Source organism: Pseudomonas sp. Choline-02u-1 (assembly GCF_002836515.1).
Taxonomy (GTDB): domain Bacteria; phylum Pseudomonadota; class Gammaproteobacteria; order Pseudomonadales; family Pseudomonadaceae; genus Aquipseudomonas.
In genome coordinates this window covers 1-92,859 of sequence record NZ_PJBC01000008.1, presented here as the reverse complement: position 1 = coordinate 92,859, position 92,859 = coordinate 1, and the positions used below count along the sequence as shown (strand labels likewise).

Genomic DNA, 92,859 nt, shown 5'->3' with positions numbered 1-92,859 from the left:
CAAACATCACCGCCCTTTCAACTCCTTCCAGGCTTCGATGATCTGAAGCAAGCCGCTGCCGAAAACTGCATAACTCTTTGAATCTCAAGGAGTTTTCCGTTTCGACTGCGCCGGAAGTGGGGCGAATTATAGACCTCTGGAATCTGCCGTCAACCGTTAATTTCGCTTTTCTTGAAGATTCTGCCTTTTACCCATTAAACGCGGGATTCGCCTTGCCACCAGCGGCAGACGAAGCAGCAAAAGCACAGCGCCTATAAAGGCATAAATCGTCCACTCTTCAAGATCAGCCCGCACGATCCACAGCATGTGCAGCAATCCCAGACCGAGAATCACATAAACCAGGCGATGCAACTTCTTCCAGCGAGCCCCCAAATGACGCTGACTATAACGATTTGACGTCACCGCCAATATCAGCAAGCCGAGAAATCCCAGCGCACCGACAATAATGTACGGCCGCTTGCGTAGCTCAACACCCAGTTGCGACCAGTCGAACCCGAGGATAAAAGCCATATAGCTGAACAGATGGAGCGTCACATAAGTAAAACACCAAAGTCCCAATTGCCGGCGAACCGCAACCCACCCCGCCCAGCCACTCAGTTTTTGCAGCGGCGTCATGCTCAGCGTGATCAACAGCAACACCAGCGTGCCAAGCCCCAGACGATCAACCAGCACCTTGCCCGGATCAGGCCCCAGCAGATCCGCGAAGGCCTGATAGAACCACAGCAACGGCCAAATCGCCGCCGCAATGAAAACGCCCACTCGCCAGAACGGATAGCGCATCAGTAGTTCTTCCGCAGATCGAGTCCTGTATATAAAGAAGCGACTTCATCCGAGTAGCCGTTGAACATCTGCGTATCGCGCACATTTGGTTTGAACAGGCTGTTGGGCAGACGCCGCTCGCGTGCCTGGGTCCAACGCGGATGGTCGACCGCAGGGTTCACATTCGCATAGAAACCATATTCGTCGGCAGCAATGCTTTGCCAGGTGGTCTTCGGTTGTTCGCTGACCAGACTGATGCGCACGATGGATTTCACGCTTTTGAAGCCGTACTTCCATGGCACCACCAGACGTAAAGGCGCGCCATTCTGATTCGGCAGTTCGCGCCCATACATGCCCACCGCCAGAATCGCCAAAGGATTCATCGCCTCATCGAGACGCAAGCCTTCGACATACGGCCAGTCGATCAAGGCAAAGCCGGAACGCTGGCCGGGCATGCTCTTGGGATCCTGCAGGGTTTCGAAGCGGATGTATTTGGCTTTGGAGGTCGGCTCGACCTGTTTGAGCAAGGCCGAGATGGGAAAGCCGATCCAGGGAATGACCATCGACCACGCCTCGACGCAGCGCAGACGATAAATACGCTCCTCCAATTGATACGGTTTCATGAAATCTTCCAGCGCGTAACGCCCCGGTTTACCCACCTCCCCGTCTATCACTACGCTCCAGGGTTCGGTTTTGAGGTCGCCAGCGTTCGAAGCCGGATCGCCCTTGCCGGTACCGAACTCGTAAAAGTTGTTGTAGTGCGTGGCGTCTTTATAGGGCGTGATTGCCTCGTCCTTGATGTTGACCGCACCCCATTGAGTAGAAGGAAGCTTTTCGGCGAACCAGGCCGGGGCCTTGCCGGATTCGACATCCGAGTAGCGAGGGGCATCAGCGGCATTCGCCCAACGCGGCAGGCTGCTCATGGCAATACCGGCAGCGGTAGCACCGATCAATTGGCGACGGGAGAGATAAATGGCTTCAGGCGTGACATCCGACTCATGGCAGTCGGATGCTTTGGGGATCTTGATCAACATGACAACTCCGCAGCGTTGGAGGACAGGTGCACCCATAGACTGCGGAGTATGCGGGAAATTACATCACTCGGCGTTTTTGTGACGACGAAGACGCAACAGGTACTGTACCGGACCGGAAGCGGCATAGGCGAGGAACACCAGCAGCAGAATGCGCGGCGGATCACTGAATACAACAGCGAATACCAACACCACCGCCAGAATCGCCACGAACGGCACGCGACCTTTGAGATCCAGCTCCTTGAAGCTGTTGTACTTGATGTTGCTGACCATCAGCATGCCGGCCGCCGCCACCATCAAGGCCACCAGGAACGACATCTTCGAACCCTGAATGCCGTAATCGCTGAATGCCCAGACAATACCGGCCACTACCCCTGCTGCCGCAGGGCTGGCCAGACCGATGAAGTAGCGTTTGTCCGCCGTGCCGACCTGAGTGTTGAAGCGCGCCAGACGCAATGCCGCACCCGCCACATAGATGAAGGCGACCATCCAGCCGACCTTGCCCATATCACCCAGCGCCCAGCCGAACGCCAGCAACGCCGGCGCAACACCGAACGCGACCATGTCCGACAACGAGTCGTACTCGGCGCCGAAGGCACTTTGCGTGTTGGTCATGCGCGCCACGCGACCATCAAGACCGTCGAGCACCATGGCGACGAAAATCGCGATCGCGGCGAAAGCGAAATACTTGCTCGCATTCACCGAATCCCCGGCGCTCAACGCAGCCTGGGCACTCATTGAATTGATGATGGAATAGAAGCCTGCAAACAGGTTTGCAGTGGTGAACAGGTTCGGCAGCAGATAGATACCACGATGCCGGACTTTACGACCTTCAGCGTCGTGCCCTTCTTCGATGTGCTCATCGATGGGCAGCAGGCTTTCGGCGTCGGAAGCCTTGTTCGGCTCTTCGGGACGTTCGCTCATGGACATTACCTTGCAACGGTTTGGATAAAATTCGACAGAAGCTTGAGGACGACAGTTCGGCCACAAACGATGCAGCTTTATACCAGAAGCACCGCCCCAAACGAAAAAACGCGGCCGAGGCCGCGTTTTTCGTACAAGGGACGACGACTTAGTTCTTGGCTTTGTCGACGATCTTGTTGGCACCGATCCACGGCATCATGGAGCGCAGTTGCTCGCCGATGATTTCGATACCGTGAGCGGCGTTGTTACGACGCTTGGCGGTCATCGAAGGGTAGCCGGTTGCGCCTTCGCTGATGAACATTTTGGCGTATTCGCCGTCCTGAATACGTTTCAGGGCGTTGCGCATGGCCTGACGGGATTCGGCGTTGATCACTTCCGGGCCAGTCACGTACTCGCCGTACTCGGCGTTGTTGGAGATCGAGTAGTTCATGTTGGCGATACCGCCTTCGTACATGAGGTCAACGATCAGCTTCAGTTCGTGCAGGCACTCGAAGTAGGCCATTTCCGGCGCGTAGCCAGCTTCAACCAGAGTTTCGAAACCGGCTTTCACCAGTTCAACGGTACCGCCACACAGAACGGCTTGTTCGCCGAACAGGTCGGTTTCAGTCTCGTCCTTGAAGGTGGTTTCGATGATGCCGGTACGACCACCACCGACGCCAGCGGCGTAGGACAGTGCAACGTTTTTGGCGTTGCCCGAGGCGTCCTGGTAGATCGCGATCAGGTCAGGGATACCGCCGCCTTTGACGAATTCGGAGCGCACGGTGTGACCCGGGGCTTTCGGCGCGATCATGATCACGTCGAGGTCGGCACGCGGAACAACCTGGTTGTAGTGAATCGCGAAGCCGTGGGAGAAGGCCAGAGTGGCGCCTTTCTTGATGTTCGGCTCGATTTCGTTCTTGTACAGCGACGACTGGAACTCGTCCGGGGTCAGGATCATGACCAGGTCGGCAGCGGCAACAGCGGAAGCAACGTCGGTCACTTTCAGGCCGTGGGCTTCAGCCTTGGCAACGGTCGCCGAACCTTTACGCAGACCGACGGTAACGTCGACACCGGAGTCTTTCAGGTTGCACGCTTGAGCGTGGCCTTGGGAGCCGTAACCGATGATGGCAACTTTCTTGCCCTGGATGATCGACAGGTCGCAGTCTTTATCGTAGAAAACTTTCATGAATTTCCCCTTATATCCGGCCATTCAGGCCATGCGCTAATTTGGTTTAGATGCTGAGTACTTTGTCGCCGCGAGCAATGCCGGTCACGCCGCTGCGGACGGTCTCCAGAATCGATGCGGTGCCGATGGACTGAATGAAGCTGTCGAGCTTGTCGCTGGTACCGGTCAATTGAACGGTATACACGCTGGCGCTGACGTCGACGATCTGTCCACGGTAGATATCGGTGGTGCGTTTGATCTCGGCGCGCTGGGCGCCAGTGGCCTTGACCTTGACCAGCATCAGTTCACGCTCGATGTGAGCGCTTTCCGACAGGTCCACCAGCTTGACCACTTCGATCAGCTTGTTCAGGTTTTTGGTGATCTGCTCGATCACTTCATCGTGGCCCACGGTGGTCAGCGTCAGACGCGACAGGGTCGGGTCTTCGGTCGGGGCCACGGTCAGGCTTTCGATGTTGTAGTTGCGCTGCGAGAACAGGCCGACTACTCGAGACAGAGCGCCGGGTTCGTTTTCCAGAAGCAGGGAAATAATGTGCCGCATGATTAAGTACGCTCCGTCTTGCTCAGCCACATATCGCGCATGGAGCCGTCTTTGATCTGCATCGGGTAGACGTGCTCGCTGGTGTCGACCGCAACATCGATGATCACCAAGCGATCCTTCATCGCAAACGCTTCGGCCATCTTCGACTTCAAATCTTTCGATTCGGTGATGCGTACGCCGACGTGGCCGTAGGCTTCAGCCAGTTTGATGAAGTCAGGCAGCGATTCCATATAGGAGTGCGAGTGACGGCTGCCGTAGCTCATGTCCTGCCACTGGCGAACCATGCCCAGCACACCGTTGTTGAGGATGACGATCTTCACCGGCAAGCCGTATTGCAGGCAGGTCGACAGCTCCTGGATGTTCATCTGGATACTGCCTTCGCCGGTGACGCAGGCAACGTCGTCGTCCGGGAAGCTCAGTTTGATGCCCATCGCTGCTGGCAGACCGAAGCCCATCGTGCCCAGACCACCGGAGTTGATCCAGCGGTTAGGCTTGTTGAACGTGTAGTACTGCGCAGCGAACATCTGGTGCTGACCGACGTCGGAGGTCACAAAGGCGTCGCCCTTGGTCACTTCGCAGAGGGTTTCGATCACGGTCTGCGGCTTGATCTTGCTGCCGTCACCCTTTTCATAAGGGAACAGGCCGCGATCGCCACGCCATTCATCGACCTGCTTCCACCAGCTGGCTACGGACTCTTTGTTCGGGGTCTCGCCGATTTCCTTGAGGATCGCGACCATTTCGGTCAGGACACTTTCGACCGGGCCAACGATTGGCACGTCGGCCTTGATGGTCTTGGAGATCGACGCCGGGTCGATGTCGATATGGATGATCTTGGCGTTCGGGCAGAACTTTGCCGGGCCGTTGATCACCCGATCGTCGAAGCGTGCGCCCACTGCGAGGATCACGTCGGCATGGTGCATTGCCAGGTTGGCGGTGTAGCTGCCGTGCATGCCGAGCATGCCGATGAACTGACGGTCAGTGCCTGGGAAGGCACCCAGGCCCATCAACGTGTTGGTTACCGGCAGGTTGAGCATTTTCGCCAGTTCGGTCAGTTGCGCGGAGCCATTGCCGAGAATCACGCCGCCGCCGGAGTACAGCACCGGGCGCTTGGCCGCCAACAACATTTCCGCTGCTTTGCGGATCTGCCCGGAGTGACCGCGAACGGCCGGGCTGTAGGAGCGCAGCTTGGCTTTTTTCGGAAAAACGTATTCGAACTTTTCGGCCGGGTTGGTCATGTCTTTCGGGATGTCGACAACGACCGGGCCCGGACGACCGGATTGCGCCAGGTAGAAGGCCTTCTTCATGACTTCCGGGATTTCCGAAGCGTGCTTGATCATGAAGCTGTGCTTCACGATCGGCCGGGAGATGCCGATCATGTCGGTTTCCTGGAACGCGTCGGTGCCGACCATGGTGCTTGGCACCTGACCGGAAATAATCACCATCGGAATCGAGTCCATATAGGCGGTGGCGATACCGGTGATGGCGTTTGTGGCGCCTGGACCGGAAGTCACCAATACCACGCCGGCTTTACCGGTGGCACGGGCGTAGCCGTCAGCCATATGGGTAGCCGCTTGTTCGTGACGAACCAGGATGTGGGTCACTTCCGGTTCTTTGAACAGGGCATCGTAAACATGCAGGAGAGCACCGCCTGGGTACCCGTAGATATATTTGACGCCTTCGTCACGCAAAAAGCGGACGAGCATCTCACCGCCAGATAAAAGCTCCACGTTGTTCACCTCTAAAACGCCAGAATACCGTCCACAAAAAAGGGGCGGGTCTTAATAGGTTTACTTCTCGGCAGAGCATGAGCGACGGTGGTCGCCGACTACGTCAGCACTGACTGAGCAAGTATTGGGATCGTCCCAAGTGTTGCGGGCCTTTCCCACCCAGCGCGAGGTAACGCGTTGCGGGTGTAACAGGTCGGCGCGGATGTGCGCCTCATGATCTACCGAGTGGGTCTGCTTCTGGCAGTCCCTCTACAGCGGACTTTGGATTCTTCTGTTTCGCCCTCTGCAAGTCAAGTCGTCTGTGTGGTTAATTGTGGGTAAGCACATGAGAACGCAAGAAAAAACCTGAAAAGCGCTACTCTGTTAGCGTCAATTGCGCAATTTTGCCAAGGAATCAGCATGCGAACGCTCCTCCTCACTCTGCTGATCGGCCTCAGCCCATGGTGCTCGGCCGCTCAAATCTACAAATGGGTCGATGCTCAGGGTGTCACGCATTTCGATGCGCAGCCGCCGCAGGGCCAACCGTCCACGACCGTGCAGACGCCCTCCTCGCCCACGCCGAGAGCTGCGCCGATGCCGGGTAGCGGCGTACTTGGCGATCAGAAAGCCATTGATGCGAAGGTGAAGAAACAGGTCGCCGAGCAGCAGGCGCAGCTCAAGGCGTTTTGCGAACAAGCACGCACGAACCTGGCGCAACTGCAGAACAATCCGCGTTTGCGTGAGGAGGTCGAAGGGGATTTGCGCAGGCTCGACGATGCGCAGCGTCAGGAGCGCATCGTCGAAGCGAAGAAGCAGATCGCCGAGAATTGCTCGTAATCGCGACGTCGGAACTAGTAGGAGCTGACGAGTGCAACGAGGCTGCGATCTTTTGATCCTGCTCGTCTAAAATCAAAAGATCGCAGCCTTCGGCTGCTCCTACAAAGCCCCTACAACTGTGGTCAGCGGGACGCGCTGATCAGCAGGTCGAACTCTTTGAGCAGTACCTGCAACTGACGATCCTTGCCGCCGAGATTGCGTTGGGCGAAAACCATCTCCGCCATTTCCTGAATGCCGGAGGCGCTCGGCAAGGGCAGATCCTGCTCAAGGATCATCTTCATGCGCGGCAGGAAGATCCATTGCAGCCACTGCTCGAAGTCCAGCGTGTCGACCGAAAACGGCTCGACACTGCTCAGGGCTTCGACCGATGGCTCAACCTCATCCCACCAGCCCTGGGTGCGCAACTCTCGTTCGATCAGCAATAGCTGATCGGCGATTTTCGGAAAGCGCGCATCCATCACAGGGAAACCTTGGCCTTCTGACGGGCAAGCGCGGCGCCGGCAGAATCACCTTGTTTCTCACGGGCCTGAGCGATCAATTCCCACAGGCTGGCTTGCAGATCCGGACGACCGTTGGCCATGGTCAGCGCACGACGGGCAAACTGCTCGGCTTGCGGCGCATCCCCCTGGGCCATGCGCACCTGCGCCAGACGGTAAAGCACCTGCGGCTCACGCGGGGCGACACGTTGCGCTCGCTCCAGGCTGGAAGAGGCACCGTTGAGGTCGCCGCCGGCCTGCTGTTGTTGCGCGGTGGTCAAAAGAGCGAGTACCGGGCCGTCCAGTTGCTCATCCGCCGACAGACCACCACCACTGCTGGCCGAAGGAATGCCGCTTGGTGTCGACGGCATGCTGTAGCCGCCGGAGTTGATCGGTGCCGACTCAACCGCCGATGGGTTGTAAGGCCCCGACGTGATCCCTCCGGATGCTGGGCCCGGGACGATAGGCGAAGAGCTGATCGGTGTCGACACCGCAGCACCGCCGCCCGGCACCATTACCACTACGCCGGTATCGCCTTGCGGAATCGCCTGAGTCTGGCCCTGCGCCGGGCGCTTGACCGTGGTCTGGCGGAAACCGCCATTGGCACCGATACGTTCGCTGTTGGAAACGGCTGTGCCCGAATCCACTACCGGAATCGAACCACGCTGTACGGTGGAGCAGCCGCTGAGCAAAGCCACGGCGGTCACCGCTGGAATCAACCACTTGTTCACTTGAAACCCTCTTTGCTTAATTCATCCAGCCCTTGACCCAGTCCATCACCGACTCCGGCGAGGCAGGTGTTTCGCTTGCGCACGCGGCGCCGGGTGGCGGTTCGCTGCCGCGAATATACGGCATCTGTACCGCGCCAGGGCAGTTGGCATCGGAACCCTGTCCGGTGCGTGAATCGACCCAGGCCTGCACGACGTTGTCGGGCTGCGGCATGTCCAGTGGCAGCGGATCGGCCTTGCGCATGAAACTGGTCCAGACCTGCAGCGCACCGGTCGCCCCGGTGAACGGCGTCTTGCCGTTGTCATCGCGACCGAGCCAGACCACCGCCAGCAGATCCTGACTGAAACCGGCGAACCAGCTGTCACGCGAATCGTTACTGGTACCGGTCTTGCCCGCCAGCGTCAGGGTCTTGGGCAGCACGTTATAAACCGAACTGCCGGTACCTTCACGCATCACCCGCTGCATGGCGTTCTGGATCAGGTAGATGGAGGCCGGATCGAAACGCTGCTCGATCTGGAACGGATACCGCTTGAGCGGCTCGCCCTCGGCGGTCAATACGCTGCGAATCCCGCGCATCGGCGTATTGAAACCGCCGTTCGCCAGCGTCTGGTACATGGTCGCCACTTCGATCGGCGTCATGCCGCCAGCCCCCAGCAGCATCGATGGGAACGCCGGGAACTCACGGGTCACGCCCAGACGACCGAGGGTCTTGAGGACGTTCGGCACACCGACTTCCAGGCCCAGACGCGAGGTCGAGAGGTTGTACGAATGCGCCAGGCCCTGATAGAGGAAAACCGTACCGTGGGAGCGTCGATCGTAGTTTTGCGGCTTCCACACCTGACCGTTAGCGCCTTTGACCGACAGCGGATCGTCGGACAGCCAACTGGTCAACGTGTATTGGCTCGGTTTCTCCAGCGCGGTCAGGTACACCGCCGGCTTGATCAACGAACCGATCGGGCGCACCGCATCGAGTGCACGGTTGAAACCGGCGTAACTGGCCTGACGGCTGCCGATCATCGCCTGGACTTCACCGGTTTCCGGATTGGTCACGACCATCGCCGCTTCGACGTCATCGGAGCCTTTGCGCCCGGACAGGCGTTTAAAGGTGTCGTTGACCGAGGCTTCGGCTTTCATCTGCAGTATCGGGTCGAAACTGGTGAAGATGCGCAGGCCTTCTTCGGTCAAGTCTTCGTCGCGGTAGTCTTCGCGCAACTGACGTTTGACCAGATCGATAAAGCCCGGGAACGAGCTGTCGGCGAGCTTGCCGCGAGTAGTTACACCCAGTGGCATTTTCTTCGCTGCTTCGACCTGTTCGGCGGTTGCCACGCCCTGCTGGGCCAGCACGTCGAGAACCAGATTGCGCCGTTCCAGCGCGCGTTCCGGGTTACGACGCGGGTTGTAGTAGGACGGCCCCTTGACCATGCCGACCAGCAACGCCACTTGATGCAGTTTCAGCTCGGACAATGGCTGGCCGAAGAAGAACTGGCTGGCCAGACCGAAACCGTGCACCGCGCGCTGACCGTCCTGGCCGACGAAGACTTCGTTGAGGTAGGCCTCAAGAATTTCCTTCTTGTCGTAATGCAGTTCGAGCAGCAACGCCATCATCGCTTCGGTGAGCTTGCGGGTCAGGCTGCGTTCGCTGGTCAGGTAGAAGTTCTTCACCAACTGCTGGGTCAGCGTACTGCCGCCCTGGGTCATCTTGCCGCCGGAGGTATTGATCCACACGGCGCGGGCGATCGATTTCGGCGACACGCCCCAGTGGCTGTAGAAATCGCGGTCTTCAACGGCGATCAGAGTTTCGAGCAGGTACGGCGGCACCTGATCGAGTTTGATCAGGATGCGGTCTTCAAGATTTTTCGGATAAATGCCGCCGATCATCAGCGGCTCGAGGCGTACCACCGACAGCTTAGAGCCATTGGTCGCGGACAGCTCGGCGACGTAATCGCCGGAGAAGCGCACGCGCACCGGCTGCGCTTTCTCCAGCCCTTCATAAAACTGGAAGCCACGGGTGTTCAGGTCAACCGTATTGCCACTCACGGCAGCGGCGCCAGGGCCGTTGCTCACGGCTTCGCGGCGATAGCCGAGGGCATCGAGTTCGGTGAGGAAATCGTCCTTGCTGAGCTTCTGCCCGACGAACAGCTCAAGCGGGCGCGCGTACACCTTGGCCGGGATGGTCCAGCGCTTGCCGGAGAATTTCTCCTGCACCACGGCATCGAGGTAAACGGCGAAGCCGGCCAGCACTACAAGGCCGACCAGGCTGAGTTTAATGGCCCAGCTCAACCATGGGCTGAGGCCCTTGGCTGGTGGTTTTTTCTTGGTACGGGGGGATCGGGATCGAGTCATGGCGGCGGATTATACGCACTTTATCGATCCTCAACAGGCACGCGCAGAGGTTTGCGTCAGGCGGGCAAGCAGCCATAATGGCCGCCTCGAATTCCCCCGTCTCTGAAGGATCGCCCGTGAGCCAGTCCCTGATCGCTGCCCTGCAAAACCCGGCCCTCTACCCGCATCCCGTCGAAGGATTTCAGGTCATCGAAACCCACATTTCGTGGGTGATTCTCACCGGTCCCTTTGCCTATAAAGTGAAAAAGCCGGTGAATTTCGGCTTCCTCGACTTCACCAGCCTCGATGCACGCGCACATTTCTGTGCGGAAGAGCTGCGTTTGAACCAGCGTTTGACCGCTGATTTGTATCTGGACGTGTTGCCGGTCACCGGCAGCGTCGAAGCACCGCAATTGGGTGGCGACGGCCCAGCTATCGAATACGTGCTGAAAATGCGCCAGTTCCCGCAGAGCGGCTTGCTCAGCACCCTGCAAGCCAATGGCGAGCTGACCACTCAGCACATTGATGCGCTGGCCGAGCAGATCGCCCATTTCCATCTCAACGCCCCGAAAGTCCCGGCCGAGCACGACGCTGGCACGCCAGATAGCGTGATGGCGCCGGTCGCGCAAAACTTCGAGCAGATCCTGCCGTTCCTCAGCGACAAGAATGACCTGCTGCAACTCGAGGCGCTGAAAGCCTGGGCCGAAAGCAGCTTCGAACGCCTCAAACCATTGTTCGCACAGCGCAAGGCCCAAGGTTTCACCCGCGAATGCCACGGCGACATCCACCTGGGCAACGCCACTGTGATCGACGGCAACGTGGTGATCTTCGACTGCATCGAGTTCAACGAGCCATTCCGATTCACTGACGTTTGGGCCGACACCGGTTTCCTCGCCATGGACCTGGAAGACCGTGGCCTGAAATCGTTGGCGCGTCGCCTGATCAGCCAGTATCTGGAACTGACCGGCGACTATCAGGGCCTGGAAGTGCTGAACTTCTATAAAGCCTATCGCGCGCTGGTACGGGCCAAAGTGGCGCTGTTCAGCATGCCGGCGGAGGCGACTGCGGTGCAACGCGCCACGACCCTGCGCCAGTACCGCAACTACGCCAACCTGGCGGAAAGCTACAGCACCATTCCTTCGCGCTTCATGGCCATTACCCACGGCGTTTCCGCTGTCGGTAAAAGCCATGTGGCCATGCGTCTGGTCGAAGCGCTGGGCGCAATCCGTCTACGTTCCGATGTCGAGCGCAAGCGTCTTTTCGGTGAGCAGACCGTAGCCAACGAGGTGCAGGCCGGCATTTACAGCGCCGATGCCAGTGCCGCGACGTACGCGCACCTGCATGAGATCGCCGAGGTGATTTTGCACGCCGGTTTCCCGGTGGTGATCGACGCGACCTATCTCAAGCGTGAGCAGCGCGACAACGCCGCGAAGATTGCCGAAGCCACCGGCACGCCGTTCCTGATCCTCGACTGCAACGCCCCGCAAGCAGTCATCGAGAGCTGGCTGGCGATGCGTCAGGCCGATCAGAAAGATCCGTCCGACGCCACCCTGGCAGTGATCGAAGCGCAACAGGCCAATCGCGAAGCGTTGACGCCGGAGGAAATCCTGCGTAGCAAACGCGTGCAGACCAATGAATCCGGCACGCTGGACACCGTGGTGGCGCAGATTCGTCAGCGCCTGCCAGGCCTGTAAAAAACTATTTCGGCCGTGAAGCCCTTGCTCGCTTCACGGCCGTCAAATAGTGGCACTATACTGGCGTCATAAAACCAACAGGTGATCTGACATGAGCCAGCCGAAACTGCTCGACACTCCGCTTTACGCCCTGCTGCACAAAGATGACGTCGCAGGCTTCAACAAGGAACGCCCGCAGGATGGCCCGATCGACATGGTCGGCGGCGATTTCCGTGGCCTCGACCTGCGCGAACTGAACGCCGATGGCGTGGATTTCCGCGATGCGTATTTCCGCTCCGCCGATCTGCGCGGCATCGACTTTCGCAAGGCCTCGCTCGAAGGCGCCAGCCTCGCCCACGCGCAAATCTCCGGGGCGTACTTTCCGCCGGAGCTGAGTGCCGACGAGATCTTGATGTCGATGAATTTTGGCACGCGGTTGCGTTATCGCACCCGCTGATATTCGCAAATCTCCCTGAACCCACGCCCTTTCCCTGTGGGAGCGGGCTTGCCCGCGAAGGCGTCGGGACAGTCGACACTTCTGTGTGATTGACCCGCCGCCTTCGTGAGCAAGCACGCTCACACATTTGTTTCTGCATTTCCTCCCGTCTTCCTGCGTTCGCAGGCATTTCATTACCCTTTCTTAGAAGCTTTTGCGTCGAATCCGACCAAACAACCACGCTTTTCCTACTGATGGCTACACTCCTGAGAAGCTCGCCCACGCACCATTCGGCCGTCGCAAGGAGGCTTGATGAATGATGAACTGCAACACCTGAAAAATCTTGGCAAGACGTCGGCGCAATGGCTGCATGCCGTGGGCATCCACAGCGCCTCGGATTTGCGTCGCCTCGGTGCAGTGGATGCCTATCGGGCCGTGCGTACTCGGGGGTTTCGTGCATCGAAAGTGTTGTTATATGCGATCGAAGGCGCGTTGATGGATGTGCACTGGAACGACATCCCCACCGAGCGCAAGGATGCCCTGAACAAGCAGCTCGAAGCCATTTCTGCGCGCCACAAGAACTGAACAGGCGCTGACGCCATGTATCTACTCGGTGAACGACCGGCCCATGCCGATGCATTGATCAATCGCTTGCAGAGTATTCCTGGGCAGTGGCTGCAGGATTTGTCGCCATGCGCCCCCGTCATCGAACTGGAGGCAACGGATAATCTGTTTGCGCAGGTGCCCGGCGACCAGCTGTTTATGCTGATCGAGGGCGTTGTGCATGGCTGTGTCGCGGGCCGCGCGCTGTTCTACTGGCAGGAAGGTGATCTGCTCGGCCTGCAACAGGGCGAAGAATGGAACGACTGCCGCTTGTGCAGCGACGGGGCCTTGCGCCTGCTGCCCTATCGGCGTGGCGAAGTTCTGCAGCATGTGCATGCCGAGCCTGACCGAACGGAGCAGTTTCTGAGCTACTTGCTCGGGCAAATGGCGCTGCTTGCCCACGCCGTGGCGGAGTTGAAACCGCGCGAGTTTCGCAGCACCAACGGCTTCAAACGCGTTGAGGCCGGCGCCATGCTGATCCAACAGGGCGATTCGGCGGACCATGTCTTCGTCCTGATCGATGGACACGCCGAGGCATTCGTCGACGGGCACAAGGTCGGCGACGTGCCCAGGGACGAGATTTTCGGCGCGATGGCGTTGTTCACTGGGGAGCCGCGCAACGCCACGGTAGTGACGTCAGAGCCGAGCACGGTGATGTTGATTCCGGGTGATCAATTTTTGAGCATGGTCCGCAGTAATCCAAAGATCGCGCACAGCCTCATCGAAGGTATGGCTCGACGTATCGGCCAGTTGAATCGACAGATCACCCAATTGACGATGCGTCGCGACTAGTGCCAACCCCTGTTTCACGGGGCTTCGCGGGCGTTCGTAAAACTAAATTACAGATTTGCAAAAACAGCGGTTGACGCGGTAATGAGAATCGCTATGATTATCACAACTGGTCGCGAGATCAGTCGATATTCTGAAAAGCCCTTGGTTCGGACTCTCAGATTATCTCCTCATCAGGCTAATCACGGTTATTTGACCCGGTTTTTACCGGGTCTTTTTTTGCCTGTGGAAAAGTCATTTGGCGAATTGCTTGCGCATCTGTTCGCAATAATCCGGCTTCGGCGTGGCCGGCGTGTACCAGACGTAATCGGCCATCGCCGGCGTTACCGCATCGCCCTGCTCGGCCAGCATCAACACGGTCGGTGCCTCGCCAGCGCCGAGATCCTGCACATGCAGCGGCACACCAACATCTTTGCGCGCATGCCACGCACCGGCCAGCAGGATCGTAGGCATCGGCGCCGCCAGCATGCTTTCGGCCATCCGTCGATCACGCTGCTGCTGGATCGCCAACATTGCCGGCATCTGTGATTCAGGCAGCAAGCCGCAGTGAGACTCACTGATTTGCCCAAGCAAAGTTTTTTTAACCGAAAGCGAATTGCTGCGCGGACCGTTCAGAGCCGGTGGATTGTGGTAGAACGCGCGGGTTTCGCTGTCGTCAAGATTGGCCGCCAGCAGCGGATACGGCTGCGTCAGGGCGAAGCGCACGATCGGCCCGTAGAGATTCCAGTCCCAGCCATCCTGCCAGGCCAATGCAGCAGGCAGATCTGCCGGAACGGATTTCGACTGGCGCAACGCATCGACTTTCGCTTGTTGATCCGGCGTGAGCATTTCCAATAGCAGACTGCCTTGCGCTCGTTGCTCGCCGAGCGCCTGCAAAAGCCACAACTGCGCCGCATGATGATCGGCATTGTCGTGCTGTTCACCCATGATCAAGCGCTCCGGCTCAGCCAGACGCGTCAGTAATTGCTGCGCGCTTAGCACCTCGCCGTTGCGCAGATCACGGATCTCACCGCTCACCGGCGGAGCCGCCATGTGCTGACACCCCGCAAGCAACATCAGCGCCAACCACCACATTCCACGCATGCGACACCTCGATGACGAATTCAGCGGGCGATGATCAGCGGATGCCCACGCTCCGGGTGCGGCTGTACCAAAACCTCCAGGCCGAACACCGCTTTGAGCGTGTCCGGACGCAGCACCTGCCGCGGGGTATCCAGCGCAACCGGACGGCCGTCCTCCAGCAACAGCACCCGATCACAATAGCGTGCTGCCAGATTCAGATCATGCAGGATCACCAGCACTGCCGCGCCGCGATCGGCGAACTCGCGCACCGCTTGCAACGTGGTGTGCTGATGCAGCGGATCGAGCATCGACGTCGGTTCGTCGAGCAACAAGACTTGCCCTGCCTGCCCCGGCCACAGCTGCGCCAGTACCCGCGCCAGGTGCACGCGCTGACGCTCGCCACCGGACAATGCCAGATAACTGCGCCCACTCAGGTGACCGGCATCGGCGGCGGCCAGCGCCGCCGCGACAATCTCGTCGTCACGCACGCGCCCGGTCTGGTAAGGCAAACGGCCCATGCCGACGACCTCTTCGACGGCGAAGGCAAAGTCCAGTGTCGAAACCTGCGGCAACACCGCCAGTCGTTGCGCCCGTTGCGGTCCGCTCCAGTGACTCAACGCCTGACCATCCAGCGAGACGTCGCCGTCACTGGCGAGCAACTCACCACACAATGCACCAAGCAACGTGCTTTTCCCGGCGCCGTTCGGCCCCAGCACGCCAAGCACTTCACCTGGCTCGAGTTGCAGCGTGACCCCGCTGAGCACAGCCTTGCGGCCACGGCGGACATGCACATTGTGCGCAGACAACATCAGGCACGCCCTCGCAGCAGCAGATAAAGAAAGAACGGCGCGCCGATGAACGCGGTGACAATGCCGATCGGCAACTCCGCCGGCGCCAACGCCAGGCGCGCCACCAGATCGGCCAGCAACAACAGGCTCGCACCCGCCAGAACAGAGGCCGGCAACAGAACTTTGTGATCGGGGCCGGCCAGCAGGCGCACCAAGTGCGGGACCACCAGCCCGACAAAACCGATCATGCCAGCCGCAGCCACCGCCGCGCCGACACCCAGCGCGGTGCAGAACACCAGTTCGCGCTTGAGCCGTTCGACATTGATGCCCAGATGACCGGCCTCGGATTCGCCGAGCAACAAGGCATTCAATGCCTTGGCCCGACGCGGCAGCCACAGCGCGACGCCGATGGAGATGATCAGCAGTGGCCACAGCCGCGCGTAACTGGCGCCATTAAGGCTGCCGAGGTTCCAGAAGGTCAGGGTGCGCAGCGTGGCGTCATCGGCCAGATAAGTGAACAGACCGACCGCCGAACTGGCCAGCGCCGTCAGCGCGATACCGGCCAACAACATGGTCGCCACATGCGTCTGACCGTTGCGCCGGCCCAGCCGATAGACCAGCGCCGTCACTCCGAGCCCGCCAAGAAACGCACACACCGACAACAGATACGGCCCGAACCACTCCGGCAGGCCGCCAAAGAACGATCCGCCGACAATCGCAATCGCTGCGCCGAGTGCCGCGCCACTGGACACCCCGACCAGCCCCGGATCGGCCAGCGGATTACGAAACAAGCCCTGCATCGCCACCCCGGACAGCGCCAGCACGCCTCCGACCGCCAACCCGAGCAAGGTTCGCGGCAGGCGGATCTGGCCGAGAATCAGCTCAGCCTGCTCCAATCCTTGCGGCGCCAATGGCACGCCGATCAGACGCAGCGCCGCGCGCAAGGTATCGAACAACGGCAGGCTCACCGGCCCCAGCGCCAGCGACAGCCAGATCGCCAGCAGACACACCAATGTCAGGCCGATAAACAAGCCACGGGGTCTGACCAGTGTGGTCATTGGCCGCCCTTGGCGGGGTAGAAACCGTCAGTCAGGGTCCTCAGTGCTGCCGGCAGCCGCGGCCCGAGTCCGCCAACCAGCAACGTCGGATCCAGCTCCATTACCCGTCCGGCCTTGGCCGCACGACTGGAATTGAGAATCGGATTTTCCTTGAACAACGCGGTTTTTGCCGCTTCGCCCGTCAACGCTCGGTCGGCGAACACCAGCACTTCGGGATCGAGGCTGGCGAGAGATTCCACTGAAAACGGTTTGTAGCCGGTATGCGTCGCAAGATTGTGCCCGCCGGCCTGTTGCAGCAGCCAATCGGCGGCAGTGTCCTTGCCGGCGATCAACGGCTTGCCGCCGGCGTGCCCAACCAGCAGCAACACGTCCGGGGCTTTGCGTGTGGTTTGCACTTGGGCAACTCGCACTTCCTGCGCTTGGAGTTGCTGTTGATAAGTCTGCAGCAGTTGCGCCGCTTCCTCTTGCGCACCGAGCAACTGGCCCAGATGAGTGACATTCTTTTCCAGCGTCGGCAGATCAGGCTGTGCCGAGAACAACTCGACATTCACCTTGGCGGCTTTGACTTGCGCCAAAACCGGCGGCGGGCCCATTTCTTCGGTGCCGATCAGAATGTCCGGGCGCAGGCTCAAGATGCCTTCGGCCGACAGGCTGCGCTGATAGCCAATGCTAGGCAGCGCCTGCATCGATTCGGGATGCTGACTGGTGGTGTCGACCCCAACCAGCTTCGACTCGCCGCCCAACGCGCTGACCCATTCCGACAGCGCGCCGCCGGCGCTGACCCAGCGTTGCGGTAAATCCGCTGCGGCCGCCTGATGGCTGAGCAAAAGGCCGGCGCACAGCATGGCAACGCGGGTTTTCGGGCGCATATACAGCTTCCTTGAACAAGGTTTCCCGGGCATCGGCGCAGCGAGCCAAGTATCCTCGGCAACGGCCAGACTCCCTTTGGGAGAAGGCCGCCATTTGATAATTGTTTGCATTTGAACGTCAAGCTCGGACATATCCAGACACGAGCGGACACTAGAGGATAGCCATGAAGTTCCTTTGCACCGGCTGCGATTTGGCCGAGGCCGACAGTCGCGGTTTCGTTATCGAAGGCAAAAAGCTGTTTGCCGTGCGTCGCGGCGGGCAGGCCTACGTTTATCTCAATCGCTGCCCGCATCGCGGCGTCGGACTTGAATGGCAGCCCGACCAGTTTCTCGACCCGAGCAACAGCCTGATCCAGTGCGCCAGCCACGGCGCACTGTTTCTGATCGAGGACGGCGAGTGCGTTGCCGGCCCGTGCGCCGGGCAATCGCTCACGGCGATCAAATGCCGGGAAGATACACAAGGCGTGTGGGTCGATGTTTAACCGTTCAGCCGCACATCAAGTCGACGGTCGATGACCATCTCTTCATGGTCGAGACGCACGCCGTAAGCCAGCACCTCGACACCGCAGGCGACCGCCTCACGTAACGCCTCGGCGTAAGCCCAATCAATCTCCTCGGCCGGGCGCACGGCGTCAATGCCGGTGAGGTTCACACAGTAAAACTGCACCGCCCGAATGCCGTCGCGCGCCAGATGCGCCAGCTCACGCAGATGCTTGGCGCCGCGCTGGGTCACCGCATCGGGAAACGCCGCTACCGCCGTGCCGTCGAAGCCGAGGGTGACGCTTTTCACTTCGACATACGCCGGGCCGCTGGGATATTCGAGGCGGAAGTCGATGCGGCTTTTTTCCTGCCCGTACGCAACTTCACGCTTCAATGCGGTAAACCCGGCCAGTTCGGTGATCACACCGGCCTGCAAGGCTTCCTCGACCAGACCATTGGCGCGCCCGGTGTTGACGCAGAACAGCCGACCCTGCGGGGTTTCGCCAATCTCCCAAGTGCCAGGCAATTTGCGTTTCGGGTCGTTGGAGCGACTGAACCAGACCTGCCCGCCCTCGACTTGGCAATTGAGCATCGAACCGGTGTTCGGACAGTGAATGGTCAGCAACTCGCCGCTAACGGTTTCGATATCGGCAAGAAAACGCTTGTAGCGACGGATCAGTCGCGCCTCTTCCAGAGCTGGATAAAAGCGCATCAGCCTTGCCAGCTCTTCAAACCGCGCGCGATGCGCTCCACGGCTTCCTGTAAACGTGCGAGGTTTTGTGTGTAAGCGAAGCGCACGTGATGGCCGGCCTGGTAGCGGCCGAAATCCAGTCCGGGTGTGAAGGCGACGTGCTCGGTTTCGAGGAAATGTCGGCAGAACGCGAAGGCATCACCGTCGAAACGGCTGATATCGGCGTACAGGTAAAACGCGCCTTCCGGCTCAACGGCGATGTTGAAACCGAGTTCACGCAGCGCCGGCAGGAGGAAGTCGCGACGGCGCGCAAATTCGGCGCGGCGCTCTTCAAGAATCACGATGGTGGCCGGCTCGAAACAGGCCAGCGCTGCGTACTGCGCCATGCTCGGCGCGCTGATGTAGAGGTTCTGCGCGAGTTTTTCCAGTTCGCTGACCGCCGCGTCTGGCGCCACCAGCCAGCCCAGGCGCCAACCGGTCATGCCGAAATACTTGGAGAAACTGTTGAGGACAAAAGCGTTGTCATCGACTTCCAGCACACTGCCGGCATCAGTGCCGTAGGTCAGGCCGTGGTAGATCTCGTCCACCACCAGATGCCCGTGTCTGGCTTTGATCGCTGTGGATAACCCGGCCAGTTCATCACGAGTCAGCAAAGTGCCCGTCGGGTTGGCCGGCGAAGCGACAAGGGCGCCGACACTGTCGTGATCCCAATGCCGCTCGATCAGATCCGGGGTCAATTGGTAACGCACCTCCGGCCCGACCGGCACCAGTTGCGCCGCACCTTCGACCAGCCGCAAGAAATGCCGATTGCACGGGTAGCCCGGGTCGGCGAGCAGCCAGTGTTTACCCGGATCGACCAATAGGGCACTGGCCAGCAACAGCGCGCCGGAGCCGCCGGGTGTGATCAGAATCCGCCGCGGGTCAATATTCAGGCCGTAGCGCGACTGGTAAAACCCGGCGATCGCCTCGCGCAGTTCGGGAATGCCACGGGCAGCGGTGTAGCGAGTCTTGCCCGCCGTCAACGCAGCTTGTCCGGCGCGGATGATCGGTTCGGCGGTGGTGAAGTCCGGCTCGCCGATTTCCAGATGAATCACGTCGTGGCCTTCAGCCTGCAATTCATTGGCCCGCGCCAGCAGCGCCATCACATGGAACGGTTCGATCGCACGACTGCGCGCACTGTAGGGGGCCATTGGATTGCCTTCGACAGGAAAAAAGAGACGATTCTACCTGTCTGCCGGAACGAGCGAGAACCCGTGAAGGTCACAGCCTCAAGAACGCTGGACTGTAACGATCTGAACGTACGCTCCAGGATTGACTAAAATCAGTGATTGAACAGGTCTCCAACCCCACAGACACGGCTTGCCAAACATCTGCAAGCGCCACCCGCCGGGGGCTCGACATCCGGGAGTAGCGCAGGCTGATTTGATCTGGTAAGTTCGCCCGCTTGCAGCCGCAGGGCCGGCAGGTGTCGGTGATGGAGCAATCCTGCGCAATGGATTACAAGAGTAGAGGCGGTCTATTTCATGTCCACCCAAGCAAAGCAACAGCAGCAAGCGACGATCAGCGGCTTCGAACCTTACGTTCCGAAGGCGGGTGAAGAGTACATGGGCGCCCCGATGCGCGCGCATTTCACCAAGATCCTGAACAAGTGGAAACTGGACTTGATGCAGGAAGTCGACCGTACGGTTGATCACATGAAAGACGAAGCGGCCAACTTCCCCGACCCGGCCGACCGTGCCAGCCAGGAAGAAGAATTCGCCCTCGAACTGCGCGCCCGCGATCGCGAGCGCAAGCTGATCAAGAAAATCGACAAGACGTTGCAACTGATCGAAGACGAAGAGTACGGCTGGTGCGAGTCCTGCGGCATCGAGATCGGCGTCAAGCGCCTCGAAGCCCGTCCGACTGCGGATCTGTGCATCGACTGCAAGACCCTGGCGGAAATCAAGGAAAAGCAGGTCGGCAAGTAATCTCGATCTGAACGAAAAACGGAGCGTGCGAACGCTCCGTTTTTGTTTGTGCGGTTCCTGCTTTTGTGGGAGGGGGCTTGCTCCCGAATGCGGTGTGTCATTCAACATCCAGGTTGTCTGAACTGACGCTTTCGCGAGCAAGCCCGCTCTCACAGGGGTAACCTGCGTAAATTCTGAATAGCTCTTATCGCCTCCATGACTGCCAAGACATCCCTCGCCTACATCGGCCGCTTTGCCCCTACCCCCAGTGGTCACCTGCACTTCGGTTCGCTGGTTGCTGCGCTGGCGTCCTATCTCGATGCCCGCTCGGTTGGCGGGCGCTGGCTGGTGCGCATGGAAGATCTCGACCCGCCGCGCGAAGAGCCCGGTGCGCAAGCGGCGATTCTCAAGGCGCTGGAGAGTTACGGCTTCGAATGGGACGGCGAAATGGTGCGCCAGAGCGATCGGCATGCGGCCTACGCCGAGGTGCTCGACAGGCTGTTCAATCACGGTCTGGCCTATGCCTGCACCTGCTCGCGAAAACAACTGGAGCCGTATCACGGCATTTATCCGGGGTTTTGCCGCAACGCCGGCCACGATCAGCACGACGCCGCGATCCGCCTGCGCGTGCCGGAGCTTGAATACCACTTTATCGATCGCGTGCAGGGCGAATACCGCCAGCACCTGGGCCGCGACGTCGGCGACTTCGTCATTCGTCGGCGCGACGGTCTATACGCCTATCAATTGGCGGTGGTGCTCGACGACGCCTGGCAAGGCATTACCGACATCGTCCGTGGCGCCGATCTGCTCGATTCCACGCCGCGACAGCTGTATCTGCAGGAACTGCTCGGTATGAAACAGCCGCGCTATCTGCATCTGCCGCTGATCACCCAACCGGACGGCAACAAACTCGGCAAGTCCTACCGCTCGCCACCGCTTGAAGCCGATCAGGCCACGCCGTTGCTGCTGCGGGCCTTGCGCGCGCTGGGGCAGAATCCTGGCAGCGAGCTGGCGCACGCTTCGCCGCGCGAACTGCTGGCCTGGGGCTGCGCGCACTGGGATGCCGAAAAGATCCCGCGCACACTGACCCTGCCCGAAGCGCAACTGCAATGACGACACTTGCAGTCGCGCGCCCATCCGTTACCATCGCCGCACGTTTTCGGGCACGTGCATAAAAAAGAGAGGCCGGGATGTACATCTATCGCTTGGTCCTGCTTTTGGTCGTCGGGATCTACCTGTTCTCCCCCGCCATCATGGATTGGTGGATCGACGCGACGGGCGCCTGGTATCGCCCTTATCTGCTCTGGCTGATCCTGATTGTTGTGACCTTCATCCTGCAGAGCCAAAAAGATGCCGATGAGCTTTAGCCTGACCCAGATGATCCTGATCAGCGCCGCGTACCTGGCGGCGCTGTTCGGCGTTGCCTGGGTCAGCGAACGGGGCATGATCCCGCGCGCGATCATTCGCCACCCGTTGACCTACACCTTGTCGCTGGGGGTTTACGCCAGTGCCTGGGCGTTCTACGGCACAGTGGGCCTGGCCTATCAGTACGGTTACGGCTTTCTGTCCAGCTATCTCGGCGTGTCCGGTGCGTTTCTGCTGGCGCCGGTGCTGCTATATCCGATCCTGAAGATCACCCGCACCTATCAACTGTCGTCGCTGGCCGACCTGTTTGCCTTCCGCTTTCGCAGCACTTGGGCCGGTGCGCTGACCACGATTTTCATGCTGATCGGCGTGCTGCCGTTGCTGGCCCTGCAGATCCAGGCAGTGGCCGACTCCATCGGCATCCTGACCGGCGAGCGCGTGCAGAGCCGCGTGGCGCTGGCGTTCTGTGCGCTGATCATTCTGTTCACGATTTTCTTCGGCTCCCGGCATATCGCCACGCGCGAGAAACATGAAGGGCTGGTGTTCGCGATTGCCTTTGAGTCGATCATCAAACTGATCGCCCTCGGCGGCGTTGGCCTGTATGCGCTGTATGGCGTGTTCGACGGCCCGCAACAACTCGAATTGTGGCTGCTGCAGAACCAGACCGCCCTCGCCGCTCTGCACACGCCGTTGCAGGAAGGCCCGTGGCGCACGCTGTTGTTGGTGTTCTTCGCCTCGGCGATCGTGATGCCGCACATGTATCACATGACTTTCACCGAAAACCTCAACCCACGCTCGCTGGTCAGCGCCAGTTGGGGCCTGCCGCTGTTTCTGCTGCTGATGAGTCTCGCCGTACCGCTGATTCTCTGGGCCGGGCTGAAACTGGGTGCTACCACCGACCCGGAATATTTCACCCTCGGCATCGGCATTGCCGCCAACAGCAAACCGCTGGCTTTGCTTGCCTACGTCGGTGGTCTGTCCGCTGCCAGCGGCTTGATCATCGTCACCACGCTGGCTTTGTCGGGCATGGCGCTGAACCATCTGGTGCTGCCGCTCTATCAACCGCCGGCCGAGGGCAATATCTACCGCTGGCTGAAATGGACCCGCCGGGCGCTGATCGTGGCGATCATCATGGCCGGTTTCGGTTTCTACCTGATGCTCGGCGTCGAACAGGATCTGGCCAACCTCGGCATCGTCGCGTTCGTTGCAACTTTGCAATTTCTGCCCGGGGTGTTGTCGGTGCTGTATTGGCCGACCGCCAATCGCCGTGGCTTCATTGCCGGTCTGTTGGCGGGGATCACGGTCTGGGTGGTGACCATGCTGCTGCCGCTGGTCGGCAATCTGCAGGGTTTTTACATTCCGCTGCTGAACATGATCTACGTGCTCGACGACACCAGCTGGCACATGGCGGCCATCGCCTCGCTGGCCGCCAACGTGTTGATGTTCACTTTGATTTCGCTGTTCACCAACGCCAGCCCGGAAGAAGCCAGCGCCGCCGAAGCCTGTGCGGTGGACAACGTGCGCCGCCCGCAACGTCGAGAGCTGCACGCCGCCTCTCCGCAGGAGTTCGCTACGCAACTGGCCAAACCGCTGGGTGCCAAGGCTGCGCAGAAGGAAGTCGAGCAAGCGTTGCGCGACTTGTATCTGCCCTTCGACGAGCGCCGCCCGTACGCCTTGCGCCGTTTGCGCGACCGCATCGAGGCCAACCTGTCCGGGCTGATGGGCCCGAGCGTGGCCCAGGACATGGTGGAAACCTTCCTGCCGTACAAGGCGGGTGGCGAAAACTACGTCACCGAAGACATTCACTTCATTGAAAGCCGGCTCGAGGATTACCACTCGCGCCTTACCGGGCTTGCCGCCGAACTCGATGCGCTGCGCCGCTATCACCGCCAGACCTTGCAGGAACTGCCGATGGGCGTCTGCTCGTTGGCCAAGGATCAGGAAATCCTGATGTGGAACAGGGCCATGGAGGAACTCACCGGGATTGCCGCGCAGCGTGTCGTCGGCTCGCGCTTGAGTACCATTGGCGAGCCATGGAAAGATCTGCTGCAGGGCTTCATCAACCTGCCCGATGAGCATTTACACAAACAGCACCTGACACTCGATGGCCAGACGCGCTGGCTGAACCTGCACAAAGCGGCGATCGATGAGCCCCTGGCACCGGGCAACAGTGGTCTGGTGTTGCTGGTCGAGGATTTGACCGAAACACAGATGCTCGAAGACAAACTGGTGCATTCCGAACGCCTGGCCAGCATCGGTCGGCTGGCGGCGGGGGTGGCCCACGAAATCGGCAACCCGATCACCGGCATCGCCTGTCTGGCGCAGAACCTGCGCGAGGAGCGCGAAGACGACGGCGAGCTGACGGAAATCAGCGGGCAGATTCTCGAGCAGACCAAACGCGTCTCGCGCATCGTTCAGTCGCTGATGAGTTTCGCCCATGCCGGCAGCCATCAGCACAGTGACGAACCGGTGTGTCTGGCCGAAGTCGCGCAGGACGCCATCGGCCTGCTGGCGCTGAACCGGCGTAATTTCGAAGTGCAGTTCTACAACCTGTGTGATCCCGACCATTGGGTCGAAGGTGACCCGCAACGGCTCGCCCAGGTGCTGATCAACCTGCTCTCCAACGCCCGCGACGCTTCGCCGCCGCACAGTGCGGTACGGGTCAAGAGCGAAGCCGGCGAACACACGGTCGATCTGATCGTCGAAGACGAAGGCAGCGGTATTCCATCGAGCATCATGGACCGATTGTTCGAACCTTTCTTCACCACCAAGGATCCGGGTGAAGGCACCGGTCTGGGCCTTGCACTGGTCTATTCCATCGTTGAAGAGCATTATGGACAAATCACCATCGACAGCCCGGCTGATGTACAAAGCCAACGCGGCACCCGTATCCGGGTGACCTTACCGCGTCATGTCGAAGCGACGTCCGCTGTGAACTGAGACCGTCGAGAGTATCGAATCAATGCCGCACATTTTGATCGTCGAAGACGAAACCATTATCCGCTCCGCCTTGCGCCGCCTGCTGGAACGCAATCAGTACCAGGTCAGCGAAGCCGGATCAGTGCAGGAAGCACAAGAGCGCTTCACCATTCCTACGTTCGACCTGATCGTCAGCGACCTGCGCCTGCCCGGCGCCCCGGGCACTGAGCTGATCAAGCTCGGCCAGGGCACGCCGGTGCTGATCATGACCAGTTACGCCAGCCTGCGCTCGGCGGTCGACTCGATGAAAATGGGCGCTGTCGATTACATTGCCAAACCGTTCGACCACGATGAGATGCTCCAGGCCGTTGCGCGGATCCTGCGCGATCGCCAGTCGGCGCCAGCTGCCGGCGAAGCCACCGCGAGCAAGCCTGCCACCGGCAACGGGAAAGCCGCTGTGGATAACAGCAATGGCGAAATCGGCATCATCGGTTCGTGCCCGCCGATGCAGGATCTTTACAGCAAGATCCGCAAGGTCGCGCCAACCGATTCCAACGTGCTCATCCAGGGCGAATCCGGCACCGGTAAAGAGCTGGTGGCCCGCGCTCTGCACAATCTGTCGAAACGCGCCAAGGCGCCGATGATTTCGGTGAACTGCGCAGCCATTCCGGAAAGCCTGATCGAGTCCGAACTGTTCGGCCACGAGAAAGGCGCGTTCACTGGCGCCAGCGCCGGGCGTGCCGGTCTGGTCGAAGCGGCGGACGGCGGCACGTTGTTCCTTGATGAGATCGGCGAACTGCCACTGGAAGCCCAGGCCCGCCTGTTGCGCGTCTTGCAGGAAGGCGAAATTCGCCGGGTCGGCTCAGTGCAGTCGCAGAAAGTCGATGTGCGCCTGATCGCTGCAACCCACCGCGATCTGAAAAGCCTGGCGAAAATCGGCCAGTTCCGTGAAGACCTTTATTACCGTCTGCACGTGATTGCTCTGAAACTGCCGCCGCTGCGCGAGCGTGGCGCCGACGTCAACGAAATCGCCAATGCTTTCCTCGCTCGCCAGAGCGCGCGCATCAATCGTACCGATCTGAGATTTGCCGCCGATGCCGAACAGGCCATCCGGCATTATTCCTGGCCGGGTAATGTGCGAGAGTTGGAAAACGCCGTAGAGCGCGCCGTGATTCTCAGCGAAAGCCCGGAAATCTCGGCCGACCTGCTGGGTATCGACATCGAACTGAGCGATCTGGACGACGACGAGTTCATCGGCCTGCCGCCACAAACCGCAGGTAACGCCAGCAACAACAGCCATGAGCCGACCGAAGACCTGTCCCTGGAAGACTACTTCCAGCACTTCGTCCTCGAGCACCAGGACCACATGACCGAAACCGAACTGGCGCGCAAACTGGGCGTGAGTCGCAAATGCCTGTGGGAACGCCGCCAGCGTCTGGGCATTCCACGGCGCAAGACCGGCGTAGCGAGCGAGAGCTGAACGTTACCTGTCGCTTGCGCAGGTAACGCACGAGATTGTGAAAAAACTGTTACCGCAGTCGATTCACGTAACAGAAGCCGGGGTTATCGGTAACGAAACCCCGGCTTTTTTTCGTCCCTGGAAAACGGCCATAACGACCTAACCCCTTGTTTTGTTGGGGTTCGCAAAAGTTGGCACGCACCCTGCTATATGTTTGGTACAAGAACAATAACAAGCAATGCACAAGACAATAAAAATAAGACGTATCGACTCACGCACAATAAAAACAAGACGGCGAGAGGCGCAGCTAACTGATTCTTTTGGAGAGGCGTTGTATTTGGGGCTTGCCCCACGACCAGGCCGAGAACAACAAAAACTGTCCTAAGACAGAGCCTGTACTGGTTGGATCGACAGATCACTGCAATTCAGCGACCAAAGCAATCCGTTTGCTCTTGGCTCCCGATTGGGAGGGTCACGAAGGAAGCACTTCGTGGCGAGGGCACTCAACAAAAACAAGAAGCCCGAATCAATAATAAAAAGAGCACGCAACTACTTCTTGGGGAGCTTCGGCTCCCCTTGTAGTTTCTCCCTTCTGTAGAAAATCCTCCGATCTACCCCGCTCGCCCCCTTGTAACTTGCGGCTTTCAGCTTGAATCTGCTGTCTCCTACACCATCCCCCGACTAAATGCTAGAATCTGCGCCCATCATGCGGTCATTCTTTTGGTATGGCCGAACATTCCTTCAAACAGTGCATCCCATGCTGAAGAAGCTGTTCCAGTCATTCCGAACTCCCGTGCGTCGTACGCAACACATCCGCAGCACCCCTGAAGTGCTCAACAGCGGCCAGCACTCGCTGCAGAAAACGCAATTCAGCCGCTATGCGGTGAATATCGTCGAACGCCTGCAAGGTGCCGGTTACCAGGCTTACCTGGTCGGTGGTTGCGTGCGTGACATGCTGCTGGGCATCACGCCCAAGGATTTCGACGTCGCCACCAGCGCCACCCCCGAGCAGGTCCGCGCCGAATTCCGCAATGCGCGGATCATTGGCCGTCGCTTCAAGCTGGTGCATATCCATTTCGGTCGCGAAATCATTGAAGTCGCGACCTTCCGCGCCAATCACCCGGTCAACGAACACGACGAAGACAGCAATCAGTCTTCGCGCAACGAGAGCGGGCGGATTCTGCGCGATAACGTCTACGGCACCCTGGAAGAAGACGCGCAACGCCGCGACTTCACCATCAACGCCCTGTATTACGATCCGGTCAGCGAGCGCATTCTCGATTACGCCAATGGCGTGCACGACATCCGCAATCATCTGATCCGTCTGATCGGTGACCCGAAGCAGCGTTACCAGGAAGACCCAGTGCGCATGCTGCGGGCCGTACGGTTTGCCGCCAAGCTCAATTTCGGCATCGAAAAGCACACCGTGCAGCCGATCCGCGAATTGGCGCCGATGCTGCGCGAGATCCCGTCGGCGCGGCTGTTCGAAGAAGTGCTCAAGCTGTTCCTCTCCGGTCACGGCGCGATCACCTTTGAAATGCTGGTCGATCTGCAACTGTTCGCCCCGCTGTTCCCGGCCAGTGCCGAAGCGCTGGAATACAATCCGCAATACACCCACACGCTGATCAGCGAAGCCCTGACCAACACCGACCTGCGCATCAAGCAGAACAAACCGGTAACCCCGGCGTTCCTCTTCGCTGCGCTGTTGTGGCCGGCGCTACCGGCGCGCGTGTTGCGTCTGCAGGAACGTGGCATGCCGCCGATTCCGGCGATGCAGGAAGCCGCTCACGAACTGATTGCCGAGCAGTGCCAGCGCATCGCGATTCCGAAGCGCTTCACCATGCCGATCCGCGAAATCTGGGACATGCAGGAACGCCTGCCACGCCGCAGTGGCAAACGCGCCGATCTGTTGCTGGACAACCCGCGCTTTCGTGCCGGTTACGATTTCCTCCTGCTGCGTGAAAGCGCCGGTGAGGAGACCGACGGCCTCGGCGAATGGTGGACCGATTATCAGGACGCCAACGATAGCGAGCGCCGCGACATGATCCGCGACCTCAGCGGCAAGGGTGACGATGCCAGCGGCGCACCGCGCAAACGTCGCCGCAGCGGCGGTTCCAAGCGTAAGCGCGCCGGCGCATCGAGCGCAACGGGCGAATAAGCCATGGAGCGCATCTATATTGGCTTGGGCAGCAACCTCGCTGACCCGGCCGGACAATTGCGCAGCGCCGTCGCGGCGCTGGAGCAATTGCCGCAGACCACCCTCGCTGGCGTTTCCAGCTTTTATCAAAGCGATTCGCTGTTGCCCGGCCAGCCGCGTTACACCAATGCTGTCGTCGCCCTCGATAGCTCGCTTGCTCCGATCGAGCTGCTCGACGCCTTGCAGGCGATCGAGAATGAGCAGGGACGTGAGCGTCTGGAGCGTTGGGGGCCACGCACGCTGGATCTGGATATTCTGCTGTTCGGCGATCGCCTGATCGATGAGCCACGGCTGAAAGTCCCGCATTATCAGATTCAGGAGCGGGCGTTCGTACTCTATCCTCTCGCAGAACTGGCGCCGCAAGACCTGCGGCTTGCCGATGGCCGCGCCCTCTCCGACCTGCTCGCCGCCTGCCCGTTCGTCGGCCTTGAACGCATCTTCCAGCCCTGACCCAAATCCCCCTGTAGGAGCTGCGGAACGCTGCGGTCTTTTGATCTTGATTCTAAAGATCAAAAGATCGCAGCCTCGTTTCACTCGACAGCTCCTACAGTTGATCGGGTGATATTCATGATTCTTGTCAGACAAAAATCCCCCGAATCAGGCCCGCCGCGCCGCTGAATCGCATCAGTAACGCCGGTAACACTGCCCGCGTAACAATGCGGTAACACACGCAATTGACTTCCTGTTGGCTCATCACGACTATAGGCGTCCCGCTGCCGCCAACCCGGCATGAACGGGCGCAATCCAGGCCTTTCAAAGCACGACACAAGACCGTGCGCCTGAGTAGATGAAAAATCACGCGCGTGACTCGCAGCAGTTTCCAGAGCGCCTGAACGAGGATTTTTTACATGCCAGCCATCACCCTGACCACGCTCCAGAGCCTCAAGCAGAAAGGTGAAAAGATCACCATGCTGACCTGCTATGACGCGACCTTCGCACATGCCTGCAATGAGGCTGGTGTCGAAGTGCTGCTGGTCGGCGACTCCCTCGGTATGGTCCTGCAGGGTCACGACAGCACTCTGCCGGTGACCACGGCGGAAATGGCCTACCACGTCGCCAGCGTCAAGCGCGGCAATGGCGATGCCTTGATCCTCGCCGACCTGCCGTTCATGGCCAATGCCACCCTCGAACAAACCATGACCAACAGCGCCCTGCTGATGCAGGCCGGTGCGCACATGGTCAAAGTTGAAGGTCAGCTGTGGCTGGCGGAGTCGATCCGCCTGCTGGCCGAACGCGGTGTCCCGGTGTGTGCGCACATGGGCCTGACCCCGCAGGCGGTGAACCTCCTCGGTGGCTATAAAGTGCAGGGCCGCAACGAGAACCAGGCGCGCCAGATGCGTGCCGATGCGATCGCGCTGGAGCAGGCCGGCGCGGCCATGCTGCTGCTCGAATGCGTGCCGAGCGAACTGGCAGCGGAAATCAGCCAGGCCGTGAGCATTCCGGTGATCGGCATCGGCGCCGGCAACGCTACCGACGGCCAGGTACTGGTATTGCACGACATGCTCGGCCTGTCGATCACCGGCCGTGTACCCAAATTCGTCAAGAACTTCATGCACGGTCAGGACAGCATCCAGGCTGCGTTGAAGGCTTACGTCAACGAAGTCAAAGCCACCACATTCCCCGGCATCGAACACGGATTCTCTGCATGAACACCGTCAAAACCGTACGCGAACTGCGCGCCGCCGTCGCCCGCGCGCGCAGTGAAGGCAAGCGTATCGGCTTCGTGCCGACCATGGGCAACCTGCACAGCGGCCACGTTGCGTTGATCACCAAGGCCACACAGCGAGTGGACTTCGTGGTCGCGAGTATTTTCGTTAACCCGCTGCAATTCGGTGCCGGTGAAGACCTCGACAAATACCCGCGCACCCTCGCAGCCGATCAGGAAAAACTCCTCGAAGCCGGTTGCGATCTGCTGTTTGCGCCAACCGTTGAAGAAATGTATCCCGATGGCATGGCCGGTCAGACCCGGGTCAGCGTGCCGCAATTATCCGAAGGTCTGTGTGGCGCCAGCCGTCCGGGGCACTTCGAAGGCGTGGCGACGGTGGTCAGCAAGCTGTTCAACATGGTCCAGCCAGATCTGGCGATTTTCGGCCAGAAGGATTACCAGCAACTGGCAGTCATCCGCGCGCTGGTGCATGACCTGAACATGCCGATTCAGATCATCGGCGAGCCGACCGTGCGTGCAGCGGACGGTCTGGCATTGTCGTCGCGCAACGGTTTTCTCAATGAAGACCAGCGTGCCGTGGCACCGGTGGTCTACCGCGTGCTGAGCAACATTGCCGAAGCGATCAAGCAAGGCGAACGCGGCTATCCGGCGCTGATCGCTACGCAGTTGCAAGTGCTGGAAGCCGCGGGTCTGCGTCCGGATTATCTGGAGATCCGCCATGGCCTGAGCTTGCGTACGGCGACGGCGGAAGATCGCGATCTGGTAATTCTGGTAGCAGCGTTCCTCGGCACCACGCGGTTGATCGACAACCTGCATCTGAATCTCGACAGCCCGATTTAAACAGCAACGAATTTCCCTGTGGGAGCGAACCTGCTCGCGAAGGCGGTGTATCAGCGACTTATAAGTTGACTGACACGACGCCTTCGCGAGCAGGCTCGCTCCCACAGGTGTTTTCGGTGCTGCAGAAATTATCGTCGGGCATGCCGGGTGGGTGGAAGTCTTCCGCGCATCTCCGTTTGTCGGGCAGATTCCACTGCGAATGTTAAAAAAGTACAGGGATCTGGTCAGACAAAGTCAAGACAGAACGCAGCGCGAGGTTTACTGTATTCGCCCTGTGTCCAGTTATCGTGTCGACGCAGTTGATCCCATGCGATAAAAGGCATGGTTGATCTGTACCGTGTTCAAAAGGCCGTTCAAGTAAAAAGGAAAACCGCAGCGATGGCGTACTACCGCACTCCTCACGACGTTACCGCTCTGCCCGCCTGGCAAGCGTTGAAAGATCACCGCCAAGCGATGCAGGATTTCAGCATGCGCGAAGCCTTCAACGCCGATCCGCAGCGTTTCAATCAGTTCACTCTCAGCAGCTGCGGCCTGTTTCTCGATTATTCTAAGAATTTGATCAACGCCCAGACCCGCAACCTGCTGGTGGGTCTGGCCAACGAAGTCGATCTGAAGGGCGCAATCAAAGCGCTGTTCGACGGCGAAATCGTCAACGCCTCCGAAGCCCGTCCGGCCCTGCACACCGCCCTGCGCCGCCCGGTCGGCGACAAGTTGTCGGTCAACGGCGTCAACGTGATGCCGGAAGTGCACAAGGTACTCAACCAGATCACCGATCTGGTCGGCCGCATCCACGACGGCCTGTGGCGCGGCTACACCGAGAAGCCGATCACTGACGTGGTCAACATCGGCATCGGTGGCTCGTTCCTTGGCCCCGAACTGGTGTCCGAAGCGCTGCTTTCCTACGCGCAGAAAGGCGTGCGTTGCCACTATCTGGCGAACATCGACGGCAGTGAGTTTCACGAGCTGACGCAGAAACTGCGCGCCGAGACCACGCTGTTCATCGTTTCGTCGAAGTCGTTCAACACCCTCGAAACCCTGAAGAATGCCCAGGCTGCCCGTGCGTGGTACCTGGCGCAGGGCGGTTCGGAAGCCGAGCTGTATCGTCACTTTATCGCCGTCTCGAGTAATAACGCGGCAGCCGTGGCGTTCGGTATTCGCGAAGAAAACATCTTCCCGATGTGGGACTGGGTTGGCGGCCGTTACTCGCTGTGGTCGGCGATTGGTTTGCCAATTGCCCTGGCCATCGGCATGTCCAACTTTAAGGAACTGCTGTCCGGTGCCTACACCATGGACCAGCATTTCCAGACCGCGCCGTTCGAACAGAACATGCCGGTGCTTCTGGCCCTGCTTGGCGTCTGGTATGGCAACTTCTGGGGCGCGCAAAGCCACGCGATCCTGCCGTACGACCACTACCTGCGCAACATCACCAAGCACTTGCAACAACTGGACATGGAATCCAATGGCAAGAGCGTGCGTCAGGACGGCACCTCAGTATCGACCGATACCGGTCCGGTAATCTGGGGCGGCGTCGGCTGCAACGGTCAGCACGCTTACCACCAGTTGCTGCACCAGGGCACCCAGCTGATTCCGGCTGACTTCATCGTGCCGATCGTCAGCTTCAATCCGGTTTCCGACCACCATCAGTGGCTGTACGCCAACTGCCTGTCGCAGAGCCAGGCACTGATGCTCGGCAAGACCCTGCCAGAAGCCGAAGCCGAACTGCGCGACAAAGGCATGAGCGAAGACGACGTGCGCAAACTTGCGCCGCACAAGGTGATCCCGGGCAACCGTCCGAGCAACACGTTGGTGGTCGAGCGCATCAGTCCGCGTCGCCTCGGCGCACTGGTTGCCATGTATGAACACAAAGTGTTCGTGCAGAGCGTGGTCTGGGGCATCAATGCCTTCGATCAGTGGGGCGTGGAACTGGGCAAGGAGCTGGGCAAAGGCGTCTACAACCGTCTGGTCGGCAGCGATGAAACCGTTGCCGATGACGCCTCGACTCAGGGCCTGATCAACTACTTCCGCGGGCGTCATCGCGGGTGATATGACTAAGTTGGTCACAAAACTGTGGTCAACATGGTCCGAATGTGGGAGCGGGCTTGCTCGCGAACGCGGTGAATCATTCAGCCTCTTTGTTGACTGACACACCGTATTCGCGAGCAAGCCCGCTCCCACAGTTGTTCTGTGTATGCCTGAATTCCATGATCGCCATCGACTTCCTGTTCAGGCTTGAACCCTTCGCCCTCTCGGCGCATCTTTATTCGTGTCGCACCACAAGAATAAGGAATCGTCATGTTCGATATCAGCACGTTCCCCAAAGCCGATGCCGTGCGCCAGGCTGCTCAGTTGAGCCAGGACGAGTATCGGCGCCTGTACCGCGAATCGATTGAACACCCCAGCGCTTTCTGGGCCGAGCAGGCCACACGTTTTCTCGACTGGAGCACACCGTGGCAGACCGTGCAGCGCTATGACCTGAAAACCGGTGAAGCGGCCTGGTTTGCCGGCGGCAAGCTCAACGTCAGCTACAACTGCATCGACCGTCACCTTGACCAACGCGGCGAGCAGACGGCCCTGCTCTGGGAAGGCGATGACCCTGGCGAATCGGCGCAGATCACCTACAACAAACTCCATCACCACGTCTGCCGGCTGGCCAACGTGCTGAAAAGCCGTGGCGTGAAGAAAGGCGATCGGGTCTGCATCTACATGCCGATGATTCCCGAAGCCGCCTACGCCATTCTCGCCTGCGCGCGAATCGGCGCGATTCATTCGGTGGTGTTCGGCGGCTTTTCTCCGGATTCCCTGCGCGACCGGATTCTCGATGCCGACTGCCGCACCGTGATCACCGCCGATGAAGGCGTGCGCGGCGGCCGCTTTGTGTCACTTAAAAATAACGTCGACAAAGCCCTGCAAAGTTGCCCGAACGTCAGCACCGTGGTGGTGGTCGAGCGCACTCAAGGCCAAGTCGATTGGGTCGAAGGCCGCGACCTCTGGTATCACCAGGCGGTGCGTGAGGCCAGCGACGACTGCCCGCCGGAACCAATGGACGCTGAAGACCCATTGTTCATCCTCTACACCTCCGGCAGCACCGGCAAACCCAAAGGCGTGTTGCACACCACCGGCGGCTACTTGCTGCAAGCAGCGATGACCTTCAAATACGTGCTTGATTACCGCGACGGCGAAGTGTTCTGGTGCACCGCCGACGTCGGCTGGGTTACCGGCCACAGTTACATCGTCTACGGGCCGCTGGCGAACGGTGCGACGACATTGATGTTCGAAGGCGTGCCGAGCTACCCAAACAGTTCGCGGTTCTGGCAAGTGATCGACAAGCACAAGGTGAACATTTTCTACACCGCGCCGACCGCCCTGCGTGCGTTGATGCGTGAAGGCGCCGAACCATTGAAGGAAACTTCGCGCGCCAGCCTCAGATTGCTCGGCAGCGTCGGTGAGCCGATTAACCCCGAAGCGTGGGAATGGTATTTCAATGCCGTCGGTGAACAGCGCTGCCCGATCGTCGACACCTGGTGGCAGACAGAAACCGGCGGCATCATGCTCAGCCCGCTGGTCAGTGCCCAACGAATCAAGCCCGGCTGCGCGACGCAACCGATGTTCGGCGTGCAACCGGTGTTGCTCGACGAAGTCGGCAAGGAAATCAAAGGTGCCGGCAGCGGCGTGCTGGCGATCAAGTCGAGTTGGCCGGCGCAGATTCGCAGCGTCTACGGCGATCCGCAGCGGATGATCGATACCTACTTCAAGCCCTATCCCGGCTATTACTTCACCGGCGACGGCGCCCGCCGCGACGAGGACGGCGATTACTGGATCACCGGACGCATCGACGACGTCATCAACGTCTCCGGTCACCGCATCGGCACCGCCGAAGTGGAGAGCGCCCTGGTGCTGCACGACAGCATCGCCGAGGCCGCCGTGGTCGGTTATCCCCACGACGTCAAAGGCCAGGGCATCTACGCGTTCGTCACTCCAATGAACGGCACCGAGGCCAACGAAGCGTTGAAAAAAGACCTGCTGGCGCACGTCAGCAAGGAGATCGGCAGCTTCGCCAAACCAGACCTGATTCAGTGGGCGCCGGCGCTGCCGAAAACCCGATCGGGCAAGATCATGCGGCGAATCCTGCGCAAGATTGCCTGCAATGAACTCGACAGTCTAGGCGACACTTCAACCCTGGCTGATCCGAGTGTGGTGCAGGATCTGGTCGACAAGCGTTTGAATCAATAGCTTCAAAAGCTTCGCGAGCAGGCTCGCTCCCACAGGTGATCGCATTGCACTGTGGGAGCGAGCCTGCTCGCGAAGGCCATCACGCGATCCCCCGGCAAACTGTTAAACTCCCGCGCCCCAATTCCCCTCAGCAAGGCGCCCGCATGTCTTCCTTGAATCAGGCGCTGCGCGCCGCCCTCGATCAACGCCAGGACCTGCTCGCTGCGCTGCACAGCCAGGGCACCGATTGCTATCGGCTGTTCCATGGCAGCCAGGAAGGTGCCGGCGGCCTGACCATCGACCGCTACGGCCCGCAACTGCTGGTGCAGAGTTTTCACCAGACGCTCGAACGTGATGATCTGCTGCAACTGCACGCCATGGTCAACCAGACGCTGGGCTTCGACAGCCTGCTGGTCTACAACGACCGCTCCCGTGGCAATTCGCGGATCGATCGCGAAGACAGCGTCTATAAAGCCGATGACGCTGCACTGGCCGATCTGGTCGGGCATGAATGGGGCCTGAACTACCGCGTGCGCGGGCGTCATGCCGGGCAGGATCCGCTGCTGTTCCTGGATCTGCGCAACACCCGCGGCTGGGTCAAGGATCACGCGCCAGGCAAAAGCGTGCTCAACCTGTTCGCCTATACCTGTGGCGTTGGTCTCAGCGCTGCGGCGGGCGGTGCGCGCGAAGTGTGCAATCTGGATTTCGCCGAGGGCAATCTGGCGGTTGGTCGTGAGAACGGCTTACTCAACCCGCAACTGCCGCCGATGCAATTCATTCAATCCGATTACTTTCCAGCCATCCGCCAACTCGCCGGCCTGCCGATCAGCCAACGGCGCGGGCAGAAACTGCCGAGCTATCAGCGCCTCGAACAGCGCCAATACGATCTGGTGCTGCTCGACCCGCCGGCATGGGCGAAAAGCGCGTTCGGCACGGTCGATCTGCTGCGCGATTATCAAAGCCTGCTCAAACCGGCGCTACTGACCACCGCCGACAACGGCGTGCTGATCTGCTGCAACAACCTGGCGAAAGTCAGCATGGACGACTGGCGCGAACAAGTGTTGCGCTGCGCCGAGAAGGCCGGGCGGCCGGTGCGCGAGTGGAGCGTGATGCCCCCGGGCGCCGACTTCCCTTCGCAGGATCAACAACCGCCGTTGAAGACGTTGATTTTGCAACTGTGATTGCCGATTCACGATTAGCCACACTCCATTGTGGGTGCGAGCTTGCTCGCGGAAGCGGTGTATCGGTCATCAAAAAGGCTGCCTGATCCGACGGCTTCGCGAGCACGCCGCCCCAACATGGAATATTTTCCTACAGAGATTTCTGAACAATCCTGGCCCACATCAAGCACTTCGGAACCAGAATCGCGTGCCATACTCCAAGGCACTCCGATTCAGACAGATGAAGCCGCACATGCCCAAAGGATTGATTCGCGCGATTGGCGCACTGCTGACAGCCCTGGCCCTCTACAGCCTGCTGGGGTTTCTGATCCTGCCGGGCATTGCCTTGCGCGTGGTCAACCAGCAACTGGCGAACTACGCGACGGTGCCAGCGCATCTGCAGCGCATCGAGCTCAACCCGTTCAGCCTTGAGGTCACCTTGTGGGGCCTGGTCATCGGCGAGCCGGGCAAGGAGCAGGTCGGCTTCGATCGCCTCTATGCCAACTTGCAAATCGACAGCCTGTGGACCAAGGCGCTGCACCTGTCGGACATCGAACTGGACAAACCCAAGAGCGAAATCCTTTTTGCCAAGGACGGCAAGCTCAACCTGCTGGGTCTGTTCAACGTGCCGCCGAGTGAGCCCACACCCGCCGATCCCGACGCCAAGCCGTTTCCGCTGCGCATCGACAACATCAAACTGGCCGGCGGCGTTGTGCATTTCGAAGATGTGCGCCCCAGCGAGCCGATCGAATTCCTATACGACGATCTCAGTTTCGAGCTGAAAAACCTCAGCACTCTGCCCGAGGACAGCGCCGACATGACCCTCGTCGCGATCGGCCCCGCTGGCGGACAGATCGACTGGACTGGCAACTTCAGCCTGATCCCGTTCACCTCCGAAGGTACCTTGAAAGTCACCGATGGCCAGATGAAATCCTTCTGGCCTTACGTACGCGACGCGGTGCCGCTGGTGCTGGAAAACGGCGTAGTCAGCCTCAGCACCGAGTACAAACTCAATTTGTCGAAACAGACCGAATTACTGCTGAACAACGTTGCGGTGAGCATCGCTCCGTTCGCCATCAAGGCCCCGGATGGACGCCCACTGGCCAGGCTCGAACGTCTCGACGTCAGCGAAACCTCGCTGGACCTTGCCAGGCAGCAAGTGGTGGTCGGCAAGATCCGCAGCAACAAACTGGAAACCTGGGCCGCGCTGGAAGCCGACGGACAACTGGACTGGCAGAAGCTGTTCGCCAGTCAGCCTTCGAAACCTGCTGCCAAAGCCGCCGCCGAACCGGCCGATGCCCCGGCTGCCGCCGACTCGCCGAAGCCTGAATCGACTGCAGCGAGCAAGCCATGGCAGGTGCTGGTCAAGGACGTGCAACTGCGCAACTACACGGTCCATCTCGCTGATCGTTCGGCGCAACCGGCGGTGGCGCTGGACATCACCCCGCTGAACGTCGACCTGCAGGATTTCGACAGCCTCAATGCCTCGCCTTTCAAAATCAAGCTCGACAGCGGCCTGGGCAAACAAGGCAAGATCAGCGCAGACGGCACGGTGAATCTGGCCCCGGTCAACGCGCAACTCAACGTAAAAACCCAAGACGTCGACTTGCGCGTCGCGCAGTCCTACATCAACCCGTTCATTCGTCTGGAGCTGCGCAGCGGCATGCTCGGCAGTGACCTCAAGGTCGACCTGAAAAGCACCGAACCACTGGCGCTCAGCGTCACCGGCCGCGCGCAGATCGATCAACTGCACACCCTCGATACGCTCAAGACCCGCGACTTTCTCAAATGGCAGCAAGTGGTGGTGGACGGCATCAACTATCAGCACGGCAACAGCCTGTCGATCGACAAGGTCAACCTGTTGCAGCCCTATGTGCGATTCATGATCAACGACGATCGCACCACCAACGTCGATGACCTGCTGATCCCGCAACCGGCCGACAGCGCAGCAAAAAGCACCGCAACCAAACCAGTCGGCAAGGACAAACCGCTGGGCATTCACATCGGTGCGATCGCCATCAACGACGGTTCGGCCAACTTCGCCGACTTCAGCCTGACCCCGAATTTCGCCACCGCCGTGCAGCAGCTCAACGGCCAGATCGGCACTATCGACAGCCGTCAGGCAAAACCGGCCAGCGTCGACATCAAAGGCAAGGTCGACCGCTACGCGCCGGTGACTATCAAGGGTGCGGTCAATCCGTTCGACCCGATGGCCAGTCTCGACATCGCCACCAGCTTCAAGCGCGTCGAACTGACGACCCTGACGCCCTACTCCGGCAAATTCGCCGGATACCGCATCCGCAAGGGCCGGCTCAACCTTGACCTGCATTACCTGATCACCAAGGGTCAATTGAAGGCTGAGAACAAAGTTGTCGTCGAGCAACTGCAACTGGGCGAGAAAGTCGACAGCCCCGATGCGGTGAGTCTGCCGCTTAAACTGGCGATCGCCCTGCTCAAGGATGTCGACGGCAAGATCTCCATCGAATTGCCGGTGACCGGCGATCTGAATAATCCGCAGTTCAGCGTGATGCCGATCGTCTGGCAGACGCTGCGCAACCTGATCGTCAAGGCCGCCGCCGCACCGTTCAAGATGATTGGCGGACTGGTCAGTGGCGGCGGCTCCGAAGACCTCGGCACCGTATCCTTCGCGCCGGGTTCCAGCGACTTGAACAAAGACGCCGAAGCGGCGCTGGTGAAACTGTCGCAAGCACTCAAGGAACGTCCGGCGCTGCGCCTGGAGATCGAAGGCACTGCCGCAAAAAGCAGTGACGGACCGTTGCTGGCCGAGCAACGTCTCGAACGTGAATATCAGTACAACTACTACAAGATGCTTCAGCGCCGTGGCGACAAAGTCCCGGCCCAGGCCTCACTGCTGCAAGTACCTGAAAGCGAGAAAGGAGCCTTGCTCGAAGGCATCTACCGCACCCGCCTGAAAACCCAGCCACCGGCAGAATGGAAAGACCTGGGCAAAGAGGAACGCACGGCGAAAATGCGCCAGGGCGTTATCGCGTTCTGGAGCGGCAGCGATGTGCTGCTGCGTCAGTTGGGCCAGGATCGCGCCAGCACCATCAAGGATTACCTGGTCGACAAGGGCAAGCTCGAGGATGACCGCGTCTACTTCATCGACGCCAACCTCGGCGAGGCCGAAAGCGATGGCCGCGTGGTTACACAAATGCACCTGGATGCAGAATGACCGTGCGTAACTGGCTGGCGGTGCTCGCTCTGACGTGCGCCGCCGGCCACGCGTCGGCTTCGGATACATTGCGCTGTGGCAGCCAGTTGATCAGCCTCGGCGACCGCGCAAGCGAGGTGCTGCAAAAGTGTGGAGAGCCGGTGAGCCGTGACGTGCTTGGCTACAAGCGCAGTGCCAATCGCCGCGAGGAGTTTCAGGTCGAGGAATGGTCCTACGGCCCGAACAACGGCATGTACCAATACCTGCGCTTTGAAGGTAACCGCCTGCGGCAGATCAACAGCAAACGCGGTAACTGAGAAGATCAAAAGATCGTCCGATCTTTTGAGTCTCCAAATAGAACAGGCCCCGACACAAGTGCCGGGGCCTGTAATGGTCACATCCGTGTGACCGTTCGCATGAACTCTAAAGTTGCGGCAGACGTATTGCTCGGCCCGTCTGTCGCGTCTTCTCCCGGTTCAGGCGAGAAGTCTTGCCTTACTCGGCTTTCAGGCCGTCAGCGGAGACCGCTTTAACGCCTTTGATTTTCTTGGTGATGTTCACAGCGGTGGTTTTCTGAGCTTCGGTAACAGCTACGTCAGAAGACAGGGAAACTACACCTTTGTTGGTTTCGACTTTGATGTCGGTGCCTGGAATACCTTTTTCGGTAACCAGATCGCTTTTCACTTTGGTAGTGATCCAGGTGTCGGAAGTAGCTTCTTTGGCCTGAGTCATTTCACCGGCAGCCAGAACCATTGGCGACTGGGTAGCCTGAGTGGTCTGGGCGAAAGCGCCACCAGCCATGGTCAGGGTCAGAGCGGTAGCAGCGGCAGTGATAGCGAACTTCTTCATACGAGTAACTCCTGTTTTTACTGGAAGTCTGCTGTAACGCTTGTCAGCAGGGTTACCGGAGATAGTGCGAACGCTGTGCCAACTTTTTCCGTCGTATAAAATCGTTTAAAAACAATGAGTTATGAAAAACCGTGAATTTCATTTTCATGCAAAATGCATGACTCGAGTGAAATTCACATGCAAGTTGCGGTTTTCCGGAAAGTTCATAAGTCGCTGAAATTATTGGAGCTTTTGTGAAGGGGTCTGAAACGAAAATGCCCCGCAGTGCGGGGCATTTCCAGTTCGGACAGCAACGTGATTACGCACCGCTGGCCGTGCAGCCTCGAGGAGCGTAGTCCGAGTTTACGGTTGTCGCGCAGGTCCATACTCCGGAGGTATTACCCGTAGCAGCACCGGAACGAGAGAGAGTCACGGTTCTCCCCAATACCGGACCCGGTGCATTGAGCAGAGTGCAGGTAATCGAACCTTCGCCAGTCGCCGCTGTACCCGTGACTGCCAACGTACAGTTGGAAGTGGCAGTCGTACCGTTAGCCACGTTGGCCAGACTCGGCGCGGTGCCCTGATTGATCGTGTCCTCGAACGGCACTTTCAATGCACTGATCTCCGCCAACCCCGCCGTCACCTTCGACCGCGCCTGATACTTCGAATACTGCGGCAGGGCGATCGTCGCCAAAATACCGATGATCGCCACAACGATCAGCAGCTCGATCAATGTGAAACCTTGTTGTTTTTTCATAAACACGCTCCATGCATGAGTCGAAATCTCATGATCTGAACAAGGCTCAGCACAGCCCATGCCAACGCCTTTCAGGCCCCGCCCGCTGGGCGCGCGCAATCCGCTGTGCCGTTTCCTACAACCTGTAACCGCACTATCTGACACTTTTTGTCACCTGCACGGGCCGTGTTTGGCGCTGTCACTTGACTAGGCTATAAGTCATGAACGGCAAGCGTGCGGGATCCCCATGAATGACATCGCTCTGAGCGGTCTGGCCAAGCAATTGGTCCAGGCCGAACTGCTCACGGAAACAAGTGCCCGGCAATCCTGGGCGCAGGCCCAGCGCAATCGTGTGTCGCTGGTCAATTACCTGGTGCACAACAAACTGGTCAACAGCCGGCAGATCGCCGAGATCGCTTCCGAACATTTCGGCATGGCCCTGCTCGATCTGCATTGCCTGGACAAAGAAACCCAGCCCAAGGGGCTGGTCAGTGAAAAACTGGTTCGTCAGCACTGCGCCCTGCCGCTGTGGCGGCGCGGCAACAAACTGTTCGTGGGGCTTTCCGATCCGAGCAATCAGCAGGCGATCAGCGACATCCAGTTCAGCACCGGCCTGAGCACCGAAGCGATTCTGGTCGAGGACGACAAGCTCAGCGACGCCATCGACAAGTTCTTCGACAGCCACACCTCGGGCCTGGAAGAAATGGCCGATGTCGATCTCGACGGCCTCGACGTCGAATCCATCGATGACAGCAAAAAGGACGTTATCGGCGGCCTCGATGCGGACGACGCCCCGGTCGTGCGCTTCGTGCATAAAATGCTGCTCGATGCGATCAAGAGCGGCTCTTCCGACCTGCATTTCGAGCCCTACGAAAAAAACTATCGGGTGCGCATGCGCACCGACGGCATGCTGCGTGAGGTGGCCAAGCCGCCAATCCAGTTGGCCGGGCGCATTGCCGCGCGTTTGAAGGTAATGGCCAGTCTGGATATTTCGGAACGGCGCAAACCGCAGGACGGGCGCATCAAGATGCGTCTGTCAAAAAGCAAATCCATCGATTTCCGCGTCAATACCCTGCCGACGCTGTGGGGTGAAAAAGTGGTGATCCGGATTCTCGACCCGTCCAGTGCGCAAATGGGCATCGACGCCTTGGGTTACGAAACCGAACAAAAGGCCTTGTACCTCGCTGCGCTGAAACAGCCGCAAGGGATGATTCTGGTCACCGGCCCCACCGGCTCCGGCAAAACCGTGTCGCTGTACACCGGGCTGAACATCCTCAACACCGTCGACATCAACATTTCCACCGCCGAAGACCCGGTGGAAATCAACATGGAAGGCATCAACCAGGTCAACGTCAATCCTCGGCAAGGGCTGGACTTCGCCCAGGCGCTGCGTTCGTTTCTGCGCCAGGATCCGGACGTGATCATGGTCGGCGAGATCCGCGACCTGGAAACCGCCGAGATCGCGATCAAGGCTGCGCAGACCGGCCACTTGGTGCTGTCGACCCTGCACACCAACAGCGCGGCGGAAACCCTCACGCGCCTGCACAACATGGGCATTCCCGGTTTTAACATCGCCACCTCGGTCAGCCTGATCATCGCCCAGCGTCTGGCGCGCAAGTTGTGCGCGCACTGCAAGCGGCCGCTGGAAATCCCGCACGAAACCTTGCTCAAGGAAGGCTTTCCCGAGGAACGCATCGGCCATTTCACGATCTACGAGCCGGTCGGTTGCGATCACTGCAACGGCGGTTACAAAGGACGCGTGGGGATTTATGAAGTGGTAAAGAACACACCGGACCTGCAACGGCTGATCATGGCCGAGGGCAATTCGCTGGAAATCGACATTCAGATGCGTCGCGACGGCTTCGCCGATCTGCGCACTTCGGGGCTGCACAAGGCCATGCAAGGCATCACCAGCCTTGAGGAAATCAACCGGGTCACCAAGGATTGAACATGGCGGTCAAGGCAGCGAAAGTCAGCGTTTACGCCTGGGAAGGCACAGACCGCAAAGGCAGCAAGGTCACTGGAGAATTGAGTGGGCAGAATCCCGCACTGATCAAGGCGCAGTTGCGTAAACAGGGGATCAACCCCGGCAAGGTGCGCAAGAAATCAGCGTCCCTGCTGACCTTGGGCAAACGCATCAAACCGCAGGACATCGCCCTTTTCACCCGGCAGATGGCAACGATGATGAAGGCTGGTGTACCGCTGTTGCAGTCCTTCGACATCATCGGTGAAGGCTTCGAAAACCCGGCCATGCGCAAGCTGGTCGATGAGGTCAAACAGGAGGTCGCGGCAGGTAACAGCTTTGCCACCGCCCTGCGCAAAAAGCCGCGATACTTCGACGAGTTGTACTGCAACCTGGTCGACGCCGGCGAACAGTCCGGCGCCCTCGACACCTTGCTCGAACGGGTCGCGACCTATAAGGAAAAAAGCGAAGCGCTCAAGGCCAAGATCAAGAAAGCCATGACTTACCCCACCGCCGTGGTGCTGGTGGCGGCTGTGGTAACGGGCATTCTGCTGGTCAAAGTGGTGCCGCAGTTCCAGTCGGTGTTTTCCGGGTTCGGTGCCGAACTGCCCGGCTTCACCCTGATGATCATCAGCCTGTCGGAATTCATGCAACAGTGGTGGTGGGCGATTCTTTTGGTATTGGTGGCGGCGTTTTTCGGTACTCGCCACGCGCTGAAGACTTCACAGGCCCTGCGCGACCGTCGTGATGCGTGGCTGCTGAAACTGCCGCTGGTGGGCACTTTGATGTACAAGTCCGCCGTCGCGCGTTTTGCCCGAACGCTGTCGACCACATTCGCAGCCGGTGTGCCACTGGTGGAAGCGCTCGACTCGGTCGCCGGCGCCACCGGTAACGTGGTGTTCAAGCGTGCAGTGCTGCGGGTTCGTCAAGACGTGTCGACCGGCATGCAACTGAATTTCTCGATGCGCAGCACCGGTGTGTTTCCGAACATGGCGGTGCAGATGACCGCCATCGGCGAGGAGTCCGGGGCGCTGGATGACATGCTCGACAAGGTCGCCGGCTTCTATGAAGCCGAGGTCGATAACATGGTCGACAACCTTACCAGCCTGATGGAGCCGTTCATTATGGTGGTGCTGGGAGTCATCGTCGGTGGTCTGGTGGTGGCCATGTATCTGCCGATTTTCCAACTCGGCTCAGCGATCTGACATGCCTATCGACGAACTGTTTGCCGTGTATCCGCTGGCCTTTGTGGTCACCGCGCTGCTGCTCGGGCTGGTGGTGGGGAGTTTTCTCAATGTGGTGGTCTGGCGTCTGCCGAAGATGCTTGAGCGCGACTGGCGCCAGCAAGCCCATGATGTGCTCGGCCTGCCCACCGAAACGCCTGTGCCGACTTACAACCTGATGCTGCCGCATTCCGCATGCCCGCATTGCGGACATCGGATCCGGCCGTGGGAAAACATTCCGCTGCTCAGCTACCTGTGCCTGCGCGGTCGCTGCTCGGCCTGCTCGGCGCCGATCAGCAAACGTTACCCGCTGACCGAATTGGCCTGCGGCCTGCTCTCGGCATTCATCGCCTGGCACCTGGGCTTTGGCTGGCCGGCAGGTTTGTTGATTTTGCTGACGTGGGGCTTGCTGGCGATGAGTCTGATCGACTGCGAACATCAACTGCTGCCCGATGTGCTGGTGCTGCCGTTGCTGTGGCTGGGGCTGATCGTCAACAGCTTCGGCGTGTTCGTGGCGTTGCCCGATGCATTGTGGGGCGCGGTCGCGGGTTATCTGGCGCTGTGGTCGGTGTTCTGGCTGTTCAAACTGCTGACCGGCAAGGACGGCATCGGTCATGGCGATTTCAAGCTGCTGGCCCTGCTTGGGGCGTGGGGTGGTTGGCAGATCCTGCCGCTGACGATTCTTCTGTCTTCCTTGGTGGGGGCGATTTTGGGTGTCGTCATGCTGCGTCTGCGCGCTCAGGAAACCTCGGCGCCGATCCCGTTTGGGCCCTTTCTGGCAATTGCCGGCTGGATTGCCTTGCTCTGGGGTGGTCAAATAACCGACTTCTATTGGCAGTCTGTCGGTTTGAAATGAATACCCTTGTGGAAAAACCCTGGATTCTTGGCCTGACCGGCGGCATCGGCAGCGGTAAAAGCGCGGCGGCCCAGCACTTCATCGACCTCGGTGTGCATGTGGTGGATGCCGATCATGCGGCGCGCTGGGTGGTCGAGCCGGGGCGTCCGGCGCTGGCGAAGATCGCCGAACATTTCGGTTCCGGCGTATTGCAGGCCGATGGCACGCTGGACCGTGCCGCCCTGCGCACGCTGATTTTCGAGGACGCCGAACAACGGCGTTGGCTCGAAGCGCTGCTGCATCCGCTGATCGGCGAAGAAATCGCTCATCATCTGGCGCAGGCAAAATCGCCTTACGCGATTCTGGTTTCGCCGTTGCTGATCGAGTCCGGGCAATATGCGATGACCCAGCGCATCCTGGTCATCGATGCGCCGCAACAACTGCAGATCGAACGCACCCTGCAGCGTGACCAGACCAGCGAACAACAAGTGCAGGCGATCCTCAAGGCGCAATCGAGCCGTGAAGACCGCCTAAGCCGCGCCGACGATGTCATCGTCAACGACCGTGACCTCGCGTGGCTGCACAGCGAGGTCGAGCGCCTGCATCACTTTTACCTGACTTTATCCGGAGGCCAAGCATGAGCCAGATTCCAACCGTTGAATGCCCAACCTGCGGCGCCCCCGTCGAGTTCACCCCGGCGAACAAATTCCGTCCGTTCTGCTCCGACCGCTGCAAACTGATCGACCTCGGCGCCTGGGCCTCGGAAGAACACAAGATTCCAGTCGCCCCGGATGCTGAAGACGAACTGTTTTCCGGCGATTTCGACCCGCGTCACTGATCGCCGTCCAGGCGCGTATAAAGCCCGCGAGCACGGCGGTTCGATGTGGATCAGGATTTCGGATCGTCGTCTTTCCACGGTGCCGACAGGTAACGGGTGCGGTTGAAGGTCTCCAGCCACTCGGGGCAGAACACCACCAACGCGCTGACGACCATGCCGTTGATAAAAGCTTCGGGGAACAGCAGCAACCACAGGTAACCGACGAAATCCTCCAGCCATTCCGGCATGGCAAAGAGGCCGTCGTACCAGAGCAGTGTCAGGCTCAGGATCAGACACAACAGGCCGGACAACGCGGCGGCGAAAAAGCCCGAACAGAAGATGTAAACGAACGGATTTCGTGGCTGCGCACGCTCGACCAGAATCGCCACGCACTCGGTGATCAGCACCGGCAGCAGAATCAGCAAAGCGCCATTGACGCCGACCGCAGCCAGATCCTGACGGCCCAACAGCACCAGCCCCACCTGCGCGACCAGTCCACCAATGATCGCCAGCGGCCAATCGAGCAGCAGGGTGACCGCCGTCATGCCAATGAAGTGATAGGACACACCGGTATCGAAATCCCTGCGCACCAGCCACAGCAGGAACAGCGCGAACACCGTACCGAAGAGCAAATGCTGCCGGCGGCTGTCGCTGAACAGCTCGACCCATGGCGCGCGGACGATCGCCCAGAGCAACACCGGCAGATAAATCAGCCAGCCGAGCGTCAGGCTTGCCGTTGAAAGCAGTTCGGCACCGATCATGATTCCCTCACCTGCCACTCGACACGTTTTTTGTAGGAGCTGCCGAAGGCTGCGATCTTTTGATCTTGTTTATAAAAGCAAAAGATCGCAGCCTTCGGCAGCTCCTACAAGGGCGCAATCGCGCGACGTTTATGTCTGGGCCGATGCAAAGCTATCTGCATGTCGCATTTGGACGCTAAGCTTGGGCTTATGGATGATTCAGATTATTTACGCCTGCTGACCATCGCGGCCGAGCAAGCCAACGCTTTCCTGTCCAATGCCCGCAAATGGGAGCGTGAGCGTTGGGTCTGCCAGCGCCTGTTGCAAGGCTTGAATATCCCCTACCGTACCGACGAGTTCGCCCCGGCCGGCGAGCCGCCGGACGTGTTGTTTCGCGATGCCAATTTCGAAGTTTTTTTCGTCCTCGATGAAGGCCGCCGCCTCAACGATGAATGGCGCGACGAACTGCAGCGCCGACGCAGCGCCTTCTCTCTAAGCCAACTGGTGCGCCGCGAAGCCAAGCCAAAACGCATCCCGGCCAATGAATTCCTCCTGCGCCTGGCGCCGACCCTGCGCAAGAAGGCACATAACTACAAGGAACGCGGCATGGATCTGGGTGAGTTGGACATCATCGCCTTCGCCAGCCTCAAGCGCGAAGTGCTGGACCTCAACAGTCATTTTCCGCCACCGACCGAATATCTGCGTCAGGGCTGGCGCTCGCTGTCGCTGGTCGGCCCGACGTTCGCCCGCGTGCTGTTCGCACACCCCGACGCACCGGACTTTCTGCGCAGCAACCTCGGCCGTAGCATCGTCTTCGACGTGGGCATCAGCCTGTGACGCCGCTGCAGCAATTGATTGCCGATGTTCCCCAGTCGGGCCGCGTGCGCTGGATCGGCGTGCGGCCCGAATCCCGAGGGCCGATGCTGGAGCTCGACGCGGTTGAGGCGCGCCTGGAAGCCGGGCTCACCGGCGATCACGCCCGCCCCGGCGTTCGCAATGCGCGGCAGGTCACGCTGATTCAGTGGGAGCACCTGGCGGTGATCAACGCCTTGATGGGCCGCCCCGATGACGAACCGATCCGGCCTGAAGATTTGCGGCGCAATCTCGTTATAAGCGGAATCAATTTGTTTAGCCTCAAGGGGCGGCGCTTTCGCATCGGGCAGGCAATACTCGAAACCACTGGCTGGTGTCAGCCTTGCGCACGTTTGCAGAACAACCTTGGCCCGGGCACTTTTCAAGCCGTGCGCGGGCATGGCGGAATCACCGCCCGGGTGTTACAAAGCGGCATCATTCGCCTCGACGATAGCGTGTGCGTCGAACCGGTTCCGGACAGCGGCTTTGCTGCGTTCCACCCCGGCTGAAAACCGCTGTAGCCTGTGTTCATTCAGTAACGTCTACCTGACGAGGCAAATATGACCAGCCGCCTGAACCCCGAAGACCAAAAGCATGTCGAAGAGTACCTGCAATTGTCCCAACACCGTGTCGAGCGCCGGCCCTTCCGGCCGTGGATGCTCCTGGTGCTGGTGCTGGCAGTAACCATTGGTCTGGGCCTGTTGAGCCGATTTATCAGTTACCTGACGCTATGAGCAGCCTCGCGCTCGCTCGGGTGACCACAAAGATTTCCTTTAAAAACCTTGCGAGTTATCCCTATGTCCCATCGTATTGTCATTGTCGGCGGCGGCGCCGGCGGTCTGGAGTTGGCTACCCGTCTGGGTAAGACTCTGGGCAAGCGCGGCACGGCCAGCATCATGCTGGTCGACGCGAACCTGACCCACATCTGGAAACCGCTGCTGCACGAAGTGGCCGCCGGATCTCTGAACTCCTCCGAAGACGAACTCAACTATGTCGCCCAGGCGAAATGGAACCACTTCGAGTTCCAGCTCGGGCGCATGAGCGGGCTCGATCGCGCGCAGAAGAAAATCCAGCTGGCCGCAACCTACGACGAAAACGGCGTCGAGCTGGTGCCGGCGCGTGAAGTGGCTTATGACTCGCTGGTGATCAGCGTCGGCAGCACCACCAACGATTTCGGCACCCAGGGCGCGGCGCAGCATTGCCTGTTCCTCGATACGCGCAAACAGGCCGAGCGCTTCCATCAGCAATTGCTCAATCACTATCTGCGCGCCCATGCCGGGCAGACCGATGTGGTCGAGCAGATCAGCGTGGCCATCGTCGGCGCCGGCGCCACAGGCGTTGAACTGGCGGCAGAACTTCATAACGCGGCGCATGAACTGGCGGCATATGGTCTGGACCGGATCAAACCGGAAAACATGCACATCACTTTGATTGAAGCCGGCCCACGGGTACTGCCCGCCCTGCCGGAGCGCATCAGCGGGCCGGTGCACAAGACGCTGGAAAAGCTCGGGGTCAACGTGATGACCAATGCGTCGGTCAGCGAGGTCACCGCCGACAGCCTGATCACCGCCGACGGCAGCGAGATCAAGGCCAGCCTGAAAGTCTGGGCGGCCGGTATTCGCGCGCCGGGTTTCCTGAAGGACATTGACGGTCTGGAAACCAACCGCATCAATCAGCTGCAAGTGCTGCCAACCCTGCAAACCACCCGTGATGAAAACATCTTTGCCTTCGGTGACTGCGCGGCCTGTCCGCAACCGGGCACCGATCGCAACGTACCGCCGAGGGCACAAGCGGCACATCAGCAGGCTTCGCTGCTGGCCAAGTCGCTGAAACTGCGCATCGAAGGCAAGACCCTGCCGGAGTACAAATACACCGATTACGGCTCGCTGATTTCGCTGTCGCGTTTTTCTGCCGTGGGTAACTTGATGGGTAACCTGACCGGTAGCGTGATGCTCGAAGGCTGGCTGGCGCGGATGTTCTATGTGTCGCTGTACCGCATGCACCAGATGGCGCTGTACGGGCCGTTCCGCACGGCGATGCTGATGCTGGGGAGCAAGATTGGCCGTGGCACCGAGCCGCGTTTGAAGCTGCACTAAGGCCAACATCCGTGGGAGCTGGCTTGCCAGCGATGGCGGTGGGGCAGGCAACATGCTGCTCGCAGATCCAGCGCATTCGCGAGCAGGCTCGCTCCCACCTCTGATCTTTATTCCGAGCCCTGCAGCGAGCGGGGCTTTTCATAGGTTGTGGATCAGAGCTGGAAGCGTCGCACCATGCCCTGCAGGGCATTGGCCAGTTGCGACAGCTCATGGCTTGATGCGCTTGTCTGATCAGCGCCAGCAGCGGAACGCACCGACAGGTCGCGAATATTCACCAGGTTGCGATCCACTTCCCGCGCTACTTGCGCTTGTTCCTCAGCCGCACTGGCGATCACCAGGTTGCGCTCGTGAATCTCGTGCACCGACGCCGTGATCGTCACCAATGCCTCACCCGCCCGCTCAGCCAAGGCTAAAGTGCTTGCTGCACGGGAAGCGCTGGCCTGCATTGACTCCAGCGCCAGACTCGAACCGCTGCGCATGCCCTGCACCATCTGCTCGATTTCCTGAGTCGATTGCTGAGTGCGATACGCGAGTGCACGTACCTCGTCAGCCACCACCGCAAAGCCACGCCCGCTTTCACCTGCGCGAGCCGCTTCGATGGCGGCATTGAGCGCCAGCAGGTTGGTCTGCTCGGCGATGGCGCGGATTACATCGAGCACTTTGCCGATGTCCTGTGACTGATTGGCCAGCGACTGCACCAGTTCCTCAGTGTTCTGCACATCACTGGCCAGCGCATTGATAGCGCTGGCGGTTTCGCTGACACGCTCCTGGCCCAACTGAGCCGACTGACTGGATTGACGCGTGGCATCGGACGTCGACACCGCGTTGCGCGCGACCTCCTCCACCGCAGCGGTCATCTGGTTGACTGCAGTGGCGGCTTGCTCGATTTCGTTGTTCTGCTCTTGCAAGCCCCGGGTGCTGTCGACGGTGACAGCGCTCAACTCGTCAGCGGCGGTGGCCAGTTGCGTCGCCGAGCCGCTGATGCCTTGCAGCGTTTCCCGCAGGTTCTGCTGCATCGTCGCAAGGGCCTTGAGCAAGCGGCTGACTTCGTCGTTGCCATGGCTTTCGATCGGTCGGGTGAGATCACCCTGAGCCACGCTTTCTGCGGCGCTTACGGCGCTGCTCAGCGGCCGCACGATACTGCGCGTGAGCAACATCGCCAGGGCCACCGTGGCCAGCGCAGCCAAACCAATGAACAGGCTGACGATGGTTCGCGAGGTTTCATAATGCGCAGCGGACTTCTCGCTTTCGGCGGCGACCTGGCGGGCGAACAGATCGGCGAGATCGTTGAGTTGTTTGCCGGAGCCGTCGACCACGGTCTTCATGTCGACGAGCAGCAATTTGGTCAGCTCGTCACGTTTGCCTTGCTCGGCGAGGGTAAATGACTGGTCAATACCGGTGCGATAGGCGGCGAAGGTTTTCTTGAACTGGTCATAAAGTTGCTGGCCTTCGGCAGTGTCGACCAGTTTGTCGTAGGCGGCGATCTTCTCGCTCAGCTCCTTGTCGCGGGTGTCCATCTGGCCGCGATAGGTGGCGATGTTGGCCGGATCCTGATCGAGCGCCATGCGCAGGGAGATGGTTCGGATGCGCAGCATCAGTTCACGAATCTCGTCGCCGCCACGAATGCTCGGCAACCAGCGGTTCTCCACCGCCACCTCGCTGTCGCGAATGCTCGACATCTGCCCCAGCGCAAAAACCCCGAGCAAGGCCACCAACACCGCGATCAAGGCAAATCCGAGGGCAGCCCGAGGTGCAATATTCAACTGACGAAGCAACATGACGAACGCCCTTATTCTTGTAATGGCTAGATCAAGGGGTGAAGTGTTGGCAGTCCCCTCGTGTTAGCGGGCTATCGGCCAGTTGTATGACGACTTGAAGAGATTCGGCTTTCGCCGGGCAAAAAAAATCCCCGTATCTTTCGATACGAGGATTTTCAATATGGTCGGGGTAAGGGGATTCGAACTCCTGACATCCTGCTCCCAAAGCAGGCGCGCTACCGGACTGCGCTATACCCCGGTAAAAAAAAGGCGACCTTTCAAAGATCGCCTTCTTCGATCAGCGCTTTTGGCCTCTGATCTTAAGATTCGATCCCAGCGCTAACTGGTTTCAAAAATGGTGGGTCGTGTGGGATTCGAACCTACGACCAATTGGTTAAAAGCCAACTGCTCTACCAACTGAGCTAACGACCCAAAAATGGTCGGGGTAAGGGGATTCGAACTCCTGACATCCTGCTCCCAAAGCAGGCGCGCTACCGGACTGCGCTATACCCCGGTTTGAAATTGGCTCCGTGACCAGGACTCGAACCTGGGACCCAATGATTAACAGTCATTTGCTCTACCGACTGAGCTATCACGGAACTACATATTTCAATTTACAACAGTGAAACCTGAAGCTTCTCGACACCGTTTCGCATCGCTGCGTTCGTGTGTCTGAGGCGCGCTATTCTACAACCTAGAACACCTCTGTCAACCCCCTAAATTGCTTTCAAGTTAATGATTTGCAACTTATTTCAGTTTTCAACCCAGTGGATTGAAACGCTGTCGGTGACTGACTGCGGGGCGCACTTTACAAGCCTTTTCCTTTGAGTTCAACAGCCTGGCGAAAAAAAGGCCTCGCAATGCGAGGCCTTCCCGGTTTCATTGCCGCTGAGGCTTAGCCAAAAACGATTTCGTCGTTCTCGACCTTGCCGGTGGCGGTGTCGCCCGGCATGAAATGACCCGACAGGATCAACTGCGCCAGCGGGTTTTCGATCCAGCGCTGAATCGCACGCTTCAACGGCCGTGCGCCATACACCGGGTCGTAACCGACGGCAATGAGCTTGTCCATCGCTTCCGGACTCAGCTCCAGCTTCAGCTCGCGCTCGGCCAGACGACTGCGCAGACGACCCAACTGGATCTCGGTAATCCCGGCAATCTGATCGCGCGCCAGCGGCTCGAAGATCACCACTTCGTCCACGCGATTGATGAACTCTGGCCGGAAGTGCGACGTCAACGCGTCCATTACTGCCGCACGCTGCGCTTCACGATCACCGACCAGCTCCTGGATCTGCATCGATCCGAGGTTGGACGTCATCACGATGACCGTGTTGCGGAAGTCCACCGTACGCCCGTGGCTATCGGTCAGGCGTCCATCCTCAAGCACCTGCAGCAGGATGTTGAACACATCCGGATGCGCCTTCTCGACTTCGTCCATGAGGATCACCGAGTACGGCTTGCGACGCACGGCCTCGGTCAGATAACCGCCCTCTTCATAGCCGACGTAGCCCGGTGGCGCACCGATCAGACGAGCCACGGAATGCTTCTCCATGAACTCGGACATGTCGATCCGCACCATCGCCTCTTCGGTATCAAAGAGGAATTCGGCCAGCGCTTTGCACAGCTCGGTTTTACCGACACCGGTCGGGCCGAGGAACATGAACGAGCCGCTTGGACGGTTCGGGTCGGACAGCCCGGCCCGTGAACGCCGCACAGCGTTGGCCACAGCCACGACCGCTTCTTCCTGACCGATTACCCGTTTGTGCAACAGGCTCTCCATCTTCATCAGCTTGTCGCGCTCGCCTTCGAGCATCTTCGACACCGGGATGCCAGTCCACTTCGACACGACTTCAGCAATTTCTTCTTCAGTGACCTTGCTGCGCAACAACTGGTTTTCGCTTTTGCCGTGCTGGTCGACCATTTGCAGGCTGCGTTCCAGATCCGGGATCACCCCGTACTGCAACTCGGCCATGCGGTTCAGGTCGCCTTTGCGGCGCGCGGCTTCCAGTTCCTGACGCGACTGTTCGATCTTCTGCTGGATCTGCGCAGAACCCTGCACCTCGGCTTTTTCCGAGTTCCAGATTTCTTCGAGGTCGGAGTATTCACGCTCGTGACGCTCGATTTCTTCCTGAAGTTTTTCCAGGCGTTTCTTCGCCGCGTCGTCGCTCTCTTTCTTCAGCGCCTGGGATTCCACCTTCAATTGAATCAGGCGCCGCTCCAGACGATCTAGCACTTCCGGCTTGGAGTCGATCTCCATGCGGATACGGCTGGCGGCCTCATCGATCAGGTCGATGGCTTTGTCCGGCAGCTGCCGATCCGTGATGTAGCGATGGCTGAGCTTGGCAGCGGCGATGATCGCGCCGTCGGTGATCGCCACTTTGTGGTGGACCTCATAACGTTCCTTGAGGCCACGCAGAATGGCGATGGTGTCTTCTTCGCTCGGCTCATCCACCAGGACTTTCTGGAAACGTCGCTCGAGCGCCGCGTCCTTCTCTATATATTGGCGGTACTCGTTGAGCGTGGTCGCGCCGACGCAGTGCAACTCACCGCGCGCCAGTGCAGGCTTGAGCATGTTGCCGGCGTCCATCGAGCCTTCGCCTTTACCGGCGCCGACCATGGTGTGCAATTCGTCGATGAACAGAATGATCTGCCCTTCCTGTTTCGACAGTTCATTGAGCAACCCTTTCAGGCGTTCCTCGAACTCACCGCGATACTTGGCACCGGCAATCAGCGCGCCCATGTCCAGCGACAGCAGGCGCTTGCCCTTGAGGCCATCCGGCACTTCGCCGTTGATGATGCGCTGAGCCAGCCCTTCGGCGATCGCGGTTTTACCCACGCCAGGCTCACCGATCAGCACCGGGTTGTTCTTGGTGCGTCGTTGCAGAACCTGAATGGTGCGGCGGATTTCGTCGTCACGGCCGATCACCGGATCTAGCTTGCCGTCTTCGGCACGCTTGGTCAGGTCGACGGTGTATTTATCTAGCGCCTGCCGCGACTCTTCGTGGTTGGCGTCATTCACCGCTTCGCCGCCACGCAGGTTGTTGATCGCGTTTTCCAGAGCTTTCTTGCTCACGCCCTGGCCGAGCAGCAACTTGCCGAGCTTGCTGTTCTCGTCCATCGCGGCGAGCAGCACCAGTTCGCTGGAAATGAACTGATCGCCCTTCTGCTGAGCCAGACGGTCGGCCTGATTGAGCAGGCGCGCCAGATCCTGCGACATGTTGACGTCGCCGGTCGGGTTCTGGATTTTAGGTAATTGGTCGAGCTCTTTGGTCAGCTCTTTACGCAAGCTGTTGACGTCGAAGCCTACTTGCATCAGCAGCGGCTTGATCGAACCGCCCTGCTGTTCAAGCATGGCCTGCATCAAGTGCGCCGGCTCAATCGCCGGATGATCGTGGCCTACCGCCAACGACTGGGCGTCGGACAAGGCCAACTGTAATTTGCTGGTTAAACGGTCTATACGCATGGGTCACCTTCCTTTTGAGCAGGCCGGACCTAAGAAACCATCCTGAATAAAGAAACCTGCCAGATACCGCTATAGATGCGGTCGATTCTGCAAGATTCAAGCGTCGGAGGGTTGATGCAGATCAGAGAGTCTAGCGGGTGAGCCAAACGAGGGAGGCAAAGCGACCGGTGCGCGACGCACGGCGATAGGAGAAGAAGCGCGGATCGGTCACGGTGCAGAAACCGCCGCCGTAAACCGCCGTCACACCCCGTTCGGCCAGACGCAAGCGCGCCAGCTGATAGATGTCGGCCATGAACTTGTCGGGGTTGTCGCTCGGCACGAAAGCCGTTGCCGCTTCCGGCAACTGATTGACGAAGACGTCGCGAACTTCCGCGCCGACTTCAAAGGCTTGCGGGCCGATGGCCGGGCCGAGCCAGACCAGCACGTTCTCAGGTGCAACATCGAGGCTGTCGAGGGTGGCTTCAAGCACACCCGCCGCCAGCCCGCGCCAACCGGCATGCGCTGCCGCCACCCGAGTGCCGGCGCGATTGCAGAACAATGCCGGCAGGCAATCGGCGGTCATGGCCGTGCAGGCGATACCGGGCTTGTCTGTCCAACTGGCATCTGCAGTCGCAACGGTGCCCGGATCAGCTTGCGCCACGGTGATCCCGTGCACTTGCTGCAACCAGGCAGGCTGTATGGAGAAGTGATCAGTCAGACGCCGACGGTTCTCGGCGACGGCCTGCGGACGATCATCGACATGATCGCCCAGATTCAGGCTGTCGAATGGCGCCTCGCTGACACCACCCTCGCGGGTGGTGACACAGGCCTTGACGCTGGCCGGCGCAGGCCAGTCCGGCGTCAGCCAGTTCATCCGACGAAGGCCTCGCGATCCTGCTTGAGCAGGGTCAGCAGCCAGACGAAATCTTCCGGCAGCGGCGATTCCCAGCTCATCCGCTCACCGCTCGTCGGGTGATCGAGTTCGAGGAAGCGCGCGTGCAGGGCCTGACGCGGGAAGTGCTTGAGCGATTCGACCATGGTCGGGTTCGCCGCTGGCGGAATGCGGAAACGCCCGCCGTACGCCGGGTCGCCGACCAACGGGAAGTTGATGTGCGCCATGTGCACGCGGATCTGGTGGGTCCGCCCGGTCTCAAGCTTCACCCGCACGTGGGTGTGCGAACGAAAGCGCTCGAGCACGCGGTAGTGGCTGACGGCAGGCTTGCCGCCCTCCATCACCGCCATGCGCTGGCGCTGCTGACCATGACGACCGATCGGCGCGTTGATCTTGCCGCCGGCCGTGACTACACCGATGACGATGCATTCATAGATGCGGCTGACACTGCGGCTCTGCAACTGCGCGACCAGTTTGGTCTGCGCCTGAATGGTCTTGGCCACCACCATCAGACCGGTGGTGTCCTTGTCCAGACGGTGGACGATGCCGGCACGCGGAACATTGATGATGTCCGGCACGTGGTGCAACAAGGCATTGAGCAACGTGCCATCGGCGTGACCGGCAGCCGGGTGCACCACCAGGCCCGCAGGCTTGTTGATCACCAGAATGTCGTCGTCTTCATAGACGATGTCGAGTTCGATGTCCTGGGCGATCCACTCGCCCTGGGCTTCCTGCTCGGCAGTCAGCTCAAGGATGGCACCGCCATGCACGATGTCGCGCGGGCGGATCACCGCCCCGTCCACAGTCAGGCGACCTTCTTTGATCCAGGCGGAAAGGCGCGAGCGCGAGTGCTCAGCGAAGAGTTGGGCGGCGACTTGATCGAGGCGTTGGCCGCCCAATTCGGACGGCACCTCTGCGCGAAGTTCTATTTTATCGGACATGCTCGGACTGGGCGTCGGCACAGCCTTTGGTTTCGGCTGCGCGCTTGTGGTTAAATACGGCGTCTTTTGCCCCGAGGCTTTTCAACGGGGCGCTCATCATAACAGGACGGCCCCGCCCAAGACAGCGGCCGTCATAGGGACGCAAGCCGCCATGCAAGTGAAACACCTGCTGCTGATCGCCATCCTCGCATTGACCGCTGCTTGCTCATCGAAGGAAGTCGTAGACGAAAACCTCAGCGAAGCCGAGCTGTATCAGCAGGCTCAGACTGATCTGGACAACAACAGCTACACCAGCGCCACAGCCAAGCTGAAGGCCCTGGAATCGCGTTATCCGTTCGGTCGCTACGCCGATCAGGCTCAGCTGGAGTTGATCTACGCCAACTACAAGAACGCCGAGCCGGAAGCTGCAAAGTCCGCCGCCGAGCGTTTCATTCGTTTGCATCCGCAGCATCCGAACGTGGATTACGCCTACTACCTCAAGGGTCTGACCTCGTTCGACCAGGACGTCGGCCTGCTGGCGCGCTTCCTGCCGCTGGACATGACCAAGCGCGACCCGGGCGCCGCCCGTGACTCGTACAACGAGTTCGCGCAACTGACCAGCCGCTACCCGAACAGCCGCTACGCGCCGGACGCCAAGCAGCGCATGATCTACCTGCGCAACCTGCTGGCCGCCTACGAAATCCACGTCGCTGACTACTACCTGACCCGTCAGGCTTATGTAGCCGCTGCCAACCGTGGCAAATACGTGGTGGAGAACTTCCAGGAAACCCCATCGGTCGGCGACGGCCTGGCGGTGATGACCGAAGCCTACCAGCGTCTGCACCTCGACGATCTGGCGGCCACCAGCCTGGAAACCCTCAAGCTCAACTACCCGGACCACTCGAGTCTGCAGGACGGCCAGTTCGTGCCACGCGTGGCCGAAGCCGACAACCGTTCGTTCCTGAGCAAGGCGACTTTGGGCCTGATCGAATCGCGTCCACCGCTGCCGCCGGGCGAAACCCGCGCCAACCAGGACGTGCAGAAGCAGTTCCAGGAAGCGAAAGATGCGATCCCGAACGAGCTCAAGCCTAAAGACGAGAATGGCGACGTGATCGAAGAGCCAGAGCCGGAATCCAGCGACACCGATCGCTCGTGGTTCAGCTACATGACCTTCGGCGTGTTCGACTGATCACATCGGTTGAACAACAAAGGGAGATCTGCGGATCTCCCTTTTTTATTGCCGCGCTTTAATTGGCTGGGCGCTGATCCGGTCCTTGGCTAAACTGCCGGATCATCAGTCGAAAAGCCGCTCATCATGCTTCGTTTATTGTTCTGGATTGCCCTGATCTTCGCCGCCATCTGGCTCTGGCGCAAATTCAAGGCCCCCGCCTCGTCCACTCAAACGCCGCGCGAACAGGACGCCCCGCCGATGGTGCGCTGCGCCCACTGCGGCGTGCATTTGCCGCGCGACCGCGCGCTGGGCAACCAGCAACAATGGTATTGCAGCCAGGCTCATCTCGAGCAAGGCCCGGGCGCCAGTGGTCGCTGAGGCCGCCCAAGCCGACCAGAAACAGGCTCAGCGTCTGCTGCGCCTTTATCACCTGTACCGATTGAGTGTCGGCATCACCCTGGTGCTGCTGATCTCCAGCAACATGGACAACCGCCTGCTGACGTCGGCCAACGACGATCTGCTGCGCGGCGGCAGTTGGCTTTACCTGATCATCAACATGCTGTTGGTGGTGTTCCTCGAAAGCACCCGCCGCCCGGCGCAACTGTTCGGCCTGGCCCTCGTCGATGTGCTGCTGTTGTGCGGCCTGTTCTACGCGGCCGGCGGCGTCGTCAGTGCGCTGGGCAACTTGCTGGTCGTCTCGGTGGCGATCAGCAACACGTTGCTGCGCAGGCGCATCGGCCTGCTGATTGCCGCCATCGCGGCGATTGGCATTGTCGGCCTGAGCTTTCTGCTGGGTCTCAGCCAGCCCCTCAGCGCCAACGCCTACCTGCAAGCCGGCACCCTCGGCGCGCTGTGCTTCGCCGCCTCATTGTTGGTGCAGGGGCTGATTCGCCGATTGGAGGTCAGCGAAACCCTGGCCGAACAACGCGCCAGCGAAGTAGTCGGCCTGGAAGCGCTCAATGCGCTGATCCTGCAACGCATGCGCACCGGCATTCTGGTGCTGGACGAACAACGCCGGGTGCAACTGGCCAATCACAGTGCGCAGAGCCTCCTCGGCCATAGCCACCTGCAAGGACATTTGATCGACGAGTATTCCCCCGCGCTGGTCGATCGCCTGCAAATGTGGCGCAACAACCCGACCTTGCGCCCGCAGAGCCTGAAGATCCCCGACATTGGCCTGGAATTGCAGCCTAGCTTCATCGCTCTTGAGCAGAGCCCGAACCAGCAGACGCTGGTGTTTCTCGAAGATCTGGCGCAAATCACCCAACAGGCGCAGCAACTCAAACTCGCTGCCCTCGGGCGTTTGACCGCCGGCATCTCTCACGAAATTCGCAATCCACTGGGCGCGATCAGTCATGCCGCGCAGCTGCTGGCCGAGTCCGAGGAACTCGATATGGCAGATCGGCGTCTGACGCAGATTATTCAAGACCACTCCCAGCGCATGAATCGAGTCATCGAAAACGTCCTGCAACTGTCCCGCCGCCAGCAAAGCGCACCGCAACGGCTGGATCTCAAGCCGTGGCTGGAAAACTTCGTCGCCGAAACCCGCGAGCAGGCCACCGAGCGCCAGCATATTCATCTGCGGATCAATTCCGGAGACTTCACCACACTGATGGATCCCAACCAGCTGCGGCAGATTCTCGACAACCTGATACGCAACGCCTGGCGGCACAGTGCCCAACTGCACGAACTGGCCGAAGTCTGGCTGGCCCTGTTCGTCGACCCCGACAGCCAATTGGCAGTGCTCGAAGTGCAGGACAACGGTTCCGGCGTGTCGGCCGATGAACAGGCGCATCTCTTTGAACCGTTCTTCACCACCAGCAGCCAGGGCACCGGTCTTGGCCTTTATCTGTCCCGTGAGCTGTGCGAAAGCAACCAGGCACGCCTAGACTTCAAATCACGCCAAGGCGGCGGCTGCTTTCGCATCACCTTTGCTCACGGACGGAAACAAAGTTGAATACAAGCCCACGGCAAAAAATTCTTATCGTCGACGACGAACCGGATATCCGCGAGCTCCTGGAAATCACCCTGGGACGGATGAAACTCGAGACCTTCAGCGCACGCAATCTGGGCGAGGCCCAGGCGCTGTTACAGCGCGAGGACTTTGACCTGTGCCTGACCGACATGCGCCTGCCCGACGGCACCGGGCTGGATCTGGTGCAACACATCCAGCAACGCGATCCGCATCTGCCAGTGGCGATGATCACCGCATACGGAAACCTGGAAACGGCCATCAGTGCGCTGAAAGCCGGGGCGTTCGATTTCCTCACCAAACCGGTGGAACTGCCGCGTCTACGCGAGTTGGTCAGTTCGGCCCTGCGCATGCCGACAGCGGGTGGCCTGGGTACGGCAATCGAACGACGGCTGCTAGGCGACTCGCCGCCGATGGCCAATCTGCGCAAGCAGATCGACAAGCTCGCGCGCAGTCAGGCGCCGGTGTACATCAGCGGTGAATCCGGCAGTGGCAAGGAGCTGGTCGCCCGTTTGATCCATGAACAGGGCCCGCGAGCTGGCCAGCCATTTATGCCGGTGAACTGCGGGGCGATTCCGTCGGAGCTGATGGAAAGCGAATTCTTCGGTCACCGCAAAGGCAGTTTCACCGGTGCCGTCGAGGACAAGCCGGGGCTGTTCCAGGCGGCCCATGGCGGCACTCTGTTTCTCGATGAAGTTGCCGATCTGCCACTGTCGATGCAGGTGAAACTACTGCGGGCAATTCAGGAAAAAGCCGTGCGCAGCGTCGGCGGGCAGCAGGAGACGGTCGTCGACGTGCGCATCCTTTGCGCCACTCATAAAGATCTTGAGGCAGAAGTCGCGGCAGAGCGATTCCGCCAGGATCTGTATTACCGGCTCAACGTCATCGAATTGCGCGTGCCTTCCCTGCGCGAACGCCGCGATGACATCGAAGCGCTCGCCATGCACGTGCTCAAGCGTCTGGCCAAAGACACCGGACAACCCGAAGCACGCCTGCATCCGCAGGCGCTGGAGGCGCTGAAGAACTATCGCTTTCCCGGCAATGTGCGCGAGCTGGAGAACGTTCTCGAACGTGCGCACACCTTGTGCGAAAACCGCATGATCGAGGCGCAGGATCTGCGTTTGAGCGAGGGCAATTGCTCGGCGGATGGCGCATTGGCCGATCTGACGCAGATCGACAATCTCGAGGATTATCTGGAGAGCGTCGAACGCAAACTGATTTTGCAGGCGCTGGAGGAAACCCGCTGGAACCGCACAGCGGCGGCGCAGCGGTTGAGCCTTTCGTTTCGTTCGATGCGCTATCGGCTGAAGAAATTGGGCCTGGATTAGATCGCAAAAGATCGCAGCCTTCGGCAGCCCCTACGGGTACGCATTTCAATGTAGGAGCTGCCGAAGGCTGCGATCTTTTGGTCTTGCTTTAGATGCGGCCCTCAGGTGCATACGGCTTCGGATCAATAATTGGCGAACGACCCAACATCACATCGGCAAACAACTGACACGACGCCGGCGCCAACACCAGCCCATTGCGGTAATGTCCGCAATTCAGCCACAACCCTTCTAATCCCGGCACCCGGCCAATAAAGGGAACCCCTTCCGGCGACCCCGGCCGCAGCCCCGCCCAGTGCCCGACCACTTCGGCATCCGCCAGCGCCGGCAACAATTCGATCGCCGAGGCCTTGAGGCTTTGCAGCGCTATGTCGGTCGGGGTCTTGTCGTAACCTTCGTGCTCCAGCGTGCTGCCGATCAAAATGTGACCGTCGCGACGCGGGATCGCATAACGCCCCTTGGCCAGCACCATGCTCGGCAGGAAATCAGCCGCGCACTTGTAAAGAATCATCTGGCCTTTGACCGGCTCGACCGGCAGCGACAGGTTCAGCGTCTTGAGCAGATCACCGCTCCACGCTCCCGCCGTCAGCACAATCTGGTCGCCGTTGATCATGCCCGTCGGAGTCTGCACGCCGACCACGCGCTCGCCCTCGCGGACGAAGCCTGCAACTTCGCATTGCTCATGAATCGTGACATTGGGCAGCGCCAGCAAAGCGGCTTTCAGCGATTTGACCAGCCGTGGATTGCGCACATTGGCGACATCGGCCATGTAGATCGCACGACTGAAACCGCTGCCGAGCACCGGCACCGCGTCATGTGCCGCCGAGATATCCACAGCCCGCAGCGGCCGATTTTCCCGCTCGGCCCAGGCCAGGGCTGCGGCTTCATCGTCCAGATCCAGCCAATACAGGCCAGTGGTGTGCACCTCAGGATCAACCCCCGTGTCGGCAAACAAGCGCTCGCCGAGCTGTGGATAAAAATCCTGCGACCAATGCGCCAGTGCGGTGACTGCCGGGCTGTAGCGCCACGGGTACAACGGCGACACGATACCGCCACCAGCCCAGGACGATTCCTGGCCAACATTCGAGCGATCCAGCAGCACTACGCTGCGCATTTCGGAGGCAAGATTGTAGGCGGTGAGCAGGCCAATCACTCCGCCACCGACAATAACCACTTGCTGTTGCCTGGTCATGTTTGATCCAACCGTAAAAAAGACAGTGGGCGCAAAGGGCACCCGAAAAAGAATGCGTCAGCGGCCCCAGCAATCCTTGGCGGTCACTCCGGCGATCGCGTTGTTCATGCTTCGCACGCCGGTATTGGTCAGGGTGAAATCCCCGCACTTGTCGGTCGCCATCGCCGAGCCGGTTTTACGCGTCGCGGTGAGCACAAAGGTCTGGTCCGTCAGCGTTGGGGTGATGGTGTAGAAATCATTGCCCGTGCTCAGTCCAGTAACGCCGGTGTAGGCATTGTTACGGGTGTAGAAACGCTCAAGGGTCTGCGCCTGCTCCGAGAGCAGCGAGACCACTTCGGCGCGACGGCCCTTCTTCACGTATTCGTTGTAGCTGGGGATGCTGATGGTGAGGATGATCCCGATAATCGCGATGACGATCATGATCTCGATCAGGGTAAAACCTCGGCTGGATCTGCGCATGCCTCAAATTCTCGCTTACTGGATTTGTCGCCACATGATACGACGGCTTCCGCCGCCGCCCTTTTCCACAATGACCGTGATCGCGCCGCTGGTGTCAATCGTGCCCTTGCGCTCGCCGTTAGCGGAAATGAAGTTCAGGGTCGGATTGCCGCTGGTAAAAATCACACCACTGGATATCGTGTCATTGCTGTCGACCAAACGGTCGCCGGTTGTGTCGATCACGGCGTAGTTGAGCATCTTACCGTTGAACGCATCGAGTTCGACCAGTCTGCCCGTACCAAAGCTCGAACAAGGGTCGGTGGTATCGACGCTGGCAGTGGTGAAAACCACTCGCCCCAACACAAGACTGGCCTGATTGATCACGCGTTCACCGGTCAGCACGTTGTTATACACCAGCGGCAGGTACCAGCCTTTTTCTCCCGGATACGTCGTTTCATTCTGGCTGGTGGTCAGGAACTGCCCGGAGCTGCCGGAGAACGAACCGGTGATCGCCTGGGCCTGCAAACTGCTGGCGGTGATTTGCCCGGCACCACCCTCTGCATCCCAGATTGAATAGAACGCCTGCAGATCCTTGTTGGTCTTGTCGGCAGTCTCGTTGAACTTGCCGGTGCCAAAAAACACCTGTTTGCCGCCCTGTGGGTTATCCGCCAGCAGCGGTTGCGCGGTGATCGGCTGCGTTGCCCCGCCCGGCGCGGTGAACAATGGCTTGCCGGCGAACGCCACGCCCCAGCTATCCGGCGCCGTCGCGCTCAAGTCGAATTTCCACATGCGTCCTTTCAGGTCTCCACCGTAGGCCGCCTGTACCACGTTCGAAGAGTTGACCCTGAGTTCCACAGAGGACAGACCGTTGCTGGTCTCCGTGCTGTCGACGACGATTTTTCTGATCAGTGAACCATCCAGCGCATCCAGCACATACAACGCTGCAACCCCCGAATGGCTGCCGTAGCCATTGGCAATGAATGTCGCCCAGCGACCGTTGGCCAAGCGTGCCACTTCCGGACGCGCGTAGGCGTAACCCAGATCATTGAACGCGTTCGACGTGTTGGCGGTGGCCGGCGCACTGACTTCCCACTGTGCCTTGATCACGTTGCCTGCCGAGGCATCGAACAGTTGCAGTCCATAAAACGTTTTACCGCCAGCCCCCGTTCCGCCAATGGCCAGGGTTTTCCAGGTGGTGCCTGCCTGCGCATCGAACACGCCGACCTGACCGTCCACCAGAAACTTGTGGCTGACGCCGTTGACGTAGTTGGTGTCCGCGATCAGACGCAACGAAGGCAGCACACTGGAGGGCATATAAGCGTAACGGCGCGTGCCGTTCGCCGAATTGATCACATTGACGAAACCGTCGTTGGCGTTCACCACCAGGCTGGTATTCATGTTCGCAGCCTTGGTAGTCAGGTAGTTGGTGTAACTGCTGTCACCCGTCAGATCAGATGCAGTCTTGTCCGAAGGCGACGCGAGCACCAGCGGCGAATTGATGATGTCGCCGAGCAGCGCACTGCGAACTTTGAGCCCGGCCTTGTTGGTGCCTTTGCTCCACTCCACCAGATCATTGCCGTTGATTCCGGTGGGCAACCCCTGATTCAGCGTCGTTTGCTGCGCTGGGGAAAAGTTGAGGAGTGCCAAGGCAATTGGCGTATTGCTCGCGGTGTTCCATGACTGGAAAGTCGGCGCCGTGGCAGAGGGCACGATCGTGGTGTCGGTCGACCATTGCGCCGTCGAGGTATTTACCGTGCCGGTCGAGGTAAAGCCGAACGACCTGATCGTGCCGCGCCAATCCTTGGGATCGTAGGTTGTCTGGTAAAAACTGCTGCCACTGGTCAACGTGCTGCTGCTGGCAGCGCCGGCACCACCAGAGCCGGCTTTGGAAGTGATATCGCTCAATGCCGACGACAACGCCGCATTGAGCCCGGAACTGTCGGTCGCCTGGTAATACCTGCCCTGCCCATAACTGGCGGCGTCGGACAGCATGTCGTTATCCGCAGCGAAACCCACGGTGTAGGTGTTCATGTACTGCCTGGGAAAATCCACGGCGTTCCAGCTCTTGCCGGCGGCGTCGGTACCGGTCGAGCGCATGTCGATGTCGAAGGCGAATTTGGCAATGTCATCCAGATAAAGCGTGTCGCCTTCACCGTCACCACTGAGGTTGTCGCCATCGTTATTCACGCCATCCCAGTTCGGTAACCGACCGCCTCCCAGCGGATCGTTGGTCGGGAAGGTACGGTCATAGGTCGGCAAGCCATCGGTAATCACCACGCCGTAGTTTTTCTGGCAGCGATATTGAATCGGGCTGGTGTAGGTCGCTGGCGTGCCGTTGTAGTAAGGCGCCAGGCCGCGCATGTAGCGAGTGACTTCGTAATAGCTCTCGGCCAACGGCGTGTTGGCCACGGCGTTCAAGCCGTTGATCGATGAGATCAGCGCGTTGTAGTTGGTGTCTGCCTGGGCCTGGGTGACGCTGCCGGCGACGGGTGACAAATCGGTGATCGAGCGAGCGATAAACCCGCCGTTGCCCGGGTTGCTGCTGGTGGCCGGATTGAACGTCGACAGGCCCATGCGCAAGGTGCGATTGCTGCTCACCAGTGCAGTGGAAACGTTGCGCGCCACGTTCATCCGGTAATCGTTGGGGATCGCCCCGGTGGTGAAGTCGCGGGTTCCGTTGCTGTTAGCCAGGCCGACAATGTAAGAAATGTAATTGGCGGAATACCGGGTGTTTTCGTTGCCTACGGGGTCGGGGAGCTTGAGGCACAACGGCGCCACACTGTTGTTGTAGAACGCATAGGCGCCTCCCGAGCAACCCGAGGTTGGCAGGCTCGATAGAAACACCGTGTCGCCGGTAATCTGCGGCGCATTGATTGCAGAGCACAGTCCGAGGAAAGCATTGCACTGCCGGGCGGGCGGGCGGTTGACGTTCGGGTTGAACTCGGCGGCGTAAATGATGCTGTTCATACTCCCCGAATCGTCGATCAGCAGCATCACGTTTGGCGCCACCGCTGCCGCGCTCAGCAGCGGTGAATCGGACGGCGTGAATGCCCAGGCCGGCGCCGCCAGATAGAAACTCAGCAGCATGCCGATCAGCAGCGACACGCCGCGCTCAATACTTCGCATAGACACTCTCCACCACGCTACGCGAATTGCCGGCGATGCCGACCGCAGTGACTCGATACAAGGTCGCCGAGGTGTTGGTAGGTACGTTCACCGCGGTCAGGGTCGTGCCGATGTTTTGCACTCCGTAAAAACCGTTACCGGCGGCGATCCAGGTCACCCCGGAAGCTGAATTGAAGCCGGCCGCATTGATCACTGACGATTCCGCCGGCGGTAAACATTGAGTCGTGCCGCTGCACACCGCCAGAGAGTAGCTGTCCAGTTGCACAGCGCTCTCACCAACACGCAGCGCCGCTTCGGCCGCCTGAAATGATTGATTGCGCAGGCTGACGCTACCGGCCATTTTTTCCTGCAGGTTGGCGCTTTGCATTGAGGACAATCCGATCAAGGTAAGCAACAGCAGGAACACCAGACTGACCAACAAGACCATGCCGCGCTGTGCCTGACGTTGTTGCAAGCAAATCCTCATCATCCCCCCCTCATTGCAAGCGGTTGCGCAATGCCGCAACCACGTTGAAGGTTTGGTTGCGCACCCGGTTGTTCGGGTCGGTGAGGGTCAGGCTCAGGCGCACACTGCGGATGCGCGCGGGATCGGTGGGGTTACTGCTGTAGGTTGAGGCTGCGACTTCGGTCGCCGAGCTGGCCAAGCCGAACGTGACGTTGAAGGCGCTGACGTTGTTCACCAGCACTTGCTGCGCCGGATTGCCGCTGCCAGTGCCCATGAGGATCTGGTTATTGCTGAAACTGTAGATCAGGCGCCGGATCGGGAAAGCAATTTGCCCCGTGGTCGGGCTGCGCAACCCGCTGTAGGCGACCGCGCTGTTGCGACAATCGGAGATCACCGTCCACGTTGGTGTCCCCCCGCCACTGCCGACATCGGCAGTGACCAGGGTCAATTTGAGATTGGCGTTATCCCAGTCGATCGGAATGAGCTGCGCTGTGTTGAAATCGCCCGCGCTGCTCGAATCAGTGATGGTGCCGAGACAGCCGAACATGCCGACCATACGGATTTCCTGAATCATCTTGCTGAGAACGAAACGCGCGTCTTCCTGCATTGCTGCGGCGCTGTTCTGACTGACGTAGGTGTTTTTCGCGGCGATGAAGATCTGCACCACACCTAGCACGACGATCAGCCCCAACGCCAACGCGATCAGCAATTCGATCAGGCCGAAACCGCGGTTGGCGTGCTTCATGGCGTCGCCACCGGGTCGACCGCCGCACGGCTGGTCAGCACGAAACTGCGCTGGGCGCTGGCAGCGTTGGCCGCGCGAGCATCGCTCCAGGTAATGGTGATGGTATAGACCCGTTGATTGAGGGTGATGCTGCCCGTCGCGGTCGGGCCGCCGAAGCTTGCGATATTGCTGGTGAAGTCGTAGAGATCCTGATCCCGCGCAACACTGAGATTGCCCGAGGTTGGTGGGGTAACGGTGTAGTTAGCGCCGGAGTTGGCGCGAATGCGGTCCATCATGTCATAGGCAATGAAGCTCGCCTGACTGGTCATCCGTGAACTGTCGGTGTACTTCAGCGCATTGAGTTGCACCGCTGCCGCGCCCAACAGCCCAACGGTCAGAATCAGTAACGCGACGAGCACTTCGATCAGCGTCATGCCCTCCTGTGCGTTTTTGCTCCCTGCCCTCATCCGCAATTTCCACCCAGTTGAATGCGTCCGTTCAAACACACGTTCAGCGTCCTGCTTTGCGTGCCCAGCGTGTAACCGATGGCCACCGCCGTCGACGGCGCCGCCAAGCCGCCGAGATTATTGAAATCCAGTGCGGTCACTCCTGAGGGTAGCGTCAGAGTCGCGCCACTGCTCATTGCTGGAACAACCCGCAACACATTGGCCGGATTGCCAGTACTGTCATAGACCGCCAGCTCACCGGTCCAGACACTGCCGCCAGCGGTCGGGCGCAGACGCGTGGTCACGCCACGGTTGATGGCTTCGAGCCGGGCGAAATTTATTGCGCGCTGCAAGTCGCCGACTTCGGTATCCGCCTTGCTGCTCTGGATCGTACGGGTAAAGGCCGGCACCGCCAACGTGATCAGCACCAGGAACACCGCGATGGCGACCAGCAACTCGACCAGCGTGAAACCTTTTGTACGAAGATCCATCGATGCCCTCCGTTGCCGTCGGCTATACCTGCTTCTACACGCTAGAACATTCGCTCGGCACGCGCCGACTGATTTGCCCTGCGCGGCGCACGGATTGCGCCGCTCATACCATTCCAAGGAGGGATGTTTCATGCCCCAACACGGTTTCAGCCTGATTGAACTGCTTATGGGACTGGCGATTGCCGCAATTGTTCTGCTGCTGGTCAGCCCGGCGTTCGCCGCGCTCACGCAAGCGACTCAACGCGATCATGCCGCGCAGTCGCTGCTCGAAGGTATCCGCCACGCTCGAACACTGGCTATGACCCACAATCAAGTCGTGGTGATCCATGGCATCGACGGTGACTGGAGTCAGGGCTGGCGCATCATTCTGGATATCAGCGGCAAGGGGCCGCAGGACAGCAGCAACCCGCTGCTGGTTGAGCGCGCCAGTGAGGCGAAGGTGCCGATTGTCGGCAACTGGTGGGTAAGCCGCTACGTGCGGTTCAGTCATCTGGGGCAGCCGCTGATGCCGGGACGGCGATTCCAGGCGGGGACGATACACATCTGCTCGCCGCGCGCACCCGTCAGCCAGCGCCAGATCGTGTTGGCGGCGACCGGTCGCGTGCGCCTGAACAGTCAGGAGACCGAACAGGCATTGTGCGACAGAAGCAGAAACCTCAGATTGAACGGACGCGCAGCTCTTTCGGCATCGAGAACGTGATGTTTTCTTCACGACCGGCCAGTTCGTCTGCACCGGTCGCGCCCCAGGCCTGCAATTGCTGGATCACGCCACGCACCAGCACTTCCGGTGCCGAGGCGCCAGCGGTGATGCCGATACGCTCGACGCCGTCGAACCAGCTCTGTTGCAGGTCTTCGGCACCGTCAATCAGGTAGGCCGGGGTCGCCATGCGCTCAGCCAGTTCACGCAGACGGTTGGAGTTGGAGCTGTTCGGGCTGCCAACCACCAGTACCACATCACACTCGTCGGCCAGTTGCTTGACGGCATCCTGACGGTTCTGCGTGGCGTAGCAGATATCGTCCTTGCGCGGGCCACCGATCGCCGGGAAGCGAGTGCGCAGGGCATCGATAACGCGGCTGGTGTCGTCCATCGACAAGGTTGTCTGGGTGACGAAAGCGAGTCTTTCCGGATCGCGCACCTGCAATGCGGCCACGTCCTTTTCGTCTTCAACGAGGTAGATCGCGCCGCCATTGCTGGCGTCGTACTGGCCCATGGTGCCTTCGACTTCCGGGTGACCGGCGTGGCCGATCAGGATGCACTCGCGACCGTCGCGGCTGTATTTAGCGACTTCGATGTGCACCTTCGTCACCAGCGGGCAGGTTGCATCGAATACTTTCAGGCCACGACCGGCGGCTTCGTTGCGCACGGCTTGGGAAACACCGTGGGCGCTGAAGATGACGATCACGTCATCGGGTACCTGATCGAGCTCTTCGACGAAAATCGCGCCACGGCTGCGCAAATCTTCGACAACGAACTTGTTGTGCACCACTTCATGACGCACATAGATCGGCGGCCCGAAGACTTCCAGGGCGCGGTTGACGATTTCGATCGCCCGGTCCACACCGGCGCAGAAGCCACGGGGGTTGGCGAGTTTGATTTGCATGCTGTGCCTCGTGTCTTGCGCGCGAAATATAGGTACGTCCTGCTGATTGAGCACTATGCTCAAAAACAGCAAAAATCTAATGTGGGAGCGGGCTTGCTCGCGAAAGCGGTGTGTCAGACAACTTCAATTTTGAATGTTTGTCAGCATTCGCGAGCAAGCCCGCTCCCACACTTTTGACCACGTGTGGTCAGTTATAGCGCTTTGACTGAAATGATTTCCACGTCAAAGGTCAATGTCTTGCCGGACAGCGGGTGGTTGAAGTCAACGGTCACTTGCGCGTCGTCGAACTCTTTTACCACGCCCGGCAATTCAGTATTGGCCGCATCGTTGAAGATCACCAGCAAGCCCGGTGACAACTCCATGTCGGTGAACTGCGAGCGCGGGATGGTCTGCACGTTCTGCGGGTTCGGCTGACCAAAAGCGTTTTCCGGCTCGACGGTCAGGGTGCGCTTGTCGCCGGCCTTGAAACCGAACAGCGCGGCTTCGAAACCCGGAAGCAGGTTGCCGTCACCGACCTTGAAGGTCGCCGGCGCCTTGTCGAAGGTGCTGTCGACGGTGTCGCCGTTTTCCAGGCGCAAGGCAAAGTGCAAGGTGACTTCGGTGTTCTGGCCGATGCGTTGCTCAGTCGATAGCGGATCAGTCATGAGCGGTCCCTTCGGTTTTTTTCGATTTGAACATGTCCAGCGCCAGCATGATCGCGCCAACCGTAATTGCACTGTCGGCAACGTTGAACGCCGGGAAATACCAGCTGTTCTGCCAGTGCACCAGAATGAAGTCGATCACATGGCCCAGGGCAACGCGGTCATACAGATTCCCCAGCGCGCCGCCCAATACCAGGGCCAGCGCGATGGCCAGCCAGGTGTCATCGCGGCCCAGGCGCTTGAGCCAGACCACCAGCACGGCACTGACGACAATCGCGATCAGGGCAAACAGCCAGCGCTGCCAGCCGGAGCTGTCGGCGAGGAAACTGAAGGCAGCGCCGGTGTTGTAGGCCAGTGTCCAGCTGAACAGATCGGGAATGATCACGATCTGCTGGAACATTTCGAGTTTGCTTTCGAAGTAGAACTTGCTGGCCTGGTCTATGACCAGGACCAGCAAGCTCAACCACAGCCAGCTCAGCCGTCCGAAACGGCCAACGGCATTAGGCATAGTGGCGAACCTCGCCAGCGCCGCTGATGTTGTCGACGCAACGTCCGCAGATTTCCGGATGTTCCGGGTTCACGCCGACGTCTTCGCGGCAATGCCAGCAACGCGCACATTTCGGGAATGCCGACTTGACGATCTTTAGTTTCAGGCCGCTGACTTCGGTGGCGACCGCGTCCGCTGGAGCCTGAACAAACGGCGCAACACTGGCGGTCGAGGTGATCAACACGAAGCGCAGTTCGTTGCTCAGCTTGGCCAGATCGGCGCTCAGCGCCTCTTCGGCAAACAGCGTCACTTCGGCCTGCAGGTTGCCACCGACGGCTTTCGCCGCGCGCTGGATTTCCATCTCTTTGTTGACCGCGACTTTCACTTCCATGATGCGATCCCAGTAGGCGCGACCCAGCTCGAAGCCTTCCGGCAGTTCGGTCAGACCTTCGTACCAGGTGTTGAGCATGACCGATTCGTTACGCTCGCCCGGCAGGTATTGCCACAGTTCGTCAGCAGTGAAGGCGAGGATCGGCGCGATCCAGCGCACCAGCGCCTCGGAGATGTGGAACAGAGCGGTCTGGCACGAGCGACGGGCCTTGCTGTCGGCGCCGGTCGTGTACTGGCGGTCCTTGATGATGTCGAGGTAGAAACCACCCAGCTCCTGCACGCAGAAGTTGTGGATCTTCGAGTACACGTTCCAGAAACGGTATTCGCCGTAGTGCTCTTGCAACTCGCGTTGCAGCAGCAGCGTGCGATCCACCGCCCAGCGATCCAGCGCCAGCATGTCTTCGGCCGGCAGCAGGTCGGTGGCCGGGTTGAAACCGGTCAGGTTGGAAAGCAGGAAGCGCGCGGTGTTACGGATACGACGATAGGCGTCGGCGCTACGTTGCAGGATCTGGTCGGATACCGCCATTTCGCCGGAGTAGTCGGTCGAAGCGACCCACAGACGCATGATGTCGGCGCCCAGGGTGTCGTTGACTTTCTGCGGCGCGATCACGTTGCCCAGCGACTTGGACATCTTGCGCCCGGCTTCGTCGACGGTGAAACCGTGCGTCAGCAGTTCGCGGTACGGCGCGTGATTGTCGATGGCGCAACCGGTCAGCAAGGACGAGTGGAACCAGCCACGGTGCTGGTCGGAACCTTCCAGGTACAGGTCGGCACGCGGGCCGCTCTCGTGACCCATCGGGTGCGAACCGCGCAGAACGTGCCAGTGCGTGGTGCCCGAGTCGAACCAGACGTCGAGGGTGTCGCTGATCTTGTCGTACTGCGGCGTTTCATCACCGAGCAGTTCGGCAGCGTCGAGTTTGAACCAGGCTTCGATGCCTTCGACTTCAACGCGTTTGGCGACTTCTTCCATCAGCTCGACGGTGCGTGGATGCAGCTCGCCGCTTTCCTTGTTGAGGAAGAACGGGATCGGCACGCCCCAGTTGCGCTGACGCGAGATGCACCAGTCCGGACGATTGGCGATCATCGAGTGCAGGCGCGCCTGGCCCCAGGCCGGAACGAACTTGGTGTCTTCGATGGCTTTGAGCGAGCGCACGCGCAGTGTGTCGCCGCTGGTTGGCTCCTTGTCCATGCCGATGAACCACTGCGCGGTGGCGCGGTAGATCAGCGGGGTCTTGTGGCGCCAGCAGTGCATGTAGCTGTGCTCGATGACGGTGGTGTGCATCAGCGCACCGACTTCGGTCAGCTTGTCGACGATCGCCGGGTTGGCCTTCCAGATGAACTGACCGCCGAAGAATTCCAGCGACGGCACGTACACGCCGTTGCTCTGTACCGGGTTGAGGATGTCGTCGTTGACCATGCCGTATTTCTTGCAGGTCACGAAGTCGTCCACGCCGTAGGCCGGGGCGGAGTGAACCACGCCGGTGCCAGCGCCCATTTCGACGTAGTCAGCCAGGTACACCGGCGACAGACGGTCGTAGAACGGGTGACGGAAGTTGATCAGTTCCAGTTGTTTACCGGTGGTGGTGGCGATGACCGAGCCTTCGATGCCATAGCGGGTCAGGCAGGCTTCAACCAGTTCTTCAGCCAGTACCAGCAACTTGTCGCCGATATCCACCAGCGCGTAGTTGAATTCCGGGTGCACGTTCAGCGCCTGGTTGGCCGGGATGGTCCACGGGGTGGTGGTCCAGATCACGATCGCAGCAGGTTTGCTCAGCGAGGCCAGACCGAACGCGGCAGCCAGTTTGGCTTCATCAGCGATCGGGAACGCGACGTCGATGGTCGAGGACTTCTTGTTCTCGTACTCGACTTCCGCTTCAGCCAGCGCCGAGCCGCAATCGAAGCACCAGTTCACCGGCTTGAGGCCCTTGAAGACGAAACCGCCCTTGACGATTTCGGCGAGGGCGCGGATCTCACCGGCTTCGTTCTTGAAATCCATCGTCTTGTACGGGTTGGCGAAGTCGCCCAGCACGCCGAGACGGATGAACTCGGACTTCTGCCCTTCGATCTGCTCGGTGGCGTAGGCACGGCACAGTTCGCGGGTCTTGTCTGCGCCCAGGTTCTTGCCGTGGGTCACTTCAACCTTGTGTTCGATCGGCAGGCCGTGGCAGTCCCAGCCCGGAACGTACGGCGCGTCGAAGCCCGACAGGGTCTTCGAGCGGATGATCATGTCCTTGAGAATCTTGTTCAGTGCGTGACCGATGTGGATCGTGCCGTTGGCATACGGAGGGCCGTCATGCAGAACGAACTTCGGACGATCCTTGCCAATCTCGCGCAACTTACCGTACAGGCCAATACTGTCCCAGCGCTGCAGGATCTGCGGTTCGCGCTGTGGCAGGCCGGCCTTCATTGGGAAGGCGGTGTCCGGAAGGTTTAGCGTGGCTTTATAGTCGGTCATTTAAGGCTCTTCATTAGCGATGGGCGCTAGGTGCGGCTAGTGCACGGGCGGTGGCGACATCCGCATTGATCGCCGTTTTCAATGCCTCCAGGGAGGCGAAGCGCTGCTCTTCACGCAGCTTTTGGTGGAAAACCACCGTCAAACGCCGGTCATACAGATCGCCGGCAAAATCTAAAAGATGGACTTCGAGGTGGGCCTTGCCATCACCTTGTACCGTGGGCCGCACGCCAATATTGGCGACACCGGGCCAGGTCTTGCCGTCGATATCGACATTCACCAGATACACCCCGGTGAACGGCACGCGACGACGTTTGAGTTGCACATTGGCAGTGGGCGTACCCAGTTGCCGGGCCAGTTTCTGGCCATGCAGCACGCGACCGGCGATCCGGTACGGGCGGCCGAGCAAGCGTTCGGCCAGGGCAAAATCGGCGGCGGCGAGGGCGTTGCGCACTTGGGTGCTGCTGACGCGAATGCCGTCCAGCTCGACCGTTTGCGCAGCTTCAACGCTGAAACCGTGCATCTGCCCGGCCTGCAGCAGAAAATCGAAATCGCCGAGGCGGTCGCAACCGAAACGGAAATCGTCGCCGACCTCCAGATGCTGCACGCCGAGGCCATCGACCAGGATGGTATCGACGAACTCACTGGCGCTGAGCTTGCTCAGGCGCTGGTTGAAAGCCAGGCACAAGACCCGGTCGACGCCTTCGGCAGCCAGCAGTTGCAGCTTGTCACGCAACCGCGCCAGACGTGCCGGCGCGGTATCGGGGGCAAAGAACTCCCGTGGCTGCGGCTCGAAAATCACCACGCAGCTGGGTACGCCCAACTCGAGCGCACGCTCACGCAGCCGGGCCAGGATAGCCTGGTGACCACGGTGAACACCGTCAAAGTTGCCAATAGTGGCGACGCAGCCCCGATGCTGGGGGCGCAAGTTGTGGAGGCCTCGAACCAGCTGCATAACGCGCTTCTTGCTCATAAAGTGGTCGATTATAACCACACCCGACGGCCGACGACAGGCAACACCGTAACGCAAAGTGAACGAGCCGACAAAACTGCCGGCCCACGCCTGTGGATAAAGGCTGAAACCTCAGCTCAAGGCCTTGCGATTGAAGTCACGCAGGCGGAAACCCAGCAACAGCAACATACCGAAGTACGCCACCACACCAGCAACCACCAAAGCGCCAAGACGCAGGAAGCGCTCGAGCATGTGCCCCTCATCCCAAGCGGGCATGAAATGCATGCCCGCCAGCAACACCGCCGACATCACAGCCACCGCAACGACCAGTTTGAAGCCGAATCTGCCCCAGCCCGGCTGCGGCTGATACATCTTCTGCTTGCGCAGTTGATAGAACAGCAGCCCGGCGTTCAGGCAAGCACCGGCACTGATCGCCAGCGCCAGACCGGCATGGGCCAGCGGACCGATCAACGCCAGGTTGAACAACTGCGTACAGACCAAGGTGAAGATTGCGATTTTTACCGGGGTACGGATGTTCTGTTGCGCATAAAAGCCCGGCGCCAGCACTTTGATCACGATAATCCCGAGCAGGCCGACCGAATAGGCAATCAGCGCACGCTGGGTCATCTCGGCATCAAAGCCACTGAACTGGCCGTACTGAAACAATGAAACAGTCAGCGGTTCAGCAAGAATCCCCAGCGCCAATGCGCAGGGCAGCACCAGCACAAAGCACAGGCGCAGCCCCCAGTCGAGGATCCGCGAGTATTCGTGGCGATCCTTACTGGCGTACGTTTTGGCCAGGGTCGGCAGCAGAATAGTACCGAGCGCCACGCCCAATACCCCCGAGGGCAACTCCATCAAGCGGTCGGCGTAGTACATCCACGACACCGAGCCTGCGACCAGAAACGAGGCGAAGATCGTGTTGATGATCAGCGAGATCTGGCTGACCGAAACCCCGAGAATCGCCGGCAGCATCTGCTTCATCACCCGCCAAACGCCGCTGTCGCGCAGGTTCAGGCGCGGCAGCACCAGCATGCCGATCTTCTTCAGGTGCGGCAGTTGATAGAGCAACTGCGCCAGACCACCGACCAGCACCGCCCAGCCAAGGGCCATGACGGGCGGATCGAAGTACGGCGTAAGGAACAACGCGAACACGATCATGCTGACGTTGAGCAGCGTCGGCACGAACGCCGGCACGGAAAAACGGTTCCAGGTATTGAGGATCGCACCGGCCAGCGACGACAGCGAGATCAGCAATATATAAGGGAAGGTCACCCGCAACAGATCGGAGGTGAGCTGGAATTTCTCCGGCGTATCAGTAAAACCTGGGGCCGTGGCCCAGATCACCCAAGGCGCGGCGATCATGCCCAGCACGGTCACAATCGCCAGCACCAATGTCAGCAGGCCAGACACATAGGCAATAAAAGTACGCGTTGCCTCCTCGCCCTGCTGGCTTTTGTACTCGGCAAGAATCGGCACGAACGCCTGGGAAAACGCCCCTTCGGCAAAGATCCGCCGCAGCAGGTTGGGCAGTTTGAAAGCAATAAAGAAGGCGTCCGTGGCCATCCCGGCGCCGAATGTCCGCGCGATCAGCGTGTCCCGAACAAAGCCCAGAATCCGGGAAAGCATCGTGATAGAGCTGACGGCGGCCAACGATTTGAGCAGATTCATTGAGAGAGTTTGTGCCTGTCGATAAACAGCAGGCGAACAATGCGCCTACTTGTGCGATACTCCGCGCCGCAACAGCACAGAGCCAAAGCTCGCGAGTTTACAGGTCAAGCGCCGGAAATAAATATCCCGCCTCTTTATACCTACCACTTAGCGGAACGATTCAAGTGCCCTTGACAAGACCAGTCTTCATCGGCATGATTCGCGGCCTATTTTGTTTGCTATTTCCTAAAAAGTCTTTCGAGGAGCTCGACGGTGGCCAACTCACCTTCCGCCAAAAAACGTGCAAAACAGGCTGAGAAGCGTCGCAGCCACAACGCCAGCCTGCGTTCCATGGTTCGTACCTACATCAAGAATGTAGTTAAGGCCATCGACGCAAAAGACGCTGAAAAAGCTCAAGCTGCATACGTTCTGGCTGTGCCAGTTATCGACCGTATGGCCGATAAAGGCATCATCCACAAGAACAAGGCTGCTCGTCATAAGAGCCGTCTGAATGGCCACGTCAAAGCGCTGAAAGAAGCCGCTTAATCGACGTAGTCATTAAAAAACCGACCTCAGGGTCGGTTTTTTATTGCCTGTGATTTAACAAATTCAGCGCAAAAAATGTGGGAGCGGGCTTGCTCGCGAATGCAGTCGGCCAATTGATATCTTCATCGACTGACATGACCCCTTCGCGAGCAAGCCCGCCCCCACACTGACCTCTACGGCGCTATTGCTGCACAGGCACCCACGGCAGAATCGGGATGGCCGTGACCGCATTCTGCGGACTGCCCTCGATCAAGCGATCGCTGTAGACCAGGTACACAAGCGTGTTGCGCTTCTTGTCGAGGAAACGCACGACCTGCATGGTCTTGAATACCAGCGAGGTGCGCTCCTTGAACACCTCGTCGCCATCCTTCAACTCGCCCTTGAACTTGATCGGCCCGACCTGCCGGCAGGCGATCGACGCTTCCGCGCGATCTTCGGCCAAACCCAGACCACCCTTCACACCGCCAGTCTTGGCGCGCGACAGGTAGCAAGTCACGCCCTCGACTTTCGGATCATCGAATGCCTCGACCACGATCCGGTCATTCGGCCCGACAAACTTGAACACCGTCGACACCTGACCGATTTCCTCGGCCGAGGCCAGCAATGGCATGGCCATCAGCAGACCCAACAATCCTTTCGCGACACGCATCGAATTTTCCCTAGACCAGAATCAGGTTGTCACGGTGAACCAGTTCCGGCTCCGCCATGTAACCGAGCAAACCGACAATCGCATCCGACGACTGACCGATGATTTTTTGCGCTTCCAGCGCGCTGTAGTTGGCCAGGCCCCGAGCGATCTCACGACCGTCCGGTGCCACGCAGACCACCATCTCACCGCGACGGAAGCTGCCTTGCACCAGTTTGACGCCCACCGGCAGCAGACTCTTGTTGCCTTGCGACAGCGCCGACACCGCACCGTCATCCAGCACCAGCGTGCCACGGGTTTGCAGATGCCCGGCCAGCCACTGCTTACGCGCCGCGAGCATGCCGCGCTCAGGCGACAGCAAGGTGCCAATGCGCTCGCCCGCCTTCAAGCGGTCGAGCACCCGCTCAAGCCGCCCGCCGACGATGATAGTGTGCGCACCGGAGCGTGCCGCCAGACGCGCCGCGCGCAGCTTGGTCTGCATACCGCCACGCCCCAGCGCACCGCCGGTACCGCCCGCGACCGCATCCAGCGTCGGATCATCGGCGCGCGCTTCATAAATCAGCTGCGCATCGGGATTGTTGCGCGGATCGGCATCGAACATGCCATCGCGATCGGTGAGGATCACCAGCAGATCCGCTTCGACCAGGTTAGCCACCAGCGCCGCCAGCGTGTCGTTGTCGCCGAAACGGATTTCGTCAGTGACCACGGTGTCGTTTTCGTTGATCACCGGGATGACTTTCAGTTCGACCAGCGCGCGCAAGGTACTGCGGGCGTTGAGATAGCGCTTGCGGTCGGACAGGTCATCGTGAGTCAGGAGAATCTGCGCAGTGTGCCGGCCATGCTCGGCGAAGCTCGATTCCCACGCCTGCACCAAACCCATCTGACCGATAGCGGCGGCAGCCTGCAGCTCGTGCATGGCACTGGGTCGCGCAGTCCAGCCCAAACGGCTCATACCAGCGGCCACTGCCCCGGAGGACACCAGCACCAGCTCGACGCCCGCTTCATGCAGCGCCACCATCTGCTCGACCCAGACACTCATTGCCGCGCGATCCAGCCCTTTGCCGTCAGCTGTCAGCAAAGCGCTGCCGATCTTAACGACCCAACGCTGCGCACCTGTCACCTTGCTCCGCATCATCTTCAACCTTAGCTTGAGGGCAGCGCGACCTGGCGCTGCCCGTGACGTTAATCGTGGCGATTGCTGACCAACGATCGATTTCCGGATACTAAAACGCCGCTCGATTGAGCGGCGTTCAAGTTTATCGCAACGGATCAGTCACGCACGTAAATGATTTCCGGACCGTCTTCGTCATCCACATCTTCTTCGTCCCAGTCATCGTCGCCGATGTCATGGACCGACTTCACGCCACTGCGACGCAGGGCACGCTTGTCATCCAGCGCCTGCAACTGCGCACGGGCTTCGTCTTCGATGCGCTGATCGAGATCGGCCAGCTCTTCCTTGTACGCAGGATCTGCGGCGAGGCGATCGGCACGGTCTTCCATGTAACGCATGATGTCGTGGCACAGTCGCTCGGTGCCGATCTTGGCAATGGCCGAAATCACGTACACCGGACCGGTCCACTCCAGGCGGTCGACGATTTCCTTGACGCGAGCGTCATGCTCTTCTTCAAGGATCTGGTCGCACTTGTTCAGCACCAGCCAGCGATCACGCTCGGCCAGCGACGGGCTGAACTTGATCAGCTCGTTGACGATTACTTCCGCCGCGTCCGGAGCACTGGAGTCATCCAGCGGCGCCATGTCGACGAGGTGCAGCAGCAGACGCGTACGCGCCAGATGCTTGAGGAAGCGAATGCCCAGGCCGGCACCGTCGGATGCGCCTTCGATCAAACCCGGAATGTCGGCAATGACGAAGCTCTTCCATCGATCGACACTGACCACACCGAGGTTCGGCACCAGCGTGGTGAACGGGTAGTCGGCGACTTTCGGCTTGGCCGCCGAGACCGAGCGGATAAAGGTACTTTTTCCGGCGTTCGGCAAACCCAGCAGACCGACGTCGGCCAGCACTTTCATTTCCAGTTTCAGGTCGCGCTGCTCGCCCGGCTTGCCCGGCGTGGTCTGGCGCGGTGCACGGTTGGTACTGGATTTGAAACGGGTGTTGCCCAGACCGTGCCAGCCGCCCTGCACCACCATCAGTTTCTGACCGGCCTTGGTCAGGTCGCCGATGACTTCCTGAGTAGCGGAATCGATCACCGTGGTGCCGACCGGCACGCGCAGGATCAGGTCTTCGCCCTTCTTGCCGGTGCAGTCGGTACTGCCACCGTTGGAGCCACGCTCGGCATCGAAGTGCCGGGTGTAACGGTAGTCGACCAGGGTGTTGAGGTTTTCGTCGGCCATCATGTAGATGGAACCGCCGTCACCGCCATCACCGCCGTTCGGGCCGCCGTTTTCAATGAATTTTTCCCGGCGGAAACTCATGGCACCGTTGCCACCGTCACCGGCCTTTACGCGAATCGATACTTCATCAACAAACTTCATAACCAACGCCTCTCGCCGTACGGACGAGCCGAAAAACAATCAAGACATAAGACTCTTGCAAAAATGAGCGCAGCGACCCCAAGACACGACCTGCATCGCACGCCGACAGCCCATACAAACAGCTTTGCAAGAGACTCACCCCACAAACGAAAAAGCCCCGTCGCAAGACAGGGCTTCTCCAGCGATCTCGCGATTAAGCCGCGATTACGCTCACGTAACGACGACCGAAGGCGCCCTTTACTTCGAACTTGATCACGCCTTCGATTTTAGCGAAGAGAGTGTGATCCTTACCCATGCCAACGCCGTAGCCAGCGTGGAATTGGGTGCCGCGCTGACGCACGATGATGTTGCCGGCCTTGATGACCTGGCCGCCATACATCTTCACGCCAAGGCGTTTGGCTTCTGAGTCGCGACCGTTACGGGTACTACCACCAGCTTTTTTGTGTGCCATGAGTTCAATTCTCCTAGTGAGGAATTAGGCTGTAATTAAGCCTGAATACCGGTGATTTTGATCTCGGTGAACCACTGGCGGTGGCCCATACGCTTCATGTGGTGCTTACGACGACGGAACTTGATGATGCGGACTTTATCGTGACGACCTTGGGAGATCACTTCAGCCTTGACGGTTGCGCCAGCAACAACTGGTGCGCCGATGTTCACGTCGTCGCCATTGGCGACCAGCAGAACGCGATCAAAAGTCACGGATTCGCCAGTAGCGATTTCCAGTTTTTCGATCTTCAGGTATTCACCTTCAGCGACCTTGTATTGCTTACCGCCGGTAACGATTACTGCGTACATGGTATTTCTCCGATAATCCTGCTCACCCAGCTCTTTATAAGAAGAGGTATTGGCTGGCATGGCTGCATGGGGCTGGAACGGCCCAAGTGCAATTGCGTAAGGCAGGTGCTGCCCAGGAAGTTCAGGGTGCGCGATTGTACGCAAGCAATCTGCGTCGCGCAAGTGGCCGTCCATCGCGCCTTGACAGGTCTGGACGGGGGTCCTAGCATGCCGCGCAACCCTTCTGGAGCGACTCTCGCTGATGCAACCCCAAGCTTTCTACCGCGCGGTGGCGGACGATTTTAGCGCCGTCGACGGCATCATCAAGAAGCAGCTGACGTCTCGAGTGCCGCTGGTATCGAAAATCGGCGATTACATCACCTCGGCTGGCGGCAAGCGTCTGCGTCCTTTATTAGTGTTGCTGTGTGGCAAGGCCCTGGGTCGCGAAGGCGATGACATGCGTCTGCTGGCCGCCACCATCGAATTCCTGCACACCGCGACCTTGCTGCATGACGACGTGGTCGACATGTCCGGCATGCGCCGTGGTCGTTCGACCGCCAACGCCATGTGGGGCAACGCTCCGAGCGTGCTGGTCGGCGACTTCCTGTACTCGCGCTCGTTCGAAATGATGGTCGAACTGGGCTCGATGCCGGTGATGAAGATTTTGTCTCAGGCCACTCGCATCATTGCTGAAGGCGAAGTATTGCAGTTGTCCAAGGTGCGTGACGCCAGCACCACCGAAGAAACCTACATGGAAGTCATCCGCGGCAAGACCGCGATGCTCTTCGAAGCCTCGACCCACAGCGCTGCGGCCCTGGCCGGCGCGACCGCCGAGCAGAGCGAAGCCCTGCGCACCTTCGGCGATCACCTGGGTGTGGCCTTCCAACTGGTCGATGACCTGCTGGATTACAAAGGCGACGCGCAAACCCTGGGCAAGAACGTCGGGGACGATCTGGCCGAAGGCAAACCGACCCTGCCGCTGATCTACACCATGCGCGAAGGTACGGCCGAGCAGGCGGCACTGGTGCGTCAGGCGATCCAGAAAGGCGGGATCGAAGACCTGGAAAGCATCCGCATCGCCGTGGAGGCGTCCGGTTCGCTGGAGTACACCGCGCAGCTGGCTCGCGACTACGTGGCCCGCGCGATCAAGTGCCTCGAGGCGCTGCCGGCCAGCGAATACCGCGATGCGCTGGTTGAACTGAGCGAGTTCGCCGTCGCCCGCACACACTGATATTGCTGAAACAAGATCAAAAGATCGCAGCCTTCGGCAGCTCCTACACATCAACGTAGGAGCTGCCGAAGGCTGCGATCTTTTGCTTTTGACTGCCCCAAAAGCTAAAACCCTATACAATGTGCGCCCTTTAGCCCTCCTGATACCCAAGGAACCTTAGTGAGCACGTTGCCACCCTGCCCGAAATGCAATTCCGAATACACCTATGAAGACGGCACCCAACTGGTCTGCCCCGAGTGTGCCCACGAGTGGTCTGCCAGCGGCGAAGCCGAAGTGGCGGCCGATGATGCCGTGAAGAAAGATTCGGTCGGCAACGTCCTGCAGGACGGCGACACCATCACCGTGATCAAGGATCTCAAGGTCAAGGGCACGTCGCTGGTGGTCAAGGTCGGCACCAAGGTCAAGAACATCCGCCTGTGCGATGGCGACCACGACATCGACTGCAAGATCGATGGCATCGGCCCGATGAAGCTCAAATCCGAGTTCGTCAGAAAAGTCTGAACATTGCGTCATCCATCCCGCGCCAGCCGTGGGATGGAGCTTCACCCTCCCCGCCTCACCTCGGTTAAGTCACTCGATAGCCAAGCGCCAGTCGTTTTGACCTGACACAACCTTTACCCGGAAAAATCCTCTATCCGCCAATAGGCACTTGCTATTTGATGAATAAGAATTATTCTCATTGAAACCCTTCAAGGAGATGAGACTCATGACTTATTTGATCGATGCGTGGCTGGACCGCCCACACCCCTACCTCAGAATCCTCCATCGGGAGACTGGCGAAGTCTGTGCGGTGCTTGAGGAAGAAGCCTTGCATGAGCTGCAGGATCAAGGTGATCTGGATGTCAGCAGTCTCAATTCCAGCGAACCGCTGGTTCTCAAGGAACTGGTGCGCAATCTGTTCCTGTTCTGCTATGCCCGGGCGTTGCGCCCGACCAATGAGTTGCACAACAAGATCGAAATATGAAAATGCAACAGGTCGCAGCGAGCCCTGTGGGAGCGGGCTTGCTCGCGAAGAGGCCGTAACATTCAACATCATCGTTGAATAACACACCGTCTTCGCGAGCGAGCCCGCTCCCACATGACCGAGCCCGCTCCAACCATCAAGCCTTACAGAACGTCCAGCAGCTCGACGTCGAACACCAGAACGCTGTGCGGCGGGATGCTGCCAACGCCTTGTGCGCCGTAAGCCAGTTCGCTCGGCACGTACAGGCGCCATTTGCTGCCGGCATTCATCAGTTGCAAGGCTTCGGTCCAGCCAGCGATCACGCCGCCGACCGGGAATTCTGCAGGCTGGCCGCGCTCGTAGGAGCTGTCGAACACAGTGCCGTCGATCAGCGTGCCGTGATAGTGCGTACGCACCTGGTCTTCACGGGTCGGCTTGGCGCCGTCGCCTTGTGTCAGCACTTCGAATTGCAGGCCGGAAGCCAGAGTGGTGATGCCGTCACGCTTGGCGTTTTCCGCGAGGAAAGCCAGGCCTTCGCCAGCCGCGGCTTCAGCCTTGGCAGCCGCTTCGGCTTGCATGATTTCGCGGATAACCTTGAAGCTGGCGGACATTTCTTCCTGGCCAACACGGCTCGGTTTGCCGGCGAAAGCATCGGTCAGACCGGCCAGGATCGCGTCCAGGCTGACACCCGGTGGCGGGTTGTCGCGCAGCTGGTCGCCGAGTTGACGGCCGATACCGTAGCTGACGCGGGTTTCGTCGGTGGACAGATTTACTTCGGACATGACACTGCTCCGCTGTGCGGACGGTTACAGGACTTGCCGTGCGTGCACAGCGCGTCCCGGCGCGCCCGGAACCAAAAGGGCGAGCAGACTAGCACAGATACCCCGTACTTGGGGCCGGGCCTACAGGGCCGAACGCCAGGCGAGCGGCACTTTCAGGCTTTCATCGAGGCCACCGACCAGGCCACACATTTCGTCATGGACTGAGGTGTGCACAAGGTTGAATGGCAGAACCGGAAAGGCATGCAGCAGATCCCGCGCGTGCTCCACTGAGCGCAGCGTCAGCATATTGCCCTTGAGATCACTCAACGGATACGCCGTCCCATGCATCCTCGCTTCCAGCAGGTAAATGCCCCCTTCCATCGAGATCAGGTTCAGTTCATCGACCTTCCTGGCAACAGCAAACGCGTTCAACTCTTGCAGGTTCATGGAAGCACCTCACACCGTGGCGAATCGCACCGTTACAGGGATAGGCCGGTGCGCTTGAAAGCACAAGGCAGAAACGAAACCGCCCGTCTGTTTCGCAACAGACGGGCGGCTTTTTGCCTGATCGGGTGATCAGTGCTTGGTGACCTTGTCGAGGTAACCCATGGCGAACGCCGAGATCACGAAGGTCATGTGAATGATCACGTACCACATCAGATGCTCGGGATCGACGTTCTTGGCGTCCATGAAAATGCGCAGCAAATGGATCGAGGAGATCGCCACGATCGACGCCGCGACTTTCATCTTCAGCGACGAAGAGTCCATGGTGCCGAGCCAGCTGAGCTTTTCCTTGCCTTCGTCGATGTCAAGCTGGGAGACGAAGTTCTCGTAGCCGGAAATCATCACCATCACCAGCAGACCGCCCACCAGCGCCATGTCGATCAGCGACAGCAGCACCAGAATCAGTTCCGACTCGGCCATGGCGAAGACGTTGGGCAGGATATGCACGATTTCCTGGAAGAACTTCAATGCCAGCGCCAGCAGACCGAGGGACAGGCCGATGTAGATCGGAGCCAGCAGCCAGCGCGTGGCGTACATTGCGTTTTCGATAAAGCGTTCCATTGACTCTCACACCAGGGGCTGGAAATGGCCGCGAGTATAACAGCCCGCTGTGACAGCCAGAAACCGCCGAAAAATCCGCCACCTGCGCGTGTGTGACAAAGCTTTTCTGCTAGTGTCCAAAGCATTGACAGCCCTATAACAGTGGACGGGACGCGTGGAAATGGATGTGCGATCAGCCTTGACGACTGCTGGAATCTGCCTCGCCTTGCTCATCGGCGGTTGCTCGCCCAGCGATGAAAAACACGTCGCCAACCTCGACGAAAAAACCGCCACATTCGAACAGTCACTGGATGCGGTCAGCGATCCGAAGCTCAAGGACGCCATTACCGAACTCGGCGGTTCGCTGCTGTTGCTCGAACGGGCCCGACTCAAGCTCGACGACATCAACCCACACACCGAATACGGCGCCGACGCCCTCGCCGTGCTCAAGCACTACCCTGACCCGCAGGCGCTGGTCGATACGTTCATTAATGGCCTGTTCGTGCTGCACAAGGATGCCAGCTCGGATTACCTGACCGATCTGCAACCGGTATTCCCGTTCAACCTGAACATTCCCGGCGGTTTTCTGTTTCCGCACGGCATCGAGTGGCATTCGGTCACGCTGAGCAACAAACGGGTAATCGCCTGGCAGCCAGAGTGGTCGGAAACCGATCCAGGCATTCAGCTCAGCCCGTCCAGCTCCAACGTGACCAACCCCGACGACCTGACCGTGACCTACCCGTTCATCGACGGCCTCAACGTCGACAAAAAAAGCCTGCCACAACCGGTCAGCCTGCAAGGCCAGGTCGAAGTCATCGCACCGCGTCGCCTGTACAGTTTCGACCTGACGCAAAAAGACGTCGGCCAGACCCGCAGCAACGACAATCTGAGCGTCAAACTGCTCAAGCTGGAAAAGAATTACGCCGAGGTTGAAGTCAGCAACAGCCTGCCGTTGGCCGCAGAAGTCGCCGAAACCCGGATCAATCCGCTGATCGTCCAGGCCCGCGACGCCAGCGGCCAATACCTGGTGCGCGCCGGTTCGATCAACGAAAGCCCGGAGCAGGTCGCGTTCTATCAGCAACAACTGGCGCAGCTACAGAAGCAAACGAGCTGGAGCGATTCGCTGGAGAAACAGCTCAGCGACGACCAGCAGGCCTTCGAGAAAGGCCATCCGCGCCGCTACAACAAGGTCTACTTTCACGGCCCGATCGAAACGCTGGAAGTCAGCGTACTGGACTTTTCCTCAGCGACGATCACACGCAAAAAGCTCGACCTGCCGGTCCGCACCTTCAATCTGCACACCACGGCCAAAGCCGTGCAGCCGCTGGATCTTCCGGTGGTGGTGTATGACGATCTCGCCGCCAACTGGCTCAAAGGCGCAGAGCTGACCGGAGAACAACTGAAGGCCGGCGTGCGCATTCACCAATCGGTGGAAGAGCCCAGCGCGGCGCGTATCGAGTTTTCCCACCGCCGCACGTTCAATGACGAATTGCTTGGCGACGAACTCAACCCCGGCGCCAGCCCAGTGACCTTCTTCACGGAAAAGCGCGGCGGCAAACTCGACGAGCCGATCGAACTGCCGCCCGAGGCTTATCAGGTCGATCCGCTGCAAGCGACGATCACTTATGACCTGAACCTGTTCCCGGAAAACCCGGCGATCGCCGTGGGTTCGATGCCGTTGTTCCTGGCCACGGTGGCCAGGCAATCCTACGACGCGCAGTCATTGCCCAAAGGCCTGGCGATCAAGGACAACACGCTGGTGGTCGATCTGAAAACCTTCCCGGCCAACGAATGGCGTTTCTTCGTCAAGGACGACAGTGGCAATTACCTCAAGCAGATTCTCTCGGTCAGCCACGACGCCAGCAAAGAAGGCCCGGCACTGCTTGGCGTGCATTACTTTTACGGTCGCCCGACTCGCGTGGAAACCTATCAGCGTACCGACCTCGCCACCGTGCAATACGGTTTTGAGGTCAAACTCGACAAGGCGCCGGTGGACGAGACGGCACCTTAACCGTTGAGGCTGCGCCCACGGCCGCCGTTGATCTGCCGCAACTGAGCCTGCAGGTGCAGGCTCCAGATCTGCGGATCATCGGCCAGTTCGTAACCATGCAAGGTCAGGCTTTCAACGATGGTGTCGAGAATCGACTCGGCCGCCACCGGGCCGTGGAACGGGCCCTGGGCTTTGATCGCGGAAGGTTGTTCGCCGGCCATGCCGGCCGCAAAGAGCAGCGTCCACATGCCGTTATCGCCGGCCAGCGGCTTGACGGCGCATTCGATCCGGGTCACCAGACCCAGGCATTGACGGGTGAGACAGAGGTTGCGCGACATGGCGGCGACCCTCGGTAAAGCCGGTATTCAGCCCCCACGGGGGGACTGGCTCGATCCAGTGATACTGTCGATATCCTTGACCTGAGAATAGAAGAAAAGTGTCCCGCACAAGCCAAATGGGACCAGAAGGCGCCGAATGGTCATTGTGTGAAGTTTGACGCCAGAGTAGTGGCACATTTGCCGAAGATGCCCACAAAATGAAAAAAAGAGGGAGGGGGCTTGCTCCCGAATTCGGTGTATCAGCCAACACATCTGTCGACTGAAACACCGAACCCGGGAGCAAGCCCCCTCCCACCGGGGTTAAGTGTGAATCAGGTCAGGCGGGTTTGGCTTCAGCCAAAGCCTCCTGCGCCAGTTCCTTCTCGGCCTCCTTCAGATCCTCCTCGCTGATCATCTCGGCAATGTCGCGCAGGCGCTCGACCACTCGGGCATTGATGCTGCCTTCGGGGAATTCGCCATCGGCGTTCGGCTCCCCGGCCGGCTCGCCCACCAACAGGCTCAACGCCTCGTCGGCCTGACGCACCGCATACACGTGGAACTGCCCGGCGCGCACGGCGGCCAGGACTTTCTCATCGAGCATCAGCGTGGCGACGTTGGCCTGGGGAATGATCGCGCCCTGCTCGCCGGTCAGACCGCGTGCTTCGCAGAGGCGGAAGAAACCTTCGATCTTCTCGTTGACCCCGCCGACCGCCTGCACTTCGCCAAACTGGTTGATCGAACCGGTGATGGCAAAACATTGCTTGAGCGGGGTTTTCGACAGCGCCGAAATCAGCGTGCACGCCTCGCCCAGCGACGCACTGTCGCCGTCGACGTAACCGTACGACTGCTCGAGCGCAATGCTCGCCGAGATCGCCAGCGGGAATTCCTGCGCATAACGGCTGCCCAGATACCCGGTGAGGATCATCACGCCTTTGGAGTGGATCGGCTGGCCGAGGTTGACCTCACGCTCGATGTCGACGATGCCGCTGCCGCCCGGATAGACCGTGGCGGAAATTCGCGCTGGCACGCCGAACGCCGAATCGCCGACCTCCAGCACCGTCAGCCCGTTGCACTTGCCGACTGCTGCACCATCGGTATCGATGAGAATGATTCCGGCGAGCATGTCGTCGAGAATTCGCGCCGACACTCGCCCGGTGCGGGTAGCCTTGGCTTTCAGGGCGCGTTCGATATGGCCGGCGTCGGTCATTTCATCGCCGGCCAGATGACGAATGAAATCGGCCTCACTGACCAATTGGAACAGATCGCCAATGCGCGCCGACAAGCGCCCCTGATGCTCGGCCAGCCGTGCGCTGTAGGTCGCCAGACGTGCCACCGCGTCGGCGGTGAGCGGCGCCATGCCTTCTTCCGAAGTGCGGGTTTTCAACAGTTGGGCGAATTGTTCCAGGCTTTCGTCGACCATCGGGATGTCTTCGTCGAAGTCGACCAGAACGCGAAACATCTCCTGGAAGTCCGGATCAAGATCCTGCAGCGTGTAATACAACTGCCGTGCACCGATGATGATCACTTTGACCTGCAACGGAATGTGCTGCGGGTTCAAGGTCACAGTGGCGAACCGGCCCATCTCGCCCAGTGGGGATTCCATTTTCAGTTTGCGCGATTGCAGGGCGCGTTTCAGCGCATCCCACACGAACGGCTCGCTGAGCATTTTTTCCGCTTCGAGTATCAGGAAGCCGCCATTGGCGCGGTGCAGTGCACCCGGACGCAACTGCCGGTAAGTGGTGTAGAGCGCGCCTTGATCGGTGGTGTACTCGATACGGCCGAACAGGTTTTCATAAGTCGGATGCGGCTCGAACACCACCGGCGCACCGCCGCTGGCCGGATGACCGACCACCAGGCTCGGCGCGTATTGCTCCTCAAGCAACTTGCGCGCGACGGCGTCAGTCTTGCTGTCATCGACCAGTTGCTCGACCACGGTTTTCAGCAGGTAGACCTGCATCGCCTGCAGATAACCACAGACGGCGGCATTTTCTGCGTACTTCTCCGACAGCGGTGCCAACAACGGCTGCAACGCCAGCGTGATGGTTTCTTCGTTGAGCTGGCGCAGTTGATTGTTCGATTCGCGCTTCCACTGCGGCAGGCTGGCAAGTTCTTCGTTCAGGCGCTCTTCGAGTCCGGAAATATCATCGTGAAAACGCTCGCGCTCGGCTTCCGGCAACTGAGCGAATTCGGCTTCGTCCAGCGCCTTGCCGTCAAGCATCGGGGTGAACGCGATGTTACTGCTGTCGCGGTACAGGGCGACGTCCTTTTCCAGGGCCAGGCGCTCGATGATGTCCAGCGCCTTGTCGTAGCGCTGGTTGAAGGCCCGGTCGATGGCGCTTTTTTTCTGCTGGTAGGACGGATGTTCGAAGACTGCCGGGAAGGTCGCCAGCAGGTTGTCGATCAAGCCGTTGATGTCGCCGATGAACGAGGCCGCCGTGCCCGATGGCAGCTCCAGTGCGCGCGGTTCGCGCGGCTCATCGAAGTTGTTGACGTAGACCCAGTCGGCCGGGGTCTGCAGGCGCTTGCCTTCGGCCTTCAGGTAGCGTTTGACGAACGAGAAACGCCCGGTGCCGGGCTCGCCCATGACGAATACGTTGTAACCGGGGCGTGGCATCGCCACACCGAACTGCAAGGCTTCGACCGCGCGTTCCTGGCCGAGCACACCGCGAAAGGGCTCCAGATCATTGGTGGTAGTGAAGCTGAACTGTTCAGCGGAAAACGGACGAGTCAGCGCTTCGGGCGCAAGACGCAGGCTGGCAGCAACAGGATCAGGCATCGGGCTTCCTTAACAATCAGGCGGGGCAGGTAGCGGCATTCTGGCGCTGCCCGTGCCCCACTGGCAAGGCGCGCCACATGACAAAGCATAGACAAGCGCGCGGCCGACCGACGCGTTCCGGCAAATGGGGGTTTTATTCCAAATATTTTGCAAAAAGTCACGGAACCGCTGGAACGTGCCTAAACTCCAAACTGCGCGGCTGGAACTAATACCGGCCCACTGACACTTTCGGCGTTGTCCTCGGGCAGAGCGCGAAAGGCCAGAACCCTGTCCATTGGTATGCACATAAAGAGAACAAAGCTATGAAACGGATTCTTCTCGGTACTCTCTTCACCGCTGTATCCATCAACGCAATGGCGCAAGCTCCAGGCGGCCCGGATTGCGGTTGGGGCAACATGCTGTTCGAAGGTCAGCGTGGCACCCCGGCGCACTTCCTTGCTTCCACCACCAACGGCACTTCCGGTAACGCTACCTTCGGTATGACTTCCGGTACCAACGGTTGCTCGACCAACGCGTCGCTGACCTACGGCGGCAAATCCTGGTTCGCCATGAATGGCATGATGAACGAGCTGTCCGAAGACATGGCCAAAGGCAACGGCGAAGCGCTGACCACCTATGCCGTGGTACTGGGCGTGGCACCAGAAGATCGCGCGCACTTTGCCGCTGTCACTCACGAGCACTTCCAGCAGATCTTCAGCAAGGCTGACGTGACCGCTGAAGACGTGCATACCAACACCCTGGCGGTACTGAAGTCGGACCCACGTCTGGCCAAGTACGCCACTCAGGCTTAAGCTCGACCCCACCCGCTTCCTTCGGGGAGCGGGTTTTTATTTTTTGCCAAATGACGCGTTGCAGGAGCTGACGAGTGCAACGAGGCTGCGATCTTTTGATCTTCAAAAGCAAAGATCGCAGCCTCGTTGCACTCGTCAGCTCCTACAGTTCGATGGTATTGAATTTTTTCTTTTCGACTTAAGTTGCCGACTATGCTCAAACGCCTTGCCTGGCTGGCGCTCTGTGTCTGCGCCCCGCTGTCCGCCGCGCCTCACATCGATCCTCAACGTTTGCAGCAACTGGCCAACGACCGCTTCTGGATTTCCCTCGGTCACTACGAAACCGCCAAGCTCGGCGGTTGGCGCAGCTATGTCAGCGACAAGAAGTTCTTTCTCGCGCCCGACGGCAACGAACACCCCGACCGTGAACTGGCCGCGACCGTGCAGGCACTGTATGCGCCAGCCAGCCTTGGCGAACAGCACGCACAATGCGTTTACCCGGCGCGCACGCGCTGGCTGAAAGCCCAGCTCAACCTCAACGATCTGCCGACGCCGGAGTGCGCCGAGTACAAGAAGTGGTTCAAGGACGTCTCGCCGCACAGCGCAGTGATGATTTTCCCGGCCGCCTACCTCAACAGTCCTTCGTCAATGTTCGGCCACACCCTGTTGCGCATTGATCAGGCCGATGTACAGGCCGACAAGACCTCGCTGCTCAGCTACGCGATCAACTTCGGCGCCTATATCGAAGGCTCCGACAACAGCATTCTTTACGCCTGGAAAGGCCTGATGGGCGGCTACCCCGGGTTGTTCGCGCTGGTGCCGTATCAGGAAAAACTCTCCGAATACCGCAGCCTGGAAAACCGCGACCTGTGGGAGTACCGACTCAATCTGACCCAGGCTGAAACCGCACGCATGGTCGAGCATGTGTGGGAGCTCAAGCAGATCCAGTTCGACTATTTCTTCTTTGACGAAAACTGCTCCTATCGCTTGCTGGAACTGCTGCAAGTGGCGCGGCCAAGCCTGCGCCTGACCGAACAATTCCCACTGACCGCGATCCCGACTGACACCGTCAAAGCGGTGAAAGAGGCCGGGCTGGTCGAGCACATCGAATACCGCCCGTCCCGCGAGCGCGAATTGCTCAGCCGCGCCGAGCCGCTGAGCGATGACGAACAGCAATGGGTGCTGAAAGTCAGCGCCGATCAAAAGGTATTGCAAGAGCCGACATTCAAGGCGCTGCCCCGTGACCGTCAGGCGCTGATCGTCGATGCGGCCTATCGTCTGGAGCGCTACCGCGCCAACGGCCAGGAACGCGATCCGCAACGGGCGCAGCGCAGTTTCGAACTGCTGCGGGCGATCAACAAGAACCCGGCGCCGGAGCTGGAAATTCCGCAACCGGGCCTGCCCGAAGACGGTCACGAATCGCGCACCTGGCAGGCCGGCCTCGGCACGCGCGGCGATCGCGCCTTCGGTGAATATGGCCTGCGCATGGCCTATCACGACCTCAACGACAACGCCGAAAGCTTCCCCCTCGGCGCGCAGATCGAGATCCTGCAACTGAAGTTGCGCCAGTACGAAGGCAACGACTGGCAATTGCAGCAACTGGATCTGGCGACCATTCGCTCGCTGACACCGCGCAACGAGCTGCTGCAGCCGTTGTCGTGGCAAGTCACCGGTGGCCTCGAGCGCGTCCCGGGCAAGCATGACGACGAAACGCTGGTCAGCCACGTCAACGGTGGCGGCGGCGGGACGTGGCAGCTGGGCGAAGACGTGCTCGGCTTTGCCCTCGGCACGGTGCGCGTGGAACACAATAACGACTTCGCCGAGTTCGTCTCCCCGGCCGGCGGTTTCAATACCGGGGTGCTGTGGAAAAATCCACTGGGCAATCTGAGCCTGGAGGCCAAGGGCGATTACTTCTTCAACGGTGAAGTACGCCGCAGCCTGAGCCTGAACCAGCAATGGGAGCTGTCACGCAACCTGGGTCTGCGTCTGAGTGCTCAGCGCGAATTCAGCCAGCTCGCCAGCCCTGAAACAGAACTCATGCTTGAAGTGAAGTGGTATCACTACTGATCCGCAGCCCTGCAAAAATCCTCTGTGG

86 protein-coding genes and 4 tRNA genes are annotated in these 92,859 nt (G+C 59.7%); 41 read left to right on the top strand and 49 right to left on the bottom strand.

Annotated features, from left to right (window positions below; all coding sequences use genetic code 11):
• Window positions 1-156 precede the first annotated feature (156 nt).
• The 6 genes from msrQ to CXF97_RS07765 all read right to left on the bottom strand — a co-directional run bounded on the left by msrQ (window position 157) and on the right by CXF97_RS07765 (window position 6,144).
• Window positions 157-780, bottom strand: a complete 624-nt coding sequence (gene msrQ, locus CXF97_RS07790; protein WP_101157677.1) for a protein-methionine-sulfoxide reductase heme-binding subunit MsrQ — start codon at window positions 778-780, stop codon at window positions 157-159.
• Entirely contained in the window at window positions 780-1,793 is a 1,014-nt protein-coding gene (msrP, locus tag CXF97_RS07785) for a protein-methionine-sulfoxide reductase catalytic subunit MsrP (RefSeq protein ID WP_101157675.1), read from the bottom strand. Before msrP ends, msrQ begins: the two co-directional genes overlap by 1 nt.
• A 63-nt stretch (window positions 1,794-1,856) precedes the next feature.
• Window positions 1,857-2,714: a CDP-diacylglycerol--serine O-phosphatidyltransferase gene (gene pssA / locus CXF97_RS07780; protein ID WP_016773182.1), complete on the bottom strand. Its 858-nt coding sequence runs from the start codon at window positions 2,712-2,714 to the stop codon at window positions 1,857-1,859.
• A 148-nt stretch (window positions 2,715-2,862) separates the two neighbouring features.
• A complete protein-coding gene (gene ilvC / locus CXF97_RS07775) occupies window positions 2,863-3,879 on the bottom strand; it encodes a ketol-acid reductoisomerase (protein ID WP_003228216.1) in 1,017 nt (338 codons plus the stop codon).
• Window positions 3,880-3,925: 46 nt separating this feature from the next.
• Window positions 3,926-4,417, bottom strand: a complete 492-nt coding sequence (gene ilvN / locus CXF97_RS07770; RefSeq protein WP_003176102.1) for an acetolactate synthase small subunit — start codon at window positions 4,415-4,417, stop codon at window positions 3,926-3,928.
• A 2-nt stretch (window positions 4,418-4,419) separates the two neighbouring features.
• Window positions 4,420-6,144, bottom strand: a complete 1,725-nt coding sequence (locus CXF97_RS07765; protein WP_039761986.1) for an acetolactate synthase 3 large subunit — start codon at window positions 6,142-6,144, stop codon at window positions 4,420-4,422.
• Between the two features lie 399 nt (window positions 6,145-6,543).
• Here CXF97_RS07765 and CXF97_RS07760 point away from each other — a divergent pair, with 399 nt between their 5' ends.
• Window positions 6,544-6,960, top strand: coding sequence for a DUF4124 domain-containing protein (locus CXF97_RS07760; protein WP_101157673.1), 417 nt, complete (start codon window positions 6,544-6,546; stop codon window positions 6,958-6,960).
• A gap of 122 nt (window positions 6,961-7,082) precedes the next feature.
• On the opposite strand, the gene CXF97_RS07755 is transcribed toward CXF97_RS07760, so the two are convergent.
• The 3 genes from CXF97_RS07755 to mrcB are packed head-to-tail and all read right to left on the bottom strand — an operon-like array spanning window position 7,083 to window position 10,508.
• On the bottom strand, window positions 7,083-7,418 hold the full coding sequence (locus tag CXF97_RS07755) for a YqcC family protein (RefSeq protein WP_101157671.1): 336 nt from the start codon (window positions 7,416-7,418) through the stop codon (window positions 7,083-7,085).
• Entirely contained in the window at window positions 7,418-8,167 is a 750-nt protein-coding gene (locus CXF97_RS07750) for a tetratricopeptide repeat protein (protein ID WP_101157670.1), read from the bottom strand. Before CXF97_RS07750 ends, CXF97_RS07755 begins: the two co-directional genes overlap by 1 nt.
• 16 nt (window positions 8,168-8,183) lie before the next feature.
• Complete coding sequence (mrcB, locus tag CXF97_RS07745; protein ID WP_101157668.1) at window positions 8,184-10,508, bottom strand: penicillin-binding protein 1B; 2,325 nt, start codon at window positions 10,506-10,508, stop codon at window positions 8,184-8,186.
• 116 nt (window positions 10,509-10,624) lie between these two features.
• On the opposite strand from mrcB, the gene CXF97_RS07740 reads away from it, so the two are divergent.
• From CXF97_RS07740 to CXF97_RS07725, 4 genes are all read left to right on the top strand, one after another.
• Window positions 10,625-12,181 (top strand): bifunctional aminoglycoside phosphotransferase/ATP-binding protein, encoded by a 1,557-nt coding sequence (locus CXF97_RS07740; protein ID WP_101157666.1) that lies wholly within the window; start codon window positions 10,625-10,627, stop codon window positions 12,179-12,181.
• Window positions 12,182-12,272: 91 nt separating this feature from the next.
• Window positions 12,273-12,617: a pentapeptide repeat-containing protein gene (locus CXF97_RS07735; protein ID WP_039761605.1), complete on the top strand. Its 345-nt coding sequence runs from the start codon at window positions 12,273-12,275 to the stop codon at window positions 12,615-12,617.
• A gap of 291 nt (window positions 12,618-12,908) precedes the next feature.
• Complete coding sequence (locus CXF97_RS07730; RefSeq protein WP_101157664.1) at window positions 12,909-13,181, top strand: TfoX/Sxy family protein; 273 nt, start codon at window positions 12,909-12,911, stop codon at window positions 13,179-13,181.
• 15 nt (window positions 13,182-13,196) lie between these two features.
• Entirely contained in the window at window positions 13,197-13,991 is a 795-nt protein-coding gene (locus tag CXF97_RS07725; RefSeq protein WP_101157662.1) for a Crp/Fnr family transcriptional regulator, read from the top strand.
• Between the two features lie 231 nt (window positions 13,992-14,222).
• On the opposite strand, the gene CXF97_RS07720 is transcribed toward CXF97_RS07725, so the two are convergent.
• From CXF97_RS07720 to CXF97_RS07705, 4 genes are read right to left on the bottom strand one after another with little or no spacing between them, the layout of a single operon-like run.
• On the bottom strand, window positions 14,223-15,071 hold the full coding sequence (locus tag CXF97_RS07720; RefSeq protein WP_101157660.1) for a ChaN family lipoprotein: 849 nt from the start codon (window positions 15,069-15,071) through the stop codon (window positions 14,223-14,225).
• Between the two features lie 20 nt (window positions 15,072-15,091).
• Window positions 15,092-15,859 carry a heme ABC transporter ATP-binding protein gene (locus tag CXF97_RS07715; protein WP_101157658.1) on the bottom strand — a complete coding sequence of 256 codons (768 nt, stop codon included), beginning with the start codon at window positions 15,857-15,859 and terminating at the stop codon, window positions 15,092-15,094.
• Complete coding sequence (locus CXF97_RS07710) at window positions 15,859-16,842, bottom strand: iron ABC transporter permease (protein ID WP_178081163.1); 984 nt, start codon at window positions 16,840-16,842, stop codon at window positions 15,859-15,861. Before CXF97_RS07710 ends, CXF97_RS07715 begins: the two co-directional genes overlap by 1 nt.
• Before the next feature lie 50 nt (window positions 16,843-16,892).
• Window positions 16,893-17,765: a hemin ABC transporter substrate-binding protein gene (locus CXF97_RS07705; RefSeq protein ID WP_101157654.1), complete on the bottom strand. Its 873-nt coding sequence runs from the start codon at window positions 17,763-17,765 to the stop codon at window positions 16,893-16,895.
• Between the two features lie 164 nt (window positions 17,766-17,929).
• On the opposite strand from CXF97_RS07705, the gene CXF97_RS07700 reads away from it, so the two are divergent.
• Window positions 17,930-18,247 carry a Rieske (2Fe-2S) protein gene (locus CXF97_RS07700; RefSeq protein WP_101157652.1) on the top strand — a complete coding sequence of 106 codons (318 nt, stop codon included), beginning with the start codon at window positions 17,930-17,932 and terminating at the stop codon, window positions 18,245-18,247.
• On the opposite strand, the gene sfsA is transcribed toward CXF97_RS07700, so the two are convergent.
• On the bottom strand, window positions 18,244-18,957 hold the full coding sequence (sfsA, locus tag CXF97_RS07695; RefSeq protein WP_101157650.1) for a DNA/RNA nuclease SfsA: 714 nt from the start codon (window positions 18,955-18,957) through the stop codon (window positions 18,244-18,246). The two genes, CXF97_RS07700 and sfsA, sit on opposite strands and share 4 nt — an antisense overlap.
• The gene (locus CXF97_RS07690; protein WP_101157648.1) at window positions 18,957-20,126 is read right to left on the bottom strand and encodes a pyridoxal phosphate-dependent aminotransferase; all 1,170 of its coding nucleotides are present in this window, start codon (window positions 20,124-20,126) and stop codon (window positions 18,957-18,959) included. Before CXF97_RS07690 ends, sfsA begins: the two co-directional genes overlap by 1 nt.
• A gap of 333 nt (window positions 20,127-20,459) precedes the next feature.
• Between CXF97_RS07690 and dksA the strand changes: the two genes are divergently transcribed.
• The 14 genes from dksA to CXF97_RS07620 all read left to right on the top strand — a co-directional run bounded on the left by dksA (window position 20,460) and on the right by CXF97_RS07620 (window position 40,186).
• Window positions 20,460-20,903, top strand: coding sequence for an RNA polymerase-binding protein DksA (dksA, locus tag CXF97_RS07685; protein ID WP_101157646.1), 444 nt, complete (start codon window positions 20,460-20,462; stop codon window positions 20,901-20,903).
• Between the two features lie 195 nt (window positions 20,904-21,098).
• Window positions 21,099-21,995 (top strand): tRNA glutamyl-Q(34) synthetase GluQRS, encoded by an 897-nt coding sequence (gene gluQRS, locus CXF97_RS07680; protein WP_101157644.1) that lies wholly within the window; start codon window positions 21,099-21,101, stop codon window positions 21,993-21,995.
• Window positions 21,996-22,072: 77 nt separating this feature from the next.
• On the top strand, window positions 22,073-22,249 hold the full coding sequence (locus CXF97_RS07675; RefSeq protein WP_003176118.1) for a hypothetical protein: 177 nt from the start codon (window positions 22,073-22,075) through the stop codon (window positions 22,247-22,249).
• Entirely contained in the window at window positions 22,233-25,187 is a 2,955-nt protein-coding gene (locus tag CXF97_RS07670; protein ID WP_178081162.1) for a sensor histidine kinase, read from the top strand. The genes CXF97_RS07675 and CXF97_RS07670 overlap by 17 nt, the downstream gene beginning before the upstream one ends.
• Before the next feature lie 22 nt (window positions 25,188-25,209).
• Complete coding sequence (locus tag CXF97_RS07665) at window positions 25,210-26,646, top strand: sigma-54 dependent transcriptional regulator (RefSeq protein WP_101157640.1); 1,437 nt, start codon at window positions 25,210-25,212, stop codon at window positions 26,644-26,646.
• A 736-nt stretch (window positions 26,647-27,382) separates the two neighbouring features.
• A complete protein-coding gene (locus CXF97_RS07660) occupies window positions 27,383-28,783 on the top strand; it encodes a polynucleotide adenylyltransferase PcnB (RefSeq protein ID WP_178081161.1) in 1,401 nt (466 codons plus the stop codon).
• A 3-nt stretch (window positions 28,784-28,786) separates the two neighbouring features.
• A complete protein-coding gene (folK, locus tag CXF97_RS07655; protein WP_101157637.1) occupies window positions 28,787-29,272 on the top strand; it encodes a 2-amino-4-hydroxy-6-hydroxymethyldihydropteridine diphosphokinase in 486 nt (161 codons plus the stop codon).
• Between the two features lie 398 nt (window positions 29,273-29,670).
• Entirely contained in the window at window positions 29,671-30,471 is an 801-nt protein-coding gene (gene panB / locus CXF97_RS07650) for a 3-methyl-2-oxobutanoate hydroxymethyltransferase (protein WP_101157635.1), read from the top strand.
• Window positions 30,468-31,328, top strand: a complete 861-nt coding sequence (panC, locus tag CXF97_RS07645; protein ID WP_101157633.1) for a pantoate--beta-alanine ligase — start codon at window positions 30,468-30,470, stop codon at window positions 31,326-31,328. The genes panB and panC overlap by 4 nt, the downstream gene beginning before the upstream one ends.
• Before the next feature lie 378 nt (window positions 31,329-31,706).
• Window positions 31,707-33,371, top strand: coding sequence for a glucose-6-phosphate isomerase (gene pgi / locus CXF97_RS07640; RefSeq protein WP_101157631.1), 1,665 nt, complete (start codon window positions 31,707-31,709; stop codon window positions 33,369-33,371).
• 249 nt (window positions 33,372-33,620) lie between these two features.
• Complete coding sequence (gene acs / locus CXF97_RS07635; protein WP_101157629.1) at window positions 33,621-35,558, top strand: acetate--CoA ligase; 1,938 nt, start codon at window positions 33,621-33,623, stop codon at window positions 35,556-35,558.
• A 143-nt stretch (window positions 35,559-35,701) separates the two neighbouring features.
• Window positions 35,702-36,718, top strand: coding sequence for a class I SAM-dependent rRNA methyltransferase (locus CXF97_RS07630; RefSeq protein ID WP_101157627.1), 1,017 nt, complete (start codon window positions 35,702-35,704; stop codon window positions 36,716-36,718).
• Window positions 36,719-36,938: 220 nt separating this feature from the next.
• Entirely contained in the window at window positions 36,939-39,890 is a 2,952-nt protein-coding gene (locus CXF97_RS07625) for a DUF748 domain-containing protein (protein WP_101157625.1), read from the top strand.
• Complete coding sequence (locus CXF97_RS07620; RefSeq protein ID WP_101157623.1) at window positions 39,887-40,186, top strand: DUF2845 domain-containing protein; 300 nt, start codon at window positions 39,887-39,889, stop codon at window positions 40,184-40,186. Before CXF97_RS07625 ends, CXF97_RS07620 begins: the two co-directional genes overlap by 4 nt.
• 178 nt (window positions 40,187-40,364) lie before the next feature.
• On the opposite strand, the gene CXF97_RS07615 is transcribed toward CXF97_RS07620, so the two are convergent.
• Window positions 40,365-40,718, bottom strand: coding sequence for a BON domain-containing protein (locus CXF97_RS07615; protein ID WP_101157621.1), 354 nt, complete (start codon window positions 40,716-40,718; stop codon window positions 40,365-40,367).
• A 298-nt stretch (window positions 40,719-41,016) separates the two neighbouring features.
• On the bottom strand, window positions 41,017-41,454 hold the full coding sequence (locus CXF97_RS07610; RefSeq protein WP_101157619.1) for a pilin: 438 nt from the start codon (window positions 41,452-41,454) through the stop codon (window positions 41,017-41,019).
• A 226-nt stretch (window positions 41,455-41,680) separates the two neighbouring features.
• On the opposite strand from CXF97_RS07610, the gene pilB reads away from it, so the two are divergent.
• The 5 genes from pilB to yacG are packed head-to-tail and all read left to right on the top strand — an operon-like array spanning window position 41,681 to window position 46,292.
• Window positions 41,681-43,381, top strand: coding sequence for a type IV-A pilus assembly ATPase PilB (gene pilB / locus CXF97_RS07605; protein WP_101157617.1), 1,701 nt, complete (start codon window positions 41,681-41,683; stop codon window positions 43,379-43,381).
• 2 nt (window positions 43,382-43,383) lie between these two features.
• The gene (locus CXF97_RS07600) at window positions 43,384-44,601 is read left to right on the top strand and encodes a type II secretion system F family protein (RefSeq protein WP_101157615.1); all 1,218 of its coding nucleotides are present in this window, start codon (window positions 43,384-43,386) and stop codon (window positions 44,599-44,601) included.
• Window position 44,602: 1 nt separating this feature from the next.
• Complete coding sequence (locus CXF97_RS07595; protein WP_101157613.1) at window positions 44,603-45,475, top strand: A24 family peptidase; 873 nt, start codon at window positions 44,603-44,605, stop codon at window positions 45,473-45,475.
• Window positions 45,472-46,095, top strand: coding sequence for a dephospho-CoA kinase (gene coaE / locus CXF97_RS07590; protein WP_101157611.1), 624 nt, complete (start codon window positions 45,472-45,474; stop codon window positions 46,093-46,095). The genes CXF97_RS07595 and coaE overlap by 4 nt, the downstream gene beginning before the upstream one ends.
• Entirely contained in the window at window positions 46,092-46,292 is a 201-nt protein-coding gene (yacG, locus tag CXF97_RS07585; RefSeq protein ID WP_016773149.1) for a DNA gyrase inhibitor YacG, read from the top strand. Before coaE ends, yacG begins: the two co-directional genes overlap by 4 nt.
• Window positions 46,293-46,342: 50 nt before the next feature.
• Here the strand turns inward: yacG and CXF97_RS07580 are convergent, their stop codons facing one another.
• Window positions 46,343-47,032, bottom strand: coding sequence for an energy-coupling factor ABC transporter permease (locus CXF97_RS07580; protein ID WP_101157609.1), 690 nt, complete (start codon window positions 47,030-47,032; stop codon window positions 46,343-46,345).
• 189 nt (window positions 47,033-47,221) lie between these two features.
• Between CXF97_RS07580 and CXF97_RS07575 the strand changes: the two genes are divergently transcribed.
• The 4 genes from CXF97_RS07575 (at window position 47,222) to CXF97_RS07560 (ending at window position 49,959) form a co-directional block, all read left to right on the top strand.
• Window positions 47,222-47,848: a DUF1780 domain-containing protein gene (locus CXF97_RS07575; protein WP_101157607.1), complete on the top strand. Its 627-nt coding sequence runs from the start codon at window positions 47,222-47,224 to the stop codon at window positions 47,846-47,848.
• Window positions 47,845-48,372, top strand: coding sequence for an MOSC domain-containing protein (locus CXF97_RS07570; protein WP_101157605.1), 528 nt, complete (start codon window positions 47,845-47,847; stop codon window positions 48,370-48,372). Before CXF97_RS07575 ends, CXF97_RS07570 begins: the two co-directional genes overlap by 4 nt.
• A 51-nt stretch (window positions 48,373-48,423) precedes the next feature.
• Complete coding sequence (locus tag CXF97_RS07565) at window positions 48,424-48,597, top strand: DUF3094 domain-containing protein (RefSeq protein WP_007909875.1); 174 nt, start codon at window positions 48,424-48,426, stop codon at window positions 48,595-48,597.
• A gap of 63 nt (window positions 48,598-48,660) precedes the next feature.
• Complete coding sequence (locus tag CXF97_RS07560) at window positions 48,661-49,959, top strand: NAD(P)/FAD-dependent oxidoreductase (protein ID WP_101157603.1); 1,299 nt, start codon at window positions 48,661-48,663, stop codon at window positions 49,957-49,959.
• Window positions 49,960-50,111: 152 nt separating this feature from the next.
• Here the strand turns inward: CXF97_RS07560 and CXF97_RS07555 are convergent, their stop codons facing one another.
• From CXF97_RS07555 to rluD, 8 genes are all read right to left on the bottom strand, one after another.
• The gene (locus CXF97_RS07555) at window positions 50,112-51,737 is read right to left on the bottom strand and encodes a methyl-accepting chemotaxis protein (RefSeq protein ID WP_101157601.1); all 1,626 of its coding nucleotides are present in this window, start codon (window positions 51,735-51,737) and stop codon (window positions 50,112-50,114) included.
• A 161-nt stretch (window positions 51,738-51,898) separates the two neighbouring features.
• Window positions 51,899-51,975, bottom strand: a tRNA-Pro gene (locus tag CXF97_RS07550).
• Window positions 51,976-52,072: 97 nt separating this feature from the next.
• Window positions 52,073-52,148 (bottom strand) — tRNA-Lys (locus CXF97_RS07545).
• A 5-nt stretch (window positions 52,149-52,153) separates the two neighbouring features.
• Window positions 52,154-52,230 (bottom strand) — tRNA-Pro (locus CXF97_RS07540).
• Window positions 52,231-52,239: 9 nt separating this feature from the next.
• Window positions 52,240-52,315 (bottom strand) — tRNA-Asn (locus CXF97_RS07535).
• A gap of 296 nt (window positions 52,316-52,611) precedes the next feature.
• Complete coding sequence (clpB, locus tag CXF97_RS07530; protein WP_016773142.1) at window positions 52,612-55,176, bottom strand: ATP-dependent chaperone ClpB; 2,565 nt, start codon at window positions 55,174-55,176, stop codon at window positions 52,612-52,614.
• A 130-nt stretch (window positions 55,177-55,306) separates the two neighbouring features.
• The gene (gene pgeF / locus CXF97_RS07525) at window positions 55,307-56,029 is read right to left on the bottom strand and encodes a peptidoglycan editing factor PgeF (protein WP_101157599.1); all 723 of its coding nucleotides are present in this window, start codon (window positions 56,027-56,029) and stop codon (window positions 55,307-55,309) included.
• The gene (gene rluD, locus CXF97_RS07520) at window positions 56,026-56,988 is read right to left on the bottom strand and encodes a 23S rRNA pseudouridine(1911/1915/1917) synthase RluD (RefSeq protein ID WP_042610487.1); all 963 of its coding nucleotides are present in this window, start codon (window positions 56,986-56,988) and stop codon (window positions 56,026-56,028) included. The genes pgeF and rluD overlap by 4 nt, the downstream gene beginning before the upstream one ends.
• A gap of 151 nt (window positions 56,989-57,139) precedes the next feature.
• Here rluD and CXF97_RS07515 point away from each other — a divergent pair, with 151 nt between their 5' ends.
• The 4 genes from CXF97_RS07515 to CXF97_RS07500 all read left to right on the top strand — a co-directional run bounded on the left by CXF97_RS07515 (window position 57,140) and on the right by CXF97_RS07500 (window position 61,438).
• A complete protein-coding gene (locus CXF97_RS07515; protein WP_101157596.1) occupies window positions 57,140-58,156 on the top strand; it encodes an outer membrane protein assembly factor BamD in 1,017 nt (338 codons plus the stop codon).
• Between the two features lie 126 nt (window positions 58,157-58,282).
• On the top strand, window positions 58,283-58,516 hold the full coding sequence (locus CXF97_RS07510; RefSeq protein ID WP_101157594.1) for a PP0621 family protein: 234 nt from the start codon (window positions 58,283-58,285) through the stop codon (window positions 58,514-58,516).
• The gene (locus CXF97_RS07505) at window positions 58,506-60,095 is read left to right on the top strand and encodes a PAS domain-containing sensor histidine kinase (protein ID WP_101157592.1); all 1,590 of its coding nucleotides are present in this window, start codon (window positions 58,506-58,508) and stop codon (window positions 60,093-60,095) included. Before CXF97_RS07510 ends, CXF97_RS07505 begins: the two co-directional genes overlap by 11 nt.
• On the top strand, window positions 60,092-61,438 hold the full coding sequence (locus tag CXF97_RS07500; protein ID WP_101157590.1) for a sigma-54 dependent transcriptional regulator: 1,347 nt from the start codon (window positions 60,092-60,094) through the stop codon (window positions 61,436-61,438). The genes CXF97_RS07505 and CXF97_RS07500 overlap by 4 nt, the downstream gene beginning before the upstream one ends.
• A gap of 88 nt (window positions 61,439-61,526) precedes the next feature.
• Here the strand turns inward: CXF97_RS07500 and thiO are convergent, their stop codons facing one another.
• The 7 genes from thiO to CXF97_RS07465 are packed head-to-tail and all read right to left on the bottom strand — an operon-like array spanning window position 61,527 to window position 68,297.
• Window positions 61,527-62,627: a glycine oxidase ThiO gene (gene thiO / locus CXF97_RS07495; protein ID WP_101157588.1), complete on the bottom strand. Its 1,101-nt coding sequence runs from the start codon at window positions 62,625-62,627 to the stop codon at window positions 61,527-61,529.
• A 57-nt stretch (window positions 62,628-62,684) separates the two neighbouring features.
• Window positions 62,685-63,086 (bottom strand): type IV pilin protein, encoded by a 402-nt coding sequence (locus tag CXF97_RS07490; protein WP_101157586.1) that lies wholly within the window; start codon window positions 63,084-63,086, stop codon window positions 62,685-62,687.
• Window positions 63,087-63,101: 15 nt separating this feature from the next.
• Window positions 63,102-66,191 carry a pilus assembly protein gene (locus CXF97_RS07485; protein WP_101157584.1) on the bottom strand — a complete coding sequence of 1,030 codons (3,090 nt, stop codon included), beginning with the start codon at window positions 66,189-66,191 and terminating at the stop codon, window positions 63,102-63,104.
• Entirely contained in the window at window positions 66,178-66,657 is a 480-nt protein-coding gene (locus CXF97_RS07480; RefSeq protein WP_101157679.1) for a PilX N-terminal domain-containing pilus assembly protein, read from the bottom strand. Before CXF97_RS07480 ends, CXF97_RS07485 begins: the two co-directional genes overlap by 14 nt.
• A gap of 10 nt (window positions 66,658-66,667) precedes the next feature.
• A complete protein-coding gene (locus tag CXF97_RS07475) occupies window positions 66,668-67,381 on the bottom strand; it encodes a PilW family protein (RefSeq protein ID WP_101157583.1) in 714 nt (237 codons plus the stop codon).
• On the bottom strand, window positions 67,378-67,827 hold the full coding sequence (pilV, locus tag CXF97_RS07470; RefSeq protein ID WP_101157581.1) for a type IV pilus modification protein PilV: 450 nt from the start codon (window positions 67,825-67,827) through the stop codon (window positions 67,378-67,380). The genes CXF97_RS07475 and pilV overlap by 4 nt, the downstream gene beginning before the upstream one ends.
• Complete coding sequence (locus tag CXF97_RS07465) at window positions 67,824-68,297, bottom strand: GspH/FimT family pseudopilin (protein ID WP_101157579.1); 474 nt, start codon at window positions 68,295-68,297, stop codon at window positions 67,824-67,826. The genes pilV and CXF97_RS07465 overlap by 4 nt, the downstream gene beginning before the upstream one ends.
• Before the next feature lie 130 nt (window positions 68,298-68,427).
• Between CXF97_RS07465 and CXF97_RS07460 the strand changes: the two genes are divergently transcribed.
• Window positions 68,428-68,997 carry a GspH/FimT family protein gene (locus CXF97_RS07460; RefSeq protein WP_101157577.1) on the top strand — a complete coding sequence of 190 codons (570 nt, stop codon included), beginning with the start codon at window positions 68,428-68,430 and terminating at the stop codon, window positions 68,995-68,997.
• Here CXF97_RS07460 and ispH read toward each other — a convergent pair.
• The 6 genes from ispH to murJ all read right to left on the bottom strand — a co-directional run bounded on the left by ispH (window position 68,954) and on the right by murJ (window position 76,491).
• Window positions 68,954-69,898 carry a 4-hydroxy-3-methylbut-2-enyl diphosphate reductase gene (ispH, locus tag CXF97_RS07455; RefSeq protein WP_016773129.1) on the bottom strand — a complete coding sequence of 315 codons (945 nt, stop codon included), beginning with the start codon at window positions 69,896-69,898 and terminating at the stop codon, window positions 68,954-68,956. The two genes, CXF97_RS07460 and ispH, sit on opposite strands and share 44 nt — an antisense overlap.
• A gap of 191 nt (window positions 69,899-70,089) precedes the next feature.
• Window positions 70,090-70,542 carry an FKBP-type peptidyl-prolyl cis-trans isomerase gene (fkpB, locus tag CXF97_RS07445; RefSeq protein WP_101157575.1) on the bottom strand — a complete coding sequence of 151 codons (453 nt, stop codon included), beginning with the start codon at window positions 70,540-70,542 and terminating at the stop codon, window positions 70,090-70,092.
• Complete coding sequence (lspA, locus tag CXF97_RS07440; RefSeq protein ID WP_101157573.1) at window positions 70,535-71,047, bottom strand: signal peptidase II; 513 nt, start codon at window positions 71,045-71,047, stop codon at window positions 70,535-70,537. Before lspA ends, fkpB begins: the two co-directional genes overlap by 8 nt.
• Window positions 71,040-73,871 (bottom strand): isoleucine--tRNA ligase, encoded by a 2,832-nt coding sequence (gene ileS / locus CXF97_RS07435; RefSeq protein ID WP_101157571.1) that lies wholly within the window; start codon window positions 73,869-73,871, stop codon window positions 71,040-71,042. The genes lspA and ileS overlap by 8 nt, the downstream gene beginning before the upstream one ends.
• Window positions 73,872-73,884: 13 nt before the next feature.
• Window positions 73,885-74,823, bottom strand: coding sequence for a bifunctional riboflavin kinase/FAD synthetase (ribF, locus tag CXF97_RS07430; protein WP_178081160.1), 939 nt, complete (start codon window positions 74,821-74,823; stop codon window positions 73,885-73,887).
• Between the two features lie 129 nt (window positions 74,824-74,952).
• Window positions 74,953-76,491, bottom strand: a complete 1,539-nt coding sequence (murJ, locus tag CXF97_RS07425; RefSeq protein ID WP_101157567.1) for a murein biosynthesis integral membrane protein MurJ — start codon at window positions 76,489-76,491, stop codon at window positions 74,953-74,955.
• 252 nt (window positions 76,492-76,743) lie between these two features.
• Here murJ and rpsT point away from each other — a divergent pair, with 252 nt between their 5' ends.
• A complete protein-coding gene (gene rpsT, locus CXF97_RS07415; protein WP_003228351.1) occupies window positions 76,744-77,016 on the top strand; it encodes a 30S ribosomal protein S20 in 273 nt (90 codons plus the stop codon).
• Between the two features lie 181 nt (window positions 77,017-77,197).
• Here rpsT and CXF97_RS07410 read toward each other — a convergent pair whose 3' ends face one another.
• The 5 genes from CXF97_RS07410 to rplU form a co-directional block, all read right to left on the bottom strand.
• A complete protein-coding gene (locus CXF97_RS07410) occupies window positions 77,198-77,665 on the bottom strand; it encodes a CreA family protein (RefSeq protein ID WP_039761698.1) in 468 nt (155 codons plus the stop codon).
• Between the two features lie 10 nt (window positions 77,666-77,675).
• On the bottom strand, window positions 77,676-78,794 hold the full coding sequence (gene proB, locus CXF97_RS07405; RefSeq protein WP_039771715.1) for a glutamate 5-kinase: 1,119 nt from the start codon (window positions 78,792-78,794) through the stop codon (window positions 77,676-77,678).
• 137 nt (window positions 78,795-78,931) lie between these two features.
• Window positions 78,932-80,155, bottom strand: a complete 1,224-nt coding sequence (gene cgtA, locus CXF97_RS07400) for an Obg family GTPase CgtA (protein WP_016773122.1) — start codon at window positions 80,153-80,155, stop codon at window positions 78,932-78,934.
• A gap of 193 nt (window positions 80,156-80,348) precedes the next feature.
• The gene (rpmA, locus tag CXF97_RS07395; RefSeq protein WP_016773121.1) at window positions 80,349-80,606 is read right to left on the bottom strand and encodes a 50S ribosomal protein L27; all 258 of its coding nucleotides are present in this window, start codon (window positions 80,604-80,606) and stop codon (window positions 80,349-80,351) included.
• A 35-nt stretch (window positions 80,607-80,641) separates the two neighbouring features.
• Window positions 80,642-80,953 carry a 50S ribosomal protein L21 gene (gene rplU, locus CXF97_RS07390; protein WP_007924746.1) on the bottom strand — a complete coding sequence of 104 codons (312 nt, stop codon included), beginning with the start codon at window positions 80,951-80,953 and terminating at the stop codon, window positions 80,642-80,644.
• Window positions 80,954-81,194: 241 nt separating this feature from the next.
• On the opposite strand from rplU, the gene CXF97_RS07385 reads away from it, so the two are divergent.
• The 3 genes from CXF97_RS07385 to CXF97_RS07375 all read left to right on the top strand — a co-directional run bounded on the left by CXF97_RS07385 (window position 81,195) and on the right by CXF97_RS07375 (window position 83,127).
• On the top strand, window positions 81,195-82,163 hold the full coding sequence (locus tag CXF97_RS07385; RefSeq protein ID WP_101157565.1) for a polyprenyl synthetase family protein: 969 nt from the start codon (window positions 81,195-81,197) through the stop codon (window positions 82,161-82,163).
• Between the two features lie 159 nt (window positions 82,164-82,322).
• Window positions 82,323-82,664 carry a zinc ribbon domain-containing protein YjdM gene (locus CXF97_RS07380; RefSeq protein WP_016773119.1) on the top strand — a complete coding sequence of 114 codons (342 nt, stop codon included), beginning with the start codon at window positions 82,323-82,325 and terminating at the stop codon, window positions 82,662-82,664.
• 205 nt (window positions 82,665-82,869) lie between these two features.
• Window positions 82,870-83,127, top strand: a complete 258-nt coding sequence (locus CXF97_RS07375) for a hypothetical protein (RefSeq protein WP_016773118.1) — start codon at window positions 82,870-82,872, stop codon at window positions 83,125-83,127.
• A 143-nt stretch (window positions 83,128-83,270) separates the two neighbouring features.
• Here CXF97_RS07375 and CXF97_RS07370 read toward each other — a convergent pair whose 3' ends face one another.
• The 3 genes from CXF97_RS07370 to CXF97_RS07360 all read right to left on the bottom strand — a co-directional run bounded on the left by CXF97_RS07370 (window position 83,271) and on the right by CXF97_RS07360 (window position 84,932).
• Window positions 83,271-83,888: an FKBP-type peptidyl-prolyl cis-trans isomerase gene (locus CXF97_RS07370; protein ID WP_016773117.1), complete on the bottom strand. Its 618-nt coding sequence runs from the start codon at window positions 83,886-83,888 to the stop codon at window positions 83,271-83,273.
• 120 nt (window positions 83,889-84,008) lie between these two features.
• Entirely contained in the window at window positions 84,009-84,314 is a 306-nt protein-coding gene (locus tag CXF97_RS07365; RefSeq protein ID WP_101157563.1) for a DUF6482 family protein, read from the bottom strand.
• Window positions 84,315-84,443: 129 nt separating this feature from the next.
• Window positions 84,444-84,932: a TIGR00645 family protein gene (locus CXF97_RS07360; protein WP_090286455.1), complete on the bottom strand. Its 489-nt coding sequence runs from the start codon at window positions 84,930-84,932 to the stop codon at window positions 84,444-84,446.
• Between the two features lie 160 nt (window positions 84,933-85,092).
• Between CXF97_RS07360 and CXF97_RS07355 the strand changes: the two genes are divergently transcribed.
• On the top strand, window positions 85,093-86,922 hold the full coding sequence (locus CXF97_RS07355) for a hypothetical protein (protein WP_101157561.1): 1,830 nt from the start codon (window positions 85,093-85,095) through the stop codon (window positions 86,920-86,922).
• Here the strand turns inward: CXF97_RS07355 and CXF97_RS07350 are convergent.
• Together CXF97_RS07350 and CXF97_RS07345 are read right to left on the bottom strand one after the other, a co-directional pair.
• Complete coding sequence (locus CXF97_RS07350) at window positions 86,919-87,239, bottom strand: hypothetical protein (RefSeq protein WP_016773114.1); 321 nt, start codon at window positions 87,237-87,239, stop codon at window positions 86,919-86,921. The two genes, CXF97_RS07355 and CXF97_RS07350, sit on opposite strands and share 4 nt — an antisense overlap.
• 316 nt (window positions 87,240-87,555) lie before the next feature.
• Window positions 87,556-89,994: a Lon protease family protein gene (locus CXF97_RS07345; protein ID WP_101157559.1), complete on the bottom strand. Its 2,439-nt coding sequence runs from the start codon at window positions 89,992-89,994 to the stop codon at window positions 87,556-87,558.
• A gap of 302 nt (window positions 89,995-90,296) precedes the next feature.
• On the opposite strand from CXF97_RS07345, the gene CXF97_RS07340 reads away from it, so the two are divergent.
• Both CXF97_RS07340 and CXF97_RS07335 read left to right on the top strand, forming a co-directional pair.
• Window positions 90,297-90,785 carry a DUF3015 domain-containing protein gene (locus CXF97_RS07340; protein ID WP_007909797.1) on the top strand — a complete coding sequence of 163 codons (489 nt, stop codon included), beginning with the start codon at window positions 90,297-90,299 and terminating at the stop codon, window positions 90,783-90,785.
• Window positions 90,786-90,977: 192 nt separating this feature from the next.
• Window positions 90,978-92,831 (top strand): DUF4105 domain-containing protein, encoded by a 1,854-nt coding sequence (locus CXF97_RS07335; RefSeq protein WP_101157557.1) that lies wholly within the window; start codon window positions 90,978-90,980, stop codon window positions 92,829-92,831.
• Window positions 92,832-92,859 lie beyond the last annotated feature (28 nt).

Bases quoted from the DNA above. Each gene is read 5' to 3' on its own strand.
- msrQ (WP_101157677.1), bottom strand. From the start codon at position 780: ATGCGCTATCCGTTCTGGCGAGTGGGCGTTTTCATTGCGGCGGCGATT.
- msrP (WP_101157675.1), bottom strand. From the start codon at position 1,793: ATGTTGATCAAGATCCCCAAAGCATCCGACTGCCATGAGTCGGATGTC.
- pssA (WP_016773182.1), bottom strand. From the start codon at position 2,714: ATGAGCGAACGTCCCGAAGAGCCGAACAAGGCTTCCGACGCCGAAAGC.
- ilvC (WP_003228216.1), bottom strand. From the start codon at position 3,879: ATGAAAGTTTTCTACGATAAAGACTGCGACCTGTCGATCATCCAGGGC.
- ilvN (WP_003176102.1), bottom strand. From the start codon at position 4,417: ATGCGGCACATTATTTCCCTGCTTCTGGAAAACGAACCCGGCGCTCTG.
- CXF97_RS07760 (WP_101157673.1), top strand. From the start codon at position 6,544: ATGCGAACGCTCCTCCTCACTCTGCTGATCGGCCTCAGCCCATGGTGC.
- CXF97_RS07755 (WP_101157671.1), bottom strand. From the start codon at position 7,418: ATGGATGCGCGCTTTCCGAAAATCGCCGATCAGCTATTGCTGATCGAA.
- mrcB (WP_101157668.1), bottom strand. From the start codon at position 10,508: ATGACTCGATCCCGATCCCCCCGTACCAAGAAAAAACCACCAGCCAAG.
- CXF97_RS07735 (WP_039761605.1), top strand. From the start codon at position 12,273: ATGAGCCAGCCGAAACTGCTCGACACTCCGCTTTACGCCCTGCTGCAC.
- CXF97_RS07730 (WP_101157664.1), top strand. From the start codon at position 12,909: ATGAATGATGAACTGCAACACCTGAAAAATCTTGGCAAGACGTCGGCG.
- CXF97_RS07725 (WP_101157662.1), top strand. From the start codon at position 13,197: ATGTATCTACTCGGTGAACGACCGGCCCATGCCGATGCATTGATCAAT.
- CXF97_RS07720 (WP_101157660.1), bottom strand. From the start codon at position 15,071: ATGCGTGGAATGTGGTGGTTGGCGCTGATGTTGCTTGCGGGGTGTCAG.
- CXF97_RS07715 (WP_101157658.1), bottom strand. From the start codon at position 15,859: ATGTTGTCTGCGCACAATGTGCATGTCCGCCGTGGCCGCAAGGCTGTG.
- CXF97_RS07705 (WP_101157654.1), bottom strand. From the start codon at position 17,765: ATGCGCCCGAAAACCCGCGTTGCCATGCTGTGCGCCGGCCTTTTGCTC.
- CXF97_RS07700 (WP_101157652.1), top strand. From the start codon at position 17,930: ATGAAGTTCCTTTGCACCGGCTGCGATTTGGCCGAGGCCGACAGTCGC.
- sfsA (WP_101157650.1), bottom strand. From the start codon at position 18,957: ATGCGCTTTTATCCAGCTCTGGAAGAGGCGCGACTGATCCGTCGCTAC.
- CXF97_RS07690 (WP_101157648.1), bottom strand. From the start codon at position 20,126: ATGGCCCCCTACAGTGCGCGCAGTCGTGCGATCGAACCGTTCCATGTG.
- dksA (WP_101157646.1), top strand. From the start codon at position 20,460: ATGTCCACCCAAGCAAAGCAACAGCAGCAAGCGACGATCAGCGGCTTC.
- gluQRS (WP_101157644.1), top strand. From the start codon at position 21,099: ATGACTGCCAAGACATCCCTCGCCTACATCGGCCGCTTTGCCCCTACC.
- CXF97_RS07675 (WP_003176118.1), top strand. From the start codon at position 22,073: ATGTACATCTATCGCTTGGTCCTGCTTTTGGTCGTCGGGATCTACCTG.
- CXF97_RS07670 (WP_178081162.1), top strand. From the start codon at position 22,233: ATGCCGATGAGCTTTAGCCTGACCCAGATGATCCTGATCAGCGCCGCG.
- CXF97_RS07665 (WP_101157640.1), top strand. From the start codon at position 25,210: ATGCCGCACATTTTGATCGTCGAAGACGAAACCATTATCCGCTCCGCC.
- CXF97_RS07660 (WP_178081161.1), top strand. From the start codon at position 27,383: ATGCTGAAGAAGCTGTTCCAGTCATTCCGAACTCCCGTGCGTCGTACG.
- folK (WP_101157637.1), top strand. From the start codon at position 28,787: ATGGAGCGCATCTATATTGGCTTGGGCAGCAACCTCGCTGACCCGGCC.
- panB (WP_101157635.1), top strand. From the start codon at position 29,671: ATGCCAGCCATCACCCTGACCACGCTCCAGAGCCTCAAGCAGAAAGGT.
- panC (WP_101157633.1), top strand. From the start codon at position 30,468: ATGAACACCGTCAAAACCGTACGCGAACTGCGCGCCGCCGTCGCCCGC.
- pgi (WP_101157631.1), top strand. From the start codon at position 31,707: ATGGCGTACTACCGCACTCCTCACGACGTTACCGCTCTGCCCGCCTGG.
- acs (WP_101157629.1), top strand. From the start codon at position 33,621: ATGTTCGATATCAGCACGTTCCCCAAAGCCGATGCCGTGCGCCAGGCT.
- CXF97_RS07630 (WP_101157627.1), top strand. From the start codon at position 35,702: ATGTCTTCCTTGAATCAGGCGCTGCGCGCCGCCCTCGATCAACGCCAG.
- CXF97_RS07625 (WP_101157625.1), top strand. From the start codon at position 36,939: ATGAAGCCGCACATGCCCAAAGGATTGATTCGCGCGATTGGCGCACTG.
- CXF97_RS07620 (WP_101157623.1), top strand. From the start codon at position 39,887: ATGACCGTGCGTAACTGGCTGGCGGTGCTCGCTCTGACGTGCGCCGCC.
- CXF97_RS07615 (WP_101157621.1), bottom strand. From the start codon at position 40,718: ATGAAGAAGTTCGCTATCACTGCCGCTGCTACCGCTCTGACCCTGACC.
- CXF97_RS07610 (WP_101157619.1), bottom strand. From the start codon at position 41,454: ATGAAAAAACAACAAGGTTTCACATTGATCGAGCTGCTGATCGTTGTG.
- pilB (WP_101157617.1), top strand. From the start codon at position 41,681: ATGAATGACATCGCTCTGAGCGGTCTGGCCAAGCAATTGGTCCAGGCC.
- CXF97_RS07600 (WP_101157615.1), top strand. From the start codon at position 43,384: ATGGCGGTCAAGGCAGCGAAAGTCAGCGTTTACGCCTGGGAAGGCACA.
- CXF97_RS07595 (WP_101157613.1), top strand. From the start codon at position 44,603: ATGCCTATCGACGAACTGTTTGCCGTGTATCCGCTGGCCTTTGTGGTC.
- coaE (WP_101157611.1), top strand. From the start codon at position 45,472: ATGAATACCCTTGTGGAAAAACCCTGGATTCTTGGCCTGACCGGCGGC.
- yacG (WP_016773149.1), top strand. From the start codon at position 46,092: ATGAGCCAGATTCCAACCGTTGAATGCCCAACCTGCGGCGCCCCCGTC.
- CXF97_RS07580 (WP_101157609.1), bottom strand. From the start codon at position 47,032: ATGATCGGTGCCGAACTGCTTTCAACGGCAAGCCTGACGCTCGGCTGG.
- CXF97_RS07575 (WP_101157607.1), top strand. From the start codon at position 47,222: ATGGATGATTCAGATTATTTACGCCTGCTGACCATCGCGGCCGAGCAA.
- CXF97_RS07565 (WP_007909875.1), top strand. From the start codon at position 48,424: ATGACCAGCCGCCTGAACCCCGAAGACCAAAAGCATGTCGAAGAGTAC.
- CXF97_RS07560 (WP_101157603.1), top strand. From the start codon at position 48,661: ATGTCCCATCGTATTGTCATTGTCGGCGGCGGCGCCGGCGGTCTGGAG.
- CXF97_RS07555 (WP_101157601.1), bottom strand. From the start codon at position 51,737: ATGTTGCTTCGTCAGTTGAATATTGCACCTCGGGCTGCCCTCGGATTT.
- clpB (WP_016773142.1), bottom strand. From the start codon at position 55,176: ATGCGTATAGACCGTTTAACCAGCAAATTACAGTTGGCCTTGTCCGAC.
- pgeF (WP_101157599.1), bottom strand. From the start codon at position 56,029: ATGAACTGGCTGACGCCGGACTGGCCTGCGCCGGCCAGCGTCAAGGCC.
- rluD (WP_042610487.1), bottom strand. From the start codon at position 56,988: ATGTCCGATAAAATAGAACTTCGCGCAGAGGTGCCGTCCGAATTGGGC.
- CXF97_RS07515 (WP_101157596.1), top strand. From the start codon at position 57,140: ATGCAAGTGAAACACCTGCTGCTGATCGCCATCCTCGCATTGACCGCT.
- CXF97_RS07510 (WP_101157594.1), top strand. From the start codon at position 58,283: ATGCTTCGTTTATTGTTCTGGATTGCCCTGATCTTCGCCGCCATCTGG.
- thiO (WP_101157588.1), bottom strand. From the start codon at position 62,627: ATGACCAGGCAACAGCAAGTGGTTATTGTCGGTGGCGGAGTGATTGGC.
- CXF97_RS07490 (WP_101157586.1), bottom strand. From the start codon at position 63,086: ATGCGCAGATCCAGCCGAGGTTTTACCCTGATCGAGATCATGATCGTC.
- CXF97_RS07485 (WP_101157584.1), bottom strand. From the start codon at position 66,191: ATGCGAAGTATTGAGCGCGGCGTGTCGCTGCTGATCGGCATGCTGCTG.
- CXF97_RS07480 (WP_101157679.1), bottom strand. From the start codon at position 66,657: ATGAGGATTTGCTTGCAACAACGTCAGGCACAGCGCGGCATGGTCTTG.
- CXF97_RS07475 (WP_101157583.1), bottom strand. From the start codon at position 67,381: ATGAAGCACGCCAACCGCGGTTTCGGCCTGATCGAATTGCTGATCGCG.
- pilV (WP_101157581.1), bottom strand. From the start codon at position 67,827: ATGAGGGCAGGGAGCAAAAACGCACAGGAGGGCATGACGCTGATCGAA.
- CXF97_RS07465 (WP_101157579.1), bottom strand. From the start codon at position 68,297: ATGGATCTTCGTACAAAAGGTTTCACGCTGGTCGAGTTGCTGGTCGCC.
- CXF97_RS07460 (WP_101157577.1), top strand. From the start codon at position 68,428: ATGCCCCAACACGGTTTCAGCCTGATTGAACTGCTTATGGGACTGGCG.
- ispH (WP_016773129.1), bottom strand. From the start codon at position 69,898: ATGCAAATCAAACTCGCCAACCCCCGTGGCTTCTGCGCCGGTGTGGAC.
- fkpB (WP_101157575.1), bottom strand. From the start codon at position 70,542: ATGACTGATCCGCTATCGACTGAGCAACGCATCGGCCAGAACACCGAA.
- lspA (WP_101157573.1), bottom strand. From the start codon at position 71,047: ATGCCTAATGCCGTTGGCCGTTTCGGACGGCTGAGCTGGCTGTGGTTG.
- ileS (WP_101157571.1), bottom strand. From the start codon at position 73,871: ATGACCGACTATAAAGCCACGCTAAACCTTCCGGACACCGCCTTCCCA.
- ribF (WP_178081160.1), bottom strand. From the start codon at position 74,823: ATGCAGCTGGTTCGAGGCCTCCACAACTTGCGCCCCCAGCATCGGGGC.
- murJ (WP_101157567.1), bottom strand. From the start codon at position 76,491: ATGAATCTGCTCAAATCGTTGGCCGCCGTCAGCTCTATCACGATGCTT.
- CXF97_RS07410 (WP_039761698.1), bottom strand. From the start codon at position 77,665: ATGCGTGTCGCGAAAGGATTGTTGGGTCTGCTGATGGCCATGCCATTG.
- proB (WP_039771715.1), bottom strand. From the start codon at position 78,794: ATGCGGAGCAAGGTGACAGGTGCGCAGCGTTGGGTCGTTAAGATCGGC.
- cgtA (WP_016773122.1), bottom strand. From the start codon at position 80,155: ATGAAGTTTGTTGATGAAGTATCGATTCGCGTAAAGGCCGGTGACGGT.
- rpmA (WP_016773121.1), bottom strand. From the start codon at position 80,606: ATGGCACACAAAAAAGCTGGTGGTAGTACCCGTAACGGTCGCGACTCA.
- rplU (WP_007924746.1), bottom strand. From the start codon at position 80,953: ATGTACGCAGTAATCGTTACCGGCGGTAAGCAATACAAGGTCGCTGAA.
- CXF97_RS07385 (WP_101157565.1), top strand. From the start codon at position 81,195: ATGCAACCCCAAGCTTTCTACCGCGCGGTGGCGGACGATTTTAGCGCC.
- CXF97_RS07375 (WP_016773118.1), top strand. From the start codon at position 82,870: ATGACTTATTTGATCGATGCGTGGCTGGACCGCCCACACCCCTACCTC.
- CXF97_RS07370 (WP_016773117.1), bottom strand. From the start codon at position 83,888: ATGTCCGAAGTAAATCTGTCCACCGACGAAACCCGCGTCAGCTACGGT.
- CXF97_RS07365 (WP_101157563.1), bottom strand. From the start codon at position 84,314: ATGAACCTGCAAGAGTTGAACGCGTTTGCTGTTGCCAGGAAGGTCGAT.
- CXF97_RS07360 (WP_090286455.1), bottom strand. From the start codon at position 84,932: ATGGAACGCTTTATCGAAAACGCAATGTACGCCACGCGCTGGCTGCTG.
- CXF97_RS07355 (WP_101157561.1), top strand. From the start codon at position 85,093: ATGGATGTGCGATCAGCCTTGACGACTGCTGGAATCTGCCTCGCCTTG.
- CXF97_RS07350 (WP_016773114.1), bottom strand. From the start codon at position 87,239: ATGTCGCGCAACCTCTGTCTCACCCGTCAATGCCTGGGTCTGGTGACC.
- CXF97_RS07345 (WP_101157559.1), bottom strand. From the start codon at position 89,994: ATGCCTGATCCTGTTGCTGCCAGCCTGCGTCTTGCGCCCGAAGCGCTG.
- CXF97_RS07340 (WP_007909797.1), top strand. From the start codon at position 90,297: ATGAAACGGATTCTTCTCGGTACTCTCTTCACCGCTGTATCCATCAAC.
- CXF97_RS07335 (WP_101157557.1), top strand. From the start codon at position 90,978: ATGCTCAAACGCCTTGCCTGGCTGGCGCTCTGTGTCTGCGCCCCGCTG.